Annotated in this window: 112 protein-coding genes and 1 other RNA gene (1 of these 113 cut by a window edge); 79 read left to right on the plus strand and 34 right to left on the minus strand. The window is 60.6% G+C overall.

From position 1 onward, the window contains the following. Positions 1 to 174: 174 nt before the first annotated feature. Entirely contained in the window at positions 175 to 798 is a 624-nt protein-coding gene (locus ACE3SE_RS11715) for a LysE/ArgO family amino acid transporter (RefSeq protein WP_374555446.1), read from the minus strand. Positions 799 to 922: 124 nt separating this feature from the next. Further along, complete coding sequence (locus ACE3SE_RS11720; RefSeq protein ID WP_374555448.1) at positions 923 to 1864, minus strand: LysR substrate-binding domain-containing protein; 942 nt, start codon at positions 1862 to 1864, stop codon at positions 923 to 925. A 193-nt stretch (positions 1865 to 2057) separates the two neighbouring features. Between ACE3SE_RS11720 and ACE3SE_RS11725 the strand changes: the two genes are divergently transcribed. From ACE3SE_RS11725 to ACE3SE_RS11760, 8 genes are all read left to right on the plus strand, one after another. Further along, positions 2058 to 2783 (plus strand): isochorismatase family protein, encoded by a 726-nt coding sequence (locus ACE3SE_RS11725; RefSeq protein ID WP_374555450.1) that lies wholly within the window; start codon positions 2058 to 2060, stop codon positions 2781 to 2783. Between the two features lie 95 nt (positions 2784 to 2878). Beyond that, on the plus strand, positions 2879 to 3508 hold the full coding sequence (locus ACE3SE_RS11730) for an isochorismatase family protein (protein WP_374555452.1): 630 nt from the start codon (positions 2879 to 2881) through the stop codon (positions 3506 to 3508). A gap of 85 nt (positions 3509 to 3593) precedes the next feature. Continuing rightward, positions 3594 to 4340 (plus strand): SDR family NAD(P)-dependent oxidoreductase, encoded by a 747-nt coding sequence (locus ACE3SE_RS11735; RefSeq protein ID WP_374555454.1) that lies wholly within the window; start codon positions 3594 to 3596, stop codon positions 4338 to 4340. Positions 4341 to 4353: 13 nt separating this feature from the next. Then, complete coding sequence (locus tag ACE3SE_RS11740) at positions 4354 to 4659, plus strand: putative quinol monooxygenase (RefSeq protein ID WP_374555456.1); 306 nt, start codon at positions 4354 to 4356, stop codon at positions 4657 to 4659. Between the two features lie 127 nt (positions 4660 to 4786). Further along, complete coding sequence (locus ACE3SE_RS11745; RefSeq protein WP_374555458.1) at positions 4787 to 5683, plus strand: pirin family protein; 897 nt, start codon at positions 4787 to 4789, stop codon at positions 5681 to 5683. After that, positions 5680 to 6885 carry an MFS transporter gene (locus tag ACE3SE_RS11750; RefSeq protein WP_374555460.1) on the plus strand — a complete coding sequence of 402 codons (1206 nt, stop codon included), beginning with the start codon at positions 5680 to 5682 and terminating at the stop codon, positions 6883 to 6885. The genes ACE3SE_RS11745 and ACE3SE_RS11750 overlap by 4 nt, the downstream gene beginning before the upstream one ends. A gap of 32 nt (positions 6886 to 6917) precedes the next feature. Then, a complete protein-coding gene (locus ACE3SE_RS11755) occupies positions 6918 to 7820 on the plus strand; it encodes a LysR family transcriptional regulator ArgP (RefSeq protein WP_374555462.1) in 903 nt (300 codons plus the stop codon). A gap of 79 nt (positions 7821 to 7899) precedes the next feature. Next, complete coding sequence (locus ACE3SE_RS11760) at positions 7900 to 8334, plus strand: cytidine deaminase (protein WP_374555464.1); 435 nt, start codon at positions 7900 to 7902, stop codon at positions 8332 to 8334. A 97-nt stretch (positions 8335 to 8431) separates the two neighbouring features. On the opposite strand, the gene purL is transcribed toward ACE3SE_RS11760, so the two are convergent. Beyond that, positions 8432 to 12391 carry a phosphoribosylformylglycinamidine synthase gene (gene purL / locus ACE3SE_RS11765; protein WP_374555466.1) on the minus strand — a complete coding sequence of 1320 codons (3960 nt, stop codon included), beginning with the start codon at positions 12389 to 12391 and terminating at the stop codon, positions 8432 to 8434. 147 nt (positions 12392 to 12538) lie between these two features. On the opposite strand from purL, the gene ACE3SE_RS11770 reads away from it, so the two are divergent. Then, positions 12539 to 12877, plus strand: a complete 339-nt coding sequence (locus tag ACE3SE_RS11770) for a P-II family nitrogen regulator (RefSeq protein WP_045846995.1) — start codon at positions 12539 to 12541, stop codon at positions 12875 to 12877. An 88-nt stretch (positions 12878 to 12965) separates the two neighbouring features. Here ACE3SE_RS11770 and ACE3SE_RS11775 read toward each other — a convergent pair whose 3' ends face one another. Next, on the minus strand, positions 12966 to 13757 hold the full coding sequence (locus ACE3SE_RS11775; protein ID WP_374555468.1) for an outer membrane protein assembly factor BamD: 792 nt from the start codon (positions 13755 to 13757) through the stop codon (positions 12966 to 12968). Here ACE3SE_RS11775 and rluD point away from each other — a divergent pair. The 7 genes from rluD (at position 13756) to ACE3SE_RS11810 (ending at position 22252) form a co-directional block, all read left to right on the plus strand. Beyond that, positions 13756 to 14859, plus strand: coding sequence for a 23S rRNA pseudouridine(1911/1915/1917) synthase RluD (gene rluD / locus ACE3SE_RS11780; protein ID WP_374555470.1), 1104 nt, complete (start codon positions 13756 to 13758; stop codon positions 14857 to 14859). The two genes, ACE3SE_RS11775 and rluD, sit on opposite strands and share 2 nt — an antisense overlap. After that, positions 14846 to 15601 (plus strand): peptidoglycan editing factor PgeF, encoded by a 756-nt coding sequence (gene pgeF, locus ACE3SE_RS11785; RefSeq protein ID WP_374555472.1) that lies wholly within the window; start codon positions 14846 to 14848, stop codon positions 15599 to 15601. The genes rluD and pgeF overlap by 14 nt, the downstream gene beginning before the upstream one ends. Before the next feature lie 473 nt (positions 15602 to 16074). Then, positions 16075 to 18948, plus strand: a complete 2874-nt coding sequence (locus ACE3SE_RS11790; protein WP_131359961.1) for a ribonucleoside-diphosphate reductase subunit alpha — start codon at positions 16075 to 16077, stop codon at positions 18946 to 18948. A gap of 302 nt (positions 18949 to 19250) precedes the next feature. Further along, a complete protein-coding gene (locus tag ACE3SE_RS11795) occupies positions 19251 to 19643 on the plus strand; it encodes a nuclear transport factor 2 family protein (RefSeq protein ID WP_374555474.1) in 393 nt (130 codons plus the stop codon). A gap of 77 nt (positions 19644 to 19720) precedes the next feature. Beyond that, positions 19721 to 19993: a hypothetical protein gene (locus ACE3SE_RS11800; RefSeq protein ID WP_062786734.1), complete on the plus strand. Its 273-nt coding sequence runs from the start codon at positions 19721 to 19723 to the stop codon at positions 19991 to 19993. Positions 19994 to 20011: 18 nt separating this feature from the next. Then, the gene (locus tag ACE3SE_RS11805; RefSeq protein WP_045847002.1) at positions 20012 to 21091 is read left to right on the plus strand and encodes a ribonucleotide-diphosphate reductase subunit beta; all 1080 of its coding nucleotides are present in this window, start codon (positions 20012 to 20014) and stop codon (positions 21089 to 21091) included. A 213-nt stretch (positions 21092 to 21304) separates the two neighbouring features. Then, positions 21305 to 22252: a hypothetical protein gene (locus ACE3SE_RS11810; protein ID WP_374555477.1), complete on the plus strand. Its 948-nt coding sequence runs from the start codon at positions 21305 to 21307 to the stop codon at positions 22250 to 22252. 341 nt (positions 22253 to 22593) lie between these two features. On the opposite strand, the gene ACE3SE_RS11815 is transcribed toward ACE3SE_RS11810, so the two are convergent. Then, positions 22594 to 22845 carry a hypothetical protein gene (locus ACE3SE_RS11815; protein ID WP_374555479.1) on the minus strand — a complete coding sequence of 84 codons (252 nt, stop codon included), beginning with the start codon at positions 22843 to 22845 and terminating at the stop codon, positions 22594 to 22596. 442 nt (positions 22846 to 23287) lie between these two features. Here ACE3SE_RS11815 and ACE3SE_RS11820 point away from each other — a divergent pair, with 442 nt between their 5' ends. The 3 genes from ACE3SE_RS11820 to ACE3SE_RS11830 all read left to right on the plus strand — a co-directional run bounded on the left by ACE3SE_RS11820 (position 23288) and on the right by ACE3SE_RS11830 (position 25939). Beyond that, complete coding sequence (locus ACE3SE_RS11820; protein ID WP_374555481.1) at positions 23288 to 23602, plus strand: helix-turn-helix domain-containing protein; 315 nt, start codon at positions 23288 to 23290, stop codon at positions 23600 to 23602. A 75-nt stretch (positions 23603 to 23677) separates the two neighbouring features. Continuing rightward, positions 23678 to 24556 carry a hypothetical protein gene (locus ACE3SE_RS11825; protein ID WP_374555483.1) on the plus strand — a complete coding sequence of 293 codons (879 nt, stop codon included), beginning with the start codon at positions 23678 to 23680 and terminating at the stop codon, positions 24554 to 24556. 666 nt (positions 24557 to 25222) lie between these two features. Continuing rightward, positions 25223 to 25939, plus strand: a complete 717-nt coding sequence (locus ACE3SE_RS11830; protein ID WP_374555485.1) for a hypothetical protein — start codon at positions 25223 to 25225, stop codon at positions 25937 to 25939. A gap of 20 nt (positions 25940 to 25959) precedes the next feature. On the opposite strand, the gene yjjJ is transcribed toward ACE3SE_RS11830, so the two are convergent. Then, positions 25960 to 27264, minus strand: a complete 1305-nt coding sequence (gene yjjJ / locus ACE3SE_RS11835; RefSeq protein ID WP_374555487.1) for a type II toxin-antitoxin system HipA family toxin YjjJ — start codon at positions 27262 to 27264, stop codon at positions 25960 to 25962. Positions 27265 to 27460: 196 nt separating this feature from the next. Here yjjJ and ACE3SE_RS11840 point away from each other — a divergent pair, with 196 nt between their 5' ends. Then, positions 27461 to 27925: a DUF2846 domain-containing protein gene (locus ACE3SE_RS11840; RefSeq protein ID WP_374555489.1), complete on the plus strand. Its 465-nt coding sequence runs from the start codon at positions 27461 to 27463 to the stop codon at positions 27923 to 27925. Positions 27926 to 27991: 66 nt separating this feature from the next. On the opposite strand, the gene ACE3SE_RS11845 is transcribed toward ACE3SE_RS11840, so the two are convergent. Next, complete coding sequence (locus tag ACE3SE_RS11845) at positions 27992 to 28675, minus strand: M24 family metallopeptidase (RefSeq protein WP_374555491.1); 684 nt, start codon at positions 28673 to 28675, stop codon at positions 27992 to 27994. Positions 28676 to 28928: 253 nt separating this feature from the next. Here ACE3SE_RS11845 and ACE3SE_RS11850 point away from each other — a divergent pair, with 253 nt between their 5' ends. From ACE3SE_RS11850 to ACE3SE_RS11965, 24 genes are all read left to right on the plus strand, one after another. Continuing rightward, entirely contained in the window at positions 28929 to 29378 is a 450-nt protein-coding gene (locus tag ACE3SE_RS11850) for a hypothetical protein (protein ID WP_374555493.1), read from the plus strand. Between the two features lie 68 nt (positions 29379 to 29446). Further along, positions 29447 to 29811, plus strand: a transfer-messenger RNA (tmRNA) gene (ssrA, locus tag ACE3SE_RS11855). A 164-nt stretch (positions 29812 to 29975) separates the two neighbouring features. Further along, positions 29976 to 31193, plus strand: a complete 1218-nt coding sequence (locus ACE3SE_RS11860) for a tyrosine-type recombinase/integrase (RefSeq protein ID WP_374555495.1) — start codon at positions 29976 to 29978, stop codon at positions 31191 to 31193. A 96-nt stretch (positions 31194 to 31289) separates the two neighbouring features. Then, positions 31290 to 31577, plus strand: a complete 288-nt coding sequence (locus ACE3SE_RS11865; RefSeq protein WP_374555497.1) for a hypothetical protein — start codon at positions 31290 to 31292, stop codon at positions 31575 to 31577. Continuing rightward, on the plus strand, positions 31555 to 32379 hold the full coding sequence (locus ACE3SE_RS11870; RefSeq protein ID WP_374555499.1) for a hypothetical protein: 825 nt from the start codon (positions 31555 to 31557) through the stop codon (positions 32377 to 32379). Before ACE3SE_RS11865 ends, ACE3SE_RS11870 begins: the two co-directional genes overlap by 23 nt. A gap of 131 nt (positions 32380 to 32510) precedes the next feature. After that, the gene (locus ACE3SE_RS11875; RefSeq protein WP_374555501.1) at positions 32511 to 32744 is read left to right on the plus strand and encodes a helix-turn-helix transcriptional regulator; all 234 of its coding nucleotides are present in this window, start codon (positions 32511 to 32513) and stop codon (positions 32742 to 32744) included. Next, positions 32744 to 33430: a Rha family transcriptional regulator gene (locus tag ACE3SE_RS11880; RefSeq protein ID WP_374555503.1), complete on the plus strand. Its 687-nt coding sequence runs from the start codon at positions 32744 to 32746 to the stop codon at positions 33428 to 33430. The genes ACE3SE_RS11875 and ACE3SE_RS11880 overlap by 1 nt, the downstream gene beginning before the upstream one ends. A gap of 281 nt (positions 33431 to 33711) precedes the next feature. Beyond that, positions 33712 to 33885 (plus strand): hypothetical protein, encoded by a 174-nt coding sequence (locus tag ACE3SE_RS11885; RefSeq protein ID WP_374555505.1) that lies wholly within the window; start codon positions 33712 to 33714, stop codon positions 33883 to 33885. Next, positions 33886 to 34218, plus strand: coding sequence for a hypothetical protein (locus ACE3SE_RS11890; RefSeq protein WP_374555507.1), 333 nt, complete (start codon positions 33886 to 33888; stop codon positions 34216 to 34218). After that, entirely contained in the window at positions 34219 to 34587 is a 369-nt protein-coding gene (locus ACE3SE_RS11895) for a hypothetical protein (RefSeq protein WP_374555509.1), read from the plus strand. It abuts the gene before it with no gap. Beyond that, the gene (locus tag ACE3SE_RS11900; RefSeq protein ID WP_374555511.1) at positions 34581 to 34856 is read left to right on the plus strand and encodes a hypothetical protein; all 276 of its coding nucleotides are present in this window, start codon (positions 34581 to 34583) and stop codon (positions 34854 to 34856) included. The genes ACE3SE_RS11895 and ACE3SE_RS11900 overlap by 7 nt, the downstream gene beginning before the upstream one ends. Before the next feature lie 87 nt (positions 34857 to 34943). Next, positions 34944 to 35462 carry a PriCT-2 domain-containing protein gene (locus ACE3SE_RS11905; protein ID WP_374555513.1) on the plus strand — a complete coding sequence of 173 codons (519 nt, stop codon included), beginning with the start codon at positions 34944 to 34946 and terminating at the stop codon, positions 35460 to 35462. Then, entirely contained in the window at positions 35405 to 36931 is a 1527-nt protein-coding gene (locus ACE3SE_RS11910; protein ID WP_374555515.1) for a DUF927 domain-containing protein, read from the plus strand. The genes ACE3SE_RS11905 and ACE3SE_RS11910 overlap by 58 nt, the downstream gene beginning before the upstream one ends. 95 nt (positions 36932 to 37026) lie before the next feature. After that, complete coding sequence (locus tag ACE3SE_RS11915) at positions 37027 to 37662, plus strand: hypothetical protein (RefSeq protein ID WP_374555517.1); 636 nt, start codon at positions 37027 to 37029, stop codon at positions 37660 to 37662. Continuing rightward, the gene (locus tag ACE3SE_RS11920) at positions 37659 to 38003 is read left to right on the plus strand and encodes a hypothetical protein (RefSeq protein WP_374555519.1); all 345 of its coding nucleotides are present in this window, start codon (positions 37659 to 37661) and stop codon (positions 38001 to 38003) included. Before ACE3SE_RS11915 ends, ACE3SE_RS11920 begins: the two co-directional genes overlap by 4 nt. Before the next feature lie 76 nt (positions 38004 to 38079). Next, the gene (locus ACE3SE_RS11925; RefSeq protein WP_374555521.1) at positions 38080 to 38418 is read left to right on the plus strand and encodes a hypothetical protein; all 339 of its coding nucleotides are present in this window, start codon (positions 38080 to 38082) and stop codon (positions 38416 to 38418) included. A gap of 191 nt (positions 38419 to 38609) precedes the next feature. After that, complete coding sequence (locus ACE3SE_RS11930; protein ID WP_374555643.1) at positions 38610 to 38816, plus strand: HGGxSTG domain-containing protein; 207 nt, start codon at positions 38610 to 38612, stop codon at positions 38814 to 38816. Positions 38817 to 38903: 87 nt separating this feature from the next. Then, positions 38904 to 39563 (plus strand): hypothetical protein, encoded by a 660-nt coding sequence (locus ACE3SE_RS11935; protein WP_374555523.1) that lies wholly within the window; start codon positions 38904 to 38906, stop codon positions 39561 to 39563. Between the two features lie 83 nt (positions 39564 to 39646). Further along, positions 39647 to 39856: a hypothetical protein gene (locus ACE3SE_RS11940; RefSeq protein WP_374555525.1), complete on the plus strand. Its 210-nt coding sequence runs from the start codon at positions 39647 to 39649 to the stop codon at positions 39854 to 39856. Further along, positions 39846 to 41864 (plus strand): hypothetical protein, encoded by a 2019-nt coding sequence (locus tag ACE3SE_RS11945; RefSeq protein ID WP_374555527.1) that lies wholly within the window; start codon positions 39846 to 39848, stop codon positions 41862 to 41864. Before ACE3SE_RS11940 ends, ACE3SE_RS11945 begins: the two co-directional genes overlap by 11 nt. 59 nt (positions 41865 to 41923) lie before the next feature. Beyond that, positions 41924 to 42304 carry a hypothetical protein gene (locus ACE3SE_RS11950; RefSeq protein WP_374555529.1) on the plus strand — a complete coding sequence of 127 codons (381 nt, stop codon included), beginning with the start codon at positions 41924 to 41926 and terminating at the stop codon, positions 42302 to 42304. Between the two features lie 162 nt (positions 42305 to 42466). Then, positions 42467 to 42775 carry a hypothetical protein gene (locus ACE3SE_RS11955; RefSeq protein WP_374555531.1) on the plus strand — a complete coding sequence of 103 codons (309 nt, stop codon included), beginning with the start codon at positions 42467 to 42469 and terminating at the stop codon, positions 42773 to 42775. Between the two features lie 383 nt (positions 42776 to 43158). After that, a complete protein-coding gene (locus ACE3SE_RS11960; RefSeq protein WP_374555533.1) occupies positions 43159 to 43644 on the plus strand; it encodes a hypothetical protein in 486 nt (161 codons plus the stop codon). 376 nt (positions 43645 to 44020) lie between these two features. Beyond that, positions 44021 to 46027: a methyl-accepting chemotaxis protein gene (locus ACE3SE_RS11965; protein WP_374555534.1), complete on the plus strand. Its 2007-nt coding sequence runs from the start codon at positions 44021 to 44023 to the stop codon at positions 46025 to 46027. Positions 46028 to 46096: 69 nt separating this feature from the next. Here ACE3SE_RS11965 and ACE3SE_RS11970 read toward each other — a convergent pair whose 3' ends face one another. Beyond that, positions 46097 to 46579 (minus strand): Lrp/AsnC family transcriptional regulator, encoded by a 483-nt coding sequence (locus ACE3SE_RS11970; RefSeq protein ID WP_374555536.1) that lies wholly within the window; start codon positions 46577 to 46579, stop codon positions 46097 to 46099. A gap of 121 nt (positions 46580 to 46700) precedes the next feature. Between ACE3SE_RS11970 and ACE3SE_RS11975 the strand changes: the two genes are divergently transcribed. Further along, entirely contained in the window at positions 46701 to 47732 is a 1032-nt protein-coding gene (locus ACE3SE_RS11975; protein ID WP_374555538.1) for a histone deacetylase family protein, read from the plus strand. 62 nt (positions 47733 to 47794) lie between these two features. Here the strand turns inward: ACE3SE_RS11975 and ACE3SE_RS11980 are convergent, their stop codons facing one another. From ACE3SE_RS11980 to ACE3SE_RS11995, 4 genes are all read right to left on the minus strand, one after another. Continuing rightward, on the minus strand, positions 47795 to 49045 hold the full coding sequence (locus ACE3SE_RS11980; protein WP_062788579.1) for a cystathionine gamma-synthase family protein: 1251 nt from the start codon (positions 49043 to 49045) through the stop codon (positions 47795 to 47797). Positions 49046 to 49148: 103 nt separating this feature from the next. After that, positions 49149 to 49463 (minus strand): rhodanese-like domain-containing protein, encoded by a 315-nt coding sequence (locus ACE3SE_RS11985; protein WP_374555540.1) that lies wholly within the window; start codon positions 49461 to 49463, stop codon positions 49149 to 49151. Positions 49464 to 49727: 264 nt separating this feature from the next. Continuing rightward, a complete protein-coding gene (locus ACE3SE_RS11990; RefSeq protein WP_374555542.1) occupies positions 49728 to 49985 on the minus strand; it encodes a hypothetical protein in 258 nt (85 codons plus the stop codon). A gap of 1 nt (position 49986) precedes the next feature. Further along, positions 49987 to 51228, minus strand: coding sequence for a hypothetical protein (locus tag ACE3SE_RS11995; protein ID WP_374555544.1), 1242 nt, complete (start codon positions 51226 to 51228; stop codon positions 49987 to 49989). A gap of 302 nt (positions 51229 to 51530) precedes the next feature. Here ACE3SE_RS11995 and ACE3SE_RS12000 point away from each other — a divergent pair, with 302 nt between their 5' ends. Beyond that, the gene (locus ACE3SE_RS12000; RefSeq protein WP_374555546.1) at positions 51531 to 52802 is read left to right on the plus strand and encodes a Rid family hydrolase; all 1272 of its coding nucleotides are present in this window, start codon (positions 51531 to 51533) and stop codon (positions 52800 to 52802) included. Positions 52803 to 52857: 55 nt separating this feature from the next. Here the strand turns inward: ACE3SE_RS12000 and ACE3SE_RS12005 are convergent, their stop codons facing one another. Beyond that, the gene (locus tag ACE3SE_RS12005) at positions 52858 to 54282 is read right to left on the minus strand and encodes an aminotransferase-like domain-containing protein (protein WP_374555548.1); all 1425 of its coding nucleotides are present in this window, start codon (positions 54280 to 54282) and stop codon (positions 52858 to 52860) included. Between the two features lie 175 nt (positions 54283 to 54457). Between ACE3SE_RS12005 and ACE3SE_RS12010 the strand changes: the two genes are divergently transcribed. Further along, entirely contained in the window at positions 54458 to 54712 is a 255-nt protein-coding gene (locus ACE3SE_RS12010; protein WP_374555550.1) for a hypothetical protein, read from the plus strand. On the opposite strand, the gene ACE3SE_RS12015 is transcribed toward ACE3SE_RS12010, so the two are convergent. Further along, on the minus strand, positions 54709 to 55611 hold the full coding sequence (locus ACE3SE_RS12015) for a LysR family transcriptional regulator (protein ID WP_374555552.1): 903 nt from the start codon (positions 55609 to 55611) through the stop codon (positions 54709 to 54711). The genes ACE3SE_RS12010 and ACE3SE_RS12015 overlap by 4 nt on opposite strands. A gap of 93 nt (positions 55612 to 55704) precedes the next feature. Here ACE3SE_RS12015 and ACE3SE_RS12020 point away from each other — a divergent pair, with 93 nt between their 5' ends. Continuing rightward, complete coding sequence (locus tag ACE3SE_RS12020) at positions 55705 to 56187, plus strand: DinB family protein (RefSeq protein ID WP_374555554.1); 483 nt, start codon at positions 55705 to 55707, stop codon at positions 56185 to 56187. Between the two features lie 13 nt (positions 56188 to 56200). Next, positions 56201 to 56683, plus strand: coding sequence for an OsmC family protein (locus tag ACE3SE_RS12025; RefSeq protein WP_374555555.1), 483 nt, complete (start codon positions 56201 to 56203; stop codon positions 56681 to 56683). A 3-nt stretch (positions 56684 to 56686) separates the two neighbouring features. Here the strand turns inward: ACE3SE_RS12025 and cobA are convergent, their stop codons facing one another. The 11 genes from cobA to ACE3SE_RS12080 form a co-directional block, all read right to left on the minus strand. Further along, on the minus strand, positions 56687 to 57448 hold the full coding sequence (cobA, locus tag ACE3SE_RS12030; protein ID WP_374555557.1) for a uroporphyrinogen-III C-methyltransferase: 762 nt from the start codon (positions 57446 to 57448) through the stop codon (positions 56687 to 56689). A 15-nt stretch (positions 57449 to 57463) separates the two neighbouring features. Next, positions 57464 to 60172: a nitrate reductase gene (locus ACE3SE_RS12035; RefSeq protein WP_374555559.1), complete on the minus strand. Its 2709-nt coding sequence runs from the start codon at positions 60170 to 60172 to the stop codon at positions 57464 to 57466. A gap of 47 nt (positions 60173 to 60219) precedes the next feature. Then, a complete protein-coding gene (gene nirD / locus ACE3SE_RS12040; protein WP_374555561.1) occupies positions 60220 to 60537 on the minus strand; it encodes a nitrite reductase small subunit NirD in 318 nt (105 codons plus the stop codon). Positions 60538 to 60549: 12 nt separating this feature from the next. Beyond that, a complete protein-coding gene (gene nirB, locus ACE3SE_RS12045) occupies positions 60550 to 63000 on the minus strand; it encodes a nitrite reductase large subunit NirB (protein WP_374555563.1) in 2451 nt (816 codons plus the stop codon). Positions 63001 to 63024: 24 nt separating this feature from the next. Next, positions 63025 to 64227: a nitrate/nitrite transporter gene (locus ACE3SE_RS12050; RefSeq protein WP_374555565.1), complete on the minus strand. Its 1203-nt coding sequence runs from the start codon at positions 64225 to 64227 to the stop codon at positions 63025 to 63027. A gap of 253 nt (positions 64228 to 64480) precedes the next feature. Beyond that, positions 64481 to 65584: a CmpA/NrtA family ABC transporter substrate-binding protein gene (locus ACE3SE_RS12055; RefSeq protein ID WP_374555567.1), complete on the minus strand. Its 1104-nt coding sequence runs from the start codon at positions 65582 to 65584 to the stop codon at positions 64481 to 64483. Between the two features lie 9 nt (positions 65585 to 65593). Beyond that, positions 65594 to 66184 (minus strand): ANTAR domain-containing response regulator, encoded by a 591-nt coding sequence (locus tag ACE3SE_RS12060; RefSeq protein ID WP_131359851.1) that lies wholly within the window; start codon positions 66182 to 66184, stop codon positions 65594 to 65596. A gap of 129 nt (positions 66185 to 66313) precedes the next feature. Continuing rightward, the gene (locus ACE3SE_RS12065; protein WP_374555569.1) at positions 66314 to 66793 is read right to left on the minus strand and encodes an acetone carboxylase subunit gamma; all 480 of its coding nucleotides are present in this window, start codon (positions 66791 to 66793) and stop codon (positions 66314 to 66316) included. Positions 66794 to 66818: 25 nt separating this feature from the next. Then, positions 66819 to 69143, minus strand: coding sequence for a hydantoinase B/oxoprolinase family protein (locus tag ACE3SE_RS12070; protein ID WP_374555571.1), 2325 nt, complete (start codon positions 69141 to 69143; stop codon positions 66819 to 66821). Positions 69144 to 69154: 11 nt separating this feature from the next. Further along, positions 69155 to 71299, minus strand: a complete 2145-nt coding sequence (locus tag ACE3SE_RS12075) for a hydantoinase/oxoprolinase family protein (protein WP_374555573.1) — start codon at positions 71297 to 71299, stop codon at positions 69155 to 69157. Next, positions 71272 to 71694 carry a hypothetical protein gene (locus ACE3SE_RS12080; protein ID WP_374555575.1) on the minus strand — a complete coding sequence of 141 codons (423 nt, stop codon included), beginning with the start codon at positions 71692 to 71694 and terminating at the stop codon, positions 71272 to 71274. Before ACE3SE_RS12080 ends, ACE3SE_RS12075 begins: the two co-directional genes overlap by 28 nt. Before the next feature lie 18 nt (positions 71695 to 71712). On the opposite strand from ACE3SE_RS12080, the gene ACE3SE_RS12085 reads away from it, so the two are divergent. Continuing rightward, entirely contained in the window at positions 71713 to 73698 is a 1986-nt protein-coding gene (locus ACE3SE_RS12085) for a sigma-54-dependent Fis family transcriptional regulator (RefSeq protein WP_374555577.1), read from the plus strand. A 23-nt stretch (positions 73699 to 73721) separates the two neighbouring features. On the opposite strand, the gene ACE3SE_RS12090 is transcribed toward ACE3SE_RS12085, so the two are convergent. Together ACE3SE_RS12090 and ACE3SE_RS12095 are read right to left on the minus strand one after the other, a co-directional pair. Beyond that, positions 73722 to 74177, minus strand: a complete 456-nt coding sequence (locus ACE3SE_RS12090; RefSeq protein WP_374555579.1) for a hypothetical protein — start codon at positions 74175 to 74177, stop codon at positions 73722 to 73724. 155 nt (positions 74178 to 74332) lie between these two features. Continuing rightward, on the minus strand, positions 74333 to 75223 hold the full coding sequence (locus ACE3SE_RS12095; protein WP_374555581.1) for a LysR family transcriptional regulator: 891 nt from the start codon (positions 75221 to 75223) through the stop codon (positions 74333 to 74335). A 98-nt stretch (positions 75224 to 75321) separates the two neighbouring features. Between ACE3SE_RS12095 and ACE3SE_RS12100 the strand changes: the two genes are divergently transcribed. The 4 genes from ACE3SE_RS12100 (at position 75322) to ACE3SE_RS12115 (ending at position 81046) form a co-directional block, all read left to right on the plus strand. Beyond that, on the plus strand, positions 75322 to 76797 hold the full coding sequence (locus ACE3SE_RS12100) for an NADH-quinone oxidoreductase subunit L (RefSeq protein WP_374555583.1): 1476 nt from the start codon (positions 75322 to 75324) through the stop codon (positions 76795 to 76797). Further along, complete coding sequence (locus ACE3SE_RS12105) at positions 76784 to 79201, plus strand: YbcC family protein (RefSeq protein ID WP_374555585.1); 2418 nt, start codon at positions 76784 to 76786, stop codon at positions 79199 to 79201. Before ACE3SE_RS12100 ends, ACE3SE_RS12105 begins: the two co-directional genes overlap by 14 nt. Further along, a complete protein-coding gene (locus ACE3SE_RS12110) occupies positions 79189 to 80181 on the plus strand; it encodes an L-threonylcarbamoyladenylate synthase (protein WP_374555587.1) in 993 nt (330 codons plus the stop codon). The genes ACE3SE_RS12105 and ACE3SE_RS12110 overlap by 13 nt, the downstream gene beginning before the upstream one ends. Before the next feature lie 73 nt (positions 80182 to 80254). Then, on the plus strand, positions 80255 to 81046 hold the full coding sequence (locus ACE3SE_RS12115; protein WP_374555589.1) for an EAL domain-containing protein: 792 nt from the start codon (positions 80255 to 80257) through the stop codon (positions 81044 to 81046). 1 nt (position 81047) lies between these two features. Here ACE3SE_RS12115 and ACE3SE_RS12120 read toward each other — a convergent pair whose 3' ends face one another. After that, positions 81048 to 81971, minus strand: coding sequence for a LysR family transcriptional regulator (locus tag ACE3SE_RS12120; RefSeq protein ID WP_374555591.1), 924 nt, complete (start codon positions 81969 to 81971; stop codon positions 81048 to 81050). A 90-nt stretch (positions 81972 to 82061) separates the two neighbouring features. On the opposite strand from ACE3SE_RS12120, the gene ACE3SE_RS12125 reads away from it, so the two are divergent. The 7 genes from ACE3SE_RS12125 (at position 82062) to ACE3SE_RS12155 (ending at position 92377) form a co-directional block, all read left to right on the plus strand. Then, the gene (locus ACE3SE_RS12125; protein ID WP_374555593.1) at positions 82062 to 82850 is read left to right on the plus strand and encodes a substrate-binding domain-containing protein; all 789 of its coding nucleotides are present in this window, start codon (positions 82062 to 82064) and stop codon (positions 82848 to 82850) included. Between the two features lie 13 nt (positions 82851 to 82863). Then, the gene (locus ACE3SE_RS12130; RefSeq protein WP_374555595.1) at positions 82864 to 84162 is read left to right on the plus strand and encodes an MFS transporter; all 1299 of its coding nucleotides are present in this window, start codon (positions 82864 to 82866) and stop codon (positions 84160 to 84162) included. Between the two features lie 334 nt (positions 84163 to 84496). After that, complete coding sequence (locus tag ACE3SE_RS12135) at positions 84497 to 85423, plus strand: LysR family transcriptional regulator (RefSeq protein WP_374555597.1); 927 nt, start codon at positions 84497 to 84499, stop codon at positions 85421 to 85423. Positions 85424 to 85502: 79 nt separating this feature from the next. Next, on the plus strand, positions 85503 to 86903 hold the full coding sequence (tcuA, locus tag ACE3SE_RS12140) for an FAD-dependent tricarballylate dehydrogenase TcuA (RefSeq protein WP_374555599.1): 1401 nt from the start codon (positions 85503 to 85505) through the stop codon (positions 86901 to 86903). Position 86904: 1 nt separating this feature from the next. Beyond that, the gene (gene tcuB, locus ACE3SE_RS12145; protein WP_374555601.1) at positions 86905 to 88038 is read left to right on the plus strand and encodes a tricarballylate utilization 4Fe-4S protein TcuB; all 1134 of its coding nucleotides are present in this window, start codon (positions 86905 to 86907) and stop codon (positions 88036 to 88038) included. A gap of 60 nt (positions 88039 to 88098) precedes the next feature. Then, complete coding sequence (locus ACE3SE_RS12150) at positions 88099 to 89409, plus strand: MFS transporter (RefSeq protein WP_374555603.1); 1311 nt, start codon at positions 88099 to 88101, stop codon at positions 89407 to 89409. A gap of 136 nt (positions 89410 to 89545) precedes the next feature. Further along, the gene (locus ACE3SE_RS12155; protein ID WP_374555605.1) at positions 89546 to 92377 is read left to right on the plus strand and encodes an EAL domain-containing protein; all 2832 of its coding nucleotides are present in this window, start codon (positions 89546 to 89548) and stop codon (positions 92375 to 92377) included. 19 nt (positions 92378 to 92396) lie between these two features. Here the strand turns inward: ACE3SE_RS12155 and ACE3SE_RS12160 are convergent, their stop codons facing one another. Beyond that, entirely contained in the window at positions 92397 to 93608 is a 1212-nt protein-coding gene (locus ACE3SE_RS12160) for a GGDEF domain-containing protein (protein ID WP_374555607.1), read from the minus strand. Next, positions 93598 to 94506 carry a substrate-binding domain-containing protein gene (locus tag ACE3SE_RS12165; protein WP_374555609.1) on the minus strand — a complete coding sequence of 303 codons (909 nt, stop codon included), beginning with the start codon at positions 94504 to 94506 and terminating at the stop codon, positions 93598 to 93600. The genes ACE3SE_RS12160 and ACE3SE_RS12165 overlap by 11 nt, the downstream gene beginning before the upstream one ends. Positions 94507 to 94763: 257 nt before the next feature. Here ACE3SE_RS12165 and ACE3SE_RS12170 point away from each other — a divergent pair, with 257 nt between their 5' ends. Then, entirely contained in the window at positions 94764 to 95915 is a 1152-nt protein-coding gene (locus ACE3SE_RS12170) for an alpha/beta fold hydrolase (RefSeq protein WP_374555611.1), read from the plus strand. Between the two features lies 1 nt (position 95916). Here ACE3SE_RS12170 and ACE3SE_RS12175 read toward each other — a convergent pair whose 3' ends face one another. Then, positions 95917 to 96810 (minus strand): homocysteine S-methyltransferase family protein, encoded by an 894-nt coding sequence (locus ACE3SE_RS12175; RefSeq protein WP_374555613.1) that lies wholly within the window; start codon positions 96808 to 96810, stop codon positions 95917 to 95919. A gap of 146 nt (positions 96811 to 96956) precedes the next feature. Between ACE3SE_RS12175 and ACE3SE_RS12180 the strand changes: the two genes are divergently transcribed. Both ACE3SE_RS12180 and ACE3SE_RS12185 read left to right on the plus strand, forming a co-directional pair. Next, positions 96957 to 97787: a transporter substrate-binding domain-containing protein gene (locus tag ACE3SE_RS12180; RefSeq protein WP_045847344.1), complete on the plus strand. Its 831-nt coding sequence runs from the start codon at positions 96957 to 96959 to the stop codon at positions 97785 to 97787. 60 nt (positions 97788 to 97847) lie between these two features. After that, positions 97848 to 98624, plus strand: a complete 777-nt coding sequence (locus ACE3SE_RS12185) for an amino acid ABC transporter permease (protein ID WP_045847345.1) — start codon at positions 97848 to 97850, stop codon at positions 98622 to 98624. A 66-nt stretch (positions 98625 to 98690) separates the two neighbouring features. Here the strand turns inward: ACE3SE_RS12185 and ACE3SE_RS12190 are convergent, their stop codons facing one another. After that, a complete protein-coding gene (locus ACE3SE_RS12190; protein WP_062787929.1) occupies positions 98691 to 99311 on the minus strand; it encodes a TetR/AcrR family transcriptional regulator in 621 nt (206 codons plus the stop codon). 136 nt (positions 99312 to 99447) lie between these two features. Here ACE3SE_RS12190 and ACE3SE_RS12195 point away from each other — a divergent pair, with 136 nt between their 5' ends. From ACE3SE_RS12195 to ACE3SE_RS12260, 14 genes are all read left to right on the plus strand, one after another. Continuing rightward, positions 99448 to 100734 (plus strand): NAD(P)/FAD-dependent oxidoreductase, encoded by a 1287-nt coding sequence (locus tag ACE3SE_RS12195; protein WP_374555616.1) that lies wholly within the window; start codon positions 99448 to 99450, stop codon positions 100732 to 100734. After that, the gene (locus tag ACE3SE_RS12200; protein ID WP_374555618.1) at positions 100731 to 101519 is read left to right on the plus strand and encodes a DUF1365 domain-containing protein; all 789 of its coding nucleotides are present in this window, start codon (positions 100731 to 100733) and stop codon (positions 101517 to 101519) included. Before ACE3SE_RS12195 ends, ACE3SE_RS12200 begins: the two co-directional genes overlap by 4 nt. Then, on the plus strand, positions 101516 to 102724 hold the full coding sequence (locus ACE3SE_RS12205; RefSeq protein ID WP_374555620.1) for a class I SAM-dependent methyltransferase: 1209 nt from the start codon (positions 101516 to 101518) through the stop codon (positions 102722 to 102724). The genes ACE3SE_RS12200 and ACE3SE_RS12205 overlap by 4 nt, the downstream gene beginning before the upstream one ends. Continuing rightward, positions 102721 to 103251: a DUF3833 domain-containing protein gene (locus ACE3SE_RS12210; protein ID WP_374555622.1), complete on the plus strand. Its 531-nt coding sequence runs from the start codon at positions 102721 to 102723 to the stop codon at positions 103249 to 103251. The genes ACE3SE_RS12205 and ACE3SE_RS12210 overlap by 4 nt, the downstream gene beginning before the upstream one ends. Before the next feature lie 4 nt (positions 103252 to 103255). Beyond that, complete coding sequence (locus ACE3SE_RS12215; protein WP_062787921.1) at positions 103256 to 104038, plus strand: SDR family NAD(P)-dependent oxidoreductase; 783 nt, start codon at positions 103256 to 103258, stop codon at positions 104036 to 104038. Then, a complete protein-coding gene (locus ACE3SE_RS12220) occupies positions 103966 to 104472 on the plus strand; it encodes a nuclear transport factor 2 family protein (protein ID WP_374555624.1) in 507 nt (168 codons plus the stop codon). Before ACE3SE_RS12215 ends, ACE3SE_RS12220 begins: the two co-directional genes overlap by 73 nt. Beyond that, on the plus strand, positions 104469 to 104615 hold the full coding sequence (locus ACE3SE_RS12225; RefSeq protein WP_082086484.1) for a DUF2256 domain-containing protein: 147 nt from the start codon (positions 104469 to 104471) through the stop codon (positions 104613 to 104615). Before ACE3SE_RS12220 ends, ACE3SE_RS12225 begins: the two co-directional genes overlap by 4 nt. Positions 104616 to 104619: 4 nt before the next feature. After that, positions 104620 to 105897, plus strand: coding sequence for a DASH family cryptochrome (locus ACE3SE_RS12230; RefSeq protein ID WP_374555626.1), 1278 nt, complete (start codon positions 104620 to 104622; stop codon positions 105895 to 105897). Continuing rightward, positions 105894 to 107423, plus strand: a complete 1530-nt coding sequence (locus tag ACE3SE_RS12235; protein ID WP_374555628.1) for a cryptochrome/photolyase family protein — start codon at positions 105894 to 105896, stop codon at positions 107421 to 107423. The genes ACE3SE_RS12230 and ACE3SE_RS12235 overlap by 4 nt, the downstream gene beginning before the upstream one ends. A gap of 20 nt (positions 107424 to 107443) precedes the next feature. Beyond that, complete coding sequence (locus tag ACE3SE_RS12240) at positions 107444 to 107986, plus strand: lipocalin family protein (protein ID WP_374555630.1); 543 nt, start codon at positions 107444 to 107446, stop codon at positions 107984 to 107986. A gap of 3 nt (positions 107987 to 107989) precedes the next feature. Beyond that, positions 107990 to 108214 (plus strand): TIGR02450 family Trp-rich protein, encoded by a 225-nt coding sequence (locus ACE3SE_RS12245; RefSeq protein ID WP_045847354.1) that lies wholly within the window; start codon positions 107990 to 107992, stop codon positions 108212 to 108214. Between the two features lie 40 nt (positions 108215 to 108254). Continuing rightward, on the plus strand, positions 108255 to 109247 hold the full coding sequence (locus tag ACE3SE_RS12250) for an NAD(P)/FAD-dependent oxidoreductase (RefSeq protein ID WP_374555632.1): 993 nt from the start codon (positions 108255 to 108257) through the stop codon (positions 109245 to 109247). Beyond that, entirely contained in the window at positions 109244 to 110776 is a 1533-nt protein-coding gene (locus tag ACE3SE_RS12255; RefSeq protein ID WP_374555634.1) for an FAD-binding domain-containing protein, read from the plus strand. Before ACE3SE_RS12250 ends, ACE3SE_RS12255 begins: the two co-directional genes overlap by 4 nt. Before the next feature lie 158 nt (positions 110777 to 110934). Next, the gene (locus tag ACE3SE_RS12260) at positions 110935 to 111165 is read left to right on the plus strand and encodes a hypothetical protein (protein ID WP_131359790.1); all 231 of its coding nucleotides are present in this window, start codon (positions 110935 to 110937) and stop codon (positions 111163 to 111165) included. A gap of 15 nt (positions 111166 to 111180) precedes the next feature. Here the strand turns inward: ACE3SE_RS12260 and ACE3SE_RS12265 are convergent, their stop codons facing one another. Then, positions 111181 to 111606: an EamA family transporter gene (locus ACE3SE_RS12265; protein WP_062787907.1), complete on the minus strand. Its 426-nt coding sequence runs from the start codon at positions 111604 to 111606 to the stop codon at positions 111181 to 111183. A 99-nt stretch (positions 111607 to 111705) separates the two neighbouring features. On the opposite strand from ACE3SE_RS12265, the gene ACE3SE_RS12270 reads away from it, so the two are divergent. Further along, positions 111706 to 111837, plus strand: coding sequence for a hypothetical protein (locus ACE3SE_RS12270; protein WP_255434165.1), 132 nt, complete (start codon positions 111706 to 111708; stop codon positions 111835 to 111837). On the opposite strand, the gene ACE3SE_RS12275 is transcribed toward ACE3SE_RS12270, so the two are convergent. Continuing rightward, positions 111834 to 112363 carry the 3' portion of a YkgJ family cysteine cluster protein gene (locus ACE3SE_RS12275; RefSeq protein WP_374555637.1) on the minus strand. Its footprint extends 124 nt past the window's final position, so the window shows 530 of its 654 coding nt (coding positions 125-654); the start codon falls outside the window, past its right edge; it ends in the stop codon at positions 111834 to 111836. The genes ACE3SE_RS12270 and ACE3SE_RS12275 overlap by 4 nt on opposite strands.

Genomic DNA, 112363 nt, shown 5'->3' on the forward strand with positions numbered 1-112363 from the left:
CCTTCATGTGGATGGAAACCGCCAGCGGCGATGGCTTTGTCTTCCTGCTGACCCGCGACGACCTGATCAAGGGACTGGAACTGGACGCTGCCGCTGAATAAGCCAGATCGCATCTATCGCACCTAATGAAAAAGCCGGACAGCGTCCGGCTTTTTTGCATTCTGCAACGGTGGCTTAGTGTGTAAGGCCGTAATTCCAGACCAGCAGGCTACTGGTAAACAGCATGATCAGGCCAATGGCGCAGTCCAGAATGCGCCAGCTACGCTCCTGCTGAAACAGCGGCGCCAGTTTGCTGGCAAAAAAACCGATACCGACAAACCAGCTGACCGAGGCGGTAATGCTGCCCAGAATAAAAGACGGCGCAGACTGACTGCCGTATACCGAAGCCACGCTGCCGATCAGGATGACCGTATCCAGCCATACATAGGGGTTCAGCAAGGTCACCAGCAAAATGGTGCGAATCGCCTTTTTCCTGTCCCGCTCCACCGAGCCCTCCAGTTTCAGTGCACCGGGATGCAGCGCCGCCCGGAATGACTTGAAACCCAGCCACAGCAAGAAACCGGCACCCAGCCAGGCAACGGTCTGTACAAAACCGGGGATGGCACCAATGATCTTGCCCATGCCCAATACACCACAGCTGATGAGGATGACATCCGCCACAATGCAGATCAGCACAATGGGCAGAATGTGGCTGCGCCCTATTCCCTGCCTGATGATGAAAGCATTCTGCGGACCAATTCCCACGATCTGACTACCGGAAAGGCCCAGTGCGGCCAGATAAACACTCAAGTTGAACATGGATTTCCCGTTGCACGGAGGTCTACCCGCCTGCCGGCCAGACCTGCTTGATTGACAATGCCCACAGACTAATGCCACAGCGATAAAAAGTTAAACTAATAATTTTTATACACAATAAGTATTTCTAATTTTCAATCACAGACTCATCCGCGCGGTACTCCAGCAGTGCAGGCAATTCACGCTTCACGAAGTCGATCAGCACTCGCACCGCGGGTGACAGGCCGCGCCGACTGGGGTAGAGCATCACCAGCCGGCCATCCCGCGGATGCCAGTCAGGCAGCACATGCTGCAACTGTCCGCTGGCCAGTTCCTGCACACAGGCATACAAAGGCAGGTCGGTAATGCCGATACCGGCAAGTGCCGCCTGTTTCAGGGTGGGAATATGGTCGCTACGCAGCAGGACGTTCATCTGTACATCGCAACTCATTTCAGAATGTCCACGTAAACGCAAGACATCACTGCCATCTCCTTGCGGCGCAAACAGCAAGGCATTGCACCCCGTCAACTGTTGCGGCTGCAGAACAGTACCTAATACCAGGGATGGCGCAGCCAGCAGGCCCCAGCGTGCCGTACACAGCGGAACCTGGATCAGGCTGGAGGGTAACAAGGCATGATTGATACCGCGCACCACCACATCCACCCCCTCTTCCAGCAAGTCCACCTGGCGATTGCAAGCCTGTACGGCCAGGCGCACTTTGGGGTAATGCAGCATGAACTGCGGCAGCAGGCGCGACAGCACTGCATCGGCAATCGCTACCGGCACACTCAGCCGTACCGTGCCGCTTGGTTCGTGCTGGCGTTGCCTGACCGCTTCTTCACCGGCGCGGGCTTCGGCCAGCATGGCCAGACAATGAGCATAGAGTGCCTGACCGGCATCGGTCAGGCTCACTGCCCTTGGCCCTCGCTGCAGCAAGCGTGTCCCCAGGTGCTCTTCCAGCAGACTGACACGCCGTGACAGCCTGGATTTTGGCAGACCCAGCGCACGTGCCGCCGCACTGAAGCCCTGGCGTTGCACCACTTGGGAAAACAGAAACAGATCATTCAGATCCAGTGGCAGTGCAGTCATCCCCCCCTCCCGTTTTCATCATCCTAATGTTCCATTGATAGAACGATAAACAAGACTTTTCTTATTTTTTTGTCCTGTTTCACTGCCCATACTATCTCCACGCATCCAGGCCTTTAGGACAGCACTACCCAGTCAGGCTTCCTCACAAGCACGAAACCTGCATGCGCACTCACTCACATACAAGGACTTCGCCATGAAACTTCGCCACATCCTGAACGCCACCCTGTTTGGCCTTGCTACCCTGTCTGCCGCCAGCATTTCCCTGCCGGCAGCTGCCGCGACAACCGTCGCCGCCACCCAGCAAAACGCCAATCTCACCATGCTGTCGCGTGACAACGCCGTACTGCTACTGGTTGATCATCAGGTAGGCCTGATCAGCGGCGTGCGCGACACCACGGTTGGCGATCTGAAACATAACGTGGTTGCGCTGGCCAAGGCCGCGCGCACCCTGGGCGTGCCAGTGATTGTAACTGCCACCATGCCGGACGGCATGTGGGGCCCGACCATGCCGGAGCTCACCGCCGCACTGCCCGGTGTAAAAGTGATCAGCCGCACCATGATCAATGCCTGGGATGACCCGAACGTACGTGCCGCCATCGAAAAAACCGGTCGCAAGCAAATCATCGTGGCGGGTGTATCGCTGGAAATCTGCGCCAGCTCCCCGGCCCTGTCGGCCAAAGCCGCTGGCTACGACACCCGTGTCGTGCTGGATGCCTCCGGCACCTTCAACGAAGCCAAACGTACTGCCGGCCTGCAACGCCTGCTGGGTGCCGGCATTCCGGTCACCGACTATGCCAGTGCGGCAGTAGAAATGCTGCGCAGCAATACCGATCCCAAGGCACACGATGTCTACGGCGACCTGGATATGCCGTTTGCCACCCTGGTATGGCAGATGCAAAGCGGCTTCACCAAGAAGTAAGCCGCTGCTGTGAGTCCGGCCAGCGCCTGTCTGCAGTCAGGCACTGGCCGCAGCGTACGCATCATCAGCATCTCTTTTAAAGCGAGGGGAACACCATGTCACAACATGAAAATACCAACCTGAACATGCTGTCGCGCGATAACGCAGTGGTACTGCTGGTCGATCATCAGGTCGGCCTGATCAGTGGTGTGCGCGACATTCCGCTGGGCGATCTCAAACACAATGTAGTGGCACTGGCCAAGGCTGCGCGCACCCTGGGCGTGCCGGTGATCGTGACTGCCACCATGCCGGACGGCATGTGGGGCCCGACCATGCCGGAGCTCACCGCCGCACTGCCCGGTGTAAAAGTGATCAGCCGCACCATGATCAACGCCTGGGATGACCCGAACGTTCGGGCCGCCATCGAGCAAACCGGTCGCAAGCAAATCATTGTGGCGGGTGTATCACTGGAAATCTGCGCCAGCTTCCCGGCCTTGTCAGCCAAAGCCGCTGGCTACGACAGCCGTGTGGTACTGGACGCTTCCGGTACCTACAACGAAGCCAAGCGCACTGCCGGCCTGCAACGCCTGCTGGGTGCCGGTATTCCGGTTACTGACTATGCCACCGCAGCGGTGGAAATGCTGCGCAGCAATGTCGACCCCAACGCGGGTGAAGTTTACAGCGACATGGACATGCCGTTTGCCACGCTGGTATGGCAGATCCAGAGCGGATTCACCAAGACCTAAGCACACGCAGAGAGCACGGCCAGCGCCCGCTTGAGGGCGCTGGCTGCCCACACCCCCCCATCAAGCCAGACAGAGCGAATCCGACATGAAACAAGCAGACAAGGTAGCCGTAGTCACCGGTGGTTCCCGCGGCATTGGCGCAGCCATTGCCCGCAAGCTGGCCGATGAGGGCGCGCAGGTAGTGATTGTGTATCGCAGCAATCAGCAACAGGCAGAGCATGTTGTTGCTGACATCATCAGCCAGGGTGGCAAGGCGGTAGCCTGTGCTGCCGATGTCAGCCAGGAGTCAGCCGTGCGCGATGTGCTGTCCGGCATTGCCACCCGTTTTGGCCGTATCGACATCCTGGTCAACAATGCCGGCGTGTTTGAAGGCCGCACGCTGGCGGATGTGGATGCCGAGCATATCGCCCGGGTGTTCGACGGCAATATGGGCAGCATGCTCTTGATGACGCGTCATGCCTTGCCGTTTTTCCCCGAGCGCGGCGGCCGCATCGTCAACTTGTCCAGCAACCTGATCTACTCGCCGCGCATTGGTACCGCCATTTACTCGGCCAGCAAGGCGGCCGTATCGGTACTGACTCACGCCTACGCGCTGGAACTGGGGCCACGCGGCATTACCGTCAATGCGGTGGCGCCGGCGATGACCGAAACCGACATGACCGCAGCCACACCGTTGGCCCGCCGGGAAGCGGTGGCCAATGGCACACCGCTGGGACGGGTGGCGCAGCCGGAAGATATTGCCGATGTGGTGGCATTTCTGGCCAGTGAAGATGCACGCTGGATTACCGGCCGTACCCTGCTGACCGATGGCGGCCTGACCGATGCCCTTTAACACGGCAACAGACATGCACGTTCTGACGGTTGAACTCACCATCAAGCCGGAAAGTCTGGCGGACTTCCTGCAAGAACTGCAGCAGTTCAGCCGCTTTATTGTGCAGCAGGAGGCAGACTGCCTGCGCTTTGAAATCTTCCAGGATGACGACGACCCCTGCCGCATCCTGCTGCTGGAAGGCTGGAGCAGCCGCCGTCATCTGGAAGAAGTGCAGTTGCAGCGCGCCTATTACCAACCTTACTTCGCCAGGGTGCACAGCATGTTTGCCACAGAGCGCCTGCTGCGGCACTGGCAAGCACTGCCACTCGAGCAAGGTTAAAGCACACGTTCAAGAAATCAGGCAGAGCAAGAGCAAAACCAGCAGCGGCCAGAACGCAGCAGGTTTTACCGTTGACGTTTAACCACGCTGCGGCCGTCCGGCCCGGCGGTATCAGGAAACAAGCACAATGACACGACTGAAGATTTCCTCCCCGGCCCAAGGCCAGCCGCTCACCATCGGCAGCGGCTTTCAGGCCCAGCATTTTGGCGAACAGATGTTCAATGGTCTGATTGACCCGGTGGTGATGGTGGACCACTTTCACATGACCAGCCCCACCTTCGAACCACACCCCCACGCCGGGATTTCCGCCGTGACCTATATGTTCGAAGACGCCAGCAGCCCGCATGTCAATTACGACTCCATGGGCAACCAGGGCCCCATCGTGCCGGGTGCCCTGCACTGGCTGGCCGCCGGGCGTGGCGCGGTGCATACCGAACAGCCGGAAGGCGCCAATCCGCATGTGCATGCACTGCAAATTTTCGTCAACCTGCCGGCCAGCAAGAAAATGCAGGCACCGTTTGCCGTGCATGCCGAACCGACGGACATCCCGGAATACCACGCCCCTGGTGTGCGGGTACGCGTGGCAGCCGGCAGCAGCAACGGCATCCACGCCGCCCACACCTCGGCATTGCCGGAAGCCTTTACCTTGCTGGATGGATTTATTGATGCAGGTCAGCATTTCACCCATCAACTGCCGCCCGGCTGGAATGCCATGCTCTACGCCATCGATGCGCTGCTACAACTGAGCGCCGACGGGCAAGGCATCCACATTCCGGCAGGGTCTGCCATTGGCATCGGTATGGATGGCTCGGCGACGCAGGCAGCCGACTTGCAGTTGCATGCCGCTGAGAACTGCCATTTTGTCTTGCTGTCCGGCCCGGCGCTGCGCGAGCCGCTGGTCAAGCACGGGCCCTTCGTGATGAATAGCAGCGAAGAAATCAACGACCGCATCCGGGCGTATCAGCGCGGTGAGTTCGGACAATTGACCGAGGACTGGCTGCGCAACAGCCATCAGCCCGCATGAACACGCCCAGCCAGCATCCAGCCACGCAGGCCACGCACTGGCCGACCGTACTGATTGCCATATTTGCGGGAGCCGCCGGGGCCTTCTGCCTTGGCAAAGTGCCGGCCGTGCTGGGGCTGCTGCGACAGGAACTGGGCCTGAGTCTGGTTGAAGGCGGCTGGATCGCCTCTGCCTTCAATAGCCTGGCCATCCTGCTCAGCCTGTTCATGGGTCTGCTGCTGGTGCGCTGGAATGCACTGCAAGCAGGCATCATCGGCCTGCTGCTGTTGCTGCTTGGCGGCGCACTGGCGCTGCCTGCGCATGGCCTTGCCATGATGCTGGCCTCACGGGTGATCGAGGGCATCGGCTTCTTGCTGGTCTCGGTAGCCATGCCAGGTTTGATCGTCAGTCTGACCAGCGATCAGGACAAGCGCCTGACACTCAGTCTGTGGGCGGTAAACCTGCCGCTGGGTGCTGCTGTCGGCATGCTGCTGACGCCAGCGCTGGCTGCAGTTGGTGGCTGGCGTCTGGCATGGCTGGCGGGCATGGCGCTGCAACTGCTGGCCTTGCTGTTACTGCTGCTGTGCAGACCTGTTTTCCGGCAGCGCAGCGCGCAGTCATTACCAGGCACACCACAAGCCGCAGCGCCGTTTTCAGTACTACGCCACTCGGCGGTCTGGCGCTATGGCCTCGCCTTCATGCTGTACACCCTGATGTTGTGGGCGGTTTTTGTCTGGCTGCCAACCATGCTGCAGGCCCGGGCGGAACTGAGCACCAGCTCCATCGCCCTGCTGTCGGCACTGGCGGTGGTGGCCAATATTCCCGGCAACCTTGCCGGTGCTTGGCTGCTACGCCGCGGCATGGCGCGCGACACGCTCATTTGCAGCGCACTGGGGCTGATGGGTGTGAGTGGCCTGCTGGCTTTCTGGCCTGGCCTGCCAGCGGATGCAGCCTACCTGCTGTGCCTGCTGCTTTCCTTTTGTGGCGGTGCGGTGCCGCCCGCTGCCCTGTCCTCAGCGCACGGGCTCAGCCGTGGCCCGGTGCAGCTGGCTGTCTTGCAAGGCTATTTCGTGCAACTGGCCAACCTGGGGCAATTGCTCGGCCCCTTGCTGCTGGCTGCCTTGGTGGCGGGCAGCACCGACTGGAGCGTGGCGCGCAGCCTGTTTCTGGCCGGCGTGCTGCTGGCTGCCCTCCTGTTTGCCATGCGGGCGCGCAGCCATTAGCATGAGCCACCTTGTTCAAGCGGGAGTACGCGGTGCTGGACCCAAAACAACTGGAAGCATTGTCAGCGGTGGTGGAGTGCGGCGGTTTTGACAAGGCAGCACGCAAGCTGTTTCTGACCCAGTCCGCCATTTCGCAGCGCATTCGTCAGCTGGAAGAAAACCTTGGCCAGCCGGTGCTCACCCGCACCAGCCCGCCCGCCCCCACCATCAGCGGCCGTTTGCTGTTACGCCATTACCAGCAGCTGTGCCTGATGGAGGGCGAGTTGCGCAACACCCTGCAGCCGGATGCCGAGGACAGCAGCTTCACCACGCTGACGGTGGGCGTGAATGCCGACAGCCTGGCTACCTGGTTCCTGCCCGCCGTGCAAAGTGTCATGCAGCAGCGCCGCCTGCTGATTGACGTGATGATGGATGATCAGGACTACACCCACGAGCTGATGCGTAGCGGCCATGTGGTGGGCTGCATCGGCACCCGCCCCACGCCGATCCAGGGCGGCGAGTGTCACTTTCTGGGCAGCATGCGTTACCTCTGCCTGGCCACGCCGGCCTTTGCCGCCCGCTATTTCCCCGATGGCTTCACGCCGGCGGCACTGGCCCAGGCCCCGGCCATCATTTTCAGCGGCAAGGACGACCTGCACAGCGAATTCCTGAAACAGTTTGCCGCATACGAGGGCAGCACGCCGCACCTGACCCTGCCCACGCCGCAGGGCTTTGTGCAGGCCACCCGACTGGGGCTGGCCTACAGCCTGCTGCCGGAGCTGATGATAGACGACGACCTGCACACCGGCCGTCTGGTCAACCTGCTGCCCGGTCAGTACGTGGACCTGCCCTTGTACTGGCATCACTGGCGGGTGGAATCCTCACTGGCACAGTCGCTGAGCGAGGCCTTGCTGCAGCACGCGGCACAGGTATTGCGTCAACCAGGAGTAGATTGATTCCTGCATGGTGCCGGTTGACAGTGTGCGGCGCGCAGCGCAAGATCACGCGCCCTGCTTGAACCCATCCGGAGAATCCATGGCAACCGCTATTCCCAGCCCCGAACAATGGGCCGCACTGGAAGCTGCCGCCCGCGCCGCAGCCCGTCAGGCCTATGTGCCGTACAGCCGCTTTGCCGTTGGCGCAGCCATTCTGGACGAAAAAGGCCTGGTCCACCCCGGCTGCAATGTGGAAAACGCCAGCTATGGCCTGGGCAATTGCGCGGAACGCACCGCCCTGTTTTCCGCCAGGGTGCTGCACGGTCTGCAACAGGTGATTGCTGTCTGCATCTATACCCCCACGGCCACGCCCACCTCCCCTTGCGGTGCCTGCCGCCAGGTGCTGAACGAATTTGGCCCACGCATGCTGGTGCGCAGCATCTGCGATGGCACTGCCCGCATCGACACCACGCTGGACCAGTTGCTGCCACATGCCTTCGGCCCGCAAAACCTGACAGATGCAGCTGCATCCTGATTCTTAAGCTTGCTGAATACATAAAAAAACGGAAGCCATCAGGCTTCCGTTTTGTTTTGCAGAGGCACAAGGCCTCCACCGTTTTTGTCAGCAGCGCTTAGCCCACCCAGCGGCGTGCCGAGGCGAACATGCGGAACCAGGCACCGTTCTCGCCCCAGCTTTCCGGATGCCAGCTGTTTTGCACGGTACGGAACACACGCTCCGGGTGCGGCATCATGATGGTGAAGCGGCCATCGGCGGTGGTGACACCGGTAATGCCAGCCGGCGAACCGTTCGGGTTCAGCGGGTAGGTTTCGGTCGGCTTGCCATTGAAGTCCACATAACGCAGCGCGGTGATCACGCCGTCCTGTGCACCCGGGGCAAACACGGCACGGCCTTCACCGTGGCTGACCACTACCGGCAGCTGGCTACCTACCATGTCGGCCAGGAAGATGGACGGCGATTCGGTGACTTCCACCATGGTGAAGCGGGCTTCGAACTGCTCGGACGCATTGCGCTGGAACTTCGGCCAGTGCTGGGCACCCGGAATGATGCCGGACAGATTGGACATCATCTGGCAGCCATTGCACACGCCCAGCGCGAAGGTATCGCCACGCTGAAAGAAGGCTTCAAACTGCTCGCGGGCACGCGGGTTGAACAGCACGCTCTTGGCCCAGCCTTCGCCGGCACCCAGCACGTCGCCGTAGCTGAAGCCACCGCAGGCGGCCAGACCCTTGAAGTCGGCCAGCGACACGCGACCGCTGATGATGTCGCTCATGTGCACGTCAACCGCCTGGAAACCGGCACGGTCGAATGCAGCAGCCATTTCCAGCTGGCCGTTCACACCCTGCTCGCGCAGGATGGCCATGCGCGGACGTGCGCCGGTGGCGATGAACGGTGCGGCCGGGTTTTCTTCGGTATCAAACGACAGCTTGGCAAACAGGCCTTGCGACTGGGTGTCGGACAGCAGCAGGTGCTCGCTGTCGGCGCAGGCCGGATTGTCACGCATGCGTTGCAGGCGATGGCTGGTTTCGCTCCAGGCCTTGTGCAGGTCCACACGGCTTTCATTGAACAGCTCTTCGCCGTGATGATTGATGACCAGGCGGTCCTTGCTGTTGATCTTGCCCAGCACGAACAGCTCGCGGCCAATGCCGGCAGCCATGAAGCGGGAAATTACTTCGGCGGTGTGCGACTTCTTCACCTGCAGTACGGCACCCAGTTCTTCATTGAACAGCACGCGCATGATGCGGCCGTGTGTGGCGGCTTCCGGGGTGGGCTGTACAAAGTCGTCGATCAGGCGCTGGGTATTCTTGCGCTCGATCACCAGCTCTTGCAGGTCTACCGTCAGGCCGACGTGACCGGCAAACATCATTTCCGCCAGCGTGACGAACAGGCCGCCATCGGCACGGTCGTGATAGGCCAGCAGCATTTCGTCACGCAGCAGGGTTTGCACGGTATTGAAGAATGCAGCCAGCTGGGCCGGGCTTTCCACGTCCGGCGCACGGCCTTCCATGGCTTTCCATACCTGACCATAAATAGAGCCACCCAGGCGGCAGCGGCCATAGCCCAGGTCCACCAGGATGATGTCGGTGTCTTTTTCGTTGCGCAGCTGCGGGGTAACCGTCTTGCGCACGTCTTCCACCGGAGAGAAGGCGGTGACAATCAGCGAAACCGGTGCAGTCACCGACTTCTTCTCGCCGTTTTCTTCCCATACCGTCTTCATCGACAGCGAGTCCTTGCCCACCGGAATGCTGACGCCCAGATCCTGACTCAGTTTCGATACCGCTTCCACGGTTTCGTACAGGCGGGCATCTTCACCCGGATGACCGGCAGCAGCCATCCAGTTGGCGGACAGCTTGATGTTGCCGATGTGGCTGACAAAGCTGGCGGCAATATTGGTGAGCGATTCACCAATGGCCATGCGACCGGAAGCCGCGGCGTTGAACAAGGCAGTCGGTGTGCGCTCGCCCATGGCCATGGCTTCGCCACGGTAGCTGTTGAAACCCATGGTGGTGACGGCAACGTCGGCCACCGGCACCTGCCACGGACCAACCATCTGGTCACGCGCGGTCATGCCGCCCACCGAGCGGTCGCCGATGGTGATCAGGAAGGACTTGTCCGCCACCGCCGGGTTACGCAACACGCGGTAGGCGGTTTCCTTGAGCGGGAAGCGCGAAGCGTCGAACACGCGTGTTTCCAGCGCTACGGTCTTCACGTCGCGGGTCATGCGCGGCGGCTTGCCCAGCAACACTTCCAGCGGCATGTCCACCGGGTTGTTGTTGAAGTGGTCGTCGCGTACTTGCAGGTGGCCATCATCGGTAGCCACGCCCAGTACGGCAAACGGACAGCGCTCGCGTTCGCAAATGGCGGTAAAGCGGTCCAGGTCCTGCGGCAGGATGGCCAGCACGTAACGCTCTTGCGATTCGTTGGACCAGATCTGCATCGGGGTCATGCCCTTTTCTTCCAGATGCACCTTGCGCAGGTGGAAGATGGCACCGCGGCCGGCGTCGTTCACCAGTTCCGGGAAGGCATTGGACAGGCCACCCGCACCCACGTCGTGAATGGACACGATGGGGTTGTCGGCACCGTACTGCCAGCAGCGGTCAATCACTTCCTGGCAGCGGCGTTCGATTTCCGGGTTGCCGCGCTGTACCGAGTCGAAGTCCAGGTTTTCGCTGTTGGCACCGGTGTCCATGGAGGACGCCGCGCCACCACCCAGGCCGATCAGCAGGCTGGGGCCACCCAACTGGATCAGCAAGGCACCTTCCGGAATTTCATTTTTGTGAATCTGTTGCTGCTGGATGCTGCCAAGGCCACCGGCAATCATGATGGGCTTGTGGTAGCCGCGCACTTCGCCGTCGACAACTTCTTCAAAGGTACGGAAGTAGCCGGTCAGGTTGGGACGGCCGAATTCGTTATTGAAGGCAGCGCCGCCAATCGGGCCGTCCAGCATGATTTGCAGGGCGGAAGCAATGCGACCCGGACGGCCGTATTCGGCCTGGCTGTCGCTGTACACTTCCCACGGCTGCACAAAGCCCGGAATGTTCAGGTTGGACACGGTAAAGCCGGTCAGGCCAGCCTTGGGGCGCGAACCGCGACCGGTGGCGCCTTCGTCACGGATTTCACCACCGGAGCCGGTGGAAGCACCCGGGAACGGGGAAATGGCGGTCGGGTGGTTGTGGGTTTCCACCTTCATCAGGATGTCGGTCGGTTCGGTGGTGAAACCATACTCGGCCGTTTCCGGTGCCGGATAGAAGCGGTCGATGAACGCGCCTTCAATCACCGAGGCATTATCCTTGTAGGCCACCAGCGTGCCTTCCGGATGTGCATCGTGCGTGTCACGAATCATGCGGAACAAGGACTTGCCCTGCTCTACGCCGTCGATCACGAACTGCGCATTGAAAATCTTGTGACGGCAATGTTCCGAGTTGGCCTGGGCAAACATCATCAGTTCAACGTCGGTGGGATTGCGGCCCATGCGGGTGAAGTTTTCTACCAGGTAGACGATTTCGTCTTCGGACAGCGCCAGGCCCAGCGAGCGGTTGGCCGCTTCCAGTGCCGCACGGCCACCACCCAGGATATCCACGCTGGTCAGCGGCTGCGGGTCCATGTGGACGAACAGCTTGTCGGCATCATCCAGCGAGCCCAGCACGGTTTCGGTCATGCGATCGTGCAAGAGGCCCGCCAGAACCTGACGAGCCTCTTCACTTAAAGATACACCGGCGGTGCTTACCCAGTAAGCAGTGCCGCGCTCGATCCGCAGCACTTGTTCCAGCCCGCAATGGCGGGCAATATCGGTAGCCTTGGAGGCCCAGGGGGACAGCGTACCCAGTCGTGGCGTCACCAGGAACAATTCGCCCTGCGGCGCTTCGGCGTAAGGCGCCTCGCCGTAGTTGAGCAGCTTGCCCAGAATGCCTTGCTGTTCGGTCGAGAGTTCGCTTTCGCTCTCGGCAAAATGCCAGAATTCGGCTTTCAGGCTGATCTCGGGCAAACCGGCCTCTTGGGCGGCAGCGAGAAGTTTTTCAAGACGAAACTGGGACAGGGCAGCACCGCCCCGCAGCTTGAGAATGGTCGACATGCAACACTCGCGACAAGTATCAGGAAAGCGCGTCATAATACAGCAAAACAGGCCGTACATTAAGGCCATTCTGCGGCGAATGTCGGGCTATCAATCGTCCACAGCGCATTTACGGAACAATAAAGTCACCGCAAGGAGCACCTGAGCATGAAAAAAATCGAAGCCGTGATCAAACCCTTCAAACTGGATGAAGTGCGTGAGGCCCTGTCCGACCTTGGCATCAACGGCCTGACCGTCACCGAAGTCAAGGGTTTTGGCCGCCAGAAAGGCCATACCGAGCTGTATCGCGGTGCCGAATACGTGGTGGATTTCCTGCCCAAGGTCAAGGTGGAAGTGATTCTGGCCGATGATCTGGTAGACCGCGCCATCGAAGCCATCGTGGCGGCCGCCCGCACCGGCAAGATTGGCGACGGCAAGATTTTTGTCACGGCCGTTGAGCAGGTGGTGCGTATCCGTACCGGCGAAACCAACGAAGACGCGATTTGATCAGCCCGCGCCATTCGGCCCACCCGAATGGCAGGCAAAGAAAAAGGCCGCAAACGCGGCCTTTTTTTCATACGGCATCAGGCATGAATTACTTCCACACCTTCCACCACGGCATTTCCTGCACCTGCCACGGCTGGGTCAGATAGGCGCTCTTGGGGTAGTTCAGCGCCAGCACGCGTTTGGCGTCGTCGCCCAGCTTGGTCATGCCCAGCTTGTCGTAGGCCACCGACATCAGCGCCAGTGCTTCTTCCGGATACTTGGTGTTGGAGTATTCCTTCACCACGTTCTGCGCACGGTTGGCAGCCGCCAGGTAAGCGCCGCGTTTCATGTAGTAACGCGCCACATGCATTTCGCCGCCACCCAGTGCATCCACCAGACGGTTCATCTTTTGCAGCGCATCCGCACTATACTTGCTGTTCGGGAAGCGCGTGGTCAGCTCGCGGAAGGCAAGGAAGGATTCGCGGGCGGCTTTCGGATCGCGCTCGCTCATGTCCTGGCCAGCCCATTTCGACAGCACGCCCTGATCGTCGTTGTAGTAGACCAAACCCTTCAGGTAGTACACGTAGTCCACATTCGGGTGGGCCGGGTGCAGCTTGATGAATCGGTCGGCAGCGGCGACAGCCAGCTCGGGTTCGTTATCCTTGTAATGGGTGTAGGCCAGGTCCATTTCGGCCTGCTGGGCATAGCGACCATAGGGGTAGCGCGCTTCCAGCGTTTCGTACAGCTTGACAGCACGGGTATAATTACCGCTGTTCAGTTCATCCCGAGCTTCCGAGTAGAGCTTTTCCACGGTCCAGCCGCGCGTTTCGTCGTAGGTTTCCGTGGTTGCACAACCGGCAAGCCCCATCACCAACATTGCTGCTACAACGTATCTTTTCATGACCGATCCTTACTATGACTCGGAGGATTATAGCGATATCTCGGAAAACGAGGTATCTGCAAGTCAACAGCTGGAGGTTCCGCTATCCATGGGTAGCGAACGCCTCGATGCAGCTCTTGCCAAACTCCTCCCCGATTACTCCCGCAGCCGCCTGACCCAATGGATCAAGGATGGCCATGTACTGGTGGACGGCAAAGTCGTCCCCCCGAAAACCAGGCTGCTGGGTGGCGAAAAGCTGGACGTTACCATTGTTCAGTCAAATGAAGAAATGGCTTACCAGGCGGAAGCCATGGATTTGCCCATTATTTTTGAAGATGAACACATTCTGGTGGTGAACAAACCGGCCGGCCTGGTGGTTCATCCGGCCAGCGGCAACTGGACCGGCACCCTGCTTAACGGCCTGCTGCACCACTGCCCCGCGCTCGCACACGTACCGCGCGCCGGCATTGTGCACCGGCTGGACAAGGACACCAGTGGCCTGATGGTGGTAGCCAAGACCGTACCCGCACAAACCGAACTGGTACGCCAGCTGCAAGCACGCACGGTAAAACGCATTTACCGCGCCATTGCCGATGGCGTGGTGCCGTTTGACGGCACCATCAGCACCCAGATTGGCCGCGACCCGCACAACCGCCTGAAAATGGCGGTGCTGAAGTTTGGCGGCAAGCCCGCCATTACCCATGTGCGTGTGCTGGAACGCTTCGACAGCCATTCCTATATCGAATGCAAGCTGGAAACCGGCCGCACCCACCAGATTCGTGTGCACATGCGTGAAGCCCGCCATCCGCTGGCCGGCGACGCCGTATACGGCAACCCGCGCCACAAGATGGACGACTACGTGGCCGACGCGGTCAAGCTGCTGGCCCGTCAGGCCCTGCACGCCTACAAGCTGGCGCTGGTTCACCCCGCCACTGGCGAAGAGCGCAGCTGGCAGGCCCCCATCCCGGATGACTTCATGCACCTGCTCAATACCCTGCGCGGCGAAGGCGGCGAACGACTGGAACAGGCCGTCCTGGGCGAAGAAGGCGACGAAGAAGACTGGGACGACGAGGATGATGAAGACGACGATGGCGACATCGAGGTGATTTATGTCCGTGACTGACGCTGCCAGCCAGTGGATCAAGGCCGACTGGCCCGCCCCGGCCAATGTGCACACCCTCATCACCACCCGCCAGGGTGGCCACAGCCTGCAGCCGTTCAACAGCTTCAATCTGGGCAGCCATGTCGGGGATGATGCCGACGCCGTGGCCGCCAACCGCGAACTGCTGCGCAGCCACCTGCCGGACGAACCGGCCTGGCTGAACCAGGTACACGGCACCCACGTGGTGAATGCCGCCGAAACGGGCGACACCCTGCAGGATGCCGACGCCAGCTACAGCACCACGCCCGGCAAGGTATGCGTGGTGATGACGGCAGACTGCCTGCCGGTATTGCTGTGCAATGACGCCGGCAGCGTGGTGGCGGCGACTCATGCCGGCTGGCGCGGCCTGTGCGATGGCGTGCTGGAAGCCAGCGTGGCCGCCACCGGTGTGGAAGCCTCCAGCCTGATGGCCTGGCTGGGCCCGGCCATCGGCCCGGATGCCTTCGAAGTGGGTGCTGAAGTGCGCGCTGCCTTCATGGCGCAGGACCCGGCAGCCGAGCACGCCTTCACAGCCATTGGCGAAGACAAATACCTGGCCGACATCTATCTGCTGGCACGCCAGCGACTGGCCGCGCTGGGTATTGACCGGGTATACGGTGGGGATTTCTGCACTGTCATCGACCGCGAGCGTTTTTTCTCCTATCGCCGCGACAAGATTACCGGCCGCATGGCCAGCCTGATCTGGCTGCAAGCGCAAGACTAAGCTGCGACTCACCCCGAACGGCAGCCCGCCCCGCGCTGGCTGCCGTTTTTTCATGCCGTCCTGCTGGCAAGCAATGCAGAAAAAGATGAAACGTCATCAATTTTTCATGCCAAAGGCGTAGCGCCCCCGCAACACAGCGCCGACACCATATCTTGTGGTAAATCCGCAGCAGCACCCAGATGCTTGTCTTTACTGGATTTCTTGCCAACGGCAAAAGCAGACAGTTAACGCCCAAAAATTTCCGATACCGCTGCAAGCCTTATCTGGCGCGGATTTCACATTTTCCGATGCGCTGTCAAGACTTGCCCAGACCGTAACAGACCACTAGAATTTGGGCCAACTTAGCAGTACAAACATACATATTGTGTTTATTCACAACGAACACACAGCTTTTCAACAGACTTGTCCACAGCCCTGCCCGGCCTACCCGGCAGCCGCAGCGCGAAGGACGCAAACCACCCAAAGAGGGCTCCATGCAACTGACCACCTTTGAAGGGCAAACCGCCGCCGAACTCGGCCGTGCCGCCGCCCCCCAGGCCGACTTCAGCCACTACAAGACCATTCGCCGCAATGGTGCCGTAGTGGCATTCGAGCCGGTCAAGATCTCCATCGCCATGACCAAGGCATTCCTGGCCGTGATGGGGCATCAAGGCGCCACCTCCGCCAGCATTCGTGACAAGGTTGCCCAGCTGACCGAACTGGTGGTCAACGCCCTGATGCGTCGCAAGCCCGAAGGCGGTGCCATTCATATCGAAGACATCCAGGACCAGGTGGAACTGAGCCTGATGCGCTTTGGCGAACACGACGTGGCCCGCGCCTACGTGCTGTACCGCGAACAACGCTCGCAAGAGCGTGCCGCCCGTGGCGAAGCGCTGACCCAGATCCAGATCAACGTCATCCGCAAGGATGGCCGAAAGCAACCGCTGGACATCGCCCGCCTGCGCGCCGGCATCGAATCCGCCGCCCAGGGCCTGGCCGGTATCGACATCGACGCCATCCTGTCCGAAACCCTGAAGAACATCTACGACGGCGTATCGCTGGACGAAGTGAACAAGTCCGCCATTCTGGCCGCCCGTTCCATGATCGAACAGGACCCGGCCTACGACTATGTCACCGCCCGCCTGCTGCTGGACAGCATCCGTCTGGAAATCATGGATGAATCGGTAAGCCAGGAAGAAATGGCCGAGCGCTATGCCGAGTACTTCCCGCAATTCATCAAGAAAGGCATTCAGGCCGAACTGCTGGACGAAAAGCTGGCCGAGTTCGACCTGAAAAAACTGGGTGCCGCCCTGGACGCCAAGCGCGACCTGAAATTCGGCTACCTGGGCCTGCAAACCCTGTTCGACCGCTACTTCCTGCACATCGACGGCACCCGCATTGAAATGCCGCAGGCCTTCTACATGCGTGTGGCCATGGGCCTGGCACTGAACGAAGTAAACCGCGAAGCCCGCGCCATCGAGTTCTACAACGTGCTGTCCAGCTTCGACTTCATGTCGTCCACCCCGACGCTGTTCAACTCCGGAACCCGTCGCAGCCAGCTGTCCAGCTGCTACCTGACCACCATTGCCGACGACCTGGACGGCATTTACGAAGGCCTGAAGGAAAACGCCCTGCTGTCCAAATTTGCCGGCGGCCTGGGTAACGACTGGACCCCGGTACGCGCCATGGGCTCCCACATCAAGGGCACCAACGGCAAGTCGCAAGGTATTGTTCCCTTCCTGAAAGTGGTGAACGACACCGCCGTGGCCGTGAACCAGGGTGGCAAGCGCAAGGGCGCGGTATGTGCCTACCTGGAAACCTGGCACGCCGACGTGGAAGAGTTCCTGGAACTGCGCAAGAACACCGGTGACGACCGCCGCCGCACCCACGACATGAACACCGCCAACTGGATTCCGGACCTGTTCATGAAGCGTGTGATGGAAGGCGCGGAATGGAGCCTGTTCTCCCCGTCCGAAACCCCGGACCTGCACGACCTGTACGGTGCCGCCTTCGAAAAACGCTACCAGCACTACGAAGCCATGGGCGAACGTGGCGAGCTGAAAGTGTACAAGCGCATTCCGGCCCTCAGCCTGTGGCGCAAGATGCTGACCATGCTGTTTGAAACCGGCCACCCGTGGGTGACCTTCAAGGACCCGTGCAACATCCGCAGCCCGCAGCAGCACATGGGTGTGGTACACAGCTCCAACCTGTGCACCGAAATCACCCTGAACACCAACGACGACGAAATCGCGGTGTGCAACCTGGGCTCGGTCAACCTGGCCGCCCACATGGGTGCCGACGGCAAGCTGGACGCCGAGAAGCTGCAACGCACCATCCGCATCGCCCTGCGCATGCTGGACAACGTGATCGACATCAACTTCTACCCGGTGAAGAAGGCACGCAACTCCAACCTGAAGCACCGTCCGGTGGGCATGGGCATCATGGGCTTCCAGGACTGCCTGCACATGAAGCGCGTACCGTACGCCTCGCAGGAAGCGGTGGAATTTGCCGATGAATCCATGGAAATGGTGGCCTACTACGCTTACTGGGCAGGCACCGAGCTGGCCGAAGAACGTGGCCGTTACCCGTCGTACAAGGGCAGCCTGTGGGACCGTGGCCTGCTGCCGCAAGACAGCATCAACCTGCTGGCAGCCGAACGTGGCGGCTACCTGGAAATGGACCGCACCGAACGCCTGGACTGGAACGCCCTGCGTGAACGCATCAAGCAACACGGCATGCGCAACTCCAACACCCTGGCCATCGCCCCGACTGCCACCATCGCCAACATCATTGGCGTGTCTGCCAGCATCGAGCCGACCTACCAGAACCTGTTCGTGAAATCCAACCTGTCCGGCGAATTCACCGTCACCAACGAATACCTGGTGCGCGACCTGAAAAAAGCAGGCCTGTGGGACGAAGTGATGGTTGCCGACCTCAAGTACTTCGACGGCAGCCTGGGCCGCATCGACCGCATTCCGGCCGAGCTGAAAGCCATTTACGCCACCGCCTTCGAAATCGACCCGAAATGGCTGGTGGAAGCGGCATCGCGCCGCCAGAAATGGATTGACCAGGCCCAGTCGCTCAACCTGTACATGGCTGGCGCATCCGGCAAGAAGCTGGACGACCTGTACAAGCTGGCGTGGATTCGTGGCGTGAAAACCACCTACTACCTGCGCACCCTGGCAGCCTCCAGCGCCGAGAAATCCACCGGTCGCGGCGGCGAACTCAACGCAGTGGCCAGCGGCCTGAACCCGGCCTACAACGCCGCCGCCGAACAAAGCGCCCCGGTCGCCGAAGTGGACAACACCCCGGCCACCGACGCCAAGTTCTGCAGCATTGACAACCCTGATTGTGAGGCTTGCCAGTAAGGCAAGCAGAACAATCAGCGGTTGGTGCGTAGCAACAACCCGGACGACACCGGAGCAAAGCGACGGTGTCCAGCCCGCAGGGCTGGGCGAAGCTTGCCAGTAAGGAAGTCGATATAAATCTAAATCGGCATTGCTGATTTAGACACATGGTCAGCCTCCCGCGAGGCTGACCCATTCTTAAACGCGTTGCCATGCAGCCCGCTTAAGAATGGGGAAGTGTAAAAGCAAACAAGATGGCAGCCAGCCCGCGGCCAGCCATCATCTGAACAACGCCCACGAGGCGCTAACAATCAGAGATGCCCATGACACTTCAGGAATTTTTCAAACAATACAGCCAGGCCTATTCGGCACTGGATGCAAAAGCCGTCTACGCCATGTTCACCCGCCCTTTTGTGGCGGTATTCCATGGCCAGACGGCGGTTTTTGGAGAACGCGATACCGACGCCCTGTACCAGGCCACCGTCGGCATCCTGGACTACTACCGCGACCAGGGCGTCACCAGCGCCAGCTGCTATGTGGCCGAAGTACTGCCCTTTGGCAGCGACCTGGCCAGTGTGAAAGTGCGCTGGACCGCCAAGCGCGACCAGGCCGAACCGTGGATATTTGCCACCGCCTACCACCTGAAACGGGAAGACGGCCAATGGCGCATCTACGGCGTGGCCCAGTACGAAGAACACAGCCACCCGGCCCACTAATCAAGCCGGACGGGCTTCTCAAGCCGGTTGGCCCACCAGCCGGCTTCGGAAGCAAACAACACACGGGGGACACAGGCATGAGCACCACCCTATTTTGCAGCGCCAGCCGCGCCGCACAGCACCCGGAACAAGACCGCTACCGCAAGCTGGGCCTGGTGCTGGTAGACCTGCCCGAAGCGCTGCGCGAAACGCCAGCCGGCCCCCGCACCGCCATCCGCATCATGCGCCAGAGCGCCATGCAGCTGGAACAAGCCCCCTGTCAGCCCGACAGCAGCACCAGCACGCATGCCCTGCCCGGCGCGCAATACCAGATCCAGCCAGCCGCCCCGCAAGGCGTAGCCGGCAAATAAACTCGGAGAATCCAATACATGTTGAGCTTTGACGACACCCCGGTACAAAAACCGTCCGTAGCCCCTACCGACAGCAACAGCGCAGGCCGCGTCAACGCCGTGGACAAGAAAGTCATCAACGGCACCACCGACGTCAACCAGCTGGTACCGTTCAAGCACAAATGGGCCTGGGAAAAATACCTCGCCCAATGTGCCAACCACTGGATGCCGCAAGAAGTAAACATGCAGCGCGACATCGAACAATGGAAAACCGGCCAGCTGACCGAAGACGAAATGCGCATCGTCAAGCGCAACCTGGGCTTCTTCGTTACCGCCGACAGCCTGGCTGCCAACAACATCGTGCTGGGCACCTACCGCCAGATCACCAGCCCGGAATGCCGCCAGTACCTGCTGCGTCAGGCCTTTGACGAAGCCATCCACACCCACGCCTACCAGTACATCGTGGAAAGCCTGGGCCTGGACGAAGGCGAAGTGTTCAACGCCTATAACGAAATCAAGTCCATCCGTGACAAGGACGAATTCCTGATTCCCTTCATCGACGTACTGTGCGACCCGGCCTTCAAGACCGGCACCCTGGAAAACGACCAGAAACTGCTGCGCTCGCTGATTGTATTTGCCTGCATCATGGAAGGCCTGTTCTTCTACGTCGGCTTCGTACAAATCCTGGCACTGGGCCGTCAGAACAAGATGACCGGCGCGGCCGAGCAGTACCAGTACATCCTGCGTGACGAATCCAGCCACTGCAATTTCGGTATCGACCTGATCAACACCATCAAGCTGGAAAACCCGCAGCTGTGGACCGAAAGCTTCAAGGCCGAAATCGTCGAGCTGTTCAAGAAAGCCGTGGAACTGGAATACGCCTACGCCGAAGACACCATGCCGCGTGGCGTGCTGGGCCTGAACGCCAGCATGTTCAAGGAATACCTGCGCTTTATTGCCAACCGTCGCATGCAGCAGATTGGTCTGGACCAGTTGTTCCCGGGTGTGAACAACCCCTTCCCGTGGATGAGCGAGATGATTGACTTGAAGAAGGAGAAGAACTTCTTTGAGACGCGAGTTACCGAGTATCAGACTGGCGGGGCGTTGAGCTGGGATTGATCTTGAATATCAGAAATTGGAAAGATTGAAATTTGCAATCTTGAATTTCAGCTAAAAATGCTAAAAATCTTGCCGTAAAAAAGCCCTGCATGTGCAGGGCTTTTTTACAAACAAAAATATCACAAGTGATTTTAAAGAAAAAATAAAAGGTAATAATAGTTACAGTCATTAGCAATCTCGCCATACAGCCGGATTCACAAAGGAGATTAGCAGATGGATGCAAAACATGACGAAAAAGAAGTGCTGACACCAAAATTAATCATCGACAAGGACATGTTAGAAAAGATCGCCTCAAGCTTTAATGGCCTACCAATTACAATGGGACCAGACGGGGAAATGCTTTCACCTGGCATTGTGGACCTACTTGATGTCGACAACACCACTTCACACTGGACACCCTATGACGAGCGCACTCGCATGCTTGTTCTTGCCATCGAAGCTTGCCGTGACATCACGTTTTACGCCGAACAATTAATTGACACTAAAGTACAACGGAGAGCCATGCGAGCGGTCACTGTACCAGTTTGCAAACTCATGGACGGCACAGCGCTTCTTCTAACAAAGATGAATGACGTAGCTTCTCGCGAAACCCGTAATCAGTGGCCAATCACAGACCAAAAAATATATAACGAAACAGCAAAGCGTCTAAGAAAAAAGCATCTACAGGGTCCTATCCGCTGGGTTCGCAACAAAATTGGAGCACACCTTGATACTGAAGCTTTTACCGTGGGTATAGAGTATCTTCATTTGGATGCAATTATAGCTGCCTTTGGAGATTGCCTACTATTACTAACATTATCGATGAACTATCCATCAAGTTGGTTCAGTTGGATCCGCCAGATCGGCGCATCCCCTGAAGGGCATCAGCGAATCATAGAAACAATGTTTGAATATCCGATATGCATTCGTTGGATCACCGACATACACGGACATCCTCTCGGTTTAAGCAGTGCCATTTTAGCTCAAGACCCCAGATGCGAACTTCAAGATCAAATACTAGAAGCCATTAATTCATACAACAAGCTGGTAAAAGCAATTGAAACAGAACTTCCACTCATCACAACAAACCAAAAAGACATTGGCGCTGAATTATTTCAAACCGACGCAAAAGGCAATAAATCCCTAAAAAGCATAAAAATATTTCGCCCTTCTGACAATTAAAATTCATTGAATGATTAATTCGTAAAGCACTTAGTAAAATCTATAATCTCTAAATAATAAAAAACAACTTCGCGGGTCTCGCCCCGCCGTCGAGGTACTTTACTTTTGCTTCGCCAAAAGAAAGTACCCAAAGAAAAGGCGACCCGCAGCGCGTCGAATTCCCGCCCCAGCCGCACCGCTCAGGGCGCGGCCGGAACTTGCGGCGCGCTACCGTCGCGCCGCTGCGGACAGCCGACCGCTTAAGACCCTGAGCGGCACGACTGTGTCGGCTCGCGCTGACGGGACCGGTTACTGTCAGTACAGATTATAAAAATAAGAGGAGGAACGATTCGATAATGCGCCTAAAATTTTGACAAACCACGATAAAGAAACATTAATGCAAACACACCATACATAAACATGAAAAAAATATAAGTTTTTTTGTTTTTCTCATAGAGAATTTCACCACCACGAATATAAATTACTTCTTTAGTAATCATACTATTTAAAACATTAATCACACCTAAAATACCAACAGAAACCAAAGAATATTTTTGCATCCAATCGAATACAAAAGATGCAAGAATTTCTGCCAAAACAATTACAAACAGCACCTTGTTTACTTTTTCCAAAGTGGACTGATTCTTGCCGAAAATTACCATCTCACGCCTCTAATATCAGTTTGCCGCTTTAAGCAATACCCATCATGATGTGCGGACGATTGCCGTAGCAATCTCTATCTGGCAGCCTGAGCCATGCTTTCCGATGTCTGCGTAACATCTCCTGCACCAATCTCGCCCCCCTTCCATCTTCCTTCCAACATGCATTTCCTGGCTGTTTGCAGACTACTCACAGCTTGCTCGCATGGTCTCCATATTGCAATGACATAATCAGTATGCCCAGCAAGTCGTTCATTATCTGAAACCACTGTACCGACACCTCCTTGATGCACGTCAAGCCCGCCGAATGCACCCCTTAAGGTCGGTAGAGTGCCAAAGCAAGGCATGCTATTGACTTGATCCGGCAGCACCTAAACCAACTATTGAGAGGCAAACCATGATCACGGAACCCAGCACCATCAGCGTATGGGATGCGCTTGAATCCAACCCGCAACAAGCGGCCAATCTGCGCGTGCGTGCCGCTTTGATGCGCCAGATTTCCACCACCGTGAGTGAACAAGGACTGACCCAGGCGGAAGCCGCACGGCGCTGCGGAGTCAGCCATCCTCGCATCAGCCAGTTGATGAACGGCCAGATTGCATCGTTTTCGCTGGATGCCCTGGTCAATATTGCGGCGGCGCTCGGTCAGACAGTTGAAATCCGCTACCGGGTGTATTGCTACAGCACGCAGCCGACCGCCCATTTACCCTGAGCGGCACGGCTGTGTAGGCTTGGACTGACGGGCCTGAGTCAACTTCGACAGTTGTTCTTAAATCAAGGGATGCGCATGAACGACTCAAGAAAAGTCCGTGTGATATTTTTGGCTGTTTTGAGCAGCTTTAGCCACGCCGAATTAGTCAACGCCACCCCAAAACCCATCAAAGAACCTTACAAATCATTTGAAGAAAAATTACCAATCGGCTGGAGTTCAGATTTCCTGCTCCGAACAATAGCGCCCCAAAAGGACAAGTCAGCATTTGTTGGTGCAATCATCAAGCCGTGGCCAGGAGAAAATGGAAAATTCATTGTTGCGCTTTGCACCGCCAAGGATGGTATTTCAAGACATCAGCTTGAACTTCGAACAGACGGCTGCTCAAACGAAAGCTCGGAACTCTATCTTGGTGTTTTTGGACTGGAAATAACGCATAACCAATCAGCGTATATCTTATTGGCTAAAACAGCGATGCCAGTAACAGACAAGGTAGACTGGACTGCATCCAACATAGACGGCAATGATGCTGACTGCCTGAGCAACTTCAAGGTATGTAACAAAGGCAGTTCATTTCCTGACGTGTGGACATATATTGACAATACGCCCTATCACATCAATAAAGGAAATCCAACATTTGGCATTAATGCCGAGTGGCGAAACAGTTTTGCTGGCAGTGGCAGCAGCACTTCATCTGCACTGTATTTGATTTCCCAGTTTGACGACAAACTGAAAGTCGTCTTTTCGGCCCCAATGAGTTACTTCAAATCGATTGAAGGTGAATGGAACAGCAAGCACACAAAACAGATGGTTGAAGAAACCTTTGCCAAAAACTATCTGATCATTTCAAAAAAAGAAACACATGGCTATAAAAATATTCTGCTGCGCGAAAAAAATGGAACATGGCACAGAATTTATCAGTGGGATAAAGAGAAGAAAGTCTATATTGGCCAATAGTTATAGCCAGCCAATCACTATCAAACCCACAACACCAACACGCCGACGGGTGACCGGGCGATGTATGTAATCGCCTGCAATGCTTGAGCGATTTGACGTTAGCAGATAGCGAAACGGGCATATTTCGCGGCGGAACGCCCCGATAACGCAGGGGCTTCCGCCCTACACGCCGACCCCGTAGGGTGGATGCCCCATAGGGGCGATCCACCGCGCAACGCTGCCGAATAAATCCATTTTCCCATCGAAAACCACCGCACCAACGCGCCCATGGGCCCCGTCAAGCATGCCGACAGGTGGCCGGGGCGAGGTTTTAAGCGCCTGCCCTGTTTGAGCGATTTGACGTTAGCAAATCGCGAGTTCAGGCGCGCCTCGCCCCGGTCGGGACCTGTCGGGTAGCCGCAGGCCATGCTTGTGGGGTGGCCTTGGAGGTGAAGGAGGGCTTGGCCACTCAAGCCCTCCTTCCCGTCCGCCGCGCGGAAGCGGCAACACAAAACATCATCCGCGCAGCGGATTCCCGCTTAGGGCTGAACCATTGGTCAATCCCATTCGCACAACCATCTATTGCCGCAATGGATATTGACCGCTAGCCTCCAAGACTTGCGTTAAACAACGCATCGGGTTTGGCGACCCATCACCAGCAAAAAACCAAGTAAGCAACCTATTAACTTGCGTCTATTGCACGTGAAGGGCATCGCCATGACCGAAACCAAGCTGCATCCCCCTCCCCTTACCCTGTCCTACCTCGGCAAACCCATCCGCCTGCACCTCCACCCCCACACCTGCTGCCTGCACGGCGAGGACATCATCCAGCTATTCGGCCCACGCCTGCGCCATCGCCTGCAACTCATCCTCCAACAACACCCCGGCTGCCAGCAACCACAGCACGACAACCAGCAACACTACTGGTCGGAACACACCCTGCAACAGGCGCTGCGCCAAATCCATCGCCCTGCAACACAACGGCTGCGCCACTGGCTGAATCGCCAAGTCCTCCCCGCCCTGCAGCAACGGCCAAGCGACGCACCACGGCACGACCAGGCACTGGCCATGGCTGCGGAGGCCGGGCAGCAGATCAGCCATGCGGTATTACGTGCGGTACTGGAACAGGGACAAGGCTGGCAGCACGGCCATTGGCTGCTGACGCTGCGCTTCACCCCCAATCACGCCAGCCGCCATGCACATGGCCGACTGGTGGCGCTCAATAGTCAGGTCACGCCCTTGCAGGCTTTGGCCCAGCACATTGCCGCGCCGGATGGTTTGTCCAGCAGCAATGTGGAATTACTGCGATTGGCGGAGGCTTGCCATCAGCTATTGGCCAGACGGATGAACAAACAGGCGTGGCGGGTGGAGGCGGCGGAAGGCCGGACAACTGGGCAGGAGTAAAACCCGGCGGCGGGCCGGGTTCAGCCCAGCCGTGCAATGCGCGCAGCGGCTGTGTCGATATGCGCGCCCAGCGCAGCAATGCAGGGAGCAAAACGGGCGGAGAAACCGTCATGCGCCCGCAGCCGGGCGTGGAAGTCCTGCGCCAGCGTCAGGGCCTGCCGCCAGATGTCGGCGGGCACTTCCGCGCGCAGATTGGCCTCGGGCAAGGTGTCGGCCAGTGCGCCACCACCGCGCGGGGCAAAGGCCATGGGCAGCATGTCGTAGGCCGGGGCCAGCTGGTAGGGGCGGCCATGCAGGCTGGTGAGGGACAGGTTGCCGCTGTGCATGTCGGTATTGCCAATCAGCGTGCCAAACGCCCACAGCAAGGCGGCACCGGCTTGCGACTGGGGCGTGACATGGCCTGCCGCTATCAGCCGTTGCACCACCACCGGCCACGGTGCATGGGCAGCGCCGACAAATTCGGCATCCAGCGCACGCAAGGAGAACACCGCCACCCGCCCCAGCGGGCCGATGCGGTCGAAGCGCGGTACTTCCAGAAAGCGCTGGCTGCCGAAATCCCACAAGCCGGTGCTGACGCCCAGCACGGCCAGCGCCAGGTGCTCGGCCAGCAGCAGGTCGCGCCAGCGCTGGCTGACGGCGTTGTCTTCGGCAGCGGTGAATTTCACCAGCACATGGCCGTGCTCGGTGTAGGCGCAGAACTTGGGCTGTTCGCCCCCGGCAGACGAACCGGGCAGCTCGCCCGCACTGGCAGCCAGCGCTAGCGCCGGATAGTGCGTGGCACGCTCCACCGGCTGTGGCTGCGGCATGGACAGGAAGTGCTGACGGGCGGCGTCGCCAATCAGCAGGTTGCCAATGATGTCATGGCCATGGGCCAGCAAGGCGCGCAGGATGTCGGCATCGCCCCAGTGCTCCGGATTGGCAGGCAGGCTCAGGCTGGCGGCGTGGGCCGCTGCATAGGCACGGCCCAGATAACCTTGCGGCCGCATGTCCTCCAGCCACCACGGCAGCCCGCTGCTGTGCAGCCATACGCCATCGGTCTGCTGCATGACAAAGCCGTCTGGCCGCACTGGCAGCAGGTGGCCCAGCTCCACAATCTGCCCGGCATCGCTGACACGATAAACCGGCACCGCCAACTGGCTGCGCGCGCTATCACGCAGTGCGTAGTGAATAGCTGGCCCGCCCCCCAGGCGCAGCACCTCGTCACCCAGCGCCGCCAGCGCACGGGACACCGTTGGCTGACTTAGCCCTGTTATTTCAACAAGTTGCCGCGCGGTGCGCAGTCCGCCAGCCAGTTGCTGGCGCAGGGTTTCGGCATGACGTGACATGGCATGAATGAATACTTGAATAGATAGATGAATAGCTATTGTAGTCAATGCGGGGGCAGTCGTCACCAGCTGGGCATTTGTCAGTGCCTGCCTGGTAATGACAGTGCTGCGGATAAATTATTTGTCATTAATCTTAATGACGTGGGAATAATCCGGTAAAATGTAAATATTTGTTAACGCATCACTGGAGAATTTTGTGAAGATTTGCACCGCTGCTGCCCTTATCGCTGCCGTACTGCTGACCGGCTGTGCCTCGGTCGACATGGCGTCCAAAGAAGAATCCGCCCGCGCCAAAACCTTTGCCGCCCCTTCCACAGGCAAAGCCGGGCTTTACATTTACCGCAACAGCTTTGTGGGCAAGGCGCTGAAGAAAGACATTTTTGTTGATGGCAAGTGTGTGGGTGAAAGTGCTCCGGACGTGTTCTTTCGCACCGAGGTGGCTGGCGGGATGATGCACAAGCTGGACACTGAATCGGAATTCTCTGCCAACACCATCGAGTTGATGACCGAGACGGGCCGTAACTACTTTGTCCGCCAGTACATCAAGCTGGGCGTGTTTGTGGGCGGTGCCGGGCTGGAGCCGGTGACGGAAGAAGAAGGCAAGGCTGACGTGCTGAAGCTGGAACTGGCCAAGGGCGGCCATTGCGACGGCACGCCCTGATCTGGCAACGGGCTGTCACACAGGTCAACGCCGGCGCTTGCCGGCGTTTTGCATGCTGCGCTGGCGTCATGGCGCGGGCTGGCGTACCAGCAGGTCTTCGTAAAACGCGCCGTAAGGCAGGGATGGATGGCGGATCTGGATTTCCAGAATCCACACACCTGCGTCCGGGCAGTCGGCAAAATCGCCCAGTTTGCCCGCCTGATAAATGGCGTGCGGAAAGTCGGACACGCGGTGGCCCCGCACTTCCAGATTCAGCTGCCAGCCCAGCGCTGCCGCGCGCTCGGCTGCATAGTCGTATAGCGCAGTCCCGGCACAGCCGGTGGCTTGCCAATGCTGGCTCACCATCTGCCACAAGGCATGGCAGGCATCCACGCAGGCACGCATGGCCGGGTTATTGCCGGTGACAAAGCTGGCGCCGCTGTCCCCTTCGTGCCCGTCCCACACCACGCCCAGGTCGATGAAATAGATATCGTCCTCACCCAGCACATTGTCCGGGTCGTTTTTCTGGTTGAAGGTTTTCAGCGTGCTGGAGCCAAAGCGGATGACGATGGCGTGCCAGATGCGTTCCATTCCCATGTTTTCCAGCGTGGCCTTGGCCAGCTGCTTGGCTTGCTGCTCGGTCATGCCGGGTTGAATTTGCGCGGCAATGCGGTGAATGGCATCAAAGGTGCGGTCGCGGGCGTGCAGCATCTTGCCAAGCGAATACTGCGGGCCAACGGCTTGCGGGCCGGGTGTCACGGTGGCTGGCATGTCACCTCCTGTGCGGGAAAGTATGAAAACCAGCCACAAAACTAGCATGGCCAGCAGCATGGCGGGCTGCCCTTGCACGCCATCATTTGCCCCGGCTGCGACATGGCCGGGGGCAACTGCTGCGTTACATTAGCAAATTCCCATACAAGCTTGTCATCCCGCCGGGATTAACCGCGTTATACAGACAGGCGGCGCTGTGCCGCGCATGGGTGCCTTACCGCACCCTCCTCTTCCCCTACTGGAAAAAACCAACATGAAACGCATTCTGCTTTGCTGCCTTGCCACTATTGCCCTGTCTGCCTGTTCCAGCCACAAACCGCCGCAAGCCCCGGCCGTTGCCCCGCAAGCCGTGGCACCGCAAGCGGCCAAGCCGGTAGTGGACAGCGCAGCCCTGGCCAAGGCCGCGCTGGAGAAGAAGATTGATGCCAATATGGCAGCCAACCCGTCTTTCATTCCGTTTGCTGCCGACAGCCGCGAGCTGGATGAGGCAGGCAAAGGCCAGATCCTGCGCCAGATTGCCAGCTTCCAGTCAAGCAAGAAGCTGATTATCCGTGGTTACTGCCACCATGGCCGCGCCGTAGCCCACGCCCGTGCCGTGGCGGTGAAACAGTTCCTGGTGGCATCCGGCGTACCGGCCAAACACCTTGTTGTCCGCTACAACACCGACAAGGACGCCCAGGGCGTACAGATTGCCAGCAAGTAAGCCAGATCACCCGGCACAGCCGGGCTGGTGCTGAGCACGGTTTATCTATATAATTGTCAGTCTTATCTGGGGGCGACCTGGTTTCGACGGGGGTTGCGAAGCAGATGGGGGCATACCGGGATTTCAGTCATCCCGTAAAACACTGAATTTTTTTAGTCGCAAACGACGAAACTTACGCTCTAGCAGCCTAACGGCCGGCTAGACACTACAACGGTTCGCAGATGGGCCGGGGGCGTCAAAACCCTGTAGTGTCACTTTACATCTGCTAGTGCCTTTCCGGGTTACTTGGTCTGGTGCGAAACTTTAGGTAACTCGCCAAAGCTCAGCCTGTCCGTCGGCGTAGCGGAGGTTAAATCCAAATGACACGACTAAGTATGTAGAACTCACTGTAGAGGACTTTCGGACGCGGGTTCGATTCCCGCCGCCTCCACCAAATTAGCATTTCACACCGTGTCATGGTGTGCCAAGAACCCCGAGAAATAAGCCTCTCGGGGTTTTTTTATTGTGTCACGCCGTGTCATACCATGGATTGACATACCGTCACCCTTGACGGTAGTTTTGTCGGTATCTCACATACCGTCACAGGCAGATACCGTCATGCCGCTCACAGATACCGCCTGCAAGAACGCCAAGACCAAGGATGACGGGGCTCCGGCCAAGTACGCCGACGAAAAAGGCATGTACCTGCTGGTGAACAAGACCGGCAAGTATTGGCGACTGGACTACCGCTTCAACGACAAGCGCAAGACGCTGGCGCTGGGCGTCTATCCTGAAATCGGTCTCAAGCTGGCCCGGGAGAAGCGTGACGAAGCCCGCCGCCTGCTGGCCGAAGGCATCGACCCGGGCGAACTGCGCAAAGTTACCAAGGCAACCAGCAAGCTGAGTGCGGTAAACAGCTTCGAGGCTGTTGCCCGCGAGTGGTTTGCCAAGTACCAGCCCACCTGGAGCGAAGGCCACGCCACCCGCATAATCCGCCGCCTGGAGCGCGACATCTTCCCTTGGCTGGGCAACCGCCCTATTGCTGAAATCACCGCACCGGAGCTGCTGGCCAGCTTGCAGCGCATCGAGAAGCGCGACGCCATCGAGACCGCCCACCGGGCCATGCAGAACTGCGGGCAGGTATTCCGCTATGCCGTGGCCACTGGCCGGGCCGAGCGCAACCCGGCTGCCGACCTGGTTGGCGCAATCGCCCCTGCCGTCAAAACCTCGTTTCCCACCATTACCGACCCCAGCAAGATTGCCGAGCTGCTGCGCGCCATCGACGGCTACAAGGGCAGCTTCATCACTCAATGCGCCCTCAAGCTGGCCCCGCTGGTGTTTGTACGCCCAGGGGAGCTGCGCAAGGCGGAATGGTCGGAGTTTGACCTGGAACACCAGCTTTGGACGATACCGGCAGAGCGCATGAAGATGCGGGAAAAACATTTCGTCCCTCTGTCACAGCAGGCCGTCGCCATCCTGACCGAGCTGCGGGCTCTGACCGGCAGCCGCCAGTATGTTTTCCCTGGAGCGCGCACCAATGGCCGCCCAATGAGTGACAACACCGTCAATGCTGCCCTACGCCGCCTGGGCTACAGCAAGGAGGACATGACCGGCCACGGCTTCCGGCACATGGCATCCACGCTGCTGAATGAACAAGGGTGGAACCGTGACGCCATAGAGCGCCAGATGGCCCACGCAGAGCGCAATAGCATCCGGGCAACCTACAACTATGCCGAATACCTGCCGGAACGAACCAAGATGATGCAGTCCTGGGCGGACTACCTGGACGGCTTGAAGGCTGGCGCGAAAGTAACGCCGCTATTCAAGATGGTCTGACACCCGCTATGCCGGCACCTAGCCCGACGGGGCGAAAAGCGGGAGACCCTGCCCGCCTGGTGCTGGCTACCTAACAGGGGCGCAAAGGGAGCGCATATGCTTGACCCACAAGAAGAGCGGGCAAAGTTCATCAGCCTACGTGAAGCCATATTCCTAATTGCCAACGCCAAAGGAAAAACAGCGCAAGAGGCTGCAGCTACTCTGGCCCTAACCCTTCGACGCTCAACGCAATGGCAAAACCTCCAAGTATGTGAGTTCAGTGATGGGCATGGGGTTCTTTCAGCAGGGCACCGGAGGAACCGTTTATTTCAGCTACTGGACCGTTTAGCAACAGAGAACCAGCATTCACCGGTAATGGACGATGATGACCAAATTCCATTCTGACTTTCTATATCGATGTGACCCTGACTTTGAACGTCTTGGCTTTAATCGTGGCGACTTCATGAAGCTGCTAAATGCGAGCGGAACAGCTGCCGCAGGGCCTGAGCAGGCCAAGTGGGAGCAGGGTCTCTTCCTTCGTCAGTGGTTCACCATTGATGAGGCGGCTTGCATTATTTGCGGCCGGCATCCTGATGAAATGGAAGACTGGTGGGGGGAGCAATGGCCGCGAAGCGTAGTCAGCATGAGGCAGGCCATCCTGGATGCATGGCGGGAGTTGGACATTGACACGGATGGCTGTGGTGATGTGCAAAACCATCATCGCGTCAGCCATCCGTCGATTAAGACATGGTGTGAGCAGCGAGGTATTAGCTGGCCACTAGTACGGGGGCCGCAAGCACAGCCAGTTGCAGGTGCAGCCGACGCGGCCAACTTTGCCCATCGTCTGGCCGAAGCCGAACTAAAGGCCGAGCGTCTGGCTCAAGACCTGGCTGCCACCACCGCCGAGCGTGACAAGCTACGCCATGAACTGCAAGGCTTAACGGATGACCTTGTCAGCGCAAAAAAGGAGGCTGCACAGAGCCAAGCTGACCTGAAACAAGCCAGGGCCGACTTACTACAGGGAAAAAGCAGAACATCCGCGCTGAAACTGGTGGGCGGCATGGCATTGGCCGTTTACAAGATACCAATCAAAAGCGGTAGATTGACCGGCCTTGCAGAGCTGAGAAAAGACTTGGATAGCGTGGGGGTAGCCATCAGCGAAGATGTTATTCGCAGCCACCTGAATGCCGCCGCCGAAGTTATCTAGCCGCCAAAGCCGCGCCAGCCCTAGTTCAATCCCCGATATCGGGTATCCACAAACCTGATATCGGGTCTCCACCCCAAGCAACAGCGGTTTCATAGCCCTGCCAATCACGGCATGTCACAGGAAACCGCACCATGCAAACTCAAGTCATTACCCTTCCCCAGACTGGCTATGTCCGACAGTCTCTGCTGGTGGGAGATATCAAAACCGGAATCCCCGGAATTCTTCCGTTCTCTGCTTCAACATTATGGCGGCGCGTTCGTGCTAAATCATTTCCGGCGCCAGTTCGGTTATCGCCTCGCGTAACTGCCTGGAAAGCCGAGGACGTGCGCCGCTGGCTGGATGCTCAAGGCAAGGAGGCCGCGTAATGGCCAATCCCATCATTCAAGCCGTCGGCCTGCCGCTAGTACTGGCCAAAGACGGCCCGCGCATTGATAGCCGTGTCATTGCCGCCGAACTGGACATTGAAAACCGCGCCCTGCTGCAGAACATCGAAAACCACGCCACGCACTTTGAAGCATTTGGGGTAGTCACATTTCAAATGGAGAAACCCCCGAAAGGCTCCAAGGGTGGCATGCCTGTCCGCTATGCCCTGTTGAACGAGGACCAAGCCTACTTTGCCGCCACGCTGTCGCGGAACACGGGCCGTGCCGTGAATGTGAAATTCCGCCTGGTAAAAGCATTCGGTGAGGCGCGTCGGCGGCAGGAAGCCAAGGACGGCCAGTATCTGCCCTTCTACCATCTTGCCCACGATGCTATCCGGCAGGTGGCCATCAGTGCCGCAAACCATGGCAGTACTGTGCCAGAGGGTATTTTTCACTCCAACATCGAGCGAATGATAAACAAGGCGTTCGGTATCGAGGCTGGTCAGCGTGACCATCTCAGCCCGGCACAGCGCAATGCCATCAGCACAGCTTACCAACTGGTGAATGCTGCCATTGCCGACACCCTTGCCGACGGCGGCAGCCATGACCTGGCTTACCAGGAAGCCAAGCGCCGCGTGCAGGATTTTGCCCGACTGTTTGGACCTATCGCCGGGAGGCTTACAGCATGATGGTCCTTGACCCCTTGGCAATGCTGGGCAACAATAGCCCGGTGCCGTTCAATAGCGGCACCGGGTTTGGCGACCTGATTGCACTGGCGGACAGCCGCCTCTATGCGGCATTTTTTATGTCCGTCCTACACACCATTGGTGCGTCCATTTCTATGGCGGGTCGTGGTGGGGATACCTTCGGGTATGCCGGTTCCCAGTGCGCCGGTTCGCCAACCCCGCCACGCGCCTGCCACCCCCGTTTGGCGACGGATGGCAGGCCTCACATAGCACTGGAGGCCACTATGCCTAGCATCACCCGCGCCCTGTCGCGCCTATTCCCCATTTCCAACACCATCAGCACCGCTGCCACTATGGCCGAGGCGCAAACCATCGCCCGTCTGCACCTGGCACGCACTGGCCACGCCGTGCGCATTGCGCCTGCCTCTGTCGGCTTCTCTGTCGTGGAGGTGCGCTAAATGGCTGATACCCTTTTCCGCCCCGAGAACGGCAGCAGCCTGATTGCCGCCGCCCAGACCATTGCCCATGAATATGGCCTGATGGAGATGGATGATAGCGACCAAGGTGCTATCGCCTACTGCCACGGCAATATCGAAGGCGAGCTAGCCTTCGCCATGGCCACCGTGATGGCAGGCGCTGCCACGGCAACGGTTAGGCATTGCCAGCAAAGCCTACTCAACCGTCTGGGTCTTGCTTGCGACGGCCTCACCTTAGAGCAGCAGCGCTTGCGCGGCTGGATTGTTGGCATGATGAGCAGCATCGCCGCTGCAGTAGATTCGGAGGCTCACTAAATGGCTACCGAGACCCTGAATCACTTCACCCTGCTGGCCGAACAGCACGCCGACTTGCAAGAGCAGGGCGAGATTAACAAGGCTGCTGGCTGCCGTATTCCCAAGCTGAATAGCCGTACCCTGAGCCTGCTGGAAAGCAATGCCGAAGTGGCCATTGCCGACATTGCAGCCGGCATGCAGGGTCTGGCACACCTCATCACCAACTACCCGTCAGACATCGGCAATGAGTCGATTGTGCTGCCTCAGGTTGGCCGCTTACTGCGTGTACTAGGCGAAGCACTGGAATTCACCCACGACGCTGCGCACATGATTGCCGACCGGCAGTGGGCTCACGACCGCATTGCAGCCGTGGAGGGTAAGCCATGCTGACCACCAATCAAATCCACGCCGCCGAGCATGACGGCCAGTCCGTTGCCTATCGCCTGCTGTTGCTGCTAAACGAGCATCTGCACCCCAGCGCCTACGATAGCGCCGCCGACCACACAGAAGCCGCCAGCACCCTGCTGGAGTCCTTTGCTGGTGTGTTTGCCGGATGCCTGGCTGACGCACTGGAGCACCAAGGCAGCGATGCCGTGAATGTGCTGTATCAGCGCATCACTGAGCGAGCGCCGGAGCTGCTGGCCAGCCTCAACCGCTAATCCCTACTGAATACGCCTGCCATGGCCGCCTGAGCGCCGTCATGGGTTGGGCAAACTACGTCCGAAAGGCACGTTATGAGCAGCTCCATGGAGCAAATTGCGAACGCCCTGCGCTATCTGGATCCCCATGGCCGGGACGGATGGGTATTGCACGGCATGGCCATAAAGAGCGAGCTGGGCGAAGCCGGTTTCCCCTTGTGGGATGACTGGAGCCGCACCGCTGACAACTACCAACCCAAGGCAGCCAAGAGCGTGTGGAAGAGCATCAAGCCCGGTGGCAAAGTGACCATTGCCAGCCTGTTTGCCCAGGCCATCCAGCACGGCTATCGGCCCGAGCAGCCCTATCAGCCTCCCAGTGCCGAGGAGCGGGCCAAGCTGGAGCAGGAACGCGCCGACGCCCAGGCAGAGGCCGAAGCACTGGCCGCCCTGCAGCGGCAGGCAGCCAAGGACAAGGCCATGGCGCTGTGGGCCAAGGGCCACGACGTGGCAGCAGAACACCCCTACCTTGCAGCCAAGGGCATCCGCATCGCTGGGCTTGCCCGGTGGAGATGCTGGCAGCCAGTGACACCGCCGAGTTTCGCCGGGAGCTGGTGCGCGGTGGGCTAACCATTTCCACCAACGGCAAGGCCAGGCAGAAGCTGGTTGATTACGTACTCAATCACCGCCCAGACTCAGCCACCCGTCTGCGCTGCGTATCCCGTATCGGCTGGCATGACCTGCGCTATGTGCTACCCGGGCAGGTGTTTGGCCAGCAGGATGGCGAGGGTGTGATTTACCAAGGGGCAGATGCTGGCGACTTCGATAGCGCCGGCACCCTGCAGGACTGGCAGCAGCACATTGCGGCCATGGCAGCGGGCAATTCCCGCATTGTGTTTGCCATCAGCGTGGCCTTTGCTGGTGTGCTGGCGGATATGGCCGGCGAGTCTGGCGGCGGCTTCCACTATGTGGGCACCACCAGCAAGGGCAAGACGTCCACCTTGCTGGATCCGGCAGCCAGCGTCTGGGGTAATCCCGACCGCTATGCCAAGAAATGGCGCACCACCCAGAACGGCCTGGAAGCACTGTGCCTGGGTAGAAATGATGGTCTGCTGATTCTGGATGAACTGGCCCAGATTGCCGCCGCTGACGCTGGCGGCGCGGCCTACCTGATTGCCAATGGCCAGGCTAAGGCCCGCATGACCAAGGAGGGCGGCAACCGACCGGCACAGACATGGCGCGTGATGCTGCTGTCTGCTGGGGAGATTGACCTTGCCCAGCACATGGCCGAAGCCGGCAAGACCGCCAAGGGTGGCCAGATGGCCCGCCTGCCAGCTATCCCTGCCGATGCTGGTGCTGGTATGGGGACGCTGGAGCAGCTGCACCACCATACCAGCGGGCAAGCCTTTGCCGACGCCATGAAGGGCAATGCCCGGACCTTTTACGGCACCGCCGGACAAGCCTTCCTCGAGCAGCTGGCCAGCCCGGAGGAACAGCAAACCATTCGTGCAGAAGTCCGCGCCAATGTGGCCAAGGCCATCCCGCACCTGGGCATTCCTGCAGGGGCTGCAGAGGAAATTGGCCGTGTGGCGGCGCGCTTTGCCCTGGTGGCCTTTGCCGGGGAGCTGGCCACCCGTTTCGGGGTAACCGGCTGGCAGGCTGGCGAGGCCTTCCGGGCGGCGCGCTGCTGCTTCCGCGAATGGCTGGCCGAAAACAACACCGGGCAGGCAGCTGACGACCGCGCCTTGTTCGCCCAGGTGGCCGCCTTCATGCAATCGCATAGTGCCACCCGCTTTCCACCGCATGATGCCGCACCGGAAGTGCTGGCCCGCCACCTGAACCGGGCCGGCTTCACCTTCACCGATGACACGGGCGGATTGCAATTCTGGGTACTGACCGAGCCATTCAAGCGGGAGGTGTGCAAAGGCTTCCAGCATACCGCCGCCGCGCGCGCCCTGATTAAAGCCGGCTGGATGCTGGCCGGGGATGTGGAAGCCAACAAGCAGCGCAATACCCGCAAAAAGCGGATCAAGGCGCTGGACTCTGCCACGGTCAATGTCTACGTGATGACCGGAACCGCACTGGAGGGTGAGGAATGAGCGCTGACAGCTGGTTTGGCGAAATACTGGGAGCCGGCCCCAAACCGGTCACTTGTTCCCCCGCAAGTGGGAACAGAGCAGAGGGGGAACAAAAAGTGGGAACAGCGGAAATCCTTACCCAGCAAGGGTTTCAGGATTCTGTTCCCACTGTTCCCACTGTTCCCACCAAAAAACAGTCACCCCGAAAGAGTGAAGAAAACACCCCAAAACCGGGGAATTACTTCACCGCCGTGGGTGACCTTGCTGCTGGTATCGTCACCGCCGTGGCCACCGGCCAGCCGACACCAGCCCCGGCCTTGCCCGCCGACCTGCTGGAACGGGTCAACCTGATTTGCCGGTTGGAGCAGTGGCCGGTGGCCGACCGTGCGGAATGGCTGGGCATCCTGCGCCGGCAGATTGAACAGGACGGCACCCCGGTGCGCGAATTGGTGGCCTGCCTGGATGCACACCTGGCCAAGCATCACCCGGATGCCGACTTGCTGGCCGATCTGCACGACTGCATGAGCTGCGACCACTGGCGTGGCGAAGCCACCGTACCGAACGGCCAGCAGCAACTGCGCACCCTGGTGAACCCGGCCACCACCTACCGAGGCAACAAGGTGATTGGTGGCTGCGCCCAGCATTACCGCCCCCACCGGGCATCCAACGACCCCAACCAGTCCGCTTACCTGCACTGGCGCTTTGCCGGCCGCTGCGCGTGGACTCCGAAACGAGAGGACAAGGCAGCATGAGAAAACCATTCAACAGCCGGGACCATTTCCGCCCGATTCCTGACGACCCAGAAGGCGGCTATATGCTCAGCATGGCTGCCACCATCTGGATGGCCTACGGCTGCATTTTTGACTTGGAGAGCACACCACCCGATGGCCGCGCCAAGGCCCGCTTGCTGGTGTCGGAGTGTATTGCTCTCTTCAAGGCCAGCCGAGTGCCTACTGCCTCCTACCTGGAAACGTGGCTGTTACAGGATGGTGCCAAACCTGACCGGGTGTTACCGGTACTGGCTGGAGCATGTGAGGCAGTGGGCGACCTTGCAGTGGCTCAGGTGGTCAATCGTGTAATGGGAGGGGCATAAGGTGACGTTGCAGAGCGATACATTAACAAAACAGACCGGGAGGCGTGATACCGCACGGAAGCGGGCCATTCTACTGATGCTGGAACAGCACGACGAACACGACTACCTTGAGCGCGGCGCACCGCCTTACTGCGCATCGACCATTGCTGACCGCATCGGCGGGAGTCGGCCCAGCGTGGCCCGCACCCTTCGGGGCATGGCTGCTGCTGGTCTACTGGTGGCAGTACGGCACCGTGACGAAGTGTGGAACGCCATTGCACAGAGCTTTGTGGAAATGCCCGTCACGGCCTACTACAGCGCCCGCACGATGGAGCGTGACAAGGCAGTGGCCAAGGCATGGGCAGATGGAGCCGAGGAGCGCAGCAGCCAGGCAATGGCCGCAATGGTGAAGGCATTCTCTGGAGGTGGCGCATGACAGACGATGAGCGTCGAAAAGAATTCAAGGCGTACACCAAGGAGTGGAGGCGCGTGGACTGCTTACGCAACAAAATCTTGCGTGAACACAGTCGAAGGGAGTGGCAAAGCTATAGCAACACTACGGCCCCTGGCAGCTGGAACCCCATGCTGCCACCGTCCCTGCCTGAGTATCCAACCCGTAAGCCATGGATGGATAGCCTTACCTGCGGGGCAAAGACCAGGGCCGGTACGCCGTGCAAAATAACAGCCATCTATGGCAGTGGCCGGTGCAAGTTGCATGGTGGCCTATCCACCGGCCCAACAACGCCAGAAGGCAAGGCCAAGGCTGCGAAAAATGGCCAAAAGCGAGGCGAACCCCATGAGAGGTACGGAAAAGTAGGTTTTCCCCGAGAGTAGACCCGCCCGTGTGGCGGGTTTTCATTTTCTCTTTCCACTGATGCTGTCGCAGAGCATAAAATGCCATTGTCAATAATGAGGGCTGCTATGAAACGCTTGGTGATTGTAGGTTTGGTCGTTGCATGTCTTTCCGGGTGTGATGACAGTCGTCATATTGAGGTCAGAAAAGAGTGGCCGGCACCGGCAAGCGCTCCCGTAACCGATTCCAGCACCCCGGCAGTAGACGCATCCGCGCCGGAAGCCGATGGCAGTCCTGTGCTTACCGGTCGGGATGCCGCCATTGCGCTATCTGACTACATCAACCGGCTTAACCTGGCACTGCGCACCAACTTTGTGATGCAGAAGGTCTATCTGGCGAAAGTGAAGCAGGCCTACCAATTCCGTGATTTGGATAAGCTCACAGAGGCTGCAGAAGCAATGAAGGAATCGGCGCAGAAGGCGCAAGGTGAGGTGTATCAAATCACAAGCGATGCGAACCTGAGTGATGATGATGCTGAATTCTTCAATTCCATCACCGAGGCCGTACAAGATGTGATGGCGGTACGAGTCGAGCTGGCCGTTGATGTTGCCGCTCAGGCGCACACTGGCATGGAAATGCTGAATAGTGGGGAGCTGCAGCACCTGATAAAAGAAACAAAAGATGCGGATGCAAAGCTTAAGGCAGCAGCCAAGAAGGCCTATTCACATTTTGGCACAAAGCCAGCCGATGTTGACTGGAACAGCCTGACACTCAAGGCCAGCAAATAGCCTGATTCCCTGCGCAGTATTCCCCTTTGCTGCTTAAGCGGTCTATTATTGTTATGTTATATCGTAACAATAAGGATTTAGGCATGCGCCAGAGTGAAATTCCAGAACCGAGCCAGGTGGCAGACCTGCTGGTGTACGGCCTGCCCGGGGACTACCGGGTAAAGATAAACGGCGAACACCTGGAGACACGTGGCAACCAAGTGCGACGCTTCCACACCAGCGATAGCGCCATTCGGGCGCTGGCTCGCTGCGGGCTGCACCATATGCGACTGGAGCTGACCAATGCTGGGTGAAGAATACTCAGTCGCCGTCCGCATCAAGCTGATGAACGAGCTGGGGTCTGGCTTAAGCATCATGAGCCGGCAACTTCGCACCGCCCAGGGGGACGTGGATGGCTTGCAGGCGCGGCTAGACCAGATAAAGAAAACCGCGGCCAGCGGGGCGTTCATGCTTGGTGCTGGCGTAGGCCTGGGCATGATGTTCAAGGCCCCGCTGGAGGATGCTCGCAAGCTGCAGACTGAAATGGCGCGGTTCGCCTCGCTGGGCTTTGGGGATGCGGTCAACAGCCAGGCTGCACGCTTCGCCATGGGGATGAATACCTTCGGCACCAGCCTGAATGACAACATGACCCTGCTGTCGGATGCGATGGCTGTGTTCAAGGACCTGCATCACGCGGAGTTCGCCGCCCCCCTCATGGCCAAGATGAAGTTTGCCAACGAGGCGGTATTCGGCAAAGAAGGTGGCGGAGCGAACGAGTCCAAATTCATGGACATGCTCAAGGTCATCGAGTTTCGCGGCGGGCTGGCCAGCGAGCATGCCTTTTCCACCCAGGCCGACTACGTGCAGAAGGTCATCTCAGGCAGCCGGGGCCGTGTCGATGCCAGCCAGCTGCTGCAGGCCCTGAAAACCGGTGGCGTAGCACTGTCTCGCCGTGACAATGAACAGTTCTACCTTGGCTCCGAGCCGCTGATTCAGGAGTTTGGTGGCCAGCGCTATGGCACCGGTGCGATGAGCATCTACCAGAACCTGGTACAGGCGCGCGGCACCATCACTGCACAGCAGGAACTGTACCGACTTGGCCTGCTGGACAAGTCGATGGTGGAATTCAACAAGTTGGGCAAGCTGAAGAAAGCATTGCCTGGTGCGTTCTTTGGCTCCGACGTGCTGGAACGTAAAGGCGAGATGGCACTTCTGCAGGAGGTGCTGCTGCCGGCATTCGCCCGGAAGGGTATCACCAGCGACGAGGGTATCATCCGCGAGCTTGGCATGATTCTGGGTAACCGCACGGGCTCAGGTCTGATGAGCCGGATTTACCAGCAGATGCCAACCCTTCAGAAGCAGATTGAGGCCAACAAGTCGGCAATGGGCATTGACGCCCTGGACAAGACGGCTCGCGGCACGGTTGATGGCCAGATGATTGAACTGCACAAACAGTGGAACACGCTGATGACGCAGCTGGGCGTCACCCTCCTGCCTGACACCATCGGGGTCCTGAAGTCGGCAAACTCTCTTCTCAAAGATTTCAACCAGTACATGAAGGACGACGGGCAGGCTGTCCGCGCCCTAGCTCAGGATCTGTTCTACCTTGCCCCAGCGCTGGCCATTGGCGGCACCATCAAGCTGACAATGGCAGCCTTTCAGGGAATCGGCCTTGCTGCAGACCTGGCCAAGCTGCGTTCTCTCCGAGGCGCTGATGGCATCAAGACCTTTGCCGGTGCCATCGGTGACGTGGAGCGCATCGGCCGAGTTTCTGCTGTCGCCGGCGGAATAGGCAACTTCACCAGCAAGCTGGCCGGCCTGGCTGGGAAGCTGGGTGAGATAGGTCTGCTCTACACCATTGCGGATACCGCCGCCCACCTTGGCTATGACATGGGTCACCAGTGGATGGAGGAGCGGAAGAAGGCCGAGCGGGAAGCTGGCCAATACCACCCTGGCCAAGGGCTTGGCGTGATGGACAACTTTCAGCCCGGTCCGACCAAGGCTGATGCACAGCGCCGAGCAGCAGCCATGAGCCACCTGCCTGGCGACCCTTACCAGCCATTCCACCCGCTCAAGGGCAACACGTTCCAGTTTTCCAACCCCGCAGATGTATCTGGTGTGATGCGTGGTGTTATGGCCAGCCTGCCGCCGCCGGCCGCACCGCAAGTCAACGTCAAGGTTGTCCTTGGCACCAAGGAAGTGGCCGCCCAAGTCGTGACCGACATCACCAGGCAGGCCAGCCGACCGCCCGTAACGGGCAACGGCCTCGACCGGACAATGGGATTGCCTTACCCATCCGCACCAAGCATGTCACTCCGATAGCACTTACCCGGGCCGGTTCACCATGCCGGCACCACTACCCACGAATGAGGAACACCAGCATGACCGAACAGACCACCCACGACACCGCCGCACAGCCTGCCGACCAGGCAGACCGCTTTACCGATGCACGCGGCCGCACCATCCAGCTGCGCATCCTGAGCCCGCTACAGCATGCCCGCCTGGTGATGGCCGTAGGCAGCCAAGCAGCAGAGAACGACGTATTCATGAACGCATTCGCACTGCCGGCTGCCATGGTCGAATACATCAATGATGATGCCCATGCGCTACCCGCCAGCCTCAAGCAGGTGGAGGGAGTACTGGCGATTTTGGGCAGTGACGGCATGGCCGCGCTGAATAAGCATCTGTACCAGAAGGTGGAAGCGGCACGCGCCAAGATGAAGGCTGGCATCAAGGAAGAAGAGTCCGCCGCAAAAAACTGAGTAGGAACCCCGAGTTTGCCCGGGACTGCTACCTGGTCAAGCATGGGGTTCCATTCCATACCCTGTTTGCAGTTACGCAGCTGTTACCCCATGAACGGTTTGCCATGTACGTGACAATGGCAGAGCTGGATGGCAACCGGTTCGACTGGGGGGCAATGCGATTTGAAACGAAAGAAGCCTGATAGCTGCTTCACAAGCCCGCCGAGCGCGGGCTTTTTTACGCCCATCGTGGCCATCCACACCCAGGCCGCGAACATTCAATTTTTTCTCAGGCAATATCAGGGGTTGAAAAACAGCCGCAAACGCTTGCCCTGTCTACATGTCACACGGTCCTCAGGCTTGACGCCTGAAATTGACACCCAGTTTTACCAGAATACCAAGTGGGGCAAGTGGTGGTATTTCCCGAGCACCTGCATCACCTGCGCACCTTTTCGTTTCACCTGGCAAGCGCCATTTCTGGCGTCCGGCTGACCCGGCCTTGTCATTCTGCGAAAACCAACCCCATGGAGGCCAAAAGCAAGGCAGGCTGGTGTTTGCGAAATTAACCCCATGGAGACCCCCGAAGTGGGGGGCTTCGAGCTGCCCATTTTGGGCATGTCGGCATGCATGGGCTTGTTTGCGAAAATACCCCATGAATGACTGCATCAAGCCGCTGTGGTCGTTTGCGAAAACAGAACCCCATGAATGAGGTGAGTCGACCATGGCTGCCGGGAAGGTCGGAGTCGACCACTAGACTACATGACTCTTCTCTAACGTCGGAGTGGACTGGCTACCTGGTACTTATTTGAACCAAAATTATTCAGTACGTCATGACAAGCCATAGAATGCTAACGTCACAACATCGGGTAGCAACCATGCGGCTGGCACTCATCATCATCTGTATCATCATGCTCTTCATTGCTGGCGGGGTTCTGGTCAGTCACACACACGTCAGTCCATTACAAGCTGTCATGCTGGCTGTCGTCGGCGCAGTACTGGTGACGACAAAAATTGCCCACCTGAAATTTCATCTCAGTATCTCAGCGGGACCGTGGAAGCCTGCACCATTCGATATCGAGCGACTCCAGCGGGAACACAGTCACAGTCCGGCCATGCCTGCCATTACCCAGGCCTGCAAAGCCCTGCATCAAGCCACGGGTGCAAATCTCGGTCAAATTGGGTTGTACGACTACCTGTGGGCGGGTAGCGCCTTGGGTGGGTATCACCATTCCATCCCAATGCGTAGTGGTCTGGTTAGACGCCTAAGCCGGGCATTAAACACAAAGATTACCAAGGCGGACCTAGACCGTATCAATACAGTCGATGACCTGATGCAGGTCATGAGAAGCAAAGGCCTCTAATCTGTCATCTTGGGTGGTGAAGAGATGGCAGCCACATCAATGTGACGGTATTTTTGACGGTACTTTTTAAATTCAAATCGTCAGATTTATTGCTGGGCGTGGTTTTCAAGCCACAATTCGGTAGACGCCGCCCCACCAGAACCTCTAAAAGCCATTGATGATCAGTAACTTACTGGTTATCAATGGCTTTTTTCATGTCTTACAGACCATCAACATCACGCAAGGACGGGCGTTTGCTGTCCGACGCAATCCACCTTACCGCCCCGCCGCCTGTCTTCTTTGTCTGATGCAGCAATCAGAAACCGGATATTTCTTTTGCTGCTTCTTGTGTATTCTGTCCGACAAATCCACTTATCAAGTTTTGGCTGGAGCCTATATGTCTTCATCATCGTTAAAGAAAACCATGATTCTGGGAGCGGTGCTGGTTGCCAGCCTGCTGCTGACGGGAAGTGCCGTTACCTGGTGGACCAATAATCTGCAACGTCAGGCCGATGACGAGGTGGAGCGCTTCAACCAGGCCAGTCTGGTGTTTCGGGACACCCGTTTTAACGTGGTGCAGATTCAGCAGTTTCTGACCGATGCCGGGGCAACTGGCGAAGCTGGGGACGATTATCAGGCGGCGGCAGAGAACCTCAAGCAGGCGATGCAGAACCTGGATGTGTTGCAAACCATGTTGCCGGATGCAGCATCCGAGGTAGGACAGATCAAGCCTTTGGTGCAGGCCTTGCACCAGACGGGTGTAAAAATGGCCGAGGCCTATATCCATCAGGGACGGGAGGCTGGCAATGCCATCATGAAGGCCAAGGGGAACGGGTTTGATGATTCCACCGAAGCCATCAACAAGAGCCTTGACCAGCTGTCTGCCGAACTGGCGAACAAGAGCAAGCAAACCCAGCAGTACAAGACCACAGTGCGGGGCAATGCCGTGCTGGCCTATGCCCTGATTGCCATTCTCACCACCTTGAGCGTGCTGGGGATCAGCCTGCTGCAATACCGTCGCCTGCTGCGGATTCTGGGTGGCGAGCCAGCCTACGCAGCCAGCATTGCCAACACCATTGCCAGTGGCAATCTGGCGGTGGAAATCATCGACCGCTCCGGCCATGACAACAGCCTGCTGTCCACCATGCGTCATATGGCCGAGCAGCTGACCTTGTACATGCGCAAGATCGACCTGAACACCAAGCAGGTGGTGCAGTCGTCCTACCAGATTTCCGACATTTCCAGCCATATTGCCGATACCTCCAATGAAGAGGAGCAGCATTCCGCCGCCGTGCGCCAGGCTACGTCGGACCTGTCGCAAACCGCCAGAACCGTGCTGGACCTTGCCGGCAGCGTGACCGAACACGCCGACAAGGCGCGCAGGAGCGCACACGACAGCATGTCCACCATGCGTGACAACATCCGCGAGATGGATGCTGCGGTGGCCGAGGCGCACCATGCCGAAACCCGTATTGTGGCGCTGGGCGAAGCCAACCAGAAAATCCAGGTGATTACCCAGTCCATTGCCAGCATCACCGACCAGACCAATCTGCTGGCGCTGAATGCGGCGATTGAGGCGGCACGCGCCGGCGAGCATGGCCGCGGCTTTGCCGTGGTGGCGGACGAAGTGCGCAAGCTGGCACAGAATGCGGCCAAGGCTACCGACGAAATCACCCAGATCATCAACAGCCTGGGGACGCTGATTCAGGAAAATACCGAGTCAGTGCAAGGCATCATCAGCAGCACGCGGCTGGGTATGGAAAAAGCCGAACAGGCCAGCCAGTCCATCAGCGGGCTGGTGGAGGATATCGAAGGCAATGTGACGGCGGCCCGGCAAATCGGCGCGGCCAGCCAGGAGCAGATGGCAAGGCTGGAAACCATGCGCGGCCAGCTGGAAACCCTGCTGACCACACTGAGTGACAATGCCTATAAAGTGCATACCACCGGCGCCATCAGCGAGGTGCTGTTCCGCACCTCCACCGATTTGCGCACCATCATGGAGAGCTTCCAGTTTGACCAGTCCAGCCAGGTAGAAGCGATTGCCAACGACAACCGCAGGCTGCCGCGTGTGCGCCAGCATATTCTGGTGCAGGTGAAGGATGGCGATCAGTTACGCGATGCCATTACCGAGGACTTCAGTCTGTCCGGCATCAAGCTGCGACTGCCGCTGGCGCTGAACCGGGCCGAGCACAGCCTGATGCAACTGCAGGTATTGCTGCCGCATGACAGCATTGATGATTACCGCGAGCAGGCACCGCTGAAACTGACTGCCCGGGTGAAGTGGCTACAGGCGGAGAACAATGGCGAAATTTACGGTCTGGAATTTGTCGACATCAGCCCGCGTCAGCAAGACGAACTGAAAGCCTGTTTCGAGTTCTTCAATCACAGCCATGAATATGTCTGACAGCCACACGGCATACGCCTGACCAGCCATCACCCAGCGCCCCGGACCGCAAGCAGCGACCGGGGCGTTTCAGTCTGGCAGCGGAATGCGGCTGCTGGCTTTCACTTCTTTCAGCGCCAGATTGGAATGGATGGCACTGATGCCCGGCACGGCGCGCAATTGCTCGACAAAGGCGCTGTAGTCGTCCAGATCCCTGGCCAGCACCACCAGCAGGTAATCCGCCTCGCCGGTGATTTTGTGACAGGACAGTACTTGTTCATGGTCGCGGATCAGCGCTTCAAAGCGGTTGGGCTCCTGATCGCCGACATTGCCAAAGCGCAGGCTGACATAGGCCAGTACATCCAGCCCCAGTTTGCGGCGGTCCAGATTGGCCTGATAACCCAGGATATAGCCCTCTTCTTCCAGCCTTTTGAGCCGTCGCCAGCAGGGCGTGACGCTGAGTGACAACTGCTCGGCCAGCTTGGGCGTGGACATGGCACCGTCACGCTGCAAATGCTGCAGGATGGCCTTGTCCACTGCATCCAGTGCGTCATCCGCTTTGTTCTTTCTCATTTTTTGCCAATTCTGTAATTTTCTTTGCGCAGTTTGGCTTTTTTGTAACAAGAAAAGCAAAATATTTTTCCTGTCTGGCAAGCATACTGTGCAACAGGACAACAGCCAGCCAGGGTTCAACATGCTTACTTTTTATAATCCGGACCACCAACTGCACCACGCCTCCGAACTGAAGGATGGCAAGGTGTCGCCCTGCTTTGAAATGCCGCACCGTGCCGACACCATTCTGGAGCGCGTGCGCCATAGCGGCCTGGGGGAAATTGCCAGGGCGGCGCACTATGACAGCGCGCGTTATGCACGGGTACACAGTGAACGCTACGTACGTTTTCTGGAGCAGGCCTGGCAGGAGTGGAGCGCGCTGGGCCACCAGCATGATGCGCTGCCACTGGTGTGGCCGGTGCGGGATTTGCGCAGTGATATCGAGCCGGAACATATCGACGGCAAGCTGGGGTTTTATGCGATGGATGCCGGGGTAGCCATCACCAGCGGTACCTGGCAGGCGGTGTGCGGCAGCGCGGATACGGCACTCAGCGCCATGGACCACCTGCTGCAAGGCCACGACAGTGCTTTTGCGCTATGCCGGCCGCCCGGCCACCATGCGGCGGCGGAGTATATGGGCGGCTATTGCTACCTGAACAATGCCGCCATTGCCGCGCAGTCCTGCCTGGATCAGGGCGGCAAGCGGGTTGTGGTGCTGGATGTGGACTTTCACCATGGCAACGGCACGCAAAGCATTTTCTACCAGCGCCCGGATGTGCTGTTTGTCTCGCTGCATGGCGACCCGCGCCGCTCCTACCCGTATTTTTCCGGCCATCGTGACGAAACCGGCAGCGGAGCCGGCATGGGCTTCAACCTCAACTACCCGTTGCCACACGGCACCGACTGGGCGGCCTACGCAATTGCGCTGCAGGATGCCTGCCAGCGCATCCGCGCCTATCAGCCGGACGCGCTGGTGATTTCACTGGGGGTGGATACCTTCGAGCACGACCCGATCAGCCATTTCAGGCTGGCAAGCCCGGACTACCTGCGCATGGGAGCCAGCATTGCCGCCATTGGCACACCCACGCTGTTCGTAATGGAGGGTGGCTATATGGTGGAGGAAATCGGCATCAACGCAGTGAATGTGCTGCAGGGCTTTGCCGACGCACGCTGAAACTGGCCATGTAACAACGGGCGGCGGACCTCCCGGTCGGCGCGCCCGCTTTCATTCAGGACTTAGCCCAGGCTGGCAAAAGCCTGTTCAAAATCGGCAATCAGGTCGCCCACCTCTTCCAGCCCGACCGACACTCGTACCATGCCGTCCGGAATATCCATTTCCTTGCGTTTTTCCGGGCCGGCTTCCCAGAAAATGGTGGAGGCCACCGGAATCACCAGCGTGCGGGTATCGCCCAGGCCGGTGGCCTTGATCGGCACTTGCAGGGTGTTGAGCAAGGTATTGGTTTGTGCGGCGTCGTACAGCTCGAAGGACAATAGCCAGGCATTGCCACGGAACAGTTCACGCGCGCGCTGGTATTGCGGGTGGCTGGGCAGGCCCGGATAGGACACCTTGCGCACTGCCGGGTGGGCTTCCAGATATTCGGCCAGTTGCTGGGCGGTGTTGCTGCAGTGCCCTACCCGCAAGGCCAGCGTTTCCATGCCGATGGAAATCAGGTTGGCATGCTCGGACGACAGCGACGCCCCCATGTCGCGCAAGGCTTTCTTGCGGATCTGGGTCAGGCCTTGCTGGGCAGCAGGGCCCTTGCGGTAGTCGTCTGCGATATTCGGATAGGCCGACCAATCAAACAGGCCGGTATCCGTCACTGCGCCGCCCAGTGCCGCGCCGTGGCCGGCCAGGGTCTTGGTGAGTGAGTTCACCACCAGGCTGGCACCCACACTGGCCGGAGTGAACAATGCGGCCGAGGTAATGGTGTTGTCCACCACATACACCAGACCATGGGCCTGACACAGCTGGCCTATGCCTTGCAGGTCGGCAATCTGGGTGCCGGGGTTGGCAATGGTTTCCACGAACACCATGCGGGTGGCCGGAGTGAGGGCAGCCGCCACGCTGTCCGCCGAGGCCATGTCCACCATGCTCACCTCCACACCGAACTGGCGCAGCGTGCCCAGCAGGCTGTTGGTATTGCCGAACACATGGCGGCTGGAGACGATATGGTCGCCCGCCTTCAGCAAGGACAGGAAAATCGCGGCAATCGCGCCCATGCCGGTGGCAAAACAGACGGTACCAATGCCGTGTTCGATTTCGGTGATCTTGGCTTCCAGCGCTGCCGTGGTGGGCGTACCCTGACGGGCATAATTGAAGCCACCTTTCTTGCTGCCCTGGAAAATACCGATCAGGTCTTCAACACTTTCCAGACCGTACTGCACCGAGTTGTGTACCGGGGCGCGCAACGCGCCATATTCCATGCCCGCGCGACGGTCACGATGCACGATGGTGGTGGAGAGGCCCTGCTTGTCTGTTTTGCTCATTATCCTGTTTCCTGATGTGGGCCATCCGCACCCTGTCCGGTGGCGAATGTCCGGTGTCGGCGGCTCTGCCGCCTGTTTTGTCCTGTCCGGTGATCGTCGTATTTCAGCGCTGCTGCAGCAGGCGGTTCACCGTCGCCATGTTCTTGCCATTGATGACCTGCGGCAAACCGGCGGCCAGCAGCATTTTCCTGGCATGCGCTGCACGCATGCCGGCCTGGCAGTACAGCACCACCGGCCTTGCCGCTGCCAGCAGCTGTGCGCTGTGAGCGGGAATAGCCGCCAGCGGGATATTGATGGCACCCGTCACGTGCTCAGTGGCAAATTCGGCGGGCTCGCGTACATCCACCACCAGCACATTGGCAGGCAATGCCGCTGGCTTGCCTGCGCCGAAGAGCAGCCGGGAAATGAAATTGAACATGCTGTCCTTGATTGAAGCAGTCTCTGCGCCCGGCAACATGCAGGCGCGCGAATGAGGCTTATTTTAACCAGAGCCAGCGGTACTTGCCCGGCTTCTTTGTCAAAAAACGGAAGTCTGGTGAACATCGGTATGGCGTGGGCGGGGTGATCCCGGCGGAAGCACCAAGCGGACGGGAGGCTGGGTGAATCTGGCAGGCAGACACGAAAAAGGCCGGAGAACCCGGCCTTTGCGGTGTACTGCTGACTGAAGCTGACTTGAAGCCTGTCAGTGCGCGGCGGCGGACACTACAGGCATGAGCGCCGGTGCCGACGGTATACAGCCGGTTTCCAGCAACAGGTTTTCAATATGCTGCAACTGTGCCCGCGCTTCTTTTACTTTTTCATCCAGTGCAAAAAATTCCAGCGTGTAGGCTTCAATCTTGCTGCCGTCGCGGTTTGTCATCGATTTCCCCTTGTGCTTTGTTTGGGTGTTTATCGACGCGGGTGGCAAATGCTTGAGGCAGTTGGCGGTGAAAAGCTGCAAATCATTTCCGCAGTGATGCGTCTCCCGCACTGGCACAGCGGGTGGCAGAGCGTGCCGGACTGGTCTGGCGCGGGTCGAATTGCCACCATTGCACGCCGCGTTCGGTCAGCGACAGCCAGTCCAGCCTGCCATCGCGGCGTGGCAGGCCGACGCTACCCACGGGCCGCCAGGGTACAGGGCGGCCCTTGCTCTCACGCAGCAGGCCTTGCAGTTGCAGGCTGTCCGGCCCGGCAGCCAGCTGCAGCAAGCGGCCATCCGCCGTGGGGGTAAACACCGTAGTGCCGCTCACCATCAGCCCGGCCTCACGCACCGTGACGGGCAGGCAATCGAGACGGGCCTTCAACTGGCCAGCACTGTCCAGCAGCCAGGCCACCCCTTGTCCCTTGATGGTGGCCAGCACCACAAAACGTGACACGGCAGGCAGCCAGGCCAGATTGTAGTGGTACAGCTGCAAGTCAGCGGACAGCAGACGGATATCGCTGAGGCTGCCGCGCTGCGGGTCCAGCACGGCCATGTTCAGCTGACCGGTTTTCTGCCCGTCGGTGATTTGCTGCCACACCAGCAAGGCCGTGCGCTCGCCACCAGCCAGCATGGGCCACCAGGCACGCTCTTCATCCACTACGTCAATCGACTGCAGGATTTCACCCTGCCCGTCGTAAACCTGCACATACACCCCGTTGCCGCTGCCCTGCCCGTTTACGCCGTCGCCATCCACCCAGCCATCGGAATAAAACAGCACAAAACGCTCGCCCACTGCCGCCACATGGCCGGAGTGACCGCCGGACACGGCCTTTTGCGGATAAGGCTTGATCGGCCGCATGGCGGCATCGTAAACCGCATAGCGCTGGCTGACTTCGTCCTTGCTGTTCCAGCCGTCTTCAAATGTCAGCATCACATGGCCGCTACGGTTACGCGCGGCGGAAACCGGCTCCTGCGCTTCCGGCCTGGCAATCAGGATTTGCGGCTGGCCTTGCGCAACTTCGTCACTGTGCCAGTGCAGCAGATAGACATCATGCTGCCAGCGCCCCTGTGCATCTTCCCCGCGCGGCGGTAAACCGGCGCTGCTGAAAAACACATCGTAGTCGCCGTTCTGCACTGTTGGCAGTGCCACCACGCCATGCATGAAGCTGCGCAGGTCTTGCTGACTGCGCGGTGCAGCCTGCGTGTCTGCCAGCATCAACAGGTACATGCATAGCCCGGCAAGGTGCCGTGAAAACAGGCTGACTGATGAGCGCTGCTGCATGATTTCTCCGTTCTGGAGTCGGTAACTGTTTTGCTGTCATGACAGGAAATAGTGGCGCTACCAGAGCATTTTGCAGGAGCAAGCCACCCGCTTTTTCCGCCAGGCAGGACGGCGCATTTGCCTGCATGGCCTTTGCTTGATAAATATCAATATTCGCTTATTTACTAAAAATAAGACATCTCTTATATTCACGTTTTCTTATCTGGCAACTGCAAGCCGGTAGCAAAACCGCGTCATCCACGCACAGGCAAGCCACAGGCACAGGTCAAGCCACCCTTTCCCCGCACGAGGCAATATATACCATGAGCTCTTTCAATGCCGTTCTGGCCCGCAACGCTGCCGGCCTTCCCTCCGCCGACCGTCAGGCCGCCCACAGCGTCGCCTTCTCCCACTACAACAATCTGTCGGCACAGCTACCGCTGGACCGCACCACCGGCCAGCTGGTAGCCGGTGGTATCCGTCAGCAGGCAGAACAGTGCTTCGAGAATATCCGCAGCATCGTGGAAAGCATCAATCACAGCATGGATGATGTGGTGCGCATCACCATCTTCCTGCGTGATATCGCCGACCTGGCCACGGTGAATGCCGTATACGCCACTTTCTTCCCGGTTTACGTACCGGCACTGACCGCCGTGGCCGTGCATGACCTGCCACTGGGCGCGCTGCTGCAGGTGGAAGCGCTGCTGTCCAATGGCGAAGGCACCATTCCGAATGCACCGCAAGCCGGCGACCTGATCAAGCTGGCGCGCAATACCGACAGCGCACCCTGCTCTGCCCTGTCCACCCAGACCGTAGCGTTTTCCCATTACAACAATCTGACCGCACAACTACCGGTCAACCCGCATACCGGCGTGCTGGTGGAAGGTGGTATCGAGGAGCAGGCCGCCCAGTGCCTGCGCAATATCAAGGCTATCCTGAACAGCATTGACGTGCCGTTTGACGACATTGTCAAAATCAACCTGTACCTGACTGATCTGGCCGACCTGCCCGCAGTGGACGCTGTTTACAGCACTTTCTTCCCGGATTCCGCCATTGCCCGCAGCCATGCCTATTTCCCGGCCCGCAGCGTGATTCCGGCACAGGCGCTGCCGCTGGCAGCCCGTATCCAGATCGAAGCCGTGGTATCGCATGGCGACGGCACCCCGCCGCAAGCAGTAGAAGACCGCCACGGCATTGTCATCCGTACCGGTCGTAGCGCGGACGTGCCGCAAGACAAGCTGGCCACGCAGTCGGTTGCCTTCTCGCACTACAACCACATTTCCGCCCTGCTGCCCGTTAGCGCCCATGACGGCAAGGTAGTGGCTGGTGGCATTGCCGCGCAAACCCGCCAGTGTCTGGAACACTTGCAGAACATTACGCACAGCATTGAGCACAGCCTGGCGGATGTGGTGAAAGTGAATATCTGCCTGACCCGGCTGGCCGACCTGCCGCTGGTGGATGCGGTGTATCGGGATTACTTCCCCAACGCCACACCGGCCCGTCGCATTATCGGTGTAGCCAGCTTGCCGGCTGGTGCGGACATCCAGATTGATGCCGTGCTGGCCAATGCCGAAGGCACTGCCCCGCGCAACTGAAGCAGCTTGACTGGCCAAACCACAGCGCCTGGCGAACCCGGTACTGCCGGGTCCGCTAGCCGCTGCGGTATTGCTGCCACACCAGTTGACTCAGTCGCAGCAGCCGGTCTTGCTGCTCCGGCGTCCAGGCCGCAGCGCAGGACAGGCGCACGCAATGGCGATAGCCGCCGCGTGGCGAAAACAGCGGCCCCGGTGCCAGGCCTATGCCTTCCTGCCGGGCTTGCTGGTGCAAGACCAGACTGTCGAAGCCCTGCGGAAACACCAGCCACAAGGCAAAGCCGCCTTGCGGCGCGGTGTATTGCACATCAGCCGGAAAATGCTGCGCCAGACCCTGCAACAAGCCTTGCATCTGGCTGGCTATGGCTCGGCGCAAGCGCCGCATGTGGCGGGGATAGGCACCGCTTTCCAGAAAACGCGCCAATACCGCCTGATTCAGCGTAGGCGTGGAGTGCGTGCTGAGGTATTTCTGCACTTCCACCTGGTTGCGGTAGCGACCCGGATCTATCCAGCCTATGCGCAAGCCGGGGGCCACATCCTTAGTGAGCGAGGCGCAATACAGCACGTTGCCGCTACGATCAAACGCCTTGATCGGGCGTGGCCGCTGCCTGCCGTAGTAAAACTCGCCGTAAACATCATCCTCGATCAGCGGAATGCCACGCGCGGCCAGCATGTCGGCCACTTTTTCCTTGGCGGCATCCGGCATCAGCGCGCCCAGCGGATTGGAAAAATTGGGCACCAGAATCACCGCCTTGATGGCGGAATCGCGGGTGGCCAGCTCCAGCGCGTCTACCGAAATGCCGCTCACCGGGTCGGTGGGAATCTCCACCACGCGCAAACCCAGCGCTTTCAGCGTGAACAGCAGCGAAAAATAGGCCGGTGACTCCACCGCCACCACATCACCCGGCCGGGTAAGCGCACGCAAGGCCAGGTTAAGCGCCTCGATGGTGCCCTGGGTGACAATCAGCTGTTCCGGATGCAATTGACCACCCCACTCCAGTGCCAGCCGCGCAATCTGGCGCTTGAAGGCTGGCAGGCCGCTGGGGCGCCCGTAGTCGGACAGCAGGTCCGGGTGATGACGCATGCAGTCCAGCGTCATGCGTTGCAACTGGGCGGTGGGCAGCAGGTCGTGCGGTGCCACGGCACTGCGAAAACCCTGCATGCGCTCGGTGTGCTGCTCGGATTGGTCCTCGACATAGCTCCACAACAATGGGTCAACCGACACCTCGGTAGCCGCGGCCAGGCGCAGCAAGGGCGTGCTGTCGCTGCGCTGGCGCACAAAGTAGCCGGACTGTGGCCGCGCCTCCACCAGGCCCTGGTCCTCCAGCAGGCGGAAAGCCTGTTGCACCGTACTGAGGCTAAGACCCCGCCGCAATTTCATGTCGCGCAGCGACGGCAGACGCTCGCCCACGCGCAATACGCGGCTGGCGATCTGGGCGGCGATATCATCGGCCAGTTGCTGGTAAAGAGGCTGCTTGTCCATGCCTCCATGATAAGGGATTGCATCACGGCCACCACGGACAGTTGTACACAAAAACAGGCAGTACAGTTGCAAAAAAACCTGCGCTGTCATGGCTGTTTTTGGCCAACTGTGTGGCTACCGGCGCTGTTTTGCCGGCGCTAAGCTGTTTGGCATCAACCGCAGCGGAGCACACGACATGACCACATTGCTACTGAAACAGGGTGAATTGCTAAGCCTGCAAGGCCGCCTGCCGCACAGCCTGAGCGTGCAGCAAGGACGGGTATGGATCAGCTACTGCGGCCAGGATGTGATTCTGGTGCGTGGTGCCAGCTGGACGCCAGGCAAGGCCAGCGGGGAAACACTGTTGCTGGAAGCCGTTGGCGGCCCGGCGCAGCTGAGTTTGCAGTTGCAGGGTGAGCACAGCCTGTTGCAACTGGCCAGCTGCGGCTAGTCTGGCTGGCCGAAGGTTTCGTGCAGGAAGTCCAGCATGGCGGTGAGCTTGGCCTGATGCTGGCGGCCCGGCGGGTACAAGGCGGTGAGCGGCATGCTGTCGTCCACCCGCCACGGCTGCAGGATTTCCACCAGCCTGCCATCTTGCAATGCCGGTTCCAGCAAGAAGGCCGACTGACGGATGATGCCAGCGCCTGCCAAGGCCAGGCTGAGCAGGGATTCGGCACTGTCCACGCTCAGCCTGGCACTGACATCCACCCGGCGCAATGCGCCATCCACCATGAAGGGCCACTGGTCGGCCTGCTCCACATCCGCCACCACCAGGCACTGGTGCTGTGCCAGCTGGTCCGGGTGCTCTGGGCTGCCAAACTGGCGCAGATAGGCCGGTGCCGCACACACCTTGCGCGGCAGGCTGGCAATGGGGCGCGCCACCAGGTTGTCCACCGGGCCCAGCGGCCCCAGCCGCAAGCCCAGGTCGAAACCGTCGGCGGCGATGTCCACCAGATGGTCGCTCACCGACAGGGCCAGCCGCAATTGCGGGTAACGTGCCATGAAGCGTGGCAGCGCCGGTAGCAACTGCTGGTTGCCAAAAGCAGTGCCCACGGTAATGCGCAGCGTGCCTTGCGGAATATTGCGGCCAAAACGCAGGTCGGCCTCGGCGCTGGCCAGGTCGTCCACGATGCGCCGGGCATGGGCGATGAAACGCTCGCCCTCCGCTGTGGCCACCACCCGGCGGGTACTGCGGGCAAACAGGCGGCAGCCCAGGCGTTTTTCCAGCCGGTCTATTGCCTTGGACAGGGCCGAGGCCGTCAGCCCCAACCGTTCTGCCGCGCGGGTGAAGCTGGCGCTTTCGTTCAGATACAGCACGGCCAGCAATTCGGTGGTTTGCGTTTCTATCATATTGCTGAATCTGTTTCAGTAATGAATTTCCTGAAAGACAGATTCTAAAACCCGCCATGCGTAATAAGCTAGGTTTTTCACGGAGGACAGCTCATGCACACCCAACTGCACACCCTGTTTCAGGCCAAGACCTGGGCTAACCGGCAATTGTTTGCCCTGCTGGAACAACAACTACCGGCACTGTCTGCCGATACCCGGACCACCGCTGTGCGCATGCTGAACCATGTGTGGCTGGTGGAGCAGATCTTCCAGGCCAATCTGCAACAGCTACCGCACGGCTTTGAGGCGCTGAACACACCTGAAACCCCAACGCTGGCCGAACTGCAAGCGCGTCAGCAGGCCAGCGATGGCTGGTATCTACATTATCTGGACAGCGTGGACGCCAGCCAGCTGACCGAGGCGGTGGACTTCCGCTTTGTCGATGGCAAGCCGGGCAGGATGCAGCGCTGTGAAATGCTGCTGCACCTGATTACTCACGGCAGCTATCATCGCGGCATGGTGGGACGCATGCTGGCGGAGGCGGATATCCGCCCGCCCAAGGACAGCCTCACCATCTTTCTGCATCAAACTGCCTGAACGGGAGAACACAATGGCGCAATTCGTGGTGGAAGTGGAATGGCAACGCAGCGGTCAGGATTTTCTTGATCGTCGCTACAGCCGCAATCATGTGCTGCGCTTTGATGGCGGTACCGAAGTGGCGGGTTCGTCCTCCCCCGCCGTGGTGCGGCTGCCGATGTCGGATGCCAGCGCGGTGGACCCGGAAGAAGCCTTCGTGGCGGCGCTGTCCAGTTGCCACATGCTGTGGTTTCTGGACCTGGCCGCCCGTGCCGGTTTTACCGTAGAGCGTTATCTGGACCGGGCCAGTGGCGAGATGGGCAAGAATGCGGCCGGGCAACTGGCCATTACCCGCGTCACGCTGCGGCCGGATGTGCAATTTGGCAGTGCCAACCCGCCCAGCGCGGCCCAGCATGCCCAGCTGCACCATCAGGCGCACAGCAACTGCTTTATTGCCAATTCCGTGACATCTACCGTGCTGTGCCAGCCGGTGGGGCTGGACGAGACGTCGGTCTAGCCATCAGGCACAGCCTTGTGCTGCTGCGGGCTGCACCATGGCGGGCAGGCTGGCTTCGGCCATGGCCTCGCCCACCAGAATGATGGCCGGGCTGCCCATGCCAGCGGCCAGGGCGTCGGCTTCCAGCGTGGCCAGCGTGCTTAGCAGGCGCTGCTCCTGCGGCGTGCTGGCCCACTGCACCACGGCCACCGGGGTGCTGGCTGGCAGGTGCTGCAGCAGCGCCTGATTCAGGCTGGCAATGCGGCTCATGCCCATATAGATGGCCAAGGTGGTGCCGGTGGCGGCCAGTGCCTGCCAGTCCGGCTCGCTGTGGTCCTGTGCGTGGGCAGTCACCAGCGTCACGCCACGGCAATGCTGGCGATGGGTGAGCGATACATTCAGGCTGGCGGCTGCTGCCAGTGCCGCACTGATGCCGTTCACCACTTCCACCACGATACCGTGTTGTTGCAGATAGCGGATTTCCTCACCGGCACGGCCAAACAACAGTACCTCGCCGCCCTTCACCCGCACCACCCGCCTGCCCTGCATGGCATAACGGCGCATCAGGCGCTGGATGAAATCCTGCGGCGTGGACTTGCAACCACCGCGCTTACCCACCCGCACCACCTGCGCCTGCGGAGCCAGACTGACGATGTCCGGGTTGACCAGCTCGTCCAGCAGCAGTACCTCCGCCGCCTGCAACTGGCGCACCGCCTTGAGGGTGAGCAGTTCCAGATCGCCGGGGCCCGCTCCCAGCAGCACCACCTTGCCTGTTTCGCGTTTCATGTTCTCACTCCCTGTTCAGGCAGGCTGCGCCACTGTGGCGGCCATGCGTTTGATTTCCGGCACACAGGAACCGCAGACGCTGCCGCAGCCCAGTGTACCCTTGAGTTGTTCCACACTATCGCCCCGCTCCAGACACTGGCGGATGGTGTTTTCGCCTACCTGTCGGCACTGGCAGACCATTTTTTCCCGCACCACGGTGCGCTGTCCGGCCGGGGCAAACACGGTCAGGCGCGATCCCTGCCATTGTTCCCCCGCTTGCAGTTGCTGCAGCAGGCTGTCCGCTGCCGGGCCGTCTGTCGTACTGCTGCTGGCAAACACAAAGCCCGCCAGACGGCCATCGGCCCAGGCCACGCGCTTGACCACACCGCGCCGGTCGTCGCGGTATTCCAGCACCTCCGGACCGGGCTGCAGGCCCAGCACATCCAGCAGCTGTTGCAGCCAGTCATCCAGCGCCGTCGCATGCGCGGCGCGCAACAATAAAATATCCGGGCCATGCAAGGCAATGGCGGCATAGCTGCACTGGCAAAGAAGCGGTGCCAGCCGCGCCTGCATGGCCGGCAGGTCGTCACAGTGCAGCGCCGCCGTCACCCGCCACGGCAGGCTGATTTTTTCCACCTTTACCGCCGCATGCTTGAGTTCCGGCTGGAAGGACTGGCCATCCACCTGCGGCTGGCTGGTTTCATTGATGCCGCCACTATTGAGAAACTGGCCATTCCAGTGCATGGCGGCAAATACCGTGCCGCCGGGCAGTTCGCGGCTGATGGCAAGCGGCAATACCAGCTGGCCGCGCTTGCTGCTGATGCGTACCAGATCGCCCGCTTGCAGGCCACGGCGTTCGGCATCGTCCGGGTGCATTTCCAGTGCCGGTTCCGGGCGGTGGGCAAACAGCTGCGGCAGACGGCCGGTGCGGCTCATGCCATGCCACTGGTCACGCAGGCGACCAGTCAGCAGGCGGAAGGGGTAATGCGCCGACACATTCTCTGCCGGTGGCTGGTAACGCACGGCATGAAAACGGGCGCGGCCATTGGCAGTGGCAAACACGCCATCGACATAACGCCGCGCCTGCCCTTGTTCCGCGCCAGCAGGCCGCGGCCATTGCTGCGGCCCGGCTCTGTCCAGCACCGCATGGCTCAGCCCGCTGATGTCCAGATCCCGCCCAATGGTGAGTGCGCAATGTTCGTCAAACACACTGGCGACTTCAGTATCAGCAAACAGGCTGGCAGCGCCGGGATACAGCAGGGCCTCCAGACGGCGGGCAATCTGGCTGACAATCCAGCCATCGCTTTGCGCCTCGCCCGGTGGTGGCACGGCGGCACGCACCCGGCTGATGCGGCGTTCGGAATTGGTGACCGTGCCTTCTTTTTCACCCCAGGTGGCTGCGGGCAGCAAGATGTCGGCCAGCGCGGTAGTGTCGGTGTGGGCAAAGGCGTCCTGCACCACCACCAGCTCGGCCCTGGCCAGTGCGGCGCGTACCTGTGGCAGATTGGGCAGCGAGTGCGCCGGGTTGCTGCAGGCAATCCAGATGGCCTTGATGCGCCCCTGCTGCAATGCGTCGAACATGGCAATGGCGGGCAGGCCGGGCGTGGCCGACAGCCGCTCGGTCGGCACGCCCCAGTGGGCGGCCACTTCGGCACGGTGCGCGCCGTTGTCGATATCACGGTGCGCCGCCAGCATGGTGGCCATGCCGCCTACTTCGCGCCCGCCCATGGCATTAGGCTGGCCGGTGAGCGAAAACGGCCCGGCACCGGGCTTGCCAATCTGCCCGGTGGCCAGATGCAGGTTGATCAGCGCCAGGTTCTTGTCAGTACCGTGGCTGGACTGGTTCAGCCCCATACAGTACAGCGACAGGCTGGCCGGGCTGTGGCCAAACCACTCGGCCGCCTGAATCAGGTCTTCTTCGCGGATGCCGCAGATTTCCGCCGCCATGTTGGGCGTGGTGTTGCGCACCATCTGCTTGAGTTCGGCAAAGCCTTCGGTATGGGCGCTGATGTAATCCGCTGCCACCAGCCCTTCCCAGATCAGGTGATGCAGCATGCCGTTGAACAGCGCTACATCGGTGCCGGGCTGAATCTGCAAATGCAGGTCGGCCATGGCGGCGGTGTCGGTGCGGCGCGGGTCGATGACAATCCAGCGCGTGTCCGGCCTCGCCGCACGGGCTTCTTCCAGCCGACGCAGCAGCACCGGATGTGCATAAGCCAGATTGCTGCCGGCAAACAGCACACAGTCAGCCTGTTCCAGATCGGCATAACAGGTGGGCGGGCCATCGGCACCAAAGGCTTTCTTGTAAGCGGTAACGGCGCTGGACATGCACAGGCGGGAGTTGGTGTCGATATTGTTGGTGCCCACCACGCCCTTGGCCAGCTTGTTGAACAGATAGTAGTCCTCGGTCAGCAACTGGCCAGACACGTAAAATGCCACCGCGTCCGGCCCGTGCTGGTGGATGATGCGGGCAAAACTTTCGGCCACGCTGTCCAGCGCGCTGTCCAAGTCAACGCGCTGGCGCGGCGCATCGCGGGTGAGCCGCATTTCCGGATACAGCGCACGGCCACTGTCGCTGGCGGCACTGGCCGCCAGGTTCAGCCCCTTGCTGCACAGCCGGCCAAAATTGGCCGGGTGTTCCGGGTCGCCCCGTACACCTGTTATGCGCCCGTCTTCGCTGGCAATCAGCACGCCACAGCCTGTGCCGCAATAGCAGCAGGTGGAGCGGGTTTCAGTCTTGCTCATTTGCCCATCCTTTTCTGATGACAAGGTCCCGTTGCAATCGGCCTTGTTCACAAACCCAGCAGCACCATGCCCTGTTCCAGCTTTACCGGAAAATGGCGGGCGCAGCCTTCGTCCGGCGCACGTGCTTCGCCGCTGGCCAGGTCGATATTCCAGCTGTGCAGCGGGCAAGTCACCGACTCGCCGTGCACAATGCCCTGGCTCAGCGGCCCGCCCTTGTGCGGGCAGCGGTCCAGCAGGGCAAATACCTTGTCGTCATGGGTGCGGAACACCGCCACATTGCCACTGGCGCGTTCCACCACCCGGCTGCCTTGCGGCGGAATGTCGGCGAGGGCGCAAATCTGAACCCAGTATTGGCTGTCTGTCATGCTGTGCGCTCCTCAGGCTTCCAGTTTGATCGGGATGAATTCGTTTTTCTGCGCCCCGGCAATGCGTGCCGCCCACGGGTCGGGCAGGCCTTGCAGCGAGAACAGCAGCCGCTGGTACAAGGCCTGGCGGCTGGCAGCATCGGTCACTACCCTGGCCTTGATGACATCCAGGCCGACACGGGCGATGTAGTGCACGGTGCGGTCCAGGTAATAGGCTTCCTCGCGGTACAGCTGCAAGAATGCGCCGCTGTATTCCTTCACTTCCTCGGCGGTTTTCACCTTGCACAGGAATTGCGCCACCTCGGTCTTGATGCCGCCGTTGCCGCCTACATACAGCTCCCAGCCGGAATCCACCGCAATCACCCCCACGTCCTTGATGCCGGCTTCGGCACAGTTGCGCGGGCAGCCGGACACCGCCAGCTTCACCTTGTGCGGCGACCACATATTGGCCAGCATGGTTTCCAGATCAATGCCCATCTGGGTGCTGTTCTGGGTGCCAAAGCGGCAGAACTCGCTACCGACACAGGTTTTCACCGTGCGGATGGATTTGCCGTAGGCATGGCCGGACTGCATGCCCAGGTCCTGCCACACATTGACCAGGTCTTCCTTCTTCACGCCCAGCAGGTCGATACGCTGACCGCCTGTGACTTTCACCATCGGCACCTGGTATTTGTCGGCCACGTCGGCAATGCGGCGCAGCTCGCTGGCGGTGGTGACTCCACCCTTCATCTGCGGAATCACCGAGAAGGTGCCGTCCTTCTGGATATTGGCGTGCACCCGTTCGTTGACGAAGCGGCTTTGCGGATCGTCCACCGCCTCATGCGGCCAGCTGGACAACAGGTAGTAGTTGATGGCCGGACGGCAGGTGGCGCAACCATTGGGGGTGCGCCACTCCAGAAAATGGAACACCTCGGCGTGGGTCAGCAGGTGCTGTTCGCGGATGGCCTTGCGCACTTCGCCGTGGCTGCGGTCGGTGCAGCCGCACACCGCCTTGGTCTTGGGCGTTTCCTGGAAATCGGTACCCACCACGCTCATCAATATCTGCTCCACCAGGCCGGAGCAGGAACCGCAGGAACTGGCCGCCTTGGTGTGCTTTTTCACCTCGTCCAGGGTAAACAGGCCCTTGTCCTTGATGGCCTTGACGATGCTTCCCTTGCACACCCCATTGCAGCCGCATACTTCGTCGCTGTCTTGCATGCAGGCGGCCTTGCTCTGCCCTTGCACGCCGGCATCACCAATGGCGGATTCGCCAAACATCAGCGTATCGCGCAAATCCGCCACCGAGCGGCCTTCGCGCAGCAGCTTGAAATACCAGGCACCGTCGGCGGTATCGCCATACAGGCAGACCCCGGCCAGCTTGTCGTCCTTGATCACCAGCTTCTTGTACACGCCGCCAGCCGGGTCGGACAGCACGATGTCCTCCATGCCCTCGCCGCCCATGAAGTCGCCAGCCGAGAACAGATCAATCCCGGTGACTTTCAGCTTGGTGGACAGCACCGAACCCTGATAGCGGCCAATACCCAGCTGGGCCAGATGGTTGGCACACACCCTGGCCTGCTCGAACAAGGGAGCGACCAGTCCGTAAGCCACACCGCGATGGCTGACGCACTCGCCCACTGCATACACGCGCGGGTCGTAGGTTTGCAGCGCATCGCTCACCACAATGCCGCGCTCGCAGTGCAGGCCGCAGGATTCGGCCAGTGCGGTATTGGGGCGAATCCCCACCGCCATCACCACCAACTGCGCGTCTACCTGCTCACCATCGCTAAAACGCACCCCGGCCACACCGCCCTGGCCGTCATCCAGAATGGCGGCGGTCTGCTTGCCCAGCAAAAAGCCGATGCCACGCTCTTCCAGTGCCCGGCGCAGCAGGCCACCGGCTACGTCGTCCAGCTGACGGTCCAGCAGCCAGTCACCCAGATGCACCACGGTCACTTCCATGCCGCGCAGCTTCAGGCCGTTGGCGGCCTCCAGCCCCAACAGGCCACCGCCAATCACCACCGCCTGACGCTTGGTTTTGGCGACTTCCATCATCAGCTCGGTATCGCGGATGTCACGGTAGCTGATGACGCCATCCAGCTCCTTGCCCGGCACTGGCAAGATGAAGGGCGTGGAGCCGGTGGCCAGCAGCAGGCGGTCGTACGCCGCCTCGGTGCCATCCTCGGCGATGACTTTGCGGCGGACCCGGTCGATGGTGGCCACATTCTTGCCCATGTAGAGGGTGATGCCGTGCTCGGCGTACCACTCCACGCTGTTGAGAATGATGTCCTTGAAATCCTGCTCCCCGGCCAGCACCGGCGACAGCAAAATGCGGTTGTAATTGGGATGCGGCTCGGCCCCGAATACCGTGATGTCGTACAAATCCGGTGCCAGGCCCAGCAACTCCTCCACGGTGCGGATGCCGGCCATGCCATTACCCACCACCACCAGCTTTTGCCGGGCCTTGCCCTGCAGTTCTGCCATGTTCATCCTGCTCTCCCTTGCTTCTTATACCCGTGCCGCGGCAACGGTCGAGCCACTGCGCCAGCGTTGTTTCACCCCGGAAAGGCTCAGCCAGGCCAGGCAGCACAGGCAGGCAAACAGCCACAAACCTGCTGCATAACCACCGCTAGCCTGCTTGATGGCTCCCAGACTGGCGGCCAGTGCAAAACCACCTACCCCGCCCGCCATACCCACCAGGCCGGTCATCACGCCGATTTCCTTGCCAAAGCGTTGCGGCACCAGCTGGAACACCGCGCCATTACCGGCACCCAGGCACAGCATGGCCAGGATGAACAGCAGCAGTGCCACAGATGGGCCACCCACATTGAAACCGGCCGCGCCAATCAGCAGCGCACAGCACAGATACACCGCGAGCAAGGAACGGGTGCCGCCCAGACGGTCGGCCAGCATGCCGCCCAGCGGCCGCATCACCGAACCGGCAAACACACAGGCGGCGGTGTACAGCCCTGCAGTTTTGGCATCAAAGGCAAACTGGTCGTGAAAGTAACCCGGCAGCGCGCTGGCAAAGCCGGAAAAGCCGCCAAAGGTCATGGAATAGAAAAACATGAACCACCAGGCGTCCTTTTCCTTCAGCACGGCCATATAGTCGGCCAGCTTCTTGGCTGGCGGCGCATTGGGTGCATCCTTGGCGCAGAAGGTGAAGATGAGCAGCGCGGCTATGAGCGGAATGCAGGCCAGGCCGAACACGTTCTGCCAGCCAAAAGCCAGTGCCAGCGCCGGGGCAAACAAGGCGGCCAGCACGGTGCCGGAATTACCCGCCCCGGCAATGCCCATGGCCGTACCCTGATGCTGTGGTGGATACCAGCGCGAGGCCAGCGGCAGCGATACCGCAAACGAGGCCCCGGCCACGCCCAGGAACAAGCCCAGCAGCAGCGCGCCACCCAGGCTGGCAATGCCGACCTGCCAGGCCGCCAGCAAGGCGGCAATCACCACCAGCTGGCCGATGATGCCGGCCCCGCGCGCGCCGATGCGGTCCACCAGCACACCCATCAACAGGCGCAGGATGGCCCCGGCGAGGATGGGCGTGGCCACCATCAGGCCGCGTTGCTGGGTGGACAGATGCAGTGCGCTGGCAATGGGCACCTGCAAGGGGCCCAGCAGATACCACACCATGAAACTGAGGTCGAAATACAGAAAGGCTGAAAACAGGGTCGGCTTGTGTCCGGCTTGCCAGAAAGTGCGGTCCATGTAGTACTCCTGTCGGGGAAGTGTGCTTCCCGCCAAATGGCCAAAACAAAAACGGCGCCCTCCCTGACGGTGAAGTCAGGAGAGGACGCCGTTGTCCGTATCGGTAGTGGCCGCCGTTGGCCACTGCCGTGATGTATGGTGCAGTCAGCACGCCGTTGCGCTGCTACACCGCACTTATTGCAATTTGCGTGCCAGCCGGAAAATGCTGTTTGCGGGAGTATTCATGCCGGTTTTGCTCGGATATTGCACCGCATCAGTGCGTGTATTGCGACAGCGCACCGACACTGGGCGCACTGCCGGAATAATCTGGCCAGTGGCTGCCGTCCATCAGCACGCTGTGGCGGTCATGTACAGCGGGCAATGACAAGCCGCACGCCCGGGCCGCCTGCTCATACAAGGCGGTCTGGTTGACGCTGGCCACCACGGCGGCCGCGTCATTGCCCTGCCACATGCCCCAGCGCCGGTATTGCTGCAAAAACCACAAGGCATCCGACGGATAAGGGTAATTGACGCGACCTTCATCACAAAAATGCAGTGGACCGGCATCCGCTGCGGTCCAGTGTTGCAGGATCAGCTCCGCCGGCATGGCCAGGCAGTCTTCCGCGGCCAGCCAGGCGGCCGCCAGTGCGTGGTTTTCCGGCTGGTCCAGCCAGTGGCAGGCCAGCAGCAGCGCCTGTACCAGACGCCCGGCAACATCCGGCTGTTGCTGTGCCAGTTCGCGTCGGCAAGCCAGTACCTTTTCCGGGTGATTGGGCCAGATGACCGCACTGTCCGTCACCAGGCTGGCAACCCCGCGCTGCTGTGCCAGTGCATGCCAGGGCTGGCCGGCACAGAACCCGTCCAGCACACCAGCCTGCATGGCATCGCTCATTTGTGCCGGTGGAATCACCACGCAACGGGCATCGCGCAAGGGATGCACACCCTGGGCGGCCAGCCAGTAATACAGCCACATGGCGTGGGTGCCGGTGGGAAAGGTATGTGCCAGTGCCAGCGGGCGGCCCAGTTGCTGGCTGATTTCCATCAGGCTGGCACCCTGACAATAGGCATCGGCCAAAGCCGGAGCCAGGCTGATGCCCTGCCCGTTCTGGTTCAGCGTCATCAGGATGGCCATGTCGCAGGGCGGATTACCCATGCCCAGCTGCATGCCGTACACCAGCCCGTACAGCGCATGCGCGGCATCCAGTTGCCCGGTCATCAGCTTGTCGCGCACCGCCGACCAGGACGGCTGGCGGTGCAGGCAGAATTGCAGACCCATTTCACGGTCCAGCCCCAGACGCTGTGCCACCACCAGCGGTGCGCAATCTGTCAGTGCGACAAAGCCCAGATTCAGTGTGTGCAAGCATGCGGGAACAGTCATGAATGTCTTTCAGCCCAGCAGCTTGCTGGAGTTGATCAGTTGGCGGGACAGTTCGGCCAGCCGCAAGCCGCTTTGCATGGCCTGGCTGCGCAGCAGCGCATAGGCGTCGGCTTCGGACAGCTGGCGGCGCTCCATCAGGATGCCCTTGGCGCGTTCGATCAGCTTGCGCTCTGCCAGTTGCTCTTCCATCTGCAGCAGTCGCTTTTTAAGGCGGGCATCTTCTTCAAACTTGACCCGTGCCATGTCGATGATCGGTGCCAGGCGGCTGGCCGCCACCTGATCCACCACATAGGCGGTGACACCAGCACTGACTGCAGCCTGAATGGCGGGCAAGCCGCCTTGCTCGGCAAACATCACCACCGGGCGTGGCGCGGCGTGGCCCATCAGTGCCAGTTGTTCCAGTGTGTCGCGGGAGGGAGATTCGGTATCAATGATGATGATGTCGGGGGACTGGCTGTCCACCAGCTGCAGCAGCTCGGCTGCGCCTTGTGCCTGTGCCACCACCAGATAGCCAGCCGCCGTCAGCGCAGCATGCAGCTGCGCCATCGGGCGGTCGGTATCGTTGACCAGTAATAGTCGTAATGGAGTGGAAGCAGTCATGGCAGCCATCATCGGGTGATGACCACCAGGGATGCAATATTCGTGCCCAAGGCCAGCCAGTGCGAGGCAGTGCAAGCACCCCGCACCGCTTAGCCCTTGGACTCAGTTGGCCCGCTCTGGCAGCGGTATTTACAGCCACTGCTGATAGAAGGTTTCGATGTCCGGCTCGAAATCGTGAATCACCGGATACCAGGGGGTGGGTGCTTCCACATCATGCATGGTGGCGCATTGCGGGCAGTAATACTCGCGATACACCTGCCACTGCGTGTCCGGTGCCATCAGCGGCGGGTACACCTCGGCCATGGCTTCGGGGCTATCACGCACATGAATCATGGCATGGAGCTTCCAGTTTTCGCGGTAATCACCAAACACATGGCCGCAATCGCACTGCGTCACCCAGCGCTTGTCCTGACAGGACTGCACGATATACAGGTGTGGGCCCAGTGGCAGGATGATGCGGTCGGGAAAGCTCACCTTCTCCTGCAAGGCGGCCAGGTATTGCACAAAGCGCTGCTGATCCTTGGGCATGGACAGCATGCGAAAGGTGGTGTCCCAGTCCAGCGTGCCATCCACCAGATGGGAAATCTGTTCATTGGTATATGCCGACATGTGCTGTCTCCTTCTGCATGGGGTTTTACTCTTCCACCTGCACCACGGTGGTGACATCGGGTAGCAAGGACAAATCCATACGGTGTTTGGCACCATAAGACGGCACCCCCAGCTCACTCTCCAGCAGCTGCCAGTCGTCCGGCAAGCTCCAGAAGGCCTTGAACTGGCGGCTGAACTTGTCGGACAGGGCAAAGCTGGTGGCAAACATGTGCTGCACCTGTACCGAGGCCTGCCTGGCCAGAATCCGCTCGCGCTCCTGCTGCATCCAGACGCGGGTGGGCTGCGCACGGGCCAGCCTTTCCTGCCGCATTTGCGCGCGCCGCTGCCGGGTTTTTGTCACATCCACGGTATAACGGCCCTTGCTGTCACAGCTGAACACCGCGCCATACACGCGTTCTGCGTATTCCGGCAGCAGGAATTGCTGGTTCAGGTCGGCCTCTATCGCCTTGGGGTCGCGGTCTATCGGGTCGCCAAAACCCGGCCCGCCGCGCAGGTAGTTCAGGTAGAGGTCGTAGTTGTCATAGCAGTCTTCGGTGCTCATGCACTGCTTGTCACGCTTGACCCTGGCCCCCGCTTCCAGATGTCGCTCATAGTCTGGCTGTGTCGGGTTGGCATCCCCGCCCAACGGCAGCGATTCGCCAGCAGCAATGCGTTTTGCCAGCCCGGTGTTATGCGCTTCAAAACGATAGCCGGTGGCCGCGGGGTAGCCGCCCATCAGCCCCCAGTCGCTGTTCATGTAGCCATTACCCATGAAGAACATGGTCCAGTCCTGTGCCTTCCACACCATGCGCAGGGTTTCGAAACCGCAGCCACCACGGTATTTGCCATAGCCACCGGAGTTGGTTTTGACATTGCGCCCCAGGTACAGCAGCGGCTCGGCCATTTCCCAGATTTCGATATCACCCATATCGCCTTCCGGGTTCCAGATGGCAGCGGCGTGGTTCAGCCCGTCCTTGATGGCGCTGGCCCCTGTGCCGCAGGAGCTGGCTTCAAAGCTGTTGACCGCATGGATTTCGCCATCCTGATTGATGCCGCCGCCTTGCAGCCAGTTGGAGGTGTTGGCATTACCGGCATTGACTTCTTCCAGATAGCCACGACTGAAATAGGCCTGACTCAGTCCGCGCCACAGGGCGGACCAGCCGGACACCAGAAAATGCCAGGCGTAGGCATGTCCGGTACGGCGGTCATCCGGATTGCACCACGTGCCCTTGGGCAGGCGGAACTCAGTAGCGTAGTAAGCGCCATCGTTGATGCGCTGGGTGGGCACCAGGGTCTGGCACATCATCACCCAGATGCCGGAAGTGAAGGCCACCTGATGGGCATTGAAGGTGTGCCAGCCCCAGCGGCTGGCACCTTCAAAGTCCAGCCGCCATTTGCCGTCCGGCCTGATGGTCATCTCGCACGGGGAATGCATGATGGAGTCCAGCTTGGCAAAGGCATTGGATACCTGCACGTCTTCGTGTTTGTACGGTACGTCGACAAACGACACCTTGCGGTACACGCCCGGCAGGGTCATGGCCTTGATGCGACCCATCAGTCCGCGACGCCCTTCTTCTATCACTTCAAAGGCAAATTTCTCGTAGGCTTCAATGCCATCAGCCCGGATCACCTCCTCAACCAGATCGCGGATCATGTGGCAGCCGGCAATGCGGGTTTTTTCGTCGAGGATCCAGTACTTGGGCGTGCGTACCGAACGCTGCGATTCGTGCAGCCAGTCACGCAGCGGTACATCGTTGATGCCGGTCTTGCGGCAGGTAATCATGTAGCCATCACCAAAACGCTGGGTTTGCCCGGTGGACATGGAGCCCGGCGTCACTGCTCCGGTATCGATGACATGGGTGACCCCGCCCACCCAGCCTATCAGCCTGCCCTCCCAGAAAATGGGCACGATGGTGGCAATGTCGCAGGGGTGAACATTGCCGATGGCGCAGTCGTTGGTGGTGAACATATCACCGGGATGAATGCCGGGATTGCTCTCCCAGTCGTTCTCGATCATGTACTTGATGGCTGCACCCATGGTGCCGACATGAATGATGATGCCGGTGGAGGTGAGCACGCAGTCACCGGCAGCGTTGTAGAGGGTGAAGCACAGTTCGCCCTCTTGCTCGACGATGGGGCTGGCGGCAATTTTCTTGGCTGTTTCACGCGCATGCACCAGCCCGCCGCGCAGCTTGGAAAACAGCTTTTCGTAACCGATAGGGTCGCCATCGCGCAGCGCCAGCTCTGTCAGCCCGTTGTAATGCCCGGTGGCACGGGTGCGTTCGATGATGGCGTCGCGGTACTGCTTCAGGGTCTGGCCGTTATGTAACAGATTGGCCGAGCCGAATTCCTGCTTGTTAAACATGTTCATGGTGCGTCTCCTTATTGCAGCTGGCTCAGATGAAACAGTCGGTGCTTGTCCAGCCGGGTGGCAAAGCCATCGGGCACGACATAGGTGGTGGCATCCGATTCGATGATGGCCGGCCCGATGATGTGATTACCGGCCTTCAGGCCCTCCATGCTCCACAGCGTGGCTTCAGACCATTTTTTGTGGCGGTAGAACGGGCGGGTTCCCAGACAGGCGGCTGCAGGCGGAACCGGGCCTGCGTCCGGGTCTTCCGGCAAGGCGGGTTTCTGGGTGATCACCGTGCCGCGCAGGATGGCTGCGGTAATGGAAAAGCCCAGCTCCGGCGAGCGTGCGGCAGTGGCATAAACCCGGCCATAGGTGGTTTCGAAGGCCTCGACCATCCGGTCCCAGTGTTCGGCCGTACTGGCCCAGGTGACCGGCGAGACGATTTCCAGATCATTCAGCTGCCCCATGTATTGCATCTTGAAACCCGGTATCAGCAATACGTCCTCGGGCTGGTAGCCATTGAGCACGAATTCGTCGATCACCTTGAGCGCCAGGTCAGACCAGGCTTCCTGCAAGGTTTGGCAGGCTGCCACCTTTTCCGCTGCGCTGGCATGCTGCGCCACGCCCAGATCCACCGACTTGTCATAGCGGTATTCAAAATCGGCACAGGCACAGCCAAAGGCCGAGAAGCCAGCCGCCCAGGCAGGCACCACCACATCCTTGAAACCGACACCGCCGGTATAACCATAGGTATGCACCGGCCCGGCCCCGCCATAGGAGAAGCAGGTGAATTCCGCCGGGTTGTAGCCCTTGGCACTGATGTTGGCACGCAGGTATTCGGACAGGGTGAGGTCCAGCAGCTCGATGACACCTGCTGCGGCATCTTCCACACTCAGGCCCAGCGGGTCGGCAATTTGCGCCTTGATATGCTGCCGGGCACGGGCGACATCCAGCTTGATGGCTCCGCCAAGGAAGTTGTCCGGATTCAGATAGCCCAGCACCACATGGCAGTCTGACACCGACACGGTATCCAGCCCGCTTTCCGGCCAGCAGGTACCTACCCGGTAACCGGCACTGTCCGGCCCCAGCTTGATGGCCTTGCTGTACGGGTCCAGTCGCACGAAGCTGCCGGCTCCAGCCCCGACCGAATCCATGGCGACCAGCGGCAGCGACAACACCAGTCGGGCCATGTCCGGGTCAGACTTGATGGCGAAATTGCCCTTGGTGATCAGGGCGACATCGAAGCTGGTACCGCCTATGTCCGAACAGGCGATATTGTCATCACCCAGGTATTCGCCCAGCAGCTTGGCCCCGATCACCCCGCCGATGGGGCCGGACACGATGGTGCGTGCCAGCTCCTTGGCCTTCCAGCTGATGGTGCCGCCGTGGGTGGCCATCACCCGCAGGTCAAAGCGCGCCCCGTACTTGCTGAACAAGTCGCTGACCTGCTTTAGCGTCTGACGTGATGGCTCGGCTCCGTAGGCTTCCAGAATGGTGGTATTCATGCGGTGGCTTTCCTTGCGCGACGGGTAATAGTCCACCGAGGCAAAGACAGGCAGCCGGACATGGGCCTGTTGCAACTCATCCAGCACAATGTCGCGCGCCTGCTGTTCGCTGCGCGGGTTCTTGTGCGACTGCAACAGGCAAATGACGATGGCCTGGGCACCGGCCTCCAGCAGCTCGCGGGTGGCCTGACGCACCTCATCCTCGCGCAGCGGGATGACAATTTCTCCCTGCACGTCGGTGCGCTCCGTCACGCCACGGGTGCGGGATACCGGCACCAGCGGTTCATCGTAACGATGGGTATTCAGATGAATGCGGTCTTCCAGCGCATAGCCCAGATAGCTTTGCAAGGCTCGCCCCATGGCGTGGATCTGCTCGAAGCCCTTGTTACAGATCAGCCCCACCGGCAAGCCCTTGCGGGCCAGGATGCGGTTGAGCATGGCCGTGCCGGAGTACACGCAGGTCACCAGCTCCGGATACACATCGTCAACCGTCCGGCCCCAGTGTGCCAGCGCATCCCGCGATGAGTGGTAAATGGCATGTGACTCGTCAGCGGGATTGCTTTGTGCCTTGCCAACGACAAAACGCCCATCTTCGCGGACAAAAAAGGTGTCGGTCATCGTGCCGCCTGCATCAATGCCCATCACCTGAACAATGGATCGCCTTTGCATATTGAATCCTCCAGACTGAGTGGTTCGACATCGTGGTCTTGCCCTGACAACATCAAGAGGCAGCCAACCTGGCTGCGACAAATCTTTTGGCCAGAAACCAATGACAGGCACCACGTGACGGGGAATGTCCCCAGCCTGGTAATGGCAACATGCGTGCCATCCTTGAAACCAAAACCAAATTTCCACTTTTCCATTTGTTTACAATGACTTGCAAAAACAAAAACATGGAATGACGGAAAACGCACCTCAGCCCGGATGTCTTGAATACGGACAAGGGCGCGGACAGTGTACGGAATACGAACAGCCCGCCTGACCGATGGGTGCAGGCCGGTCCTGCCTGATTTCCATGATGATGGACGCTGTTTCAGCCGCGCCTCGTTCCACATTCCACTCATGCTGAAGGTGAAATCTCCATGCCACGTTCAAAACCGCTGATTCCGAGTGCCGTCAACGATCAACGGGTTGCCAGTTGCTGGGAAGCATTCATCTGCAAGGAAAGCAGCTCGTCCGATGTTGTCCGCCAGGTTATCTGGCAGTCCTGGCTGCGCTGTCGCACCAGCGAGGTCAACCCGACACTGCAAGTTGCCCCGGTCATCGACAGCAAACAGCTGCTGACTGCACGCTGCCAGCAGGCAGAAACACTGCTTGGTGCGGCACGCCCGGTGATGGGCCTGTTGCGGGAGGTGCTCAAGGAATCCGGCTCGATGATCATGCTGGCTGATGCAGACGGCATGATTCTTGACCAGCACGGTGCCCATCGCGCAAGGCAGGCCGGCGAGCAGGTGAATCTGGCACCAGGCGGCTTCTGGAGCGAATCGCTCATTGGCACCAATGCCATCGGAACCGCCATTGCCACCGGCCAGCCGGTACAGATTCATGCCAACGAACATTACTGCCTGGATATCAAGCAATGGACCTGTGCCGCCGCACCCATCTTCGACCCTTACAGCCAGGGCTTGCTGGGCGTGATCGACCTGTCAGGACGCAAGGAAACCTTTCACGGGCATTCATTGGGCCTAGCCATTGCTGCGGCCAGACAGATCGAATGCACACTGCTGCAACAAGCCCATACCCTCAATCACCGCTTGCTGGAGCTCTCCACCCTGGCCTTCAATCAGTACCGCAATGACTGCCTGCTGCTGTTTGACCGGCATGGCCGCCTGCTGAAGCAAAACGGCAAGCTGCACGAGGCACAGCAGCAACACGGCGTCAGCCTGTTACATAACGGCAACTGGTATCTGCCCGCCTGCAACCTGGGCGACCCGGCCGAATTACGCCAGCAACAGACACCTGCCTGGCTGCAACAAGGGTGGGTACAAGAACTGCAAGAAAAGGGACAACAGCTGGGCAGCCTGCTGATCATCCCGTTACGGCAAGCCGGAACGCCAGTCAAACCTGCCGTCAGGGCCACCCCTAAGCAGCCAGCGGATGCCTTTGATGCCATCATCGGCAGCAGCCCGGGCTTGCATGCCACCAGGCAACAGGCCCGACGTCTGGCAGTACTGGACCTGCCGGTATTGCTGCTGGGTGAAACCGGGGTGGGCAAAGAGCTGTTTGCCCGCGCCATCCATCAAAGTTCCGGCCGGGCGGCAGCACCCTTTGTTGCGCTCAATTGCGGGGCGCTGTCACGCGACTTGCTGGCCAGCGAACTGTTCGGCTATGTCGACGGGGCATTTACCGGTGCCCGCCGGGGCGGCATGCCGGGCAAGATAGAACAGGCCGATGGCGGCACACTGTTTCTGGATGAAATCGGTGAAATGCCACTGGAAGTGCAGCCCCATTTGCTGCGGGTGCTGGAAGACGGCCGCCTGGTGCGACTGGGCGATCAACATGAACGGCAAATCAAGCTGCGCCTCGTCGCTGCCACCAACCGAGACTTGCAGGCCGAGGTAGCCAGCGGCCGGTTCCGCAACGACCTCTATCACCGGCTATGCGTCAGCAGCGTGCTGATTCCACCGCTGCGCTCGCGCAAGGAGGACATCATCGACATCATTGCGCATCTGGACGCGCAATTTGTCCGCAAATATGGCACCGCTGGAAAGCGGCTGGGAGAAGGTGTCATGGAGGTACTGACCCGGCACGACTGGCCCGGCAATGTCAGGGAATTGCGCAATGTGTACGAGATGCTGTTTGCACTGTGCGACGGAGAATGCATAGACATGGCGCAACTCCCACCCGACCTGCTGACAGGCCGCATGCGGTACGGCGAACAAGCAGATATCAACCCGCAGCAGGAAAACCGGCTGGACGCCATCGAAAGACAGGCCATAGAACGGGCCATCGCGCAGTCGGACGGCAACCTGTCCCGGGCAGCCCGCAGCCTGGGCATCTCACGCTCCACCCTGTACGCCAAACTGGCTGGCATGCGCGCTAGCAGCAAAGCCGTGCGCAAAGACTAGGCGGCTGCCATGCCGCTGCAGCCTCAGCTCGCCCCGCTGGCCGCACTGGCCGCACTGGCCGGTGCATGCTGCAGGCAGGCATGGTGCAGAAACTCGCCAAAACGCTGCGTGGTGTACACATACCATGCATTGTCGATGCTGAAGCTTTGCACACCACCCGCCAGATTGGGGGCAGCGAAATACAGAATGGCCCGGTCACGCCCCTGACCACTGACGCAGTCCAGCTCGGTGAGGATTTCCGCACTGTGCACGGCACTGCCGCCCAAAACAAAATTCAGGCTCCACCACAGCGAGATGGTGCCGCCCTTCTCCTGTTTCACCGGCTTGTTTTCCAGACTGGCGTTCTGTTCGCACTGATCACTGCATTGCCAGTACAAGGGCGCTGCCTGGGCTTGCAATGCAAAGCAGGACAACAACAAGCAGCACAAGCCGGCAAGGGCATGGGGCAGGAAGGTACGCAGGATATGGGCGGAAGGCATGATGGCAAGGGCAGCGACAGATTCGACAACAAGCCGACAGGCCATTGCCTTGCAACAGCCTGCCGGAAGTGTTGCCAATGTAATGGCAATGCCGGCAGGCGATAACATCATTTACCGGAAATTACACCACCATGACTGGCTGCAAGTGTCAGACATCAGCCCGGCATGGCAAACAGCTGAAACAGCTCCTTGAGGTGCGGTGCTTCAAAGCGGCGGCGCACGGTAATGGCGTAGAAGGTTTCTTCCACCCCCTGCACCGAGCCGTATTTCTCCAGCATCCCCTTGCCCAGTTCATCCTTCACCACGATGGCCGGAATCAGTGCCACGGCACCGGCATCGCGTGCCAGCAGACGCAGGGTGGCCATATCGTCCACTTCGGCGCGGATGCGTGGTTCGATACCCAGTTTTTCGCACAGCAGGTCGAAACGCACGCGGATTTCACTTTTGGCACTGGGCACCACCAGCCATTGCTGCCGCAGGATCTGCGCCAGGTCGAATGGCCCGTCAACCAGCCCCGGCGGGCCGATCAGGCAAACCTCCTGCCGCGCCAGCGTGCGGCAGCGCCAGGGGTGCTTGTCGTCGGCAATCATCGGGCGGTTGCTCAGCACCACGTCCAGCTCGAAGGCGGCCAGCCGGCTGAGCAGCTCTTCCAGCCCGCCCGCTTCCAGGTTCAGCTTGACCGACTGCCGCCCCAGTACCGGATGCAGAAAGCTTTCCAGAAAATTGCGTGACAGGGTGGAGACGCTGCCAATACGCAACTGACCGCCCTGCCCGGCATCCTGACTGGTGGTGGTGGCCAACAGCTCGTTGCCCAGCGCAAAAATGGCCTCGGCATAGCGCAGCACCGATGCGCCCATTTCGGTCAGCAGCAGTTTCTTGCCTTCGCGCAGGAACAAGGGCGTGCCCAGTTGCTCTTCCAGCTGGCGGATTTGCGCCGACAGCGCCGACTGGGAAATATGCAGCAGTTCCGCAGTACGGGTAAGGTGCCCTTCCGCCGCCACGCGCCAGAAGTAATACAGATGATGATAGTTGAGGCGATTAATCATTCTGTTTAATAGATTGATTTGTCCATATTAATGTATTTTACCGAACAATCTTTGGCAGGCATAGTGCCGCTGTGTTCAATAACCAGTGGTTTGACGCCATGTTGCCATCCTTTCACACCCTGCTTGCCGTGCTGTGGCTGCTGCCCGCCCTGATGCACGGCAAGCTGTCGCACCACTGGTGGCTGGCCCAGGCCAGCGCGGCGGGCGGCGCACTGTGTGCAGCAATGTTGATGGCCTGGCAAGGCCTGCACGCTGCCTTGCTGTTCCAGTTGCTGATCCAGCTGCTGGCCTGGGTAATCTTGCGTTTTTCCGCCCGCTACCTGAGCGGCGAAACCGGCCAGGCGCGGTTTTTGCGCGCCGTGGGCTGGCTGCTGTGCGGTGCCACGCTGGTGGTGGCCAGCCAGGACTGGCTGACCCTGCTGGCCGGCTGGCTGCTGACCAGCCCGGCACTGCAAAGCCTGCTGACCTTCTTCCCCCAGCGGCCGCAGGCGCGCATAGCCGCCCGGCGCGAAGCCGTGGCCAGCCGGCTGGCCGAACTGTGCCTGCTGCTGGCCGCCGGGCTGATCAGCTGGGCAGTGGGTTCCATGTCATTCGATGCAGTAGCCCAGCCACTGACGTCCCCCAATGCCGAACTGGCACGCCAGCTTGGCGCAGTATTGCTGGTGGGCTGCGTGGTACTGAAAACCGCCCAGCTGCCGTTTCATGGCTGGCTGACCCAGGTGATGGAAGCGCCCACGCCGGTATCGGCCCTGCTACATGCCGGGGTGGTGAACCTGGGCGGCATGGTGCTGATCAAGCTGTCTGCACTCTGGAGCGTAGTGCCGCTGGCCAGCTGGCTGCTGGTGTTGTGGGGCGGCCTGACTGCAGGCCTTGCCTGCTGGGTGATGCAAACCCGCATCAGCATCAAGCTGCGGCTGGCGTGGTCCACCTGCGCGCAAATGGGTTTCATGCTGATGGAGTGCGGTCTGGGTCAGTATTCGCTGGCGCTGCTGCACCTGGTCACCCATTCCATTTACAAGGCACATGCTTTTCTCAGCTCTGGCAGCCAGGTACGTGCCACCATCCGCCAGAGTGCCACCCCCGGCCAGCACGGCAAGCTGTGGCATGCGGGTAGCGGCATCGCCGGCATCGCGCTGCTGCTGGCCAGCCTGCAAGGCTGGCAGCTGGCACTGGGCCATGCCCTGCAACCACCCCTGCTGCTGATTGTGGTGATTGGCCTGGGGCTGGCCCCGCTGTGCCAGCGCAGCCTGCGCGGCTATGCAGTGGCCTTGCTGCTGTGTCAGGTCTACCTGCTGCTGCACACCCTGTTTGCCACCCTGCAAGCCGACCAGGCCAGTGCGCCGCTTGGCTGCCAGCTGCTGGTTGCGGCCTTGTTTGTGGCGCTGTTCCTGCTGCAAGGCTGGCTGCAGCACCACCCGGACCACGCACTGACCCGCCGCCTGTATGCGCTGGCCTTTGGTGGCCTGTATCTGGACGAATGGTGGGTACGCACCAGCATGCGCACCCGGCTGTACCGCCTGGGTCGCCTCTCCCAACCGCGCCAGCAAGGAGCAAGCGCCCATGACCATGCCTGACTCCCCCTTGCAGCACGCCATTGCAAACGCAGCAGGCCGGATTGCCCCCAGCTGGCCGCTGGACAGCCTGCTGGCCAGCTCACCTTACTGGGGCTTGCGCCAGCAGCACTTTGCCAGCGCCCACGACGGCTTGCAGCGACTGGCGGACAGCCGCCTGCATCTGGACGAATCTGACTATCAACAGGCTTTCCGCGACGGCAGCATCCGCCTGCCCCACCTGCAAGCGGCACTGCATGAAGCAGGCCTGCACTGTGCTGCCAGCGACTGGCTGTCACAGCCCGCCAGCGAGACCGCCAGCCGGCCTGCCCGTTTATTGCAGAGCAACTGGCGCCAGGACCCGGCAGGGCATGCTGGTTTGCAAGGCTGGCAACAGGTGATTACCCAGCAGATCAGCCAGTGCTGTGCCGCATGGTTCGACCACGACCAGGCCGAATGGCAGCCGGACCGTCACGGCCAGCTTTACCTGAACTGGCTGGCGGAAATGCGCATCCAGCCCGTGCCCAGCCCGGACCCGGCTCTGCGTCAGGCAATGCAACAGGCCATCGCCACACTGCCGGAAGATCACCATAGCCTGCTTGACCAGGCGGTGGCACGCTTGCAGGCCCGGCCCGACTGGCTGGCCGACTGGTTTTATGTGCTGCTGCAACGCAATAGCGGCTGGGCCGCCTGGTGCCGTTACCAGGGCTGGCAGGCCGAGTTGTCCGGCGGCCACAGCAGCCTGCTGCAACAGCTGCTGGCCATGCAGCTGGGCTGGGAATGGCTGCTGGATGATGGCAAGCGCGATGCCGACAGCCACTGGCAGCACTGGCAACAGGCCTGGCATGGCCAGTCAGTTGCAGCAGCACCAGCACGTGGCCTGATCTGGCAACGTGCGGCAGAACTGGCCACCCATGCCGGCTTGCTTGCGCAACTGGCCCAGGCTCCGGCCCAGCCGGATAGTGCAAGTACCGACATCCACGCCGTGTTCTGTATCGACGTGCGCTCCGAACCGATGCGCCGGGCACTGGAACAAACGGCACCCGGCATCCGTACCGCCGGGTTTGCCGGTTTCTTCGGCCTGCCGCTGGCCATCCGCTTTGCCGGAGAGGACCATAGCCAGCCACGCCTGCCCGGCCTGCTGGCCCCCAGCTGGGAAGCGGTGATGCCGCCGCTGGACAAGGGCCTGCAGGAATGGGGCCAGTTTGAACGCGCCCCCTTGTCCAGTTTCACTCTGGTGGAAAGCGCCGGGCTGGGCAAGGTGGGCAAGTTGCTGCGCAAGGCCTTTCCCGGCAAACGCCGCGCCACGCTGGCCGAGCTGGACCCATGGCTCAACGACAAGGAACAGGCCATGGTATCGGCCGGTCGTCAGCTGGGCAGCGACGCCATCATCACCATCCTGCAAACCCTGCTGCCTGCCATGGGGCTGGGCCAGTCGTTTCCGCGCACCGTGTTGCTGATTGGCCATGCCAGTCACAGCAGCAACAACCCGCAAGCCTCGGCCCTGCAATGTGGTGCCTGCGGCGGCCACGGCGGCCATTTGCACGTGCTGCTGCTGAGTGACTGGCTGCAGCGGCCGGAGGTACGCGCCGGGCTGGCGGCGCATGGCATGGTGATACCGGAAGACACGGTGTTTCTGCCGCTGCTGCACCTGACCCATAGTGATGAACTGGAAGTACTGCAGCCAGACCAGCTGTCCCCGGCACTGCAACAACGTGCCGCCAGCCTGCAAGGCTTGCTGGAACAGGCGGGTCAGCGCGCACGGGAACGTCGCAAAGGGCAGGATGGTATTCGCCCCGACATCGACAGCAACGCCCTGCTGGCCCTGTTGCGGCAAAAAGGCCATCACTGGGCGGAAACCCGCCCGGAATGGGGGCTGGCCAATAACGCCTTTTTCATCGCAGCACCGCGCAGCCGCACCCGCACGCTTGACCTGCAAGGCCGCGCCTTCCTGCAGGAATACGACTGGCGGCAAGACCCGGCGGCAAGACAGCTGGCCGGCATCTTTGGCGGCCCGCTGGTGGTGGCGCACTGGATCAACATGCAGTACTTCGCTGCGGTGGTGGACCCCAAACGCTATGGCAGTGGCAACAAGCTGCTGCACAACGTGGTGGGCGGGCGCATCGGCGTATTCGAAGGCAATAGCGGCGACTTGCGCATCGGCCTGTCCTGGCAGTCGGTACACGATGGCCAGCAATGGCGGCACGCACCGCTGCGCCTTGCCGCCTGCATCGACGCACCGGCAACGCTGATTGCACTGGCACTGGAGCAGCAGCCGGAAGTGGCCACGCTGGTGGCCAATGGCTGGCTGCACCTGTACCGCTTTGCCGACAAGGGCATGGAATATTGGCAACACGGCAACTGGCAGCCATTCACGCTGCCGCAGGATGCCGCCACAGACACTGGAAACACGATATGGAAATCCTGACCCCGCATCGCGACGACATCAGCCGCGCTGCCAACTTGCTGCAAGACGGCCAGCTGGTGGCCCTGCCCACCGAAACCGTGTACGGACTGGCCGCCAATGCCGAAGACCCGGCCGCCGTGGCCAGGGTATTTGCCGCCAAGGGCCGCCCGGCGGACCATCCGCTGATCGTGCACATTCCAGACATCAGCCAGCTGTCGCGCTGGGCCGATCCCATCCCGCCACAGGCACTGCAACTGGCGGCCGCCTTCTGGCCCGGCCCGCTCACCATGGTGCTGCCCGCTGCGCCCAGCGTGTCGCGCCTGATTACCGGTGGTCAGGATACGGTGGCCGTGCGCTGGCCGGCGCACCCGCTGTTCCAGGCGGTGCTGGACAAGCTGGGCCACGCGGTGGTGGCACCGTCGGCCAACCCGTTCGGCCATATCAGCCCCACCACGGCCAGGCATGTGGCGCGCCAGCTGGAAGGACGCATTGCCGCGGTGCTGGATGGCGGAGCCTGCCGGGTGGGCGTGGAATCCACCATTGTCGACCTGTCCGGCCCGGCCCCGCGCATATTGCGTCCGGGCAGCATCAGCGCCGCGCAACTGGCGGACATCCTGCCGCTGTCCGGCCAGCACAGTGCCAACGCGCCACGTGTACCAGGCGCACTGGCCTCGCACTATGCACCGCGCCTGCCCTGCTTCCGCTTTGAAGCCGGCGAGCGCCAGCAGTTGGACCCAGCCCTGTGGCAAGGCCGCTTTGCGCTGATCAGCCTGGACAATGCCGCGCCGCCCCCCAGCCAGCCCTGGCAGCACTACGCCTTGCCAGACAGCCCGGCAGACTACGCCAGCCAGATCTACAGCGTCCTGCATCAGGCGGAGGCCAGCGGTGCGGCGCATATCGTGATAGAAATGCCGCCACAAGACGCAGCCTGGCTGCATGTGCGTGACCGGCTGCTACGTGCCAGCACCCCGGCTGCCTTGGGCAAGCCCGATTCACATTGAGTACTGCAGACAACTGACTGTTCGGCTAGCATGGAGCAAGAACAAGACAACAGCACACGAGGCAAGCCACACCATGGAGCGCAACGCAGCGGGAAAACACGCACTGCATCTGGAAACCGACCCGACATGTCGTATCTGCAAGGATGGTCAGGAACTGGTCTTTGCCTTCAGCTATGCGTTTCAGCCCATCATCGACATCGCCAACCGCCAGATTTTTGCGCATGAGGCGCTGATTCGCGGCCCTGCTGGCGAAGGGGCGCTCACCGTGCTGCAACAAGTGACCGATGCCAACCGCTACCGCTTTGACCAGGCCTGCCGGGTGAAGGCCATCCGCACTGCAGCCCGGCTGGGCATGCAAAGCCGCTTGTCGATCAACTTCCTGCCCAATGCCATCTACCGCCCGGAAGTGTGCATCAGCACCACCTTGCAGGCGGCGCGCGAGTTCGGCTTTCCCGTCGAGAACATCGTGTTTGAAACAGTGGAAGGCGAACAGATTGCAGACGGCAAGTGGCTGGCCGAGGTCTTCCGTGAATACCAGCGCATCGGCTTTCTCACCGCGATTGATGACTTTGGTGCCGGTTATGCGGGCTTGAACCTGCTGGCTGATTTCCAGCCCGACATCATCAAGCTGGACATGGCACTGGTGCGCAATGTCCAGCAGCGGCGACCCAGTCAGGTGATCATCCGCAGCGTGGCCGACATCTGCCGCGAACTGGACATCCGCCTGATTGCCGAAGGGGTGGAAACCGAAGACGAATACCGCTGCCTGCAAGACCTGGGCATCAGCCTGATGCAGGGCTACCTGCTGGCGCGGCCCTTGTTCGAGCACTGCATGCAGCACGTGCCGCCCCACCTGCCCGCCTGATTCAATCTCCCGCCTGCCGGTCGCGGTACTGGGCAAACTGTGCGCGCAACAAGCTGCGCAAGTGCTCTGCCGCAGCACCAGGCTGGTAGCCGCTGCGCGTGATCAAACCCAGCGTGCGCGATATCTGCGGGTCGGTCAGTGCAATACCCGTCAGCTGATGGCGGTAGGCCGGAGTCAGCGACAATTCCGGCACCACCAGCACCCCCAGCCCGGCCTCGGCCATGCCATACGCCCCTTGCAAATGGCTGGCTTCATAGTGGATGCGCGGCCGCTGCGGCAGGCTGGCCAGATGATGGTCCAGCAACAGGCGGTTGCCGCTGCGCTGTGACACGCCAATCAGGCGCTCGCCCACCAGGTCTTCCCAGCGCAGGCGGCGGTGTGCTGCCAGCGGGTGGTCGTGCCGCACCACGGCCAGATAGCGCTCGGTCAGCAAAGGCTCAAAGTCGATATTGGGGTCCTCGGCGCCAATAAAATTGATGCCGAAGTCGGCACGCCCTGCCAATACCTGCTCCAGTACCTCTTGTGCGCCTTCATCAAACACCCGCAGGCACAGCGCGGGGTAGCTGGCGGCCAGCCCGGCCAGCGCGGCGGGTAGCAGGTGCTGCGCCACCGACGGAATGCTGGCAATCGACACCACTCCGCTGCGGCGCTCGGCCCGCTCGCCCAGGCCGCTCATGGCCTGTTCCAGCTCGTCCACCACATTCTGCGCATGCAACAGGAAATGCGCGCCCTCCTCGGTCAGCCGCACGCTGCGCGTGGTGCGCTCCAGCAGGCGTACCTGCAAGGACTGCTCCAGTTTTTCGATGCGTCGGCTCAAGGCAGGTTGCGACAGGTACAAGGCCTCGGCTGCGGCCTTGAAACTGGACTTCTCCGCCACCGCCAGAAATGCCTGCAATTCATTGAGTTCCAGATTGATGCGCGCCATCGATTAATCCATGAAATAAAAGCAATTAAACATTTATTGCATCTTGTGCATTATTTCAGCACAACACATACACAACAAGAGGAGATCAACATGGCAAGGACATGGAAGCCAGGCTGCGGCCTGGCCGCGCTGCTGCTGGCGTTTGCCTGCACCCAGGCAATGGCAGAACAACTGACCGTGGTCAGTTCCGGTGGTTTTGCCGCGGCATTGAAGCTGCTGGCACCCAGATTCGAACAGGAAACCGGCCATCAGCTGAAACTGGAATGGGGCCCGTCCATGGGCGACACCCCGCAGGCCATTCCGCAGCGCCTGGCGCGCGGTGAAAAAATCGACGTGCTGGTGATGGTGGGCAGCGCACTGGACCAGTTGCAAGCCCAAGGCCGGGTGGTAGCGGACAGCAATACCCCGCTGGCTGCATCGCGCATTGCGCTGGCGGTAAAACACGGCAGCCCGCAGCCGGATATCAGCACCCTGGCCGCATTGAAACAGACCCTGCTCAACAGCCATTCCATTGCTTACTCCGACAGCGCCAGCGGCGTGTTTTTGTCTACCGTGCTGTTTTCCCGCCTGGGTGTGGCCGAGCAGATCAAGGACCGCAGCCGCATGATTCCGGCCGAACCGGTGGGCAAGGTGGTGGCACGCGGTGAAGCCGAACTGGGCTTCCAGCAACTGAGCGAGCTGATCCCGATTGCCGGCATCGACATTGTCGGCCTGCTGCCGGAACAGGCACAGCAAGTCACCACCTTTTCCGCTGGCATCAGCAGTGACAGCGGACACCCTGCAGCGGCACGCCAGTTGCTGCGCTTTCTTGCTTCGCCGCAGGTTGCGGCAAGCATTCGCCAGACCGGGATGACACCGGTCAGCACCTCCGCTCAATGACAAGGACGACGACATGACCACTGCCAGCCCACGCCAGTCAAACCTTTCCATGGTGTTACGTGTTACCAGCGGTAACTTCCTGGAAATGTTCGACTTTTTCCTGTACGGCTTTTACGCCACCTATATTGCCAAAACCTTTTTCCCCAGCGGCAACCTGTATGCTTCGCTGATTCTGGCTTTTGCCACTTTTGGTGCCGGTTTTCTGGCGCGTCCCATCGGTGCCATCGTGCTGGGCAGCTATATCGACCGCATCGGCCGCCGCAAGGGGCTGATTGTCACCCTGGCCATCATGGCCTGCGGCACGGCCCTGATCGCCTTTGTGCCCGGCTATGCCAGCATCGGCCTGGCCGCACCCGTACTGGTACTGCTGGGCCGCCTGCTGCAAGGCTTCTCTGCCGGGGTGGAACTGGGCGGGGTGTCGGTTTATCTGGCAGAAATGGCCACACCGGGCCGCAAGGGCTTCTTTGTCAGCTGGCAGTCGGCCAGCCAGCAAGTGGCCATCATGTTTGCCGCCGTGCTGGGCTATCTGCTGCATCAGGCCTTCAATAGTCACCAGATCGACCAATGGGCATGGCGCATTCCGTTCTTCATCGGCTGCATGATCATCCCCTTCATTTTTGCCATCCGTCGTTCGCTGCAGGAAACCGATGCCTTCCTGGCACACAAGCATCACCCCAGCTTTGCCGAAGTCCTGCGCTCCATTGCGCAAAACTGGCAGCTGGTCACCGGTGGCATGCTGCTGGTGGTGATGACCACGGTGAGCTTTTACCTGATCACCGTCTACACCCCGACTTTTGGCAAGAGCGTACTCAAGCTCAGTGAAAACGACAGCCTGCTGGTGACCTTCTTTGTCGGCCTGTCCAACTTCATCTGGCTGCCCATCATGGGCGCGCTGTCCGACCGCATTGGCCGCTGGCCGCTGATGCTGGGTTTCAGCCTGCTGGCCATGCTCACCGCCTACCCGGCGCTGGCCTGGATGGTGGCCTCTCCCAGCTTTGGCCACATGCTGGTGGTGGAGCTGTGGTTGTCCTTCCTGTATGCCAGCTATAACGGTGCCACCGTGGTGGCACTGACCGAGCTGATGCCCAGTCACGTGCGTACCGTGGGCTTTTCGCTGGCCTACAGCCTGGCCACGGCAATTTTTGGCGGCTTCACCCCGCTGGTATCCACCGCGCTGATTGACGCCAGCGGCGACAAGGCTGCGCCCGGCTACTGGATGATGATGGCCGCAGCCTGCGGCCTGGCCGCCACCCTGATGCTGTACCGCAAGGACATCCGCAGCCGCTTTGTCGGCAAGGCTGCCACCGCCTGAGCCTTAGCCTCTCTCCGTGTGCTTTTTCTTTCCAGTCAGCACATGCCTGGCCTCCTTACGGAGGCTCCAGGCTGCTGACGTGGCGATTTACTTCTATTTCACCGGACCCGGCAAAGCCGGGCCTTTCGACACACTGATTGATTCCGCAGCCTTCCCGTCTATTCCCTATCCCCCCGCCCTTACCCTGTAAGGGGGCCTCGCTTTCTGTTCAGAAAGCGAGAGCGTATTCGCCAATAATCTGCAAGCTCAACACATAGGCTTTCACGCCTGCGGCCGATTCGGCAGTAGACTGCGCCTTGCACGATCAAGCGGAACTGCAGCAAGAGGACAAGCAATGGAGTTAAGGCAATTACGCTATTTTGTCAGCGTGGTGGCGCAAGGCAGCATGGGGCGCGCCGCGCTGGAACTGGGGGTGGGTACCTCGGCACTGAGCCAGCAGATCAGCCGACTGGAGGGTGAACTGGCCACCCGGCTGTTACAGCGCACCTCCAGCGGCGTGGTGCCCACCGATGCCGGCCTCGCGTTCTGGCGGCAGGCGCAACTGGCCATCCGCCATGCCGACGACGCCATGCGCGCCGCCCGGCTGGCCCGGCTGTCCGGCCATGTCAGCGTGGGCATGGCACCCAGCACCACCGGCGTGCTGGGCCTGCCCTTCATGGCGGCCATGCGCGAGCGTTACCCGGACATCCGCCTGCATCTGGTGGAAAACCTGTCCGGCAATCTGGCCACCATGCTGGGCGCACGCCAGCTGGATCTGGCCGTGCTGTTCCAGGAAGAGCGCACCCGGCGCTGGAGCGTCCTTCCGCTGCTGGAGGAAAAGCTGTTTCTGATCTGCCGCCGCGACCTGCCTGCAGCACCCACGCAGGACCACATCAGCCTGGCCGAGCTGGGCGACATTCCGCTGATCATGCCCAGTGGCCCGCATGGATTGCGCGCCCTGCTCAACAACGCCAGCACCCAGGGTGCGCACGCGCTGAACATCAGCGCGGAAATCGACGGCCTGTCGCTGTTGATGGATGCAGTAAGGGCCGGCTACGGTGCCACCATCCAGCCCGGTGCTGCCATTGCCCGCCTGCCACCGGAAGAGTTCCGTCTGATTGACATCATCGACGACAGCGTCAGCCGCCCCAACCTGCTGGTGAGCCTGTCCGATGACGAGCTGTCGCCGGCCGGACTGGCCACCCGCGTGGTGCTGCAACAGGTGGCCAGCGAACTGGCCAGCAGCGGCCAGTGGCCGGGAGCTACTGTTTACAATCGCTAAACACCTGTTGCCCGATCCGGTCTGGCGGCCCGCCTGAGGGCTTTTTACAGTCTCCGCTTGTCTCAGGGAGGCTGTACCCATGTTTGATGTTCTGATCATCGGCGGCGGCAACGCCGCACTCTGCGCCGCACTGATGGCCCGCGAAGCCGGGGCCTCGGTGCTGCTGCTGGAGTCCGCCCCGCGCGCCTGGCGCGGCGGCAATTCGCAGCACACCCGCAACCTGCGCTGCATGCACGATACCCCGCAAGACGTGCTGGTGGATGCATATCCGGAAGAGGAGTACTGGCAGGACCTGCTGCGCGTCACCGGCGGCCAGACCGACGAAGCGCTGGCCAGGCTGGTGATTCGCGCCAGCGGCAGCTGTCGCGACTGGATGCGCCGTCACGGCGTGCATTTCCAGCCCTCGCTGTCCGGCGCACTGCATACGGCGCGCACCAATGCCTTTTTCATGGGCGGTGGCAAGGCGCTGGTGAATGCCTATTACCGCAGCGCCGAACAGCTGGGCGTGGTGATTCGTTACGACAGCGCGGTTGAACGGCTGGAATTGCAGGATGGTCGCTTTGTTGCTGCCCATCTGTCGGGTGGCGAGCGCATCAGTGCGCGCAGCTGCGTGCTGGCGGCTGGCGGTTTCGAGTCCAACCGCGAATGGCTGCGCAGTGCCTGGGGCCAGAACGACCAGGGCGACTGGCCGGCGGACAACTTCCTCATCCGTGGCACCCGTTTCAATCAGGGCGTACTGCTCAAGTTCATGCAGCAGGCCGGGGCCGACATGGTGGGCGACCCGTCGCAATCGCACTGCGTAGCCATTGACGCCCGCGCACCGCTTTACGATGGCGGCATCTGTACCCGGGTGGACTGCGTGTCGCTGGGCATCATGCTCAACCGCAACGCCGAGCGCTTTTACGACGAGGGCGAGGATTTCTGGCCCAAGCGCTATGCCATCTGGGGGCGGCTGGTGGCACAACAGCCGGAGCAGATCGGCTATTCCATCATCGACTCCAAGGCCATCGGCCGCTTCATGCCGCCGGTATTCCCCGGCAACAAGGCCGACACCCTGCCGGAGCTGGCGCGCCAGCTGGGGCTGGACGAGGCGCGCTTTGTCGACACCATCCAGCGCTACAACGCGGCCTGTCAGGCCGGGCAGTTCGACCACACCGTGCTGGACAACTGCCACACCGACGGCCTCACTCCACCCAAAAGCCACTGGGCCTTGCCGCTCGACACCCCGCCTTACTACGGCTACGCGCTGCGCCCCGGCATCACCTTTACCTATCTGGGCCTGAAAACCAATGCCGACGCCGCCGTGCACTTTGCCGGCCAGCCCAGCCCCAACCTGTTTGTGGCCGGTGAAATGATGGCCGGCAATGTACTGGGCAAGGGTTATGTGGCCGGTATCGGCATGGCCATCGGCACGGCTTTTGGTCGTATTGCCGGCAGCCGTGCCGCCCAGGCGGCTCAGGCAGCTTCACAAGGAATCTGACATGCAACAACTCACCCGCCTGATCGACGAGGCACAACAACTGGCTGCCGGCCAGCCGGGCTCCCTGCTGGACAAAGCCGAGGCAGAAGTGGCGCGCGATTTGCAAATCTGCAATGCCTGCCGTTATTGCGAGGGCTTTTGTGCGGTGTTTCCCGCCATGACCCAGCGGCTGGAATTCGGCCAGGCCGACATCCATTACCTGGCCAATCTCTGCCACAACTGCGGCGCCTGTCTGCATGCCTGCCAGTACGCACCGCCGCATGAATTTGCCGTCAACATTCCCAAAGCCATGGCCCAGGTGCGCCAGCAAAGTTATACCCGCTTTGCCTGGCCGGGCGCGCTGGGGCGGCTGTATCACCACGCCGGGCTGACCGTTGCGCTGGCACTGGCTGCCTGCCTCGCGCTATTTCTGCTGCTGTTGCAGGCACTGGCCCCGACAGTGAACAGCGGCAATTTCTACGACTACTTCCCGCACCATCTGCTGGCCGGGCTGTTCGGCCCGGTATTCGGCTTTGCCGTGCTGGCGCTGGGCATGGGTGTGCGCCGGTTCTGGCGCGACATCAGCCCGCAAGCGCCGGATGTACCGGCGGTGCTGGATGCCGGTCATGCAGTGGCCACGCTGAAGTATCTGGATGGCGGCCACGGTCAGGGCTGCAATAACGCCGACGATGCCTACACCCTGTGGCGGCGGCGTTTTCACCACTTCACTTTCTACGGCTTCCTGTCCTGCTTTGCCGCCACGCTGGTGGCCACCGGCTACCACTATCTGCTGGGTCTGCCAGCCCCCTATGCACTGAACAGCCTGCCGGTGCTGCTGGGCATTGCGGGTGGTATCGGCCTGCTGATTGGCCCTGCCGGCCTGCTGTGGCTGAACCTGCAGCGCGACCCGCAGCATGGCGACGTACAGCAACGCCCGATGGACCGCGGCTTCATTGCCCTGTTGCTGCTTACCAGCGCCAGCGGCCTGCTGTTGCCGTTTGCCCGCCACAGCCATGTGCTGGGCAGCCTGCTGGCCGTGCATCTGGGCGTGGTGATGGCACTGTTCCTCACCCTGCCCTATGGCAAGTTCGCCCACGGCATTTTCCGCAGCGCGGCCTTGCTGAAATGGGCGATCGAAAAGCGTCAACGCCGCTGACCGCAGGTCAGTAAAACATCCAGAAAAGCAATAAATACAACGCAACAAAGGAGAGTACTCATGCAACAAGCGCCAGCCAGCCAGCACCCTGCCCAGTCCCGACTGGGTGCGGTACTGCGCGTGACCAGTGGCAATTTTCTCGAACAGTTCGATTTCTTTCTGTTCGGTTTTTATGCCAGCTATATCAGCAAGGCATTTTTCCCCACCAGCAGCGAGTTTGCCTCGCTGATGCTGACCTTTGCCGTCTTCGGTGCCGGTTTCCTGATGCGCCCGCTGGGTGCCATCGTGCTGGGCAGTTATGTGGACCGCATTGGCCGCCGTCAGGGGCTGATCGTGACGCTGGGCATCATGGCCTGTGGCACGGTGCTGATTGCTTTTGTGCCGGATTACAGCCAGATCGGCCTGGCCGCGCCCCTGCTGGTGCTGCTGGGCCGCTTGCTGCAGGGCTTTTCCGCCGGGGTGGAACTGGGTGGGGTGTCGGTGTATCTGGCCGAAATTGCCACGCCGGGTCACAAGGGCTTTTACACCAGCTGGCAGTCGGCCAGCCAGCAGGTGGCCATCGTGGTGGCGGCAGCCATCGGCTATGGCATCCAGCTGTGGCTGAGCCCGGAGCAGATTGCCGCCTGGGGCTGGCGCGTGCCGTTTTTCATCGGCTGCCTGATCATTCCGCTGATTTTCCTGCTGCGCGGTTCCTTGCAGGAAACCGATGCCTTCCTGGCGCGCAAGCACCGCCCCAGCCTGCGTGAAATCTTTGGCACCATCGGCCTGCACTGGCGCACCATCGTGGCGGGCATGTTTCTGGTGTCGCTCACCACCACGCTGTTTTACTTCATCACCGTCTACACCCCCACTTTTGGCAAAAGCGTGCTGCACCTGAGCGCGCAGGACAGCCTGGTTGTCACCTTGTGCGTGGGCCTGTCCAACTTCTGCTGGCTGCCCGTCGGCGGGGCGCTGTCCGACCGCATTGGCCGCAAGCCCTTGCTGCTGGGCATTTCACTGCTGGCCTTGCTGACCGCCTACCCGGCAATGGCCTGGCTGGCTGAAGCAGCCAGCTTTACCCGGCTGCTGACGGTGTTGCTGTGGTTCTCTTTCTTCTTTGGCATGTATAACGGCGCGATGGTGGCGGCACTGACCGAGGTCATGCCGGTGTATGTACGTACCGTAGGTTTCTCGCTGGCCTTCAGTCTGGCCACTGCCATTTTTGGTGGCCTGACCCCGGCGGTATCCACCGCGCTGGTGGAAATGACGCACAGCAAGAGCTCGCCTGCCTGGTGGCTGCTGTTTGCTGCGCTCTCGGCCTGCCTGGCCACGCTGGTGCTGTTTGCACCACGGCGTCAGCATCTGCATCAACACAAGCATCAACAGTACTAGGCTTTGGTCTGGCTGTAGCTTGATGGCCTGTGAAAACAGGCCATTTTCTTTTGTACGGTCCGGGGCAAATCGGTTTTGCGCTCAAGCCCATTGTCATGCAAGATGCTAAATAGTGCCTGTCACACAAGTAGCCCTCATGACAACTGAACATCGCATGCTGCGCGCCTTCAAACTGCGCTATCTGTTTGCACTGGCGCTGATGGCGGTGCTGGCCACCACCACCTATGTGGCACAGCAAATGGTGATCTCCTCCCAGCAAAGCACCGCGGCACTGGTGAACATCAGTGGCCGCCAGCGCATGCTCAGCCAGCGTATTGCGCTGTACAGCCAGCAGCTGGCCACCCTGCCTGCGGGCAGCCAGGGCAGCGCCCGCAAATCCTTGCAACAAGCCATCAGCCTGATGGACAGCAGCCACCAGGCGCTGATCAAGGGCAAGGCAGAACTGCACCTGCCCGCCACCATGTCCGGGCAAATCCATGACTTGTATTTTGGCTCGCCCAAGGCCATTCATTTTCTGGAAACCCGTTACCTGTCCCTGGCCAGAGCATTGCTGCAACAGCCCCCAGGCAGCGTGCGCGCGGACTCTCCAGCCTTGCAACAGCTATTGCAACTGGCAGGCGGCGACTTGCTGCAAGCGCTGGACGCCGCCGTCAAACGCTATCAGCAGGAGGGCGAAGCCGCGGTGGATACCCTGCAAACAGCAGAAACCATCGCCTGGCTCAGTGCGCTTGGCCTGCTGTTGCTGGAAGGCCTGTTCATCTTCTTGCCTTTTGCCGGACACATGCGCCGGGTGATTCAGGCACTGGAGCGCAGCCAGCGGGATTTGCAGCAACACCAGCACCACCTGGAAGCGGAAATCGAAAAGCGCACCCATGCCTTGCTGGCCCGTGAACAGCAGCTGAACAAATTCTCCCTGGCCATCCAGCAAAGTCCGGCCAGCATTGTCATTACCGATATCGACGCCCGCATCGAATACGTCAATGAGGCTTTCGTGCGCAATACCGGCTACAGCCGCGATGAAGTCATCGGGCAAAACCCGCGCCTGCTGCACGCCGGAAAAACCGGCAAGGCGGTGTATGCCCAGCTGTGGAGCACCTTGCAGAGCGGCCAGGTATGGCAAGGGGAATTCATCAACCGGCGCAAGGACGGCAGTGAATATGTGGAAGCAGTGGTGATTGCCCCCATGCGCCAGCCGGATGGCAGCATCACCCACTATGTGGCCATCAAGGACGACATCACCGATAAAAAGGCCGCCCTGGAAGCCATTCGCCAAAGCGAGCTGAAATTCCACAACATGATGGACTGGTCAAGCGACTGGGTGTACTGGATCAAGCCGGATGGCCGTTTTCATTACATGACCCCGTCGGCGGAGAAAATCAGCGGTTATCCGCCCGCAGCATTCGAACAGGACCCGGCACTGCTGGAAGCCATCATTCACCCGGAAGACCTGGCGCAATGGCGGCAGCATCAGGCTGCCTTGCCACAAGCCACCGACACGGCAACGGAACGGGAACTGGATGTGCGCATCATGCGCAAGCAGGGTGATATACGCTGGGTCAACCAGACTGCACGACCGCTGTTCAACGAGACGGGAGACTACCTGGGCCAGCGCGTTACCCTGCATGACATTACCGAGCGCAAGGCCGCGGAGGAAGAAATCCGCCGGCTGGCCCATTTCGATCCGCTTACCATGTTGCCCAACCGTCGCCTGCTGTTCGACCGGCTGGAGCAGGCAATGAAAAACAGCGAACGCAGCCAGCAATATGGCGGGCTGTTGATGCTGGATCTGGACCAGTTCAAGAAACTCAACGACACCCTGGGTCATGAAATGGGTGACAAGCTGCTGCTGCAAGTAGGCCACCGCCTGCGCGACAGCCTGCGCGGGGTGGACACCGTGGCACGGCTGGGCGGGGACGAGTTTGTGCTCATCATTGAAGAGCTGGGCAGCAACGAAACCCTGGCTGCCAGCCGGGCCGAACAGATTGCCGAGAAAATCCGTGACGCACTGGCACGCCCCTACTGCCTGGACTCGCAGCAGGAAGGCGAACACCTGTACACCGCCAGCATTGGCCTGACCCTGTTCCGCGGCCAGCACACCTCGCTGGAAAACCTGCTGAAACAGGCCGATGTGGCGCTGTACCAATCGAAGGACGCCGGTCGCAACCGGGTACGTTTTTTCAGCCCCACCATGCAGGCCCACATCGAGGCGCGCGCCCAGCTGGAAAACGCGCTGCGCCTGGGTTTTGCCCGCAAGGAATTTCTCTTGTACTACCAGCCGCAGGTTAACCAGTATGGCCAGATAACCGGCGCGGAAGCCTTGCTGCGCTGGCAATCGCCAGAGCGCGGCATGGTGTCACCGGCCCAGTTCATTCCGCTGGCAGAAGAAATGGGGCTGATTCTGGATCTGGGGGAATGGGTGCTTCATACCGCCTGCCAGCAACTGAAGGAATGGGAGGGGCAACCGCAATTCTCTGGACTGGAGCTGGCAGTCAATGTCAGTGAGCGCCAGTTTCACCAGCCGGACTTTGTCGAATCGGTACAGCGCTGCCTGCATTTGAGTGGTGCCAACCCGACCCGGCTCAAGCTGGAGCTAACAGAAAGCATCGTGCTGGAAAACCTGGACATGGTGATAGAGCGCATGCAGCAACTGGGGGCGCTGGGCATCCGCTTTGCGCTGGATGACTTTGGCACCGGCTACTCCTCGCTGTCCTATCTGAGCCGCCTGCCGCTGAACCAGCTGAAAATCGACCAGTCCTTCACCCGCCAGCTGGGGCAAAACCCGGCCACCAGCGCCATCGTCAAGGCGATACTGGCCATGTCGCGCGCACTGGGCCTGCAGGTGATTGCCGAGGGTGTGGAAACCCATGTGCAGCGCGACTTCCTGGAAAGTCATGGCTGTTATGCCTACCAGGGCTATCTGTTTGGCAAACCCATGCCGATCAGCCACTGGGAACAGGACCCGGCCTGAATGCCCTTGCCAGCGCAGGCTAGTAGCACAGCCGGTTTTTACCCTCACGCTTGGCCTGATACATCAAGGTATCGGCCTTGCCCAGGATATCGACCGCGCTTTCGCCCGGGAATGCCAGGCAACAGCCCAGCGACAGGGTAATGGCAATGCCGGCCTCTTGCTGCATGCGGGTACTGTGTTGCAATTGCAGGCGCAGACGCTCGCCACAGGCCACCGCTTCTGGCAGATTCAGGCCGGGCAGGATCACCAGAAACTCCTCACCACCAATCCGGCCGAACCCATCCTCCGGTCGCAAGCTGGCCTTGACCTCTTCGGCCAGCACCTGCAACACCACGTCACCCACATTGTGGCCAAATACATCGTTGATTTTCTTGAAATTATCCACATCAAAGGCCAGCACGCAAAAACTGCCCTCGGCGTGGCTCACCTTGTCCACCTGCTGTTGCAGCTGCTCCAGAATGGCACGCCGGTTCAGCGTCCGGGTGAGGCTGTCGGTGGTGGCCAACACCAGCAAGGCATTGCGCGCTTCTTCCAGCCCGGCGGTTTTCAGCTCCAGGCTGGAGCGCAGTTCCACCTCTTCGTCATGCATGCGCTTGAGCGAGCTGACCAGCGTGTTCATGGTCTGCTGCTGGGTAAAGAAGGCGCGGTTACGCTCTGCATATTTCCAGGCTGTTATCAGCAGGAATGAAAGATACAGCAAAGCAATGCCGCTGAATGCATGACGGTCTGACGTGGCCATCACCTGGTCAAAGCCATGCAGCTGGATCAGCACCACCAGCGTCAGCACACTGCTGAACAGCGCATACAGACGGAAAATCAGGCCGTGAGACAGGATAGTGACACTGTTGATGGCCGCCAGCGCGATGATCTTGAACATGTAGCCAAAATCAAACTGCCGGTGTGGAAAGGCAAACAGCATGCTGCTCCACAACAGCGCCGCCAGCAGGACCGACAGATAGAGGCTGGGGAACCATGCTTGCAAACCAGCCGGATCGGCCAGCTTGGTGCGCATGAACTGCAAATACCACAGCCGCAAACCCTGGAAGCAGAACACCGCCAGCAACCATGCGGTACCTGGCCAGCCCGGCGCTTGTGTCCAGTGCGCGGCATAAATGGCAAGCGCCACTGCCAGCGACAGCTTGATCGACATGCTGTCCTGCTCGAAGTAGTAATGACACAGACGGACGCTGGCTGCATCCATGCCGTGGTCTGGCTCAGCTCTAGCGTGCATTGCGCAGCACCTCGCGGTTCAGCACAAAGGGCGGTAGCAGGACATTGCGTCCGCTCCGCGATGGGTGGCGGATGGCGTCATTCGCCATCTGCACGGCAATTTTTGCCATTTTCTCGGTGTCCTGCACCATGCTGGCCAGTAATTCACCAGAACGGATGGCCTCCAGAATGAGGGGGCTGCGGTCCACCCCGACAAAGGGATGGCGTCCGGCCTGCTGCAATTGCCGCAAGGCCAGCAGCACCGCGCTGGTGGTGGATTCGTTCGGGGTGAAAATGGCATCGAACTGCGGCTGCTGGGTATACAGCCAGGTACGCACCACCTGACGCCCGCGGCCAATGGACTGGTCCAGCTCCGGGCCGTACACCACCCGGACATGGTCTTTTTCTGCTGCCATGGCAAAGCCTGCCATGCGCTGCTCGGTGGACGGTACTTTGCCTTGATTGGGAAATACCAGTACCCGACGGATGCCCGGATGGCTCTTTTTCAGTTGCTCCCAGGCCTGGCTGCCAATGGCGGTCTGGTCTGAGGCTACTGCACCAAACTGGCTGCTAAGGCCAGGGTTGCGGTCTATCAGCACCACCGGCACCGGCAGGAAACGCAAAATTTCATTGTAATTTTCGATGGTGGCACTGGGTGCCAGGATGATGGCCCGGCATTTGCGGGCGATGGCCACATTCAATAGCTCAATCTGGGCATCATCAATCAGGTGCTCGCTATCCACCGAACCACGGTCATAAATGAAATAGCCAAGCCTGGCCCCCTCCTGCGCAATGTTTTCCTGCAGATTGGCCCAGAACGCACGTCCGCCACTGGCGTAAATGAAGGAGAGGCACTCGCGTGCCTGCAACAACGGACTACAACACAGCAGTGCCACGCACAGCAGGCTGCGCCAAGGCAATGCGGGCCTGTTCCGTAACAATGAAAAATGGTTGAACACAGCGCTCCCGTACCGACAAATCATGATTATTCTGTTTTATGCGGCGTGCAGGCCTGCTCTGCAGCCTGCGGACTCGCGGTTTGCTTTAGTGATAGTTGATATTTATGCGTCATGCTGCTGATTTCACCAGTTGCTGCCCTGCCTGCACAGAATGTCTTGCATTCACCCGGGAATGGCCTAAACTGAGTTATGTTGCACTGCAACATAAAGTGAACATCATGCATCTTACCCTAGACCGCCTCCAGGCCAGCGCACGACCGGCCATTCTGGAACATCTGTCCGGACTGAGCCCGGACGATCTCTTCACCCGCTTCGGCCTCACCCTTGGCCCGGCCAGTCTGGTCAGCTACGTGGACAGCATCAATTTCAATCGCGATATCGTCATTGGTGCCCATTACCGTGGCTTGCTGATAGGTGTGGTGCACATTGCGGTGCTGCAAACCGATGCCTTTCCCCATGGCGAACTGGGTATCAGCGTGGACAGCTTCTGCCAGGGCAAGGGCATTGGCCGCCAGTTGTTCGACCAGGCACTGCACCATGCGCTGGGCCGCAAGGTAAACCGGCTGCGCATTCAGTATCTGCGCCGCAATGGCCGCATGGCGTCATTGTGCCGCGGCCTGAGCACACGATTTGCCCAGGATGGCGAAGAAACCGCCTGCCTGATTACCCTGGCCGAAGATGACCCGGCCAACGCCTGTCGTCGAGAAATGGAAGATGGCATTGAAGTGTTTCATGCCGATGCACCAGCACCGCGTGGCCATATCCTGTTCATCCATGGAGTGGCCGGTGATGGCTGGCAATGGCGGGAAAACATGCAGCCCTGGTTTGCGGCGCACGGCCTGAGCAGCTCGGCCCTGTCACTGCGTGGCCACGGCGGCAGCAAACCGCGTGACAACCAGACCCTGCGTGACTACGAACAGGATGTGCAGCAGGTATTGGCACGTCTGCCCGTCCAGCCCAGCCTGATTGTGGGCCATTCCATGGGTGGTTTCCTTACCCAGCGCGTGCTGGAAGGCAATGAGCAATGGCAAAGCGCCAGCCTGATCTGCTCGGTGCCGCCATGGGGCTTGCTGCCCGGCACGCTGGACAATGTGGTGGAATTCATGGGCGACCCGCTGGGCAAGGACATTGCCATTCAGGCGGCGGAAGGCAAACCGGCGTATGTGAATCCGGACAATATCAGCGCCCGGGTACAGGTGATAGGCGGCAGCCGCGACCGGCTGATTCCACCCGAAGTGGTGGCCGCTACGGCCCGCTCCTATGACACCAGTGCAGTGATGATAGAGGACGCCGGCCACGCCGTGATTTCCAGCAGGAAATGGCAGGACGTGGCCGAGCAGGTGTTACAGCACTTGCTGGCAGGACAATGAATCAGCCCAGCCGCGCTGCCAGCGCAGCGATATGTTCCGGCGTGATGCCGCAGCAACCGCCAACAATGCCGGCACCCTTTTCTACCCAGCGTTCGGCCCAGCCCAGATAGTTTTGCGGGGTCAGGTCGGCACGGATTTCATCCAGCGTGGCATTGGCCTTGGCGTCTTTCGGCGTAGGCGGGAAGGCATTGGCATACACGCCCAGTTGCAGTGCCTTGCCTTGCTGTTGCAGCACGGCATTGGCGGCATCCAGCGCGGCTTCCATCACTTCCGGCTGGCTGCAGTTGAACAGCACCGCCGCAGCGCCCAGACGGATGGCCTCGGCCACCGCCTCGCTGACGGTTTCACCAGAACGCAGGCGCGCCACGTTGTCGACATCTTCGTCCTGCAGGGTAAACGACAGCCACAGCGGCTTGTCCTGTTCGCCCAGCGCCAGGCGCACTGCGCGCACCTCGGCCAGCGAGCTTTGGGTTTCGGCCAGCCAGACATCCACATACGGTGCCAGGCCCTCAATCAGCACACGGTGAATGGCCAGCGAGTCGGCCTCATTGAACAGGTCGGGACGGTAGGAACCCAGTGCAGGCGGCAAGGAGCCGGCCACGGTCACCTTGTGTGCTGCCTTGTCCGCGCTGCGGCGTGCCAGTTCGCCGGCCAGGGCAGCCAGTTTCCGCCCCTGCGCGTCAAAACGCTGCTGGCCGATATGAAAAGGCACCACGGCATAGCTGTTGGTGGTAATCACCCGAGCACCGGCATTCACGAAGGCATCATGGGCCTGTTCGACAAAATGCGGGCCTTCCAGCAAGGCCAGCGCAGACCATTCCGGCTGCTGGAACGGCGCACCGATACGTTTCAGTTCGCGGCCCATGCCGCCATCAAGAACAAGAGTTTGGCTCATATGCTTATCCATGCAATCACTGCATCAGGGTGATGCTCACCCATGACATAGGGGGAAATGTTATATATTTATATTCAATCAAGCTGGTAATTATTATAATAGTTTGATATATAGATTAACACCCAAACAGCATTCAGACCATAAAAATGTTCCAACGACAATCCAAGATCACCAAGACCGTCGCCCTCATCGCCCTGCTAGCTGCCAGCCAGAGCCATGCCGGTGCCACACTGGACCACGTGCAAAAAAGCGGCGTGCTGCGCGGCGTGCTGCTGGAAAGCTACCCGCCCTTCTCCTTCCTCAACAGCAAAAACCAGCTGGATGGCTTTGATGTAGACGTGGCCAAGGCCGTGGCGAAAAAGCTGGGCGTCAAACTGAAGCTGGACACGCCTTCGTGGGAAGTGATTGCCGCCGGCAAATGGGGCAGCCGCTGGGATATCTGCATCTGCTCGATGACGCCCAACAAGGAAAGAGCCCAGGTACTGGACTTCCCGGTGTTTTACTACAACTCCCCGGCGGTGCTGATTGCCAATGTGGCGGACAAGAAAACCAGCGGTATCAAGAGCCTGGAAGGCAAGAAGATTGCCGTGCAGCAAGGCTCGTCCTATGAAAGCTATCTGCAGAAGAAGCTGACCATTGAAGCCCCCAACGCCGTACAGCCTGCCTACCCCTTCAACAAGGTGGTGATTGCCCCGTACGACAATGAAGAACTGGCCTTCCAGGACCTGGCGCTGGGCGCTGGCAAGCGGGTGGATGCGGTGATTTCCAACCTGGTGACAGCAAACGAACGCATCAGCAAGACCGGCAAGTTCCGCATTGTCGGCAGCCCGCTGTACCAGGAACCCAACTGGGTGGCCGTGGACAAGGGTGATGCGCAGTGGAATGCCCGCGTCAAGCAAGTCATTACCGAGCTGAAGAAAGACGGCACCCTCAGCGCCATTTCCAAGAAGTGGATTGGCAGCGATATCACCAACTAAGAATCAGCCCCGTGGCGGCATGCAGCCGTGCGGGGCTTTCTGCTTTTGTCTGTCCGTAACATGAAACAGGAAAACCGATTCAGGCTGCAAGTCGGCCTGGTCATGCTGTGCCTGCTGCTGGGCTTTGTCTGGTTTGTCGATGCCTTTGAACTGGACTACCGTTTTGCCCTGAGCAAGCTGCCCTTGCTGGCCGGTCTGGAACTGAGCCCGGAAGGCTTCATCCAGGGCATACCGCTGACCTTGCTGCTGTGCCTGCTGTCCACCATCCTTGCTGTGGTGATTGGCATGCTGTCGGCACTGGGGCGTTTGTCCAGCAACCCGCTGCTGTACGGCCTGGCCACTTTTTACAATTCCTTCTTCAAGGGCACGCCGCTACTGGTGCAGATCCTGCTGATTTATCTCGGCCTGCCCCAGCTTGGCATTGTGCCCACCGCCATTCCATCCGGCGTGGCAGCGCTGGCGTTGTGTTATGGCGCCTACCTGAGCGAAGTGTTCCGTTCGGCCATCCTGTCCATCCATCGTGGCCAGTGGGATGCCGGCAAGGCACTGGGGCTGAAACCGCATGCCATCATGCGCTTCATCATTTTGCCGCAGGCAATGAAAGTGGCGGTGCCGCCCACTTTCAGCATGTTCATTTCCATGCTGAAGGATTCCTCGCTGGTATCGGTGATGGGCCTGTGGGAGCTGATGTTCCTGGCGCAAAGCTATGGCCGTTCGGCTTACCGCTACATGGAAATGCTGCTGACGGCGGCCATTCTGTACTGGCTGCTGTCCATCGTGCTGGAGCTGTTCCAGCACCGGCTGGAAAGCAGGCTGTCCGTTTCCGGCCGCCGCTGATTGTTTTCTTCACACAGACAGCCCGCCATCACGGCGGGCTGTTTTCATTTGCCGCTTGTTGCGGCCTCAGCCTGCTTCTGCAGCACCGATACCCGCGAAAATGATGGCGCGCATGTAGTCGACAATCTGGTCGTCGCTGTAGCGGCCATAGTCCTTCATGTAATCCACCGCCGGGTCGCAAGTGCGCGAATAGTAGGCATACAGGATGACGTCGGTGGGCAAATCCGCCCGGATATCACCGGCCTTCTTGGCCTGTTCCACCAATGCTTCCATCTGCTTGTGCAGCTTGTACACCCGTGTCACGTAACGGATGCTGCGGGTCAGCATCTCCTTGACCTGCGGGCTGGCCGAAGGCAGGAAAGGCAGGCCACCCTGCAGGCGCACCCGCAATGCCCATTCCAGCAGACTACCCAGCCTGTCCTTGCTGCTCAGAGCGGCATCCAGTGCCGCCAGATACTCCAGCGCACCGTCCAGCAGGCGGATCATCACCTCGGTGGCCAGGTCTTCCTTGGACTTGAAATGCTTGTACAGGCTGGGCTTGGAAATACCCGCCTCCCCGGCCACATCGTCCATGGTCATCAGGTCGAAACCCTTGCTGGCCAGCAAGCGGGTGGTGGCGTCCAGCACCGTCTGTTCGCGCAGCTTGAATGCCTGATCCTTGAAGCTGAGCTTGGCTAAAATACTCATGAGTACGACCTTTTACTAATCAGTAGCTTTTTTTCCAAAGCGGTTATATGCTGAATATAAGCACGATGCTTCGCAGGTGCCAAGCAGTTTCGTCACCCGCAGGCGTTGATTCAGAAATTCCGGCTTGGGAGTTCAGGTGAAAGCACATCCAGACAAACGCCAGCGCGTGGCAGTGATTGGCGGCGGCATCGCCGGTCTCGCCAGCGCATGGCTGCTGGCCGAAAAACACGAAGTCACCCTGTTTGAAGCTGCCGACTACGCAGGTGGCCATACCAATACGGTTGACCTGCAACTGGAAGGCCAGTCTTTTGCCGTGGATACCGGCTTTCTTGTGTTCAACGAACGCACCTACCCCAATCTGATTGCCTTGTTCCGGCAGCTTGGTGTGCCCTCCTGCAGCACCGACATGTCCTTCAGCGTATCGCTGGACCGGGGCCGGGACGAATGGGCGGGCAGCTCACTTGGCACCGTGTTTGCCCAGCGCAGCAAACTGTTGTCCCTGCCGTTCTACCGCATGCTGTATGACATCCTGCGCTTCAACAGCGCCGCTCCCCGCCTGCTGCAGCAAGTACTGGCTGCTCCCCTCACCCTGGGTGAACTGCTGGAAGTGGAAGGGTATGGCAGCCGTTTTCGTGACCACTACCTGGTACCGATGGCTGCGGCAATCTGGTCCAGCCCCAGCAAGGAGATTCTGGATTTCCCCGCTGCCACCTTCCTGCGCTTCTGTCTGAACCACGGCCTGCTGCAAATCAGCCAGCGGCCACGCTGGTTTACCGTGCCGGGCGGGGCTCGCCAGTATGTGGAAAAGCTGTGCCAGCGCATTCAGCATGTGCGCCTGTGCAGTCCGGTCAGCAGTGTGCGGCGCACTGAGCAAGGCGTGCTGATCAACAGCCCGCATGGCGAAGAGCGCTTTGACAGCGTGATTTTTGCCACCCACGCCCCGCAAACCCTGGCCATGCTGGCCGATGCCAGCCAGGAAGAACACGACATCCTCTCTGCCGTACGCTACCAGCCCAATACGGCGGTACTGCATGGCGATGCCAGCTTGCTGCCCAAGCGCCGCAAGACCTGGGCCGCCTGGAATTTCCTGGCCGAAACCGGCCAGCCCAGCCAGCGTGCGGTATGTGTCAGCTACCTGCTCAATACCTTGCAACGGCTGCCGGTCAGCCAGCCGGTCATCGTCACCCTCAACCCGCTGCGCGACCCGGATCGCAATCTGGAATACGCCCGCTTCGTGTATGAACACCCGCTGTTCGACAATGCCGCCATTGCCGCCCAGGCCCGCCTGCCCATGCTGCAGGGCAAACGCAACAGCTGGTTTGCCGGTGCCTGGACCGGTTACGGTTTTCACGAGGACGGACTGAAGTCCGCGCTGAATGTGGCACAGGATTTTGTCACCCTGCCGGAATGGGCCCGCCTATGAGCCCCGTCAGCAGCAATGCCTATCTGGTATCCGGCAGCGTGATGCACCAGCGGCTGCGGCCTGCCCGCCATCACTTCATCTATCCGGTATTTGCCATCCGGCTGAAGCTGTCGGCGCTGGAACAGATTGGCCACCGCTGGTTCGGTGTGGATCGCTGGCGGCCGCTGATGATACGCAGCCGGGATTACGGCCCGCGTGACGGCAGCCCGCTATTGCCCTGGATACGCCAGCAACTGCGCGATGCCGCCTTGCCTGCCGACGGCGAGGTGTGGCTGCAAACCTTTCCGCGCCTGTTCGGCTATGCCTTCAATCCGGTCAGCTTCTGGTATTGCCACGACAGCCATGGCCACCTGATTGCCGTACTGGCTGATGTCAACAACACCTTTGGCGAACACCATGCCTATCTGCTGGCCAACCCGGACGGCCGCCCCATTGTCAACGGCAGCACGCTGACTTGCCGCAAGCTGCTGCATGTATCGCCGTTTTGCCAGGTGGCCGGCCATTACCGTTTCCGACTGGCCGAGAAAGCCGACCGCATGCTGATGCGCATCGATTACCACGATGCCGACGGCCTGCTGCTCAATACCAGCATCTCCGGTGTGCTGCAGCCGCTTACCAGCGGCAATGCCCGCCGGGCGTTGTTGCGCCAGCCCATGCTGACCCTGGGCATCATCACCCGCATTCACTGGCAGGCCTTGCAGCTGTGGCTGAAAAAAGTGCCGTTTTTCAGCAAGCCCGCCGCCCCGGAACACACACTGAGTCACGGACAGGAGTTGCGCCCATGAGCCTCACCCGTACCCTTGCCCTGCCCTGCAACAATCTGCCCTGGCTGGCACGTTTACTGCTGCAGCGCTTGAACCAGCTGCAATATGGCAGCCTGCTGCTGCACACACCTGATGGACAAAGCCTGTGGTTTGGCCGCCCGGGCGAATTCCCGGAGGCAGAACTGCACATTTACAGCTGGACCGCCTGCCGCAAATTGCTGTTTTCCGGCGATATCGGTTTTGCCGAAGCCTATCGCGATGGTCTCTTGTTCACACCGGACATCACCGCCCTGCTGCGGCTGGCCTTGCGCAACGAACAGGTGCTGGGCAGCGCGCTCGCCGGCAGCTGGCCGGCCCGTGGCTGGTACTGGCTGAAACACTGCCTGCGCCGCAACAGCCGCCAGGGCAGCCAGCGCAATATCCACGCGCACTACGACCTGGGCAATGCCTTTTACGAATTGTGGCTGGACCCCAGCTGGACTTACTCCAGCGCCTGGTTTGACGGCCATTACGACCTGCCGCTGGCCACCGCCCAATCAGCCAAATACCAGCGCATCTGCGATGTGCTGGGCCTGCAACCTGGCATGCGGGTGCTGGAAATCGGCTGCGGCTGGGGCGGTTTTGCCGAACACGCCAGCAGCCAGGGCATTGCGGTGCATGGCATCACCATTTCCCATGCCCAGCTGGACTTTGCCCGCCAACGGCTGGCTGGCAACCAACTGGTGCAACTGGAGTGGCAAGACTATCGCGACCTGCAAGGCCAGTACGATGCCATTGTCTCCATCGAAATGTTCGAAGCGGTGGGCGAAGCCTACTGGCCGGGCTTCTTTGCCAAGCTGCGGCAACTGCTGAAACCGGGCGGCAAGGCGCTGGTGCAGAGCATCACCATTGCCGAAAGCCGTTTCGAGCGCTATCGCCGCAGCAGTGACTTCATCCAGGAGTTCATTTTCCCCGGTGGCATGCTGCCCAGCAGGCAAGTATTTCAGGATACGGCCGAACAAGCCGGGCTGATGACGCGCAACCGGCTGGACTTTGGCCCGGACTACGCCGAAACCCTGCGCCGCTGGCGTCTGGCGTTTGAACACACACTGGATAGTGTGCGCCAGCAAGGCTTTGACGAAGCCTTCATCCGCCTGTGGCGCTTGTACCTGTGCTATTGCGAGGCCGGTTTTGACGAAGCCAGCATCGGCGTGTCGCAGTTCCTGCTGCAGGAAGCCCGGCCATGAAAACCCTGCGCCGCCTGTTGCCCCTGTTCGCCCTGTTGCTCACCAGCGCCTGCAGCACACCGCAGGTGGAGCAATACCGCAACAACAAACCCCAGCTGGACTTGCCGCGATTTTTTGAGGGCCATACCCGCGCCTGGGGCATGTTCCGTGACCGCAACGGTGCGCTGGTCAAGCAATTCACCGTGGACATCACCGGCCAGCGCCAGGGTGATGCCCTGCTGCTGGACGAACGCTTTGTCTACAGCGACGGCAGCCGCCAGCAGCGCCAGTGGCGACTGGTGCCGCTGGGTAATGGCAAATGGCAGGGCACGGCAGCTGATGTGGTGGGCGTGGCCGATGGCGAAGTGGCGGGCAATGCCCTGCACTGGCGTTACACCCTGCGCCTGCCGGTGGATGGCCGCAGCTGGGACGTGCAATTTGACGACTGGATGTTCCTGCAGGACGAACACACCCTGCTCAATAGCGCGCGCATGAGCAAGTTCGGCATTGCGCTGGGTGAAGTCAGCCTGTTTTTCCGCAAGGAGTAAGGCCATGTTGCTGCCCGCCCTTAACCGCCCGCTGCGCAACTGGCCGCAACAGACGGTATGGATTGTCGGTGCCTCCAGCGGCATTGGTGCCGCACTGGCCAGCCAGCTGCTGGCACTGGGCGCACGGGTGATCCTGTCGGCCCGTGGTGTCGACAGCCTGCACGCGGTGGCGGCACGGCAGCCTCGTGCCATCGTGCTGCCGCTGGATGTCAGCCAGCCCGCCGCCTGGCAACAGGCCTGGGACAGCTTGCAACAGCAGGATGCCCTGCCGGACCTGGTCGTGTTCTGCGCGGCAGCCTACCGGCCGGAGCGCTGCTGGGACATCCGCCAGCAACAGGTCAGCGACACCCTGCAAACCAATCTGGCCGGGGTGTATTACGGGCTGGAAACCATGCTGCCGGCCATGATGGCGCGCCGTCAGGGCGGTATCGCACTGGTCGCCAGCGTGGCCGGTTATGTCGGCCTGCCCGGTGCCTGTGTGTATGGGCCCAGCAAGGCAGCGCTGATCAATCTGGCCGAGCTGCTGCATGCCGAACTGCACCAGCACGACATGCAGGTGTACCTGATCAACCCCGGCTTTGTCGCCACCCGGCTCACCGCCAAGAACGACTTCGCCATGCCGGCGCTATTGCAACCGGCAGATGCCGCCCGGGAAATTGTGCGCGGCCTGGAACAGGGCCGGTTCGAAATTCACTTTCCACGCAGGTTTACGCTATGGATCAAGCTGCTCGCACTACTGCCTTACCGGCTGAGACTGCCACTGCTGCGCCATCTGGCGCGCAACTGAGGGCAAGGCTGGCGGCACTGGCCGACTGGTATGCCACGCTCAGCCCGGCCAGCCTGCTGCACATCGACGACTATTACACCGTCGACGCCCGCTTTCGCGACCCCTTCAACCAGGTACACGGGCGTGATGGCATTGCCGACATCTTCCGCCACATGTTTGCCGTGCTGGAAGAGCCGGTGTTCAGCGTGCGCGAGCAATTGCTGGATGGTCAGCAGGCCTTCATCACCTGGGATTTCAGCTTCCGCCGCGCGGGCAAGCACTACCAGCTGCACGGCGGCAGCCACCTGCGTTTTGCTGCTGACGGCAAGGTATGCCTGCACCGCGACTACTGGGACTCGGCCGAAGAGCTGCTGCACAAGCTGCCGCTGATTGGTGCGCCGCTGCGTCTGCTGCGTCGCCTGCTGTCGGTGCATGACCAGGGCTGGCCGGTATGAAAGCGCCATTTCGCGGCAACAAAAGCAGCCTGCCCAGCAAGCCCTGCGCGGCCTGTGGCAAGCCGATGAGCTGGCGGCGCAAATGGGCGCGCTGCTGGGATGAGGTGAAATACTGTTCCGAACGCTGCCGCCAGCAGCACTGAAGCCATGACCACGCTGATCTATTGTTTCCGAGACGACCTGCGCCTGCATGACAACCCGGCGCTGACTGCGGCCTGCCAGCAGGCGGATTACCTGTTGCCGGTTCATGTCAGCCCGCAGCCGCAAACCACGCGCTGGGGCTTCGAGCGGGTGAGCGCCCGGCGTCGCGCCTTCCGCCACAGTGCGCTGCAGGGGCTGGCCACCGCATTGCAACAACAGGGTAGCGGCCTGCTGCATGCCAGTGGCAGCCTGGCCAGCGTGCTGCCCGCACTGGCAAGCCAGATAGGTGCCACTGCCATTTACTGCGAGGACATCGCCACCCCGGAAGAACAGGACGAACTGACCGCCCTGCGCGCCTGTGGCCTTGCCGTGCACAGCTTCTGGCAATCCACCCTGCTGGCGCCGGACAGCCTGCCTTGGGCAGATGCGCAACTGCCAGACCAGTTCACCCGCTTCCGTCAGCAAGTGGAAGCCGCCGCCATCCAGCCCGCCGCGCCCTTGCCGGAACCGGCGTTGCCACCCTTGCCACCGGCAGCCCGCCAGTTGATCCAGCCGCTGGCGGCCATGGACTACCCGGCCGCCGACCCGCGCTCAAGTTTTCCGTTTCCAGACTCCGCTTTTGCCGGCAGCGAGACAGCCGCGCTGGCACATCTGGCGCAGTACCTGCAGCGCGGCCTGCCGCACAGCTACAAGGCCACCCGCAACGGCCTGCATGGCATCGACTACTCCAGCAAGTTCTCGCCCTGGCTGGCCTGCGGCAGTCTGTCTCCAAGGCTGGTGCTGCAACAGCTGCATGCCTTTGAAACCGAGCACGGCCATAGCGACAGCAGCTACTGGCTATGGTTTGAACTGCTGTGGCGCGATTACTTCAAGCTGCTGCAACGCCAGCATGGCCGCCGCCTGTATCACCCCGGCGGCCTGCCACAACGCGCCAGTCCGCCGCACAACCCGGCAGCTTTCCAGCGCTGGATGGCCGGGCAAACCGGTCATGCACTGATAGACGCCGGCATGCGCGAACTGACCGCCACCGGCTATCTGGGCAATCGCATGCGCCAGATTGTGGCCAGCTACCTGATTCACGAACTGCAATGCGACTGGCGTGCCGGTGCGGCCTGGTTTGAAGCCTGCCTGCTTGACTACGACTGCAGCCAGAACCAGGGCAACTGGCTGTATCTGGCCGGACTGGGAACCGACCCGCGCGGCGGCCGCCGTTTCAACCCGGACAAGCAAGCGGCTGAATACGATGCCGACGGCCACTACCGCCAGCTGTGGAGCCAGCCATGACCACCCTGCGGCTGATACTGGGCGACCAGCTCAATCCGCAGCACAGCTGGTTTGCCAGCCATGATGCCGATGTGGTCTACCTGCTGCTGGAGCTGCGGCAGGAAACCGGCTATGTGCTGCACCACGCGCAAAAGCTGCTGGCAGTACTGGCCGGGATGCGTGACTTTGCCTGCCAACTGAAGGCGGCAGGCCACCGCGTGCGCTATGTTGCCATCAACGACCCCAGCAATCGCGGCACGCTGGAGGACAATCTGGACGCGCTGTGCCAGCACTATCAGGCCACGGAATTTGCCTGGCAGGCACCGGACGAATGGCGGCTGGACCAGCAATTGCAGCAGTGGGCGAACCGGCAAAGCATTCCTTGCCGGATGGTGGACAGCGAGCACTTTTACACCACACGCCATGAAGCAGGCCAGCTGTTTGCCGGCAAGGCGCAATGGCGCATGGAAGTGTTTTACCGCCAGATGCGCAAGCGCCACCGTGTGCTGCTACAGCCGGACGGCAAGCCGGTGGGCGGCGAGTGGAACTACGACCACGACAACCGCAAACCCTGGCGAGGCAGCCCGCCACCGCCGCAGGACACCCGCCCCGGCCACGACCATCAGGCCTTGTGGCACACGCTGCAAGCCGCCGGGGTGCAATCGTTCGGCAATCCCGCAGCCGACGCCCTGCGCTGGCCGCTGAACCGCACCGAGGCCTTGCAGCAGCTGCATCACTTCATCCGCCACGGCCTGCCGCAGTTTGGTGATTACCAGGACGCCATGCACAGCGAGACGCCCTATCTGTTTCACTCACTGCTGTCGTTTGCCCTCAATACCAAGATGCTGTCACCACAGGAAGTGGTGGCCGCGGCGGAGCAAGCCTGGCAGGACGGCCTCGCCCCGCTGCCGGCGGTGGAAGGTTTCATCCGCCAGATTCTGGGCTGGCGCGAATACGTGCGCGGCGTGTACTGGGCGCGCATGCCCGGCTATGCCGACAGCAATGTCTTCGACCACCAGCACCCGCTGCCGGAATGGTTCTGGCATGGCAAAACCGGCATGCGCTGCCTGGCCCACGCCATCGGCCAGTCCTTGCAACTGGCCTATGCCCACCACATCCAGCGGCTGATGGTGATCGGCAATTTTTCGCTGCTGGCCGGGCTGTCGCCGCAGGCGCTGCATGAATGGTATCTGGGGGTGTATATCGACGCCTTCGAATGGGTGGAACTACCCAATACCGTGGGCATGAGCCAGTTTGCCGATGGCGGCCTCCTGGCCAGCAAGCCTTATGTATCCGGCAATGCCTACCTGCATCGCATGGGTAATTACTGTGGCGACTGCCGTTACCGCCGCGATGCACGGCACGGTGCCGATGCCTGCCCCTTCAATGCGCTGTACTGGGACTTCTTCCAGCGCCAGCGCCCCCGGCTGGGCAACAACCCGCGGCTGGCGCTGGTTTACCGCCAGCTGGACAAGATGCCAGCCACTGAACAAGAGGCTATCCGCCACAGTGCGGAGGCCATCCTGCAAGGCCTGAACCAGTTATGAACCCACACAAGGAATCCACCATGCGACTGTCAAATTTCCGCACTCTGCTGTTACTGGCAGGCAGCCTGCTGCTGGCCGCCTGCTCCACCCTGCCGCCGCCCGGCATCACGCCGGTGAGCAGTTTCGACCTGCAACGCTACAGCGGAAAATGGTATGAAATTGCCCGCCTCGACCACAGCTTCGAGCGCGGCATGAGCGATGTCAGCGCCCGCTACACCCCGCAAACGGACGGCAGCGTGCAGGTCATCAACCGCGGCTATGCCACGGCGCAAGGCAGCTGGAAACAGGCAGAAGGCCGCGCACTGTTCAATGGCGACAGCCATGTCGCTTCGCTCAAGGTGTCGTTCTTCGGCCCCTTCTATGGTGGCTACCACGTGGTGGCGCTGGACCCGGACTACCGCTGGGCCATGATCGCCGGTAACGACCGCTCTTACCTGTGGATTCTGGCGCGTGACAAACAACTGCCACAGGCCGTGCTGGACCCACTGCTGCAGCAAGCCAGAGCGCTGGGCTTTGCCACCGAGCAGCTGATTTACGTGCCGCAAACCCGTAGCGACAACTAAGCCATGCCAGTCCGCCTCAACCCGCGCAAGCTGCTGCTGAGCAAATGGACGGCCGTGCAGCCGCAGCACAAGGAAAAGCATTTCCTGGTGACCCGCGTGCTGCTGCCGGACGACCCCAGCCAGCCGATTACCGAAGTGGAGCTGGAAGCGGTCTACACCCGGCGCAGCCGCATCATTGCCTGGCAAACCCTCACCGACAGCAGTTGCTGGCGGCAGGGCTGGCTTTGAACCGCCCACCCAATCCCACACCATCATGCAGACGCACACCATGACACCCCCATCGATTGCCATCATCGGAGCAGGCCTCGCCGGCCTCTCCTGCGCACGCCAGTTGCATGAAGCTGGCCTCAGCATCACCGTTTTTGACAAAAGCCGCGGCCTGGGTGGCCGCCTGTGCACCCGGCGCGGCGACAACTGGCAGGCCGACCACGGCGCACAATACTTTACCGCCCGCGACCCGGCCTTCCGCCAGCAAGTGGCGCACTGGCTAGACGCCGGCGTGGTGGCGGAATGGACGGTCACCCCGGCAGTGCTGGGTCAGGAATCAGCAAATGCACAGCACCAGCAACATGATGCTCCGGCACGTTATGTCGGTTTGCCCGGCATGTCGGCCCCATGCAAGGCACTGGCCGATGGGCTGAGCGTACGCAGCCAGCACACCGTTTGCCGCCTGCATCACAGCGTAGCGGGCTGGCAGCTGGAAACCGTCGAACACGGCCTGCTGCCCGAACTGTTCAGCCGGGTACTGGTGGCAATACCCGCGCCGCAGGCAGCAAACCTGCTGGCCGATAGCCAGCCCGCATTGGCCGCTGTGGCAGCAGCGCAGCCCATGCTGCCTTGCTGGACGGTGATGGTGCAGCCCGGGGCTGACTTCGCGCCCGGCTTTGCTGCGGCCTTTGTCAATGCAGGCCCGCTGCGCTGGATTGCCCGCAACGACAGCAAACCCGGCCGCAGCGGTGCGCCGTGCTGGGTGCTGCAAGCCAATGCCGAGTGGAGTGCTGCTCATCTGGAGCAGCCTGCCAGCGAGGTGGGCGAGCAGTTGCTGGACGCATTCCGCGCGCTGGGTGCCCCGGCCTGCACGGTACTGAGCAGCCATCGCTGGCGCTATGCCGATTGCCACGCCAGCCAGCACGGCAGCATGTGGGATGCCGCCATCGGCATCGGCCTGTGTGGCGACTGGTTGCACGGCGGCAAGGTGGAAGGTGCCTGGCTCAGCGGCCGTCATCTGGCTGCCAGCGTACTGGGTGCCTGGCAGCCGTGAGCGTCGGGGTGGTCTGGTTCAAGCGTGACTTGCGCCTGCACGATCACGCTGCCCTGACAGCTGCCAGCCTGGCCGGGCCGGTGCTGTGTCTGTACATCATCGAGCCCGCGCTGTGGCAGCAGCCGGATGCCTCCAGCCAGCACTACCACTTTGCGCTGGAATGCGTGCAGGATCTGGCGGCCTCGCTGGCAGCCCGTGGTTTGCCACTGCTGATCCAGGTGGGCGAGGCGGTCGAGGTGCTGGCGCGCCTGCATGCCGCCATGCCATTCGACGCCCTGTACGCACACGAAGAAACCGGCAATGGCTTTAGCTATCAGCGCGATCTGGCCGTAGGCCGCTGGTGCCTGCAACAGCGAGTGCAATGGCAGGAATTCGCCCAGACCGGCGTTATCCGCCGTTTGCGCTCGCGCGATGGCTGGGCCGCACGCTGGACGCAGTTTGTCAGCCAGCCCTGCCTGCCGGTGCCCGCGCTGCAGGCCGCGCCCTGCCCGCTACCCATCATGACCGCACCCGGTGCCGACAGCCTGGGCATTTTTCCGTTTGACCCGCCTCAGCGCCAGCGTGGCGGCCGTCGCCGCGCCATTGCGGTATTACAGGACTTCCTGCAACAGCGCAGCGCGCAATATCGCGGCGGTATTTCCTCGCCGCTGTCCGCTCCCACTGCCTGCTCGCGCCTCTCCCCTTATCTGGCCATGGGTTGCCTCAGCCTGCGTGAAATCGTGCAAGCCACGCACCGCCAGCTGCAACGCCTGCCAGAGGACAGTACACGCCAGCGCAAGGGCTTGCAGGCTTTCATCAGCCGCCTGCACTGGCATTGTCATTTCATGCAGAAGCTGGAATCCGAACCGGAAATCGAATGGCGCAACATGCACCGTGGCTACGACGGCCTGCGTGAGACGGAACATGACGAAGCCCGCTTGCAGGCGCTGATGCAGGGCCGCACCGGCTGGCCGCTGGTGGATGCCTGCGTGGCCATGCTCAATCACACCGGCTGGCTGAACTTCCGCATGCGCGCCATGCTGGTATCGGTGGCGGCCTACCCGCTGTGGCTGCACTGGCGGCCGGTGGGGCTGTGGCTGGCGCGGGCGTTTCTGGATTACGAACCCGGCATCCACTGGAGCCAGTTGCAAATGCAGTCCGGCACCACCGGCATCAACACCACCCGGGTGTACAACCCGGTAAAGCAGGCGATGGATCACGACCCGCAAGGCCGCTTTGTGCGCCGCTGGCTGCCGCAGATGCAACAGGTGCCTGATGGATGGCTGTTCGAGCCGTGGAAAATGCCGGACAGCCTGCGCCAGCAATACGGCCTGATCGGTGAGCAGGCGCTGCCAGCACCGCCATGCGAACTGGAAAGCGCAACGCGGCTGGCCAAGCAGCGCCTGCATGCCTGGCGCAAGCAGCCGGAAGTAAAGGCCGAAAAAGCGGCCATCGTCGCGCGCCATGGTTCGCGCCAGCGCCCGCCGGGCAAGCGTACAAACCGACGTCGGCCAGACGTGCAACAGCAGCTGGGTTTGCCGCTGGACTAGCCAGTCAGGGCCTGCAAGAACAATCACTCCGCACGTTTACTGGCTGTGTGATAAGTAGAAGCACCGATGACACCCGTCCGCCAAACAAGGTATGGTTGCCATTCCTCCTTTGTAGACGACTCTTTTCCCACGCCAGGCGTGGGATTTCTTTGTCCGCCATGCCAGTACTTGTCATCAACACCAGCAACAGCCTGCCCGGCCTGTCCTTGCCCGACTTCGAATCTGTCAGACGCATTCCGACCGGCACGTACGATATTGTCGGCCGCTGCATCGGCCCCTGTGGCGGCCCGATGTGGATTCTGCGCCAGGGCGAGGATGCCTGGTTGCTTGATCAGGCATTTTACGAATGGCTGCTGGAACAGCAGGCACAGGAACTGCAACCCGCCTGAGCGGCATGGGCATCCTCAGCGACGGATGGCCAGCACCAATACGCCCAGCGCCACCAGGCCAATACCCAGCCATTCCCGCAGGCCGGGGCGTTCACCCAGAAACAGCACGGCAAACACGGCCACCAGTACCAGACTGAGCTTGTCCACCGGTGCCACCTTGCTGGCTTCGCCCAACTGCAAGGCGCGGAAATAACATACCCAGGACGCCCCCGTTGCCAGCCCTGACAGGCCCAGAAACAGCCAGGTCTGGCCCGGCAGCTGCAGTGGATTGCGCCACTTGCCGGTCAGCCAGACAAAGGCTGACAGCACCAGTGCAATGATGCCGGTACGGATCAGCGTGGCCAGATCCGCATCGACATGACGCAAGCCGGCCTTGGCCAGAATGGCTGTCAGCGCGGCAAATACGGCGGACAACAAGGCCCATGGCAACCAGCCATCCATCACGTTTCTCCCTGAGTTTGATGTGCGAACCGGACTGGCCGGTAAAGGATTGCAGGCGTACACTGACGCCCGGTTCATCATTTCAACGACTCACCCGCCATGACATCGGCAAAATCCGTCAGTCTGCTTGTCCTGCTGCTGCTTGCCTTGCAAGCAGGCCATCATCAGGAAAGCAAGTCGCTCAATCCGCTGCAGCCAAGACTGATCAAGAATATCCTGCGCATGCGCTAGGATGCGGTAATCTTTTCGCCTGCCAGCCAGGCGACACCGGCTGCTGGCTGCTCCAGCGCCCACAGCATGGCACGGGTCAACTCCAGCGGTGCCATTGAAAGACCTGCCTGACGATACCCCTGTGCCGTACCAGCCTGCAGGGCTTCGGCAGCCAGCGTGATGGCCAGATCCTGCGGAATGTGCTCAGCACCCTGCTGACAAGCCTCTGCCGAAAAGGAATGCGCCTTGCGACAATTGGCCGGGCGCCATGGATAGATGCTGCACATGCTGTCTTGCAGGAATACGCAAGGCAAGCGCGGGGAAGGTTCCCCGGCATTTTCCAGCCAGGCCAGGCGCTGCTGCAGGCCTTGCAGCAAGTCCTGACGTCGCGCCGCAGGCCAGTCTTGCAGGCAGGCGGCCAGGCGCAAGGCTTCCACCGGGCTTACTTCCACCCGCACATGACAGCAACTGGCACAGCCCGGCTGACATGCGGGTTTCTCCCCACGCAAGGCGGCCTGGGCGACGGTCTTGTCGACGGCCGCATGCA

It is taken from the genome of Aquitalea pelogenes (assembly GCF_041914625.1).
GTDB lineage: Bacteria > Pseudomonadota > Gammaproteobacteria > Burkholderiales > Chromobacteriaceae > Aquitalea > Aquitalea pelogenes.

Excerpts from the sequence above, each read along its gene's own strand:
- ACE3SE_RS11730 (WP_374555452.1), top strand. The coding sequence starts at position 2,879 with ATGTCACAACATGAAAATACCAACCTGAACATGCTGTCGCGCGATAAC.
- ACE3SE_RS12160 (WP_374555607.1), bottom strand. The coding sequence starts at position 93,608 with ATGCACGCTAGAGCTGAGCCAGACCACGGCATGGATGCAGCCAGCGTC.
- pgeF (WP_374555472.1), top strand. The coding sequence starts at position 14,846 with ATGTCCGTGACTGACGCTGCCAGCCAGTGGATCAAGGCCGACTGGCCC.
- nirD (WP_374555561.1), bottom strand. The coding sequence starts at position 60,537 with ATGACAGACAGCCAATACTGGGTTCAGATTTGCGCCCTCGCCGACATT.
- ACE3SE_RS11920 (WP_374555519.1), top strand. The coding sequence starts at position 37,659 with ATGAGAAAACCATTCAACAGCCGGGACCATTTCCGCCCGATTCCTGAC.
- ACE3SE_RS11770 (WP_045846995.1), top strand. The coding sequence starts at position 12,539 with ATGAAAAAAATCGAAGCCGTGATCAAACCCTTCAAACTGGATGAAGTG.
- ACE3SE_RS12100 (WP_374555583.1), top strand. The coding sequence starts at position 75,322 with ATGTTGCCATCCTTTCACACCCTGCTTGCCGTGCTGTGGCTGCTGCCC.
- ACE3SE_RS11885 (WP_374555505.1), top strand. The coding sequence starts at position 33,712 with ATGCCTAGCATCACCCGCGCCCTGTCGCGCCTATTCCCCATTTCCAAC.
- cobA (WP_374555557.1), bottom strand. The coding sequence starts at position 57,448 with ATGAAACGCGAAACAGGCAAGGTGGTGCTGCTGGGAGCGGGCCCCGGC.
- ACE3SE_RS11985 (WP_374555540.1), bottom strand. The coding sequence starts at position 49,463 with ATGTTCAATTTCATTTCCCGGCTGCTCTTCGGCGCAGGCAAGCCAGCG.
- ACE3SE_RS12010 (WP_374555550.1), top strand. The coding sequence starts at position 54,458 with ATGACCACATTGCTACTGAAACAGGGTGAATTGCTAAGCCTGCAAGGC.
- ACE3SE_RS12085 (WP_374555577.1), top strand. The coding sequence starts at position 71,713 with ATGCCACGTTCAAAACCGCTGATTCCGAGTGCCGTCAACGATCAACGG.
- ACE3SE_RS12120 (WP_374555591.1), bottom strand. The coding sequence starts at position 81,971 with ATGGCGCGCATCAATCTGGAACTCAATGAATTGCAGGCATTTCTGGCG.
- ACE3SE_RS12225 (WP_082086484.1), top strand. The coding sequence starts at position 104,469 with ATGAAAGCGCCATTTCGCGGCAACAAAAGCAGCCTGCCCAGCAAGCCC.
- ACE3SE_RS12035 (WP_374555559.1), bottom strand. The coding sequence starts at position 60,172 with ATGAGCAAGACTGAAACCCGCTCCACCTGCTGCTATTGCGGCACAGGC.
- ACE3SE_RS11745 (WP_374555458.1), top strand. The coding sequence starts at position 4,787 with ATGACACGACTGAAGATTTCCTCCCCGGCCCAAGGCCAGCCGCTCACC.
- ACE3SE_RS12000 (WP_374555546.1), top strand. The coding sequence starts at position 51,531 with ATGAGCTCTTTCAATGCCGTTCTGGCCCGCAACGCTGCCGGCCTTCCC.
- ACE3SE_RS11720 (WP_374555448.1), bottom strand. The coding sequence starts at position 1,864 with ATGACTGCACTGCCACTGGATCTGAATGATCTGTTTCTGTTTTCCCAA.
- ACE3SE_RS12070 (WP_374555571.1), bottom strand. The coding sequence starts at position 69,143 with ATGAACATGTTTAACAAGCAGGAATTCGGCTCGGCCAATCTGTTACAT.
- ACE3SE_RS11850 (WP_374555493.1), top strand. The coding sequence starts at position 28,929 with ATGAAACGCATTCTGCTTTGCTGCCTTGCCACTATTGCCCTGTCTGCC.
- tcuB (WP_374555601.1), top strand. The coding sequence starts at position 86,905 with ATGCAACAACTCACCCGCCTGATCGACGAGGCACAACAACTGGCTGCC.
- ACE3SE_RS11865 (WP_374555497.1), top strand. The coding sequence starts at position 31,290 with ATGCTTGACCCACAAGAAGAGCGGGCAAAGTTCATCAGCCTACGTGAA.
- ACE3SE_RS12080 (WP_374555575.1), bottom strand. The coding sequence starts at position 71,694 with ATGAGTGGAATGTGGAACGAGGCGCGGCTGAAACAGCGTCCATCATCA.
- ACE3SE_RS12240 (WP_374555630.1), top strand. The coding sequence starts at position 107,444 with ATGCGACTGTCAAATTTCCGCACTCTGCTGTTACTGGCAGGCAGCCTG.
- ACE3SE_RS11890 (WP_374555507.1), top strand. The coding sequence starts at position 33,886 with ATGGCTGATACCCTTTTCCGCCCCGAGAACGGCAGCAGCCTGATTGCC.
- ACE3SE_RS11800 (WP_062786734.1), top strand. The coding sequence starts at position 19,721 with ATGAGCACCACCCTATTTTGCAGCGCCAGCCGCGCCGCACAGCACCCG.
- ACE3SE_RS11810 (WP_374555477.1), top strand. The coding sequence starts at position 21,305 with ATGGATGCAAAACATGACGAAAAAGAAGTGCTGACACCAAAATTAATC.
- ACE3SE_RS11760 (WP_374555464.1), top strand. The coding sequence starts at position 7,900 with ATGGCAACCGCTATTCCCAGCCCCGAACAATGGGCCGCACTGGAAGCT.
- ACE3SE_RS11825 (WP_374555483.1), top strand. The coding sequence starts at position 23,678 with ATGAACGACTCAAGAAAAGTCCGTGTGATATTTTTGGCTGTTTTGAGC.
- ACE3SE_RS12095 (WP_374555581.1), bottom strand. The coding sequence starts at position 75,223 with ATGATTAATCGCCTCAACTATCATCATCTGTATTACTTCTGGCGCGTG.
- ACE3SE_RS12155 (WP_374555605.1), top strand. The coding sequence starts at position 89,546 with ATGACAACTGAACATCGCATGCTGCGCGCCTTCAAACTGCGCTATCTG.
- ACE3SE_RS12265 (WP_062787907.1), bottom strand. The coding sequence starts at position 111,606 with ATGGATGGCTGGTTGCCATGGGCCTTGTTGTCCGCCGTATTTGCCGCG.
- ACE3SE_RS12110 (WP_374555587.1), top strand. The coding sequence starts at position 79,189 with ATGGAAATCCTGACCCCGCATCGCGACGACATCAGCCGCGCTGCCAAC.
- ACE3SE_RS12230 (WP_374555626.1), top strand. The coding sequence starts at position 104,620 with ATGACCACGCTGATCTATTGTTTCCGAGACGACCTGCGCCTGCATGAC.
- ACE3SE_RS11750 (WP_374555460.1), top strand. The coding sequence starts at position 5,680 with ATGAACACGCCCAGCCAGCATCCAGCCACGCAGGCCACGCACTGGCCG.
- ACE3SE_RS11715 (WP_374555446.1), bottom strand. The coding sequence starts at position 798 with ATGTTCAACTTGAGTGTTTATCTGGCCGCACTGGGCCTTTCCGGTAGT.
- ACE3SE_RS12055 (WP_374555567.1), bottom strand. The coding sequence starts at position 65,584 with ATGACTGTTCCCGCATGCTTGCACACACTGAATCTGGGCTTTGTCGCA.
- ACE3SE_RS12150 (WP_374555603.1), top strand. The coding sequence starts at position 88,099 with ATGCAACAAGCGCCAGCCAGCCAGCACCCTGCCCAGTCCCGACTGGGT.
- ACE3SE_RS11735 (WP_374555454.1), top strand. The coding sequence starts at position 3,594 with ATGAAACAAGCAGACAAGGTAGCCGTAGTCACCGGTGGTTCCCGCGGC.
- ACE3SE_RS12245 (WP_045847354.1), top strand. The coding sequence starts at position 107,990 with ATGCCAGTCCGCCTCAACCCGCGCAAGCTGCTGCTGAGCAAATGGACG.
- ACE3SE_RS12190 (WP_062787929.1), bottom strand. The coding sequence starts at position 99,311 with ATGAGTATTTTAGCCAAGCTCAGCTTCAAGGATCAGGCATTCAAGCTG.
- ACE3SE_RS11880 (WP_374555503.1), top strand. The coding sequence starts at position 32,744 with ATGGCCAATCCCATCATTCAAGCCGTCGGCCTGCCGCTAGTACTGGCC.
- rluD (WP_374555470.1), top strand. The coding sequence starts at position 13,756 with ATGACCGATCCTTACTATGACTCGGAGGATTATAGCGATATCTCGGAA.
- ACE3SE_RS11975 (WP_374555538.1), top strand. The coding sequence starts at position 46,701 with ATGCTTACTTTTTATAATCCGGACCACCAACTGCACCACGCCTCCGAA.
- ACE3SE_RS11870 (WP_374555499.1), top strand. The coding sequence starts at position 31,555 with ATGATGACCAAATTCCATTCTGACTTTCTATATCGATGTGACCCTGAC.
- ACE3SE_RS11725 (WP_374555450.1), top strand. The coding sequence starts at position 2,058 with ATGAAACTTCGCCACATCCTGAACGCCACCCTGTTTGGCCTTGCTACC.
- ACE3SE_RS11950 (WP_374555529.1), top strand. The coding sequence starts at position 41,924 with ATGACCGAACAGACCACCCACGACACCGCCGCACAGCCTGCCGACCAG.
- nirB (WP_374555563.1), bottom strand. The coding sequence starts at position 63,000 with ATGGCAGAACTGCAGGGCAAGGCCCGGCAAAAGCTGGTGGTGGTGGGT.
- ACE3SE_RS11845 (WP_374555491.1), bottom strand. The coding sequence starts at position 28,675 with ATGCCAGCCACCGTGACACCCGGCCCGCAAGCCGTTGGCCCGCAGTAT.
- ACE3SE_RS12210 (WP_374555622.1), top strand. The coding sequence starts at position 102,721 with ATGAAAACCCTGCGCCGCCTGTTGCCCCTGTTCGCCCTGTTGCTCACC.
- ACE3SE_RS11905 (WP_374555513.1), top strand. The coding sequence starts at position 34,944 with ATGGAGCAAATTGCGAACGCCCTGCGCTATCTGGATCCCCATGGCCGG.
- ACE3SE_RS12260 (WP_131359790.1), top strand. The coding sequence starts at position 110,935 with ATGCCAGTACTTGTCATCAACACCAGCAACAGCCTGCCCGGCCTGTCC.
- ACE3SE_RS12130 (WP_374555595.1), top strand. The coding sequence starts at position 82,864 with ATGACCACTGCCAGCCCACGCCAGTCAAACCTTTCCATGGTGTTACGT.
- ACE3SE_RS12020 (WP_374555554.1), top strand. The coding sequence starts at position 55,705 with ATGCACACCCAACTGCACACCCTGTTTCAGGCCAAGACCTGGGCTAAC.
- ACE3SE_RS11995 (WP_374555544.1), bottom strand. The coding sequence starts at position 51,228 with ATGCAGCAGCGCTCATCAGTCAGCCTGTTTTCACGGCACCTTGCCGGG.
- ACE3SE_RS11980 (WP_062788579.1), bottom strand. The coding sequence starts at position 49,045 with ATGAGCAAAACAGACAAGCAGGGCCTCTCCACCACCATCGTGCATCGT.
- ACE3SE_RS12235 (WP_374555628.1), top strand. The coding sequence starts at position 105,894 with ATGACCACCCTGCGGCTGATACTGGGCGACCAGCTCAATCCGCAGCAC.
- ACE3SE_RS12015 (WP_374555552.1), bottom strand. The coding sequence starts at position 55,611 with ATGATAGAAACGCAAACCACCGAATTGCTGGCCGTGCTGTATCTGAAC.
- ACE3SE_RS11775 (WP_374555468.1), bottom strand. The coding sequence starts at position 13,757 with ATGAAAAGATACGTTGTAGCAGCAATGTTGGTGATGGGGCTTGCCGGT.
- ACE3SE_RS12090 (WP_374555579.1), bottom strand. The coding sequence starts at position 74,177 with ATGCCTTCCGCCCATATCCTGCGTACCTTCCTGCCCCATGCCCTTGCC.
- ACE3SE_RS11820 (WP_374555481.1), top strand. The coding sequence starts at position 23,288 with ATGATCACGGAACCCAGCACCATCAGCGTATGGGATGCGCTTGAATCC.
- ACE3SE_RS11940 (WP_374555525.1), top strand. The coding sequence starts at position 39,647 with ATGCGCCAGAGTGAAATTCCAGAACCGAGCCAGGTGGCAGACCTGCTG.
- ACE3SE_RS12060 (WP_131359851.1), bottom strand. The coding sequence starts at position 66,184 with ATGACTGCTTCCACTCCATTACGACTATTACTGGTCAACGATACCGAC.
- ACE3SE_RS12170 (WP_374555611.1), top strand. The coding sequence starts at position 94,764 with ATGCATCTTACCCTAGACCGCCTCCAGGCCAGCGCACGACCGGCCATT.
- ACE3SE_RS12050 (WP_374555565.1), bottom strand. The coding sequence starts at position 64,227 with ATGGACCGCACTTTCTGGCAAGCCGGACACAAGCCGACCCTGTTTTCA.
- ACE3SE_RS12185 (WP_045847345.1), top strand. The coding sequence starts at position 97,848 with ATGAAACAGGAAAACCGATTCAGGCTGCAAGTCGGCCTGGTCATGCTG.
- ACE3SE_RS12175 (WP_374555613.1), bottom strand. The coding sequence starts at position 96,810 with ATGAGCCAAACTCTTGTTCTTGATGGCGGCATGGGCCGCGAACTGAAA.
- ACE3SE_RS12215 (WP_062787921.1), top strand. The coding sequence starts at position 103,256 with ATGTTGCTGCCCGCCCTTAACCGCCCGCTGCGCAACTGGCCGCAACAG.
- ACE3SE_RS11965 (WP_374555534.1), top strand. The coding sequence starts at position 44,021 with ATGTCTTCATCATCGTTAAAGAAAACCATGATTCTGGGAGCGGTGCTG.
- ACE3SE_RS11860 (WP_374555495.1), top strand. The coding sequence starts at position 29,976 with ATGCCGCTCACAGATACCGCCTGCAAGAACGCCAAGACCAAGGATGAC.
- ACE3SE_RS11925 (WP_374555521.1), top strand. The coding sequence starts at position 38,080 with ATGCTGGAACAGCACGACGAACACGACTACCTTGAGCGCGGCGCACCG.
- yjjJ (WP_374555487.1), bottom strand. The coding sequence starts at position 27,264 with ATGTCACGTCATGCCGAAACCCTGCGCCAGCAACTGGCTGGCGGACTG.
- purL (WP_374555466.1), bottom strand. The coding sequence starts at position 12,391 with ATGTCGACCATTCTCAAGCTGCGGGGCGGTGCTGCCCTGTCCCAGTTT.
- ACE3SE_RS12205 (WP_374555620.1), top strand. The coding sequence starts at position 101,516 with ATGAGCCTCACCCGTACCCTTGCCCTGCCCTGCAACAATCTGCCCTGG.
- ACE3SE_RS11910 (WP_374555515.1), top strand. The coding sequence starts at position 35,405 with ATGCTGGCAGCCAGTGACACCGCCGAGTTTCGCCGGGAGCTGGTGCGC.
- ACE3SE_RS12025 (WP_374555555.1), top strand. The coding sequence starts at position 56,201 with ATGGCGCAATTCGTGGTGGAAGTGGAATGGCAACGCAGCGGTCAGGAT.
- ACE3SE_RS12220 (WP_374555624.1), top strand. The coding sequence starts at position 103,966 with ATGGATCAAGCTGCTCGCACTACTGCCTTACCGGCTGAGACTGCCACT.
- ACE3SE_RS11945 (WP_374555527.1), top strand. The coding sequence starts at position 39,846 with ATGCTGGGTGAAGAATACTCAGTCGCCGTCCGCATCAAGCTGATGAAC.
- ACE3SE_RS12075 (WP_374555573.1), bottom strand. The coding sequence starts at position 71,299 with ATGCAAAGGCGATCCATTGTTCAGGTGATGGGCATTGATGCAGGCGGC.
- ACE3SE_RS12125 (WP_374555593.1), top strand. The coding sequence starts at position 82,062 with ATGGCAAGGACATGGAAGCCAGGCTGCGGCCTGGCCGCGCTGCTGCTG.
- ACE3SE_RS12005 (WP_374555548.1), bottom strand. The coding sequence starts at position 54,282 with ATGGACAAGCAGCCTCTTTACCAGCAACTGGCCGATGATATCGCCGCC.
- ACE3SE_RS12180 (WP_045847344.1), top strand. The coding sequence starts at position 96,957 with ATGTTCCAACGACAATCCAAGATCACCAAGACCGTCGCCCTCATCGCC.
- ACE3SE_RS12115 (WP_374555589.1), top strand. The coding sequence starts at position 80,255 with ATGGAGCGCAACGCAGCGGGAAAACACGCACTGCATCTGGAAACCGAC.
- ACE3SE_RS11805 (WP_045847002.1), top strand. The coding sequence starts at position 20,012 with ATGTTGAGCTTTGACGACACCCCGGTACAAAAACCGTCCGTAGCCCCT.
- ACE3SE_RS12065 (WP_374555569.1), bottom strand. The coding sequence starts at position 66,793 with ATGTCGGCATATACCAATGAACAGATTTCCCATCTGGTGGATGGCACG.
- ACE3SE_RS12250 (WP_374555632.1), top strand. The coding sequence starts at position 108,255 with ATGACACCCCCATCGATTGCCATCATCGGAGCAGGCCTCGCCGGCCTC.
- ACE3SE_RS12135 (WP_374555597.1), top strand. The coding sequence starts at position 84,497 with ATGGAGTTAAGGCAATTACGCTATTTTGTCAGCGTGGTGGCGCAAGGC.
- ACE3SE_RS12105 (WP_374555585.1), top strand. The coding sequence starts at position 76,784 with ATGACCATGCCTGACTCCCCCTTGCAGCACGCCATTGCAAACGCAGCA.
- ACE3SE_RS11960 (WP_374555533.1), top strand. The coding sequence starts at position 43,159 with ATGCGGCTGGCACTCATCATCATCTGTATCATCATGCTCTTCATTGCT.
- ACE3SE_RS11895 (WP_374555509.1), top strand. The coding sequence starts at position 34,219 with ATGGCTACCGAGACCCTGAATCACTTCACCCTGCTGGCCGAACAGCAC.
- ACE3SE_RS11740 (WP_374555456.1), top strand. The coding sequence starts at position 4,354 with ATGCACGTTCTGACGGTTGAACTCACCATCAAGCCGGAAAGTCTGGCG.
- ACE3SE_RS11900 (WP_374555511.1), top strand. The coding sequence starts at position 34,581 with ATGCTGACCACCAATCAAATCCACGCCGCCGAGCATGACGGCCAGTCC.
- ACE3SE_RS12200 (WP_374555618.1), top strand. The coding sequence starts at position 100,731 with ATGAGCCCCGTCAGCAGCAATGCCTATCTGGTATCCGGCAGCGTGATG.
- ACE3SE_RS11935 (WP_374555523.1), top strand. The coding sequence starts at position 38,904 with ATGAAACGCTTGGTGATTGTAGGTTTGGTCGTTGCATGTCTTTCCGGG.
- ACE3SE_RS11790 (WP_131359961.1), top strand. The coding sequence starts at position 16,075 with ATGCAACTGACCACCTTTGAAGGGCAAACCGCCGCCGAACTCGGCCGT.
- ACE3SE_RS11970 (WP_374555536.1), bottom strand. The coding sequence starts at position 46,579 with ATGAGAAAGAACAAAGCGGATGACGCACTGGATGCAGTGGACAAGGCC.
- tcuA (WP_374555599.1), top strand. The coding sequence starts at position 85,503 with ATGTTTGATGTTCTGATCATCGGCGGCGGCAACGCCGCACTCTGCGCC.
- ACE3SE_RS12270 (WP_255434165.1), top strand. The coding sequence starts at position 111,706 with ATGACATCGGCAAAATCCGTCAGTCTGCTTGTCCTGCTGCTGCTTGCC.
- ACE3SE_RS11795 (WP_374555474.1), top strand. The coding sequence starts at position 19,251 with ATGACACTTCAGGAATTTTTCAAACAATACAGCCAGGCCTATTCGGCA.
- ACE3SE_RS11930 (WP_374555643.1), top strand. The coding sequence starts at position 38,610 with ATGGATAGCCTTACCTGCGGGGCAAAGACCAGGGCCGGTACGCCGTGC.
- ACE3SE_RS11875 (WP_374555501.1), top strand. The coding sequence starts at position 32,511 with ATGCAAACTCAAGTCATTACCCTTCCCCAGACTGGCTATGTCCGACAG.